General features: G+C 45.9%; 101 protein-coding genes (1 of these 101 running past the window's edge). 43 read left to right on the top strand and 58 right to left on the bottom strand.

What is annotated here, in order from left to right; translation table 11 throughout:
• Nucleotides 1–521: the 3' end of a porin gene (locus tag C4S60_RS01240; RefSeq protein ID WP_103878618.1), read on the top strand. It extends 688 nt beyond the left edge of the window; 521 of the gene's 1,209 nt are visible here — the last part of the coding sequence; the start codon falls outside the window, past its left edge; its stop codon occupies nucleotides 519–521.
• Nucleotides 522–686: 165 nt separating this feature from the next.
• A complete protein-coding gene (locus tag C4S60_RS01245) occupies nucleotides 687–1,583 on the top strand; it encodes a hypothetical protein (protein ID WP_103878499.1) in 897 nt (298 codons plus the stop codon).
• Between the two features lie 35 nt (nucleotides 1,584–1,618).
• Here C4S60_RS01245 and C4S60_RS01250 read toward each other — a convergent pair whose 3' ends face one another.
• The gene (locus tag C4S60_RS01250) at nucleotides 1,619–2,500 is read right to left on the bottom strand and encodes a LysR substrate-binding domain-containing protein (RefSeq protein WP_103878500.1); all 882 of its coding nucleotides are present in this window, start codon (nucleotides 2,498–2,500) and stop codon (nucleotides 1,619–1,621) included.
• Between the two features lie 92 nt (nucleotides 2,501–2,592).
• On the opposite strand from C4S60_RS01250, the gene C4S60_RS01255 reads away from it, so the two are divergent.
• The 4 genes from C4S60_RS01255 (at nucleotide 2,593) to C4S60_RS01270 (ending at nucleotide 6,939) form a co-directional block, all read left to right on the top strand.
• Nucleotides 2,593–3,474 (top strand): DMT family transporter, encoded by an 882-nt coding sequence (locus tag C4S60_RS01255; RefSeq protein WP_103878501.1) that lies wholly within the window; start codon nucleotides 2,593–2,595, stop codon nucleotides 3,472–3,474.
• 92 nt (nucleotides 3,475–3,566) lie between these two features.
• On the top strand, nucleotides 3,567–4,577 hold the full coding sequence (locus tag C4S60_RS01260) for an ABC transporter substrate-binding protein (protein WP_103878502.1): 1,011 nt from the start codon (nucleotides 3,567–3,569) through the stop codon (nucleotides 4,575–4,577).
• Nucleotides 4,578–4,795: 218 nt separating this feature from the next.
• Complete coding sequence (locus C4S60_RS01265) at nucleotides 4,796–5,689, top strand: ABC transporter permease (protein WP_103878503.1); 894 nt, start codon at nucleotides 4,796–4,798, stop codon at nucleotides 5,687–5,689.
• A complete protein-coding gene (locus tag C4S60_RS01270) occupies nucleotides 5,689–6,939 on the top strand; it encodes a quaternary amine ABC transporter ATP-binding protein (protein WP_103878504.1) in 1,251 nt (416 codons plus the stop codon). The genes C4S60_RS01265 and C4S60_RS01270 overlap by 1 nt, the downstream gene beginning before the upstream one ends.
• A gap of 1 nt (nucleotide 6,940) precedes the next feature.
• Here the strand turns inward: C4S60_RS01270 and C4S60_RS01275 are convergent, their stop codons facing one another.
• Nucleotides 6,941–7,318, bottom strand: coding sequence for a nuclear transport factor 2 family protein (locus C4S60_RS01275; protein WP_103878505.1), 378 nt, complete (start codon nucleotides 7,316–7,318; stop codon nucleotides 6,941–6,943).
• Nucleotides 7,319–7,444: 126 nt separating this feature from the next.
• Between C4S60_RS01275 and C4S60_RS01280 the strand changes: the two genes are divergently transcribed.
• From C4S60_RS01280 to C4S60_RS01300, 5 genes are all read left to right on the top strand, one after another.
• Nucleotides 7,445–8,062, top strand: a complete 618-nt coding sequence (locus tag C4S60_RS01280) for a TfoX/Sxy family DNA transformation protein (protein WP_103878506.1) — start codon at nucleotides 7,445–7,447, stop codon at nucleotides 8,060–8,062.
• A gap of 381 nt (nucleotides 8,063–8,443) precedes the next feature.
• Nucleotides 8,444–10,069 carry a peptide ABC transporter substrate-binding protein gene (locus tag C4S60_RS01285; protein ID WP_103878507.1) on the top strand — a complete coding sequence of 542 codons (1,626 nt, stop codon included), beginning with the start codon at nucleotides 8,444–8,446 and terminating at the stop codon, nucleotides 10,067–10,069.
• A gap of 249 nt (nucleotides 10,070–10,318) precedes the next feature.
• Nucleotides 10,319–10,825 (top strand): hypothetical protein, encoded by a 507-nt coding sequence (locus tag C4S60_RS01290; RefSeq protein ID WP_103878508.1) that lies wholly within the window; start codon nucleotides 10,319–10,321, stop codon nucleotides 10,823–10,825.
• Nucleotides 10,826–11,014: 189 nt separating this feature from the next.
• Nucleotides 11,015–11,347: an SMR family transporter gene (locus tag C4S60_RS01295; RefSeq protein ID WP_208623231.1), complete on the top strand. Its 333-nt coding sequence runs from the start codon at nucleotides 11,015–11,017 to the stop codon at nucleotides 11,345–11,347.
• A gap of 84 nt (nucleotides 11,348–11,431) precedes the next feature.
• A complete protein-coding gene (locus C4S60_RS01300; RefSeq protein ID WP_103878510.1) occupies nucleotides 11,432–12,601 on the top strand; it encodes an MFS transporter in 1,170 nt (389 codons plus the stop codon).
• Nucleotides 12,602–12,661: 60 nt separating this feature from the next.
• Here the strand turns inward: C4S60_RS01300 and C4S60_RS01305 are convergent, their stop codons facing one another.
• From C4S60_RS01305 to amrS, 3 genes are all read right to left on the bottom strand, one after another.
• Nucleotides 12,662–13,159, bottom strand: a complete 498-nt coding sequence (locus C4S60_RS01305) for a hypothetical protein (protein WP_103878511.1) — start codon at nucleotides 13,157–13,159, stop codon at nucleotides 12,662–12,664.
• Nucleotides 13,160–13,309 (bottom strand): hypothetical protein, encoded by a 150-nt coding sequence (locus C4S60_RS23610; RefSeq protein ID WP_167390946.1) that lies wholly within the window; start codon nucleotides 13,307–13,309, stop codon nucleotides 13,160–13,162.
• A gap of 104 nt (nucleotides 13,310–13,413) precedes the next feature.
• Nucleotides 13,414–14,493 (bottom strand): AmmeMemoRadiSam system radical SAM enzyme, encoded by a 1,080-nt coding sequence (gene amrS / locus C4S60_RS01310; RefSeq protein ID WP_103878512.1) that lies wholly within the window; start codon nucleotides 14,491–14,493, stop codon nucleotides 13,414–13,416.
• A 230-nt stretch (nucleotides 14,494–14,723) separates the two neighbouring features.
• On the opposite strand from amrS, the gene amrB reads away from it, so the two are divergent.
• Together amrB and amrA are read left to right on the top strand one after the other, a co-directional pair.
• On the top strand, nucleotides 14,724–15,536 hold the full coding sequence (gene amrB / locus C4S60_RS01315; RefSeq protein ID WP_103878513.1) for an AmmeMemoRadiSam system protein B: 813 nt from the start codon (nucleotides 14,724–14,726) through the stop codon (nucleotides 15,534–15,536).
• Nucleotides 15,511–16,110, top strand: a complete 600-nt coding sequence (gene amrA, locus C4S60_RS01320) for an AmmeMemoRadiSam system protein A (RefSeq protein WP_160111314.1) — start codon at nucleotides 15,511–15,513, stop codon at nucleotides 16,108–16,110. Before amrB ends, amrA begins: the two co-directional genes overlap by 26 nt.
• 36 nt (nucleotides 16,111–16,146) lie before the next feature.
• Here the strand turns inward: amrA and C4S60_RS01325 are convergent, their stop codons facing one another.
• The 3 genes from C4S60_RS01325 to C4S60_RS01335 are packed head-to-tail and all read right to left on the bottom strand — an operon-like array spanning nucleotide 16,147 to nucleotide 20,373.
• Nucleotides 16,147–17,229: a lipocalin-like domain-containing protein gene (locus tag C4S60_RS01325; RefSeq protein WP_103878515.1), complete on the bottom strand. Its 1,083-nt coding sequence runs from the start codon at nucleotides 17,227–17,229 to the stop codon at nucleotides 16,147–16,149.
• Nucleotides 17,229–19,712 carry an ABC transporter permease gene (locus C4S60_RS01330; RefSeq protein WP_244182985.1) on the bottom strand — a complete coding sequence of 828 codons (2,484 nt, stop codon included), beginning with the start codon at nucleotides 19,710–19,712 and terminating at the stop codon, nucleotides 17,229–17,231. Before C4S60_RS01330 ends, C4S60_RS01325 begins: the two co-directional genes overlap by 1 nt.
• On the bottom strand, nucleotides 19,699–20,373 hold the full coding sequence (locus C4S60_RS01335) for an ABC transporter ATP-binding protein (protein ID WP_103878517.1): 675 nt from the start codon (nucleotides 20,371–20,373) through the stop codon (nucleotides 19,699–19,701). The genes C4S60_RS01330 and C4S60_RS01335 overlap by 14 nt, the downstream gene beginning before the upstream one ends.
• Nucleotides 20,374–20,611: 238 nt before the next feature.
• Between C4S60_RS01335 and C4S60_RS01340 the strand changes: the two genes are divergently transcribed.
• Both C4S60_RS01340 and C4S60_RS01345 read left to right on the top strand, forming a co-directional pair.
• The gene (locus tag C4S60_RS01340; protein ID WP_103878518.1) at nucleotides 20,612–21,538 is read left to right on the top strand and encodes an SMP-30/gluconolactonase/LRE family protein; all 927 of its coding nucleotides are present in this window, start codon (nucleotides 20,612–20,614) and stop codon (nucleotides 21,536–21,538) included.
• A 103-nt stretch (nucleotides 21,539–21,641) separates the two neighbouring features.
• Nucleotides 21,642–22,433, top strand: a complete 792-nt coding sequence (locus C4S60_RS01345) for an IclR family transcriptional regulator (RefSeq protein ID WP_208623227.1) — start codon at nucleotides 21,642–21,644, stop codon at nucleotides 22,431–22,433.
• 99 nt (nucleotides 22,434–22,532) lie between these two features.
• Here the strand turns inward: C4S60_RS01345 and C4S60_RS01350 are convergent, their stop codons facing one another.
• The 9 genes from C4S60_RS01350 to C4S60_RS01390 all read right to left on the bottom strand — a co-directional run bounded on the left by C4S60_RS01350 (nucleotide 22,533) and on the right by C4S60_RS01390 (nucleotide 37,639).
• Nucleotides 22,533–23,309 (bottom strand): IclR family transcriptional regulator, encoded by a 777-nt coding sequence (locus C4S60_RS01350; RefSeq protein WP_103878519.1) that lies wholly within the window; start codon nucleotides 23,307–23,309, stop codon nucleotides 22,533–22,535.
• Nucleotides 23,310–23,443: 134 nt separating this feature from the next.
• The gene (locus C4S60_RS01355; RefSeq protein WP_103878520.1) at nucleotides 23,444–28,456 is read right to left on the bottom strand and encodes an NPCBM/NEW2 domain-containing protein; all 5,013 of its coding nucleotides are present in this window, start codon (nucleotides 28,454–28,456) and stop codon (nucleotides 23,444–23,446) included.
• A gap of 181 nt (nucleotides 28,457–28,637) precedes the next feature.
• Nucleotides 28,638–30,161 carry a CoA-acylating methylmalonate-semialdehyde dehydrogenase gene (locus C4S60_RS01360; protein WP_103878521.1) on the bottom strand — a complete coding sequence of 508 codons (1,524 nt, stop codon included), beginning with the start codon at nucleotides 30,159–30,161 and terminating at the stop codon, nucleotides 28,638–28,640.
• Between the two features lie 50 nt (nucleotides 30,162–30,211).
• Nucleotides 30,212–31,369 carry an iron-containing alcohol dehydrogenase gene (locus C4S60_RS01365; RefSeq protein WP_103878522.1) on the bottom strand — a complete coding sequence of 386 codons (1,158 nt, stop codon included), beginning with the start codon at nucleotides 31,367–31,369 and terminating at the stop codon, nucleotides 30,212–30,214.
• Between the two features lie 151 nt (nucleotides 31,370–31,520).
• The gene (locus tag C4S60_RS01370; protein WP_103878523.1) at nucleotides 31,521–33,008 is read right to left on the bottom strand and encodes an FGGY-family carbohydrate kinase; all 1,488 of its coding nucleotides are present in this window, start codon (nucleotides 33,006–33,008) and stop codon (nucleotides 31,521–31,523) included.
• 29 nt (nucleotides 33,009–33,037) lie between these two features.
• Nucleotides 33,038–33,883: a class I fructose-bisphosphate aldolase gene (locus C4S60_RS01375; RefSeq protein WP_083400108.1), complete on the bottom strand. Its 846-nt coding sequence runs from the start codon at nucleotides 33,881–33,883 to the stop codon at nucleotides 33,038–33,040.
• Entirely contained in the window at nucleotides 33,867–35,639 is a 1,773-nt protein-coding gene (locus C4S60_RS01380) for a glycerol-3-phosphate dehydrogenase/oxidase (protein ID WP_103878524.1), read from the bottom strand. The genes C4S60_RS01375 and C4S60_RS01380 overlap by 17 nt, the downstream gene beginning before the upstream one ends.
• Nucleotides 35,640–35,683: 44 nt before the next feature.
• Nucleotides 35,684–36,670 carry an aldo/keto reductase gene (locus C4S60_RS01385; RefSeq protein ID WP_103878525.1) on the bottom strand — a complete coding sequence of 329 codons (987 nt, stop codon included), beginning with the start codon at nucleotides 36,668–36,670 and terminating at the stop codon, nucleotides 35,684–35,686.
• A gap of 9 nt (nucleotides 36,671–36,679) precedes the next feature.
• Nucleotides 36,680–37,639 carry a sugar-binding transcriptional regulator gene (locus C4S60_RS01390; protein WP_103878526.1) on the bottom strand — a complete coding sequence of 320 codons (960 nt, stop codon included), beginning with the start codon at nucleotides 37,637–37,639 and terminating at the stop codon, nucleotides 36,680–36,682.
• 434 nt (nucleotides 37,640–38,073) lie between these two features.
• Here C4S60_RS01390 and C4S60_RS01395 point away from each other — a divergent pair, with 434 nt between their 5' ends.
• From C4S60_RS01395 to idi, 6 genes are all read left to right on the top strand, one after another.
• Nucleotides 38,074–39,099, top strand: coding sequence for a sugar ABC transporter substrate-binding protein (locus C4S60_RS01395; protein WP_103878527.1), 1,026 nt, complete (start codon nucleotides 38,074–38,076; stop codon nucleotides 39,097–39,099).
• 147 nt (nucleotides 39,100–39,246) lie between these two features.
• The gene (locus C4S60_RS01400) at nucleotides 39,247–40,755 is read left to right on the top strand and encodes a sugar ABC transporter ATP-binding protein (RefSeq protein WP_103878528.1); all 1,509 of its coding nucleotides are present in this window, start codon (nucleotides 39,247–39,249) and stop codon (nucleotides 40,753–40,755) included.
• A complete protein-coding gene (locus C4S60_RS01405; protein WP_103878529.1) occupies nucleotides 40,755–41,780 on the top strand; it encodes an ABC transporter permease in 1,026 nt (341 codons plus the stop codon). The genes C4S60_RS01400 and C4S60_RS01405 overlap by 1 nt, the downstream gene beginning before the upstream one ends.
• Before the next feature lie 14 nt (nucleotides 41,781–41,794).
• On the top strand, nucleotides 41,795–42,853 hold the full coding sequence (locus C4S60_RS01410; protein ID WP_103878530.1) for an ABC transporter permease: 1,059 nt from the start codon (nucleotides 41,795–41,797) through the stop codon (nucleotides 42,851–42,853).
• A gap of 196 nt (nucleotides 42,854–43,049) precedes the next feature.
• Nucleotides 43,050–43,670, top strand: coding sequence for an START domain-containing protein (locus C4S60_RS01415; protein ID WP_244182994.1), 621 nt, complete (start codon nucleotides 43,050–43,052; stop codon nucleotides 43,668–43,670).
• A gap of 186 nt (nucleotides 43,671–43,856) precedes the next feature.
• The gene (gene idi / locus C4S60_RS01420; protein WP_103878532.1) at nucleotides 43,857–44,393 is read left to right on the top strand and encodes an isopentenyl-diphosphate Delta-isomerase; all 537 of its coding nucleotides are present in this window, start codon (nucleotides 43,857–43,859) and stop codon (nucleotides 44,391–44,393) included.
• Here the strand turns inward: idi and C4S60_RS01425 are convergent.
• The 5 genes from C4S60_RS01425 to C4S60_RS01445 form a co-directional block, all read right to left on the bottom strand.
• Entirely contained in the window at nucleotides 44,390–45,574 is a 1,185-nt protein-coding gene (locus tag C4S60_RS01425) for a hypothetical protein (RefSeq protein ID WP_103878533.1), read from the bottom strand. The genes idi and C4S60_RS01425 overlap by 4 nt on opposite strands.
• Nucleotides 45,575–45,576: 2 nt before the next feature.
• Entirely contained in the window at nucleotides 45,577–46,287 is a 711-nt protein-coding gene (locus tag C4S60_RS01430; protein ID WP_103878534.1) for an ABC transporter ATP-binding protein, read from the bottom strand.
• Nucleotides 46,288–46,318: 31 nt separating this feature from the next.
• Complete coding sequence (locus C4S60_RS01435; RefSeq protein ID WP_103878535.1) at nucleotides 46,319–47,554, bottom strand: ABC transporter permease; 1,236 nt, start codon at nucleotides 47,552–47,554, stop codon at nucleotides 46,319–46,321.
• Nucleotides 47,544–48,773 carry an ABC transporter permease gene (locus C4S60_RS01440; RefSeq protein ID WP_103878536.1) on the bottom strand — a complete coding sequence of 410 codons (1,230 nt, stop codon included), beginning with the start codon at nucleotides 48,771–48,773 and terminating at the stop codon, nucleotides 47,544–47,546. The genes C4S60_RS01435 and C4S60_RS01440 overlap by 11 nt, the downstream gene beginning before the upstream one ends.
• A 67-nt stretch (nucleotides 48,774–48,840) precedes the next feature.
• Nucleotides 48,841–49,569 (bottom strand): outer membrane lipoprotein-sorting protein, encoded by a 729-nt coding sequence (locus C4S60_RS01445; protein ID WP_425275102.1) that lies wholly within the window; start codon nucleotides 49,567–49,569, stop codon nucleotides 48,841–48,843.
• Between the two features lie 323 nt (nucleotides 49,570–49,892).
• Here C4S60_RS01445 and glgC point away from each other — a divergent pair, with 323 nt between their 5' ends.
• A complete protein-coding gene (glgC, locus tag C4S60_RS01450) occupies nucleotides 49,893–51,110 on the top strand; it encodes a glucose-1-phosphate adenylyltransferase (protein WP_103878538.1) in 1,218 nt (405 codons plus the stop codon).
• Nucleotides 51,111–51,236: 126 nt separating this feature from the next.
• Here the strand turns inward: glgC and C4S60_RS01455 are convergent, their stop codons facing one another.
• Nucleotides 51,237–53,669: a chitinase C-terminal domain-containing protein gene (locus C4S60_RS01455; RefSeq protein WP_103878539.1), complete on the bottom strand. Its 2,433-nt coding sequence runs from the start codon at nucleotides 53,667–53,669 to the stop codon at nucleotides 51,237–51,239.
• Nucleotides 53,670–54,101: 432 nt separating this feature from the next.
• Between C4S60_RS01455 and C4S60_RS23690 the strand changes: the two genes are divergently transcribed.
• Together C4S60_RS23690 and C4S60_RS01465 are read left to right on the top strand one after the other, a co-directional pair.
• Entirely contained in the window at nucleotides 54,102–54,710 is a 609-nt protein-coding gene (locus tag C4S60_RS23690) for a hypothetical protein (protein WP_208623228.1), read from the top strand.
• A 140-nt stretch (nucleotides 54,711–54,850) separates the two neighbouring features.
• On the top strand, nucleotides 54,851–55,993 hold the full coding sequence (locus C4S60_RS01465; protein ID WP_103878540.1) for an iron-containing alcohol dehydrogenase: 1,143 nt from the start codon (nucleotides 54,851–54,853) through the stop codon (nucleotides 55,991–55,993).
• A 60-nt stretch (nucleotides 55,994–56,053) separates the two neighbouring features.
• Here C4S60_RS01465 and C4S60_RS01470 read toward each other — a convergent pair whose 3' ends face one another.
• The 12 genes from C4S60_RS01470 to C4S60_RS01525 form a co-directional block, all read right to left on the bottom strand.
• Nucleotides 56,054–57,067: a substrate-binding domain-containing protein gene (locus C4S60_RS01470; protein ID WP_103878541.1), complete on the bottom strand. Its 1,014-nt coding sequence runs from the start codon at nucleotides 57,065–57,067 to the stop codon at nucleotides 56,054–56,056.
• A 39-nt stretch (nucleotides 57,068–57,106) separates the two neighbouring features.
• Nucleotides 57,107–58,027 carry a ribokinase gene (gene rbsK, locus C4S60_RS01475; protein WP_103878542.1) on the bottom strand — a complete coding sequence of 307 codons (921 nt, stop codon included), beginning with the start codon at nucleotides 58,025–58,027 and terminating at the stop codon, nucleotides 57,107–57,109.
• Between the two features lie 152 nt (nucleotides 58,028–58,179).
• On the bottom strand, nucleotides 58,180–59,058 hold the full coding sequence (rbsB, locus tag C4S60_RS01480) for a ribose ABC transporter substrate-binding protein RbsB (RefSeq protein WP_103878543.1): 879 nt from the start codon (nucleotides 59,056–59,058) through the stop codon (nucleotides 58,180–58,182).
• Nucleotides 59,059–59,131: 73 nt separating this feature from the next.
• On the bottom strand, nucleotides 59,132–60,112 hold the full coding sequence (gene rbsC / locus C4S60_RS01485; protein ID WP_103878544.1) for a ribose ABC transporter permease: 981 nt from the start codon (nucleotides 60,110–60,112) through the stop codon (nucleotides 59,132–59,134).
• Complete coding sequence (gene rbsA, locus C4S60_RS01490) at nucleotides 60,109–61,614, bottom strand: ribose ABC transporter ATP-binding protein RbsA (protein WP_103878545.1); 1,506 nt, start codon at nucleotides 61,612–61,614, stop codon at nucleotides 60,109–60,111. The genes rbsC and rbsA overlap by 4 nt, the downstream gene beginning before the upstream one ends.
• A gap of 32 nt (nucleotides 61,615–61,646) precedes the next feature.
• Complete coding sequence (rbsD, locus tag C4S60_RS01495; protein WP_103878546.1) at nucleotides 61,647–62,066, bottom strand: D-ribose pyranase; 420 nt, start codon at nucleotides 62,064–62,066, stop codon at nucleotides 61,647–61,649.
• 230 nt (nucleotides 62,067–62,296) lie between these two features.
• Nucleotides 62,297–63,922 carry a sensor domain-containing protein gene (locus C4S60_RS01500; protein WP_146060832.1) on the bottom strand — a complete coding sequence of 542 codons (1,626 nt, stop codon included), beginning with the start codon at nucleotides 63,920–63,922 and terminating at the stop codon, nucleotides 62,297–62,299.
• A 178-nt stretch (nucleotides 63,923–64,100) separates the two neighbouring features.
• On the bottom strand, nucleotides 64,101–64,679 hold the full coding sequence (locus C4S60_RS01505; protein WP_103878620.1) for a sugar O-acetyltransferase: 579 nt from the start codon (nucleotides 64,677–64,679) through the stop codon (nucleotides 64,101–64,103).
• Nucleotides 64,680–65,026: 347 nt separating this feature from the next.
• Nucleotides 65,027–65,731 carry a type 1 glutamine amidotransferase domain-containing protein gene (locus tag C4S60_RS01510; protein WP_425275099.1) on the bottom strand — a complete coding sequence of 235 codons (705 nt, stop codon included), beginning with the start codon at nucleotides 65,729–65,731 and terminating at the stop codon, nucleotides 65,027–65,029.
• Between the two features lie 105 nt (nucleotides 65,732–65,836).
• Nucleotides 65,837–66,454 carry a glutathione S-transferase family protein gene (locus tag C4S60_RS01515; protein ID WP_103878548.1) on the bottom strand — a complete coding sequence of 206 codons (618 nt, stop codon included), beginning with the start codon at nucleotides 66,452–66,454 and terminating at the stop codon, nucleotides 65,837–65,839.
• Between the two features lie 36 nt (nucleotides 66,455–66,490).
• Nucleotides 66,491–67,717, bottom strand: coding sequence for a sodium/glutamate symporter (gltS, locus tag C4S60_RS01520; RefSeq protein ID WP_103878549.1), 1,227 nt, complete (start codon nucleotides 67,715–67,717; stop codon nucleotides 66,491–66,493).
• A 137-nt stretch (nucleotides 67,718–67,854) separates the two neighbouring features.
• Nucleotides 67,855–68,763 carry a LysR family transcriptional regulator gene (locus tag C4S60_RS01525; protein WP_103878550.1) on the bottom strand — a complete coding sequence of 303 codons (909 nt, stop codon included), beginning with the start codon at nucleotides 68,761–68,763 and terminating at the stop codon, nucleotides 67,855–67,857.
• 131 nt (nucleotides 68,764–68,894) lie between these two features.
• Here C4S60_RS01525 and C4S60_RS01530 point away from each other — a divergent pair, with 131 nt between their 5' ends.
• On the top strand, nucleotides 68,895–69,557 hold the full coding sequence (locus C4S60_RS01530; RefSeq protein WP_103878551.1) for an NAD(P)-dependent oxidoreductase: 663 nt from the start codon (nucleotides 68,895–68,897) through the stop codon (nucleotides 69,555–69,557).
• Between the two features lie 17 nt (nucleotides 69,558–69,574).
• On the opposite strand, the gene C4S60_RS01535 is transcribed toward C4S60_RS01530, so the two are convergent.
• Nucleotides 69,575–70,201 carry a response regulator transcription factor gene (locus C4S60_RS01535; RefSeq protein WP_103878552.1) on the bottom strand — a complete coding sequence of 209 codons (627 nt, stop codon included), beginning with the start codon at nucleotides 70,199–70,201 and terminating at the stop codon, nucleotides 69,575–69,577.
• A gap of 2 nt (nucleotides 70,202–70,203) precedes the next feature.
• Complete coding sequence (locus C4S60_RS01540) at nucleotides 70,204–71,970, bottom strand: sensor histidine kinase (protein ID WP_146060833.1); 1,767 nt, start codon at nucleotides 71,968–71,970, stop codon at nucleotides 70,204–70,206.
• Nucleotides 71,971–72,167: 197 nt separating this feature from the next.
• On the opposite strand from C4S60_RS01540, the gene C4S60_RS01545 reads away from it, so the two are divergent.
• The 4 genes from C4S60_RS01545 (at nucleotide 72,168) to C4S60_RS01560 (ending at nucleotide 75,201) form a co-directional block, all read left to right on the top strand.
• Nucleotides 72,168–73,763, top strand: coding sequence for an FAD-dependent oxidoreductase (locus tag C4S60_RS01545; protein ID WP_160111315.1), 1,596 nt, complete (start codon nucleotides 72,168–72,170; stop codon nucleotides 73,761–73,763).
• Nucleotides 73,764–73,817: 54 nt separating this feature from the next.
• A complete protein-coding gene (locus C4S60_RS01550; RefSeq protein ID WP_103878555.1) occupies nucleotides 73,818–74,216 on the top strand; it encodes a cytochrome c3 family protein in 399 nt (132 codons plus the stop codon).
• A 9-nt stretch (nucleotides 74,217–74,225) separates the two neighbouring features.
• Entirely contained in the window at nucleotides 74,226–74,792 is a 567-nt protein-coding gene (locus C4S60_RS01555) for a cytochrome c3 family protein (RefSeq protein ID WP_103878556.1), read from the top strand.
• Nucleotides 74,793–74,934: 142 nt separating this feature from the next.
• The gene (locus C4S60_RS01560; RefSeq protein ID WP_103878557.1) at nucleotides 74,935–75,201 is read left to right on the top strand and encodes a DUF5062 family protein; all 267 of its coding nucleotides are present in this window, start codon (nucleotides 74,935–74,937) and stop codon (nucleotides 75,199–75,201) included.
• 5 nt (nucleotides 75,202–75,206) lie between these two features.
• On the opposite strand, the gene C4S60_RS01565 is transcribed toward C4S60_RS01560, so the two are convergent.
• Nucleotides 75,207–76,955 carry an SgrR family transcriptional regulator gene (locus C4S60_RS01565; RefSeq protein ID WP_103878558.1) on the bottom strand — a complete coding sequence of 583 codons (1,749 nt, stop codon included), beginning with the start codon at nucleotides 76,953–76,955 and terminating at the stop codon, nucleotides 75,207–75,209.
• A gap of 198 nt (nucleotides 76,956–77,153) precedes the next feature.
• Here C4S60_RS01565 and C4S60_RS01570 point away from each other — a divergent pair, with 198 nt between their 5' ends.
• Entirely contained in the window at nucleotides 77,154–78,545 is a 1,392-nt protein-coding gene (locus tag C4S60_RS01570) for a glycoside hydrolase family 1 protein (protein WP_103878559.1), read from the top strand.
• Nucleotides 78,546–78,642: 97 nt separating this feature from the next.
• Here C4S60_RS01570 and C4S60_RS01575 read toward each other — a convergent pair whose 3' ends face one another.
• Nucleotides 78,643–79,644: a LacI family DNA-binding transcriptional regulator gene (locus C4S60_RS01575; RefSeq protein WP_103878560.1), complete on the bottom strand. Its 1,002-nt coding sequence runs from the start codon at nucleotides 79,642–79,644 to the stop codon at nucleotides 78,643–78,645.
• Nucleotides 79,645–80,157: 513 nt separating this feature from the next.
• On the opposite strand from C4S60_RS01575, the gene C4S60_RS23480 reads away from it, so the two are divergent.
• Complete coding sequence (locus tag C4S60_RS23480; RefSeq protein ID WP_160111316.1) at nucleotides 80,158–80,331, top strand: hypothetical protein; 174 nt, start codon at nucleotides 80,158–80,160, stop codon at nucleotides 80,329–80,331.
• Between the two features lie 84 nt (nucleotides 80,332–80,415).
• Here C4S60_RS23480 and cra read toward each other — a convergent pair whose 3' ends face one another.
• Nucleotides 80,416–81,393: a catabolite repressor/activator gene (cra, locus tag C4S60_RS01580; RefSeq protein WP_103878561.1), complete on the bottom strand. Its 978-nt coding sequence runs from the start codon at nucleotides 81,391–81,393 to the stop codon at nucleotides 80,416–80,418.
• Between the two features lie 291 nt (nucleotides 81,394–81,684).
• Between cra and fruB the strand changes: the two genes are divergently transcribed.
• From fruB to C4S60_RS01600, 4 genes are all read left to right on the top strand, one after another.
• Nucleotides 81,685–82,815 (top strand): fused PTS fructose transporter subunit IIA/HPr protein, encoded by a 1,131-nt coding sequence (fruB, locus tag C4S60_RS01585; RefSeq protein ID WP_103878562.1) that lies wholly within the window; start codon nucleotides 81,685–81,687, stop codon nucleotides 82,813–82,815.
• Between the two features lie 10 nt (nucleotides 82,816–82,825).
• Nucleotides 82,826–83,770, top strand: coding sequence for a 1-phosphofructokinase (pfkB, locus tag C4S60_RS01590; RefSeq protein WP_103878563.1), 945 nt, complete (start codon nucleotides 82,826–82,828; stop codon nucleotides 83,768–83,770).
• 65 nt (nucleotides 83,771–83,835) lie between these two features.
• Nucleotides 83,836–85,572, top strand: coding sequence for a PTS fructose transporter subunit IIBC (gene fruA / locus C4S60_RS01595; protein ID WP_103878564.1), 1,737 nt, complete (start codon nucleotides 83,836–83,838; stop codon nucleotides 85,570–85,572).
• A gap of 195 nt (nucleotides 85,573–85,767) precedes the next feature.
• On the top strand, nucleotides 85,768–86,349 hold the full coding sequence (locus tag C4S60_RS01600; RefSeq protein ID WP_103878565.1) for a mechanosensitive ion channel family protein: 582 nt from the start codon (nucleotides 85,768–85,770) through the stop codon (nucleotides 86,347–86,349).
• A gap of 4 nt (nucleotides 86,350–86,353) precedes the next feature.
• Here C4S60_RS01600 and C4S60_RS01605 read toward each other — a convergent pair whose 3' ends face one another.
• The 4 genes from C4S60_RS01605 to C4S60_RS01620 form a co-directional block, all read right to left on the bottom strand.
• Entirely contained in the window at nucleotides 86,354–87,400 is a 1,047-nt protein-coding gene (locus tag C4S60_RS01605; protein ID WP_103878566.1) for a S1 family peptidase, read from the bottom strand.
• 164 nt (nucleotides 87,401–87,564) lie between these two features.
• Nucleotides 87,565–88,644 (bottom strand): S1 family peptidase, encoded by a 1,080-nt coding sequence (locus C4S60_RS01610; RefSeq protein WP_160111317.1) that lies wholly within the window; start codon nucleotides 88,642–88,644, stop codon nucleotides 87,565–87,567.
• A gap of 220 nt (nucleotides 88,645–88,864) precedes the next feature.
• Nucleotides 88,865–89,998, bottom strand: a complete 1,134-nt coding sequence (gene gcvT, locus C4S60_RS01615) for a glycine cleavage system aminomethyltransferase GcvT (protein WP_103878568.1) — start codon at nucleotides 89,996–89,998, stop codon at nucleotides 88,865–88,867.
• Nucleotides 89,999–90,391: 393 nt separating this feature from the next.
• Nucleotides 90,392–91,015 (bottom strand): helix-turn-helix domain-containing protein, encoded by a 624-nt coding sequence (locus C4S60_RS01620; RefSeq protein WP_103878569.1) that lies wholly within the window; start codon nucleotides 91,013–91,015, stop codon nucleotides 90,392–90,394.
• 393 nt (nucleotides 91,016–91,408) lie between these two features.
• Between C4S60_RS01620 and C4S60_RS01625 the strand changes: the two genes are divergently transcribed.
• From C4S60_RS01625 to gcvP, 3 genes are all read left to right on the top strand, one after another.
• Nucleotides 91,409–92,716 (top strand): serine hydroxymethyltransferase, encoded by a 1,308-nt coding sequence (locus C4S60_RS01625; RefSeq protein ID WP_103878570.1) that lies wholly within the window; start codon nucleotides 91,409–91,411, stop codon nucleotides 92,714–92,716.
• Between the two features lie 34 nt (nucleotides 92,717–92,750).
• Complete coding sequence (gcvH, locus tag C4S60_RS01630; protein ID WP_103878571.1) at nucleotides 92,751–93,131, top strand: glycine cleavage system protein GcvH; 381 nt, start codon at nucleotides 92,751–92,753, stop codon at nucleotides 93,129–93,131.
• 85 nt (nucleotides 93,132–93,216) lie between these two features.
• A complete protein-coding gene (gene gcvP / locus C4S60_RS01635) occupies nucleotides 93,217–96,081 on the top strand; it encodes an aminomethyl-transferring glycine dehydrogenase (RefSeq protein ID WP_103878572.1) in 2,865 nt (954 codons plus the stop codon).
• A gap of 311 nt (nucleotides 96,082–96,392) precedes the next feature.
• On the opposite strand, the gene C4S60_RS01640 is transcribed toward gcvP, so the two are convergent.
• From C4S60_RS01640 to C4S60_RS01655, 4 genes are all read right to left on the bottom strand, one after another.
• Entirely contained in the window at nucleotides 96,393–96,857 is a 465-nt protein-coding gene (locus C4S60_RS01640; RefSeq protein ID WP_103878573.1) for a GNAT family N-acetyltransferase, read from the bottom strand.
• A 53-nt stretch (nucleotides 96,858–96,910) separates the two neighbouring features.
• Nucleotides 96,911–97,954 (bottom strand): alpha/beta fold hydrolase, encoded by a 1,044-nt coding sequence (locus C4S60_RS01645; RefSeq protein WP_244182987.1) that lies wholly within the window; start codon nucleotides 97,952–97,954, stop codon nucleotides 96,911–96,913.
• Nucleotides 97,955–97,958: 4 nt separating this feature from the next.
• Entirely contained in the window at nucleotides 97,959–98,825 is an 867-nt protein-coding gene (locus C4S60_RS01650) for an AraC family transcriptional regulator (protein WP_103878574.1), read from the bottom strand.
• A gap of 159 nt (nucleotides 98,826–98,984) precedes the next feature.
• Nucleotides 98,985–100,162 (bottom strand): IS3 family transposase gene (locus C4S60_RS01655; protein WP_103878575.1). Its coding sequence is split into 2 segments (ribosomal slippage): nucleotides 98,985–99,904 and nucleotides 99,904–100,162, totalling 1,179 coding nucleotides; the frame shifts between segments, so codons are not numbered across the junction.
• A gap of 398 nt (nucleotides 100,163–100,560) precedes the next feature.
• On the opposite strand from C4S60_RS01655, the gene arsB reads away from it, so the two are divergent.
• Nucleotides 100,561–101,757 carry an ACR3 family arsenite efflux transporter gene (gene arsB / locus C4S60_RS01660; RefSeq protein WP_103878576.1) on the top strand — a complete coding sequence of 399 codons (1,197 nt, stop codon included), beginning with the start codon at nucleotides 100,561–100,563 and terminating at the stop codon, nucleotides 101,755–101,757.
• A gap of 296 nt (nucleotides 101,758–102,053) precedes the next feature.
• On the opposite strand, the gene C4S60_RS01670 is transcribed toward arsB, so the two are convergent.
• Entirely contained in the window at nucleotides 102,054–102,548 is a 495-nt protein-coding gene (locus C4S60_RS01670) for a YcxB family protein (RefSeq protein ID WP_103878578.1), read from the bottom strand.
• A 278-nt stretch (nucleotides 102,549–102,826) separates the two neighbouring features.
• Between C4S60_RS01670 and C4S60_RS01675 the strand changes: the two genes are divergently transcribed.
• Nucleotides 102,827–103,342 (top strand): RNA methyltransferase, encoded by a 516-nt coding sequence (locus C4S60_RS01675; RefSeq protein ID WP_103878579.1) that lies wholly within the window; start codon nucleotides 102,827–102,829, stop codon nucleotides 103,340–103,342.
• A gap of 107 nt (nucleotides 103,343–103,449) precedes the next feature.
• A complete protein-coding gene (locus tag C4S60_RS01680) occupies nucleotides 103,450–103,863 on the top strand; it encodes a VF530 family protein (RefSeq protein ID WP_167390947.1) in 414 nt (137 codons plus the stop codon).
• A 78-nt stretch (nucleotides 103,864–103,941) separates the two neighbouring features.
• On the opposite strand, the gene C4S60_RS01685 is transcribed toward C4S60_RS01680, so the two are convergent.
• The 7 genes from C4S60_RS01685 to C4S60_RS01715 form a co-directional block, all read right to left on the bottom strand.
• Nucleotides 103,942–105,192, bottom strand: a complete 1,251-nt coding sequence (locus tag C4S60_RS01685) for a DEAD/DEAH box helicase (RefSeq protein WP_103878580.1) — start codon at nucleotides 105,190–105,192, stop codon at nucleotides 103,942–103,944.
• Between the two features lie 128 nt (nucleotides 105,193–105,320).
• Nucleotides 105,321–105,581, bottom strand: coding sequence for a hypothetical protein (locus tag C4S60_RS23695; protein WP_208623229.1), 261 nt, complete (start codon nucleotides 105,579–105,581; stop codon nucleotides 105,321–105,323).
• Nucleotides 105,582–105,637: 56 nt separating this feature from the next.
• Nucleotides 105,638–105,850 carry a transposase gene (locus tag C4S60_RS23925; protein ID WP_425275100.1) on the bottom strand — a complete coding sequence of 71 codons (213 nt, stop codon included), beginning with the start codon at nucleotides 105,848–105,850 and terminating at the stop codon, nucleotides 105,638–105,640.
• Between the two features lie 202 nt (nucleotides 105,851–106,052).
• The gene (locus C4S60_RS01700) at nucleotides 106,053–107,939 is read right to left on the bottom strand and encodes a methyl-accepting chemotaxis protein (RefSeq protein WP_103878581.1); all 1,887 of its coding nucleotides are present in this window, start codon (nucleotides 107,937–107,939) and stop codon (nucleotides 106,053–106,055) included.
• Nucleotides 107,940–108,754: 815 nt separating this feature from the next.
• Complete coding sequence (locus C4S60_RS01705; protein WP_103878582.1) at nucleotides 108,755–109,144, bottom strand: hypothetical protein; 390 nt, start codon at nucleotides 109,142–109,144, stop codon at nucleotides 108,755–108,757.
• Nucleotides 109,145–109,224: 80 nt separating this feature from the next.
• On the bottom strand, nucleotides 109,225–110,280 hold the full coding sequence (locus tag C4S60_RS01710) for a DUF1254 domain-containing protein (RefSeq protein WP_103878583.1): 1,056 nt from the start codon (nucleotides 110,278–110,280) through the stop codon (nucleotides 109,225–109,227).
• Between the two features lie 184 nt (nucleotides 110,281–110,464).
• On the bottom strand, nucleotides 110,465–111,415 hold the full coding sequence (locus C4S60_RS01715) for a LysR family transcriptional regulator (protein WP_103878584.1): 951 nt from the start codon (nucleotides 111,413–111,415) through the stop codon (nucleotides 110,465–110,467).
• Between the two features lie 333 nt (nucleotides 111,416–111,748).
• Here C4S60_RS01715 and C4S60_RS01720 point away from each other — a divergent pair, with 333 nt between their 5' ends.
• On the top strand, nucleotides 111,749–112,369 hold the full coding sequence (locus tag C4S60_RS01720) for a hypothetical protein (protein ID WP_103878585.1): 621 nt from the start codon (nucleotides 111,749–111,751) through the stop codon (nucleotides 112,367–112,369).
• A gap of 366 nt (nucleotides 112,370–112,735) precedes the next feature.
• On the opposite strand, the gene C4S60_RS01725 is transcribed toward C4S60_RS01720, so the two are convergent.
• Entirely contained in the window at nucleotides 112,736–113,197 is a 462-nt protein-coding gene (locus C4S60_RS01725; RefSeq protein ID WP_103878586.1) for an anthrone oxygenase family protein, read from the bottom strand.
• A gap of 101 nt (nucleotides 113,198–113,298) precedes the next feature.
• Between C4S60_RS01725 and C4S60_RS01730 the strand changes: the two genes are divergently transcribed.
• Complete coding sequence (locus C4S60_RS01730; protein WP_103878587.1) at nucleotides 113,299–114,273, top strand: AraC family transcriptional regulator; 975 nt, start codon at nucleotides 113,299–113,301, stop codon at nucleotides 114,271–114,273.
• A gap of 68 nt (nucleotides 114,274–114,341) precedes the next feature.
• Here the strand turns inward: C4S60_RS01730 and C4S60_RS01735 are convergent, their stop codons facing one another.
• Nucleotides 114,342–115,175 carry an NmrA family NAD(P)-binding protein gene (locus C4S60_RS01735; protein WP_103878588.1) on the bottom strand — a complete coding sequence of 278 codons (834 nt, stop codon included), beginning with the start codon at nucleotides 115,173–115,175 and terminating at the stop codon, nucleotides 114,342–114,344.
• Between the last annotated feature and the right edge of the window lie 168 nt (nucleotides 115,176–115,343).

Consider the following 115,343-nt stretch of genomic DNA (forward strand, 5'->3'; position numbering starts at 1 on the left):
GTACCTACATCGCCGCCGCCTACAACCAGTCTAACAATATTAACGGTAAGTTCATCGACCTGCTTGGCGTCCCAGACGACAACGCAGCGATCACGGCAACCGATGCCACCATCAAGCAATACGCCATTGCTGTCGAGCACCATTTTGCTGAAGGATTAGTCTCATTATCAGGCCGATACGAACGCTTTATGTCTGAAGACGGTGCAGCCAGTCCGGCATTTAAGGGCATTACCGACAATATCGGAATCGGTACCAATGTTTATGTAAGCGATGCAATTCGCCTTTATGGCAGCTATGAATGGGCCTTAGACAAAAATAAACTGACCAACAGTACCAATACCAAAGTATCAATGATCAATGTGGGCGCTGCCTGGGCTCCGGTACCTTGGGGAGAAGTGTACCTGGAAGCCTACAGAGACGATGTGACTTTAAACGATACCTATCAATGGAACACAGGAAAACCCACTGACTACAGAGGGTCAGCCAATCATTTCTTCTTAGGCGCAGCCGTCATGTTTTAAACCCAGAGTATGAAGAATTGGGGCGTTTAGCAAACGCCCCAGATTATGTTCTACCGAGAGATTACCCATTCGTAAAGTATGGTCTTTTGGGTGAGATCACAACAACCTGCTATTATTTTACATAGAGTTATACTGAGCAAATAATAGACAACAAGGAAGGTGGGTATGTACGATCTAAAAAAAGAGTATGACCAGTTTGGCCCCTGGTTAGTCGAAATTCAGTCTGAACAAGACATTCCTCCGCAGTTTTCAGAACAAAAACACTTCTTTGATGGCGCCGTTTACAGCTTTAAAATTCCAGTTCACCAAGAACGAAGAAACATGAAGCCAGGCATGTTGCTGTACCCAGAAGTCGTCATTATTCAGAAAGAATTCATTATGCATCTAAAAATAGATGGTGAGCGGATTCAGGCTGAGAAAATGTGGTACACCGATGTTCTGTTCTTAACTCACGGAGGCGACCTTCTAGATAACTATATTGGACTACAGTCTATTCAGGGAGAAATGGTGATTAAGTACAATCTCGTCTCTCAGGACGTCGCCAGTCACGTCGTTAAGCTGCTAAGAGAAATCATATCACCAAGAAGTGCCTACCCAGTTGCCAGCGAACTTAACGATGCCAATTTATTGGATAAAGTCACTTACAGTTTCTACTGTGGCACAGAGAAAGTGCTTGAGCCCCTACACATTCTCGCTTATCAGAGTGAAATGCGGCTCACAGAGAGAAAACGCTCCAGTATCATGGACCTCTACCATAACTTCGTGCAATACAAATTACTGCGCACGATGATTATGACTGATGGTGTCGATCTGATTATTGCCAACCAGGGTAAACATATCATCGATGTAAAGGATGCCAACTATAAATTTGGTCACACCTTCATCCGTTTAGGTCTGATTGAGAACCTGTCTATGAAGCCTCATGCTCAGTTCCCTGAACTCAATGAGGTAGTCATCAAAGTCGGGCTCTGTGAGTTTACGTTAGCCGTAGGAAAAGACTTTAAACTCGACAAAGTGTCCCAAATGCTCAGCATTACCGAGCAAGTCGAAGAACCTGCATAACTCGATGACAGCTCCTCTTCTGATGAAGAGGAGCGTTAGCCGCACTGTTGCTGCAACCAACTGGATAATTTCTTGATTTCAGGTTGCCTCGCCCGACTCTTCTTATAGACAAAATAAAAGCTATCGCCTGTTTCCAGTCCATGGGATGGCAACATAACCAAATCCTGCAAATCACGTTCCGTCATCATATAACCGTTAGCAAACGTAATACCCTGATCGTATTTTGCGGCCTCAACAGCTAACAGCATATGACTAAAGTGTTGAATATCGACATCATCCGGCAGTTGAAAACCTCCGGCCTCGCACCACTTTGACCAATCTTTGCCGCGCTCCCTGTAAACAGAATCGGTGGATAAAATCGGGTAATCCCAAAGCGCCTCTGGTAAGGGTTTGTCGTGTATTTCCTTCCAGATTTTATGGCTGCATACCGGAAATAGCACCTCATTGTATAAGGGTTCCGCGACAAAATTGCGTTTAGGCTGGTCAACAGTGATAAAGCAGTCACCAATACTGTCCGTCAGTTCCGGATCTTCCGCCACCATATTAAGTGTTAGCTCGATCTCAGGATAGAGTCTTCGAAACTCTGATAATCTTGGAATCAGCCACTTAACCGCGAGAGAACTGTACAAAGCAAGTCGTATACTGCCCTGTTCACCTTCGCGAATACGTTGACTTGCCTTTGCTATTGAGGCGATTGCCGGGCTGATCTCTTCCAGATACTGTTCCCCCGAGTCCGACAATGACAGCTTTCTGCCCTGTCGAATAAACAGGTTTTCACCCAGATACTCTTCCAGAATCCTGATTTGATGACTCACTGCACTTTGCGTCACATTCAACTCTTCAGCCGCATTAGAAAAGCTCAGATTACGGGCGACCGATTCGAAACAGTGAACAGCTCTTAAAGGAGGTAGCTTCATTATCTAATAAACTCATACTAAAATAATATTTATCACTTCACTTCATCCTAGGAGATCTCTTATGCTCCCGTAAAGTAGCAAAGGAGAGAAAAATGAAAACAATGTCAGTCGGCGTAGCGATGCTTTTGCTCGTAGTCGGAAACCAAATTGCGGTCCTGTCTGACGCACTTATAAAAAGCGTGAGTAGCGACGTGGCTGTATTTCAGTTCGTGTTTTTTCGCCAACTGTCTGCGGTTCTGATTTTGTTGCCTTTTTTTCTTCTCAGTAAACCCAAAAACCTCACTGTAGGCATACGCTGGCACATTGTGCGCGCTCACATCTGGCTATTTGGTGCGGTATTCATGGTTTACGCAATCTCAGCAATGCCGCTTGCGACGGCAAATGCCATTTTCTATGCGGCTCCATTGATGATGCTACCTCTTGGCGCACTTTTTTTTGGTGAAAAACTCTCTTCACAAACTATTGCCGCCGCCGTGATGGGGTTTGTGGGCGTATTGGTCATCATTCGACCAGACCAGATCGACTTTGCCGCGCTGGCCGCTCTTGTCGTCGCTATCACCATTGCGGTCAATAATCTGTTGATTCGCAAGATACCTAAGCAGCAATCGGTCGCGCATACATTGCTCATTACCAACCTGGTTGGCATACCAGTATCGCTACTTCTTGTCGCCATTGAGGGCAAGGCTTGGGATTGGAGTGCCTTTCCTGTAGCGGCAGCATCAAGTTGCTTCATTTTGATCTATGCTGCAACCTGTGTTTTAACCTATCGCTCTGTCGATAGTAACAAAATTGCTAGTGCCGAATATAGTGGCCTGATCGGTGCAGTAGCCGTAGGGTTATTGTGGTTTGGTGAAGTTCCAGACATTTTCATGGCCATGGGTACAATGATGATCGTCATCCCGATTGTATGGTTAACAAAACACGAAAAAAAACGCAAAAAGATGCATAATCAACCTCCTGTTGTTGAAACGTAAACCACTACAATATGAACAGCATATGAATGCAATTTGTAATATTTTTTCATATTTCATATACTTAATAGTGAACTCTGATATGGAAGATCACTATGAAACGCTTAACCAGGACGTTATTGTTCTCGTCTTTACTTGCTACATCAAGTCTACAAACAGCTTCTGCTAACGAGTGTGGTACGGTCACTATCGCCGACATGAACTGGAATTCAGCCACACTTATCGCCAACATCGATAAATTCATTCTAGAACACGGTTTCGACTGTGATGCCGAATTAGTGCCGGGGGATACTATGCCTACTGGAGCATCGATGATCTCCAAAGGGCAACCTGACATCGCACCTGAGTTCTGGAGTAACTCTATGCGTGAAGCACTTGATAAGGGTGTAAAGGAAGGTCAGATTCAATACGCAGGAACCACACTTACCGATGGTGGTGAAGAAGGATTCTGGGTTCCTGAATATCTGGTCAAACAAGACCCAACTCTGGCAACAATCGAAGGTGTAATTGCTAAAGCTAAGAAGTTCACCCACCCGGAAGACCCTAGCAAATCTGCTTTCTATACTTGTCCAGCAGGTTGGAACTGTCAGATCTCAGCGGGCAACCTATTCAACGCACTAGATTTGGAAAAATCTGGTTTTGAATTAGTCGATCCAGGTTCTGGTGCTGGTCTCTCTGGTTCTATTGCTAAAGCGTACGAGCGCGAAGAAGCATGGTTTGGCTACTACTGGGCGCCGACTGCAGTACTTGGCAAGTACAAAATGGTGAAAGTTGACTTTGGTAGTGGCGTTAATGAGGCTATGTTCAAAGAGTGTATTACTCAAGAAACTTGTCTTGAACCGGAGCCAACCATGTACCCACCTTCTGCGGTAGAGACAGTAGTAACCGATAGCTTTGCAAAGAAATCTCCAGAAGCCATGGCCTATTTCAACAAGCGTGAATTCACGAATGCTCAAATGAATAGTCTGCTGGCTTGGATGGAAGACGAACAGGCGGATGGTGAATACGCAGTTGAGTACTTTATGAAGGAATATAAAGATACATGGTCAACGTGGTTATCACCAGACGTAGCAGCAAAAGTGCAAAAAGCGGTCGAAGACCTGTAATGTATCCACTCATTATTACGTAACAAACAATAAACGTTGTTAACAACGAACAGTAACATACACGCACTGGTTCAAACTCCCCATGGATTTGGGGTGAGCTAGCGTCAAAGATTGACCCATTCAAAGCCATGATGGCTGCGCTTTGGAATCAATCACACTAAAAGAAGATCCCTGACAGGGGATCTTCTTTAATGGCAGAAGTAATCAAGGAGTAACAGATGTCTAATGCCAGTTGGTTGAGTGAAATACCTCAGCTCGATCGAAAACAACTACTCGATATTCGAAAAACGCTCGATGGTGCTTACCGCGACTTTTCTCGCGAATATGGCGATGCAATCGAATCTATCTTTGACCCTCTCTTAAGCTTTCTTATCTGGTTCGAAAAACTTCTTCTCTCTAGCCCCTGGTGGTTGATCCTCGGTATCTTAGTCGGACTCGCCTACCTGGCAAGCCGTTCATGGAAGCTCAGTGCGTCTGTTGGCGTGGCGTTTTTCTTAATCGGTTTCTTTGGTATGTGGGATAATACCATGCGAACCATGAGTATTATTCTCGTCTCAACCTTTGTCGCCATAGCGCTTGGGATACCCACCGGTATCATCATGGCCCAATCCAAAAAAGCGCGGGCAGTTATCACTCCAATCCTTGATATTATGCAAACCATGCCAGCGTTCGTCTACTTGATACCCGTTGTTATGCTGCTCGGAATTGGTAAGATCCCGGGAGTCATTGCAGTGGTTATCTATGCGATCCCTCCCGTCATTCGTTTGACCGATCTTGGTATTCGACTGGTTGACAAAGAAGTCTTAGAAGCAGCGACGGCCTACGGTGCAAGTCCAACTCAACGATTATTTGGTGTACAAGTCCCTCTGGCTATGCCCAATATCATGGCAGGCATCAACCAAACCATCATGATGGCACTAGCTATGGTGGTGATTGCCTCAATGATTGGCGTAAAAGGATTAGGTCAACCGGTACTGAAGTCGATTACCAACCAATATTTCACTCTTGGATTACTGAATGGTTTAGCGATTGTGGCTTTAGCCATCATTTTCGACCGCGTATCACAAAGTTATGCGAAAAGAACGCAAGCACATTTAGGAGGGCGAGAATAATGGCTAAACCTACACCTATTATACAGATAAAAAACTTGTATAAGATTTTTGGACCCAAGGACAAAGCCTATCTACAAGCCGTCAAAGATGGTGAAACCAAAGACGAATTACTGGCTCGTACCGGTCACACACTCGGGCTTCAAGACATCAATCTCGACGTCTATCCTGGTGAAATATTCGTTGTTATGGGGTTATCTGGTTCCGGAAAATCCACACTTATTCGTCACTTCAACCGCCTGATTGACCCCTCTGAAGGTGAGATCATTGTTGATGGCTCAGATGTCATGAAACTTTCAGACAAAGAACTGAGAGATTTCCGCCGTCATAAAATGTCGATGGTATTCCAACGCTTCGGTTTGCTTCCTCACAAAACGGTTATCGATAACGTTGCTTATGGATTGCAAATTCAGGGTTTAAGCAAGGCCGACCGTTTTGCTAAGGCTAAGGAATGGATTAAGACCGTTGGCCTGGAAGGCTACGAAGAACAGTACCCAAGCCAATTATCAGGTGGTCAACAACAGCGCGTAGGTTTAGCCCGAGCTCTGTGTACCGATGCCGATATTTTATTGATGGATGAAGCATTTTCCGCACTCGACCCGTTGATTCGAAGCGAAATGCAGGATCAACTCATCGAGCTTCAAGAAAAGTTGCATAAGACTATCATCTTCATTACTCATGACTTAGATGAAGCACTAAGGCTAGGAGATCGTATTGCCATTCTTCGAGATGGTGTTGTAGTTCAACAGGATATCCCCGTAGATATTCTGCTAAACCCGGCTGATGATTATGTCGAAGCATTCGTAAAAGACGTAAACCGAGCGCGTGCTCTGACCGTCGAAACGGTAATGCAGCCACCCGTTTCTCGTATAACAGCGGAAACACTGGGTGAAGCACTGACTCAAATGCGCCGTTCTTCTCATGATTATGGTTATGTTGTTAACGACGATGGGTATCAGGGCGTGATTACACAAGAAGCGCTTGAGCAGGTTGAACGCTCTGATTATCACAAAGAAATCCCAGAAGAAATGCTCGATGATGTACCAGCAGTGAAAAGTGATGCCTTATTGGAGGAAGTCATCCCGGAAACCCTAGACAGCGATCACCCCCTTCCCGTTGTAGACGAAAAGGGAGACCTGCAGGGCCACCTTTCGAAGTCCACGCTAGCAGATGTATTGAGTGACAACTCACCCCACGGTGAAAGCCACTCTTCTGAGGAGGACAATCGCGAGCCAAAAAAGGGAGCAGCCTAGACTAGTGAATGGCGCAAACCCAATGTTTGCGCCATTCCGGTGCTGGATACTCATCTGGCCAATACTCTACTTGCTTTGCAATTAAGCCATCGACAACGGTATGGAACGTGACCGCTTTGGCTTTTACTTCTCCGTCAGTAATGTCTACCTCAGTCACCACGGTGTCACCTTCGGCAACAATCGACACGACGTCAAACTGCCAGGGCCCGTTTGCAGGATACTGCGTATTCACCGCAGCAAAATTCTCTCTCCCGACAATTTTTTCATTGGATTGTGGCCAGATAACTTCGGCGTTTTCCGCCAAACACTTACTGGCTTCGCAAAAATCGTTCTTTGCCATCGTCTTCCAGTAGTTGATGACCGTTTCCTTAGCGTTCATAGACTCTCCATTTGCTTTATCTACCCCTAAAGTACTAAACATGGAACGAATAATGCAACGTTGGTCACAGATGTTATGCAACAATTGTAAAGATATGCGATTCATGACGCATTCAAGGAGAGAGATATGATGTTGGAATCCTTTGTAGACTCAATAGAGAAGCACACTGAGCTCAAAAATATTAACGTCCGCTCTGTTTTCGGTGGCAAAGGCGTGCTATCAGACGGTGTAATGTTTGCACTAATTAAGGGCAACAAGCTCTATCTTAGAGCATCCAATGATAAGCTAAAGCAGGAGTTTATGAAGCAAGCCTGCACTCCTTATGAGTTCAACTGGCGCTCTCCATCACGCAACTACCCAAGCATTTCAAGCTACTATACCGTGCCAGATTGTATTGCGCACTGTGATAAACAGGTTGCCCTTCTTTGTGAAGAAGTATGGACGGCTGGTCGAGTCGAGAAAATTCGTAAAGAAACGCCAACCCGTATCAAAGATCTTCCTAACATGCAGTACAAAACGGAAAGAATGCTACGCAAAGCCGGTATAAACTCCATCGACGAACTTCGAGAGCAAGGCCCAGTCAATGCTTACAAAGCGGTGTGCGTAAGTCAGGAAAGACATCCTGGTGTAAATCTGCTGTTTTGCCTTGCCGGTGCACTGGAAGGCATTCACTGGAGTATCATTCCTGACACCATGCGTCAGTCACTTTCTCATGAAGCGGGTGCCGATTTCATCACTCACTGAACGATCAAAAAAAGCCCTGCTACGAGCGTGGCAGGGCAAAACATCAATACAATGTCTATGTTGGATGCATGTGTTTAATTGAAAGTGGACAGAACAACTAATCACATGAGGTTATTTAATCATGCTCTGGTCAGTTTCTGTAGTAGATAACCTTATCAATAGATTGCAAACCCACTTCAATTGGTGAGCAATTGTTTCAAAATATGGCTCACGCCTCCTTTCAGCTAGGCTCGCAAGGAATCCGGATGTTTTACGTAAAGAGATTTATAAAATAACCCATTAAATTTGTGGGATTTTTTTTGTCTAGGTTATTTTAAAGTCTTAACTTTTTAGTTATAAAAGTTAAGTTACGGATAAAGTTTTACGTAAAGGATGTACAAAATGACCCCCAAAAAAATTCTCCCTCTGGCAATAGCTTCAGCATTCGCCTTCACTTCAACGGCAATTTTGGCAGCAAATGTACCCGATGGCACTGTACTTGCTCAAGAGCAACATTTGGTTCGTGGCAATGGTGCAGAACCAAGTACAATCGATCCAAGCTTTGTCAACTCAGGCATGCCTGGGGACATCATCGCAAATGATATGTTTGAAGGTCTGATCATAGAAGACCTGAATGGTCGCATGATTCCCGGACAAGCCAAGTCGTGGGAAGTATCGAAAGACGGACTGACCGTGACATTTCGATTAAAAGAAGACCTCAAATGGTCAAACGGCTCTCCGCTGACTGCCCATGATTTTGTTTTTGCATGGCAGCGAGCCGTCGATCCATCAACGGGTAACAACACTGGCCACTATTTCAAAACCGCCAACCTGGCTAACGCAGCAGGCATTCTCGCCGGAGATCTAAAACCATCTGAGCTTGGCGTCAAAGCCATCACCGACACTGCCCTTGAAGTGACTCTCACTAAGCCAACCCCATACTTCCTGAGTTTGATGAGTGTAAAAACCTTCTTCCCTATTCCTAAGACCGTGGTGAAAAAATTTGGTGACCAATGGACGAAACCAGAACATATTGCAACCAACGGTGCCTACACCCTGGTTAAGTGGGTACCTAATGAGTACGTAGAAGTAAAACGAAATCCGGCCTATTGGGACAATAAACATACGGTAATCGAAGGCGTCACCTATCTGGGGCTTTCGTCTCAAAATGCTGAACTGATCCGTTACCAGTCTGGCGAAATTGATATGACCAACCGCATTCAGTTAGAACAATACCAACGTCTGATTAAAGAGGATCCTTCTCAGATTCAGGGATTGCCTTTGCTGGGCTCTTATATCTACTCTTTCAACACTCAAAAGCCGCCATTTGACAACGTAAAAGTCAGACAAGCACTAACGATAGCCATTGACCGTAACATCTTGGTTGAGAAGATCACCGGTCAGGGTGAAGTTGCGGCTTACACTCCAGTGCCTTCTATCATACCAAGCTATAGTGCTCCTCAAATGGCCTACGCTGATAAAAACATGGAAGAGCGATTGGCCAACGCTAAACAGTTGTTGGAAGAAGCGGGGTTCAACCAGTCCAATCCTCTGGAGTTTACCGTGACTTACAATACCAGCGAAAACCACAAGAAAATTGCGCTAGCGTTAGCTTCTATGTGGAAGCCTCTTGGAGTGAAGGTCAATTTGCAGAATATGGAATGGAAGGCTTACGTATCTGCCAAATCTCTGGGTGATTATCAGGTAGCTCGCTCCTGGTCATTTGGTGACTATGCAGAACCTTCATCCGTCCTAGCTTCATACACGTGTAACCATACGGAAAACGAAAGCGGCTTTTGTGATGCTAAATTTGATGAGCTGATGAAACGCGCCAGTGTCACGGCTGATAAAGCCAAACGGTATCAACTTTTTAATGAAGCCGAAACCATACTGGCAGAAGCCACTCCTATCATTCCGCTTTATTATTACAAACATACCCGATTGGTTCGAAATACCCTAAAAGGTTTCCCAGTGAATAATCCAAAAGGTAATATTTACGCCAAAGATATGTATTTCATACAGCCTTAATTATGCTCTGCCCCAAGCCCAACGGTTTGGGGTTTTTACTCTAATTAGTTGTATCTATTAAACTTATCCAAACATCCACCACTCGAATGCAGCGTGGTTAACAATTGCACACCAATAATAAAACCCATTAGTAAGACCACCCAACTTCCTCTTTACTTAATGGTTATAAATTTCTCACTAGTGACCGTACTAATTCGACCCTATAAAATCCGCGCCCAAGCTGTTTTTTCCTTCCAATGAGAAACTAAAATGAATCAAGTATTCAACTCCGCACATATCACAAAAACCTTAATGCTTACGATCTGGATCGTTACTGGTACAGTTATCCTTCAGAAACTGGGCATCCACGATAAGTGGCCAGCGTTTCTGGCACTGATCTTCTTCTTTGAAGCAAAATTCGATCTAAGTAAGCTTAAGAACATTTTCGCAGCTGGTGTTGTGGGTATTGCAATGGGAATGCTGATCCCTGCGACTCTGGGAGCCCTGGCGCCTGTAGTAGGTGGTGAAAATGCCTTCTATATCTACGTTGCTGGTGTGGTACTGGTGACCATCGGTATGGGTCCAATTGCGCACTTTGCCTTCAGCTACATTACGTTTGCCTATGTAGTGATGTGTATCCTTCACAAAGACCACGTGGTTGAGCACGGCTTCTCCTGGATGGCTGTAGCACTTTTGGGTGGTGCTATGTACATTGCTGGCGTTACTGCAATCGCTAAGTTCCTTGAAAAGCGAGCGCAAGTAGCACAACAAGCTTAATGTGTTATTACGGCTCTGTCTGGACCGGAGCCGTTTTAACCCCCACTATTACGCTCATGTAATAGTGATTTACCCGCATCCCAATATCAAAACGTCACAATTTATCTATAATCTGTCTGTGCCGGATACGAGCGGTTTCGTACTCCCACAATGTGGCTGTTTTGTATTATGTTTCAAACCCTTGTTTCTATGCCTCCTACTCTGGCGCTTTCAATCGCTATTGTGGCAGAAGTAATCGCAACTTCATTTATCCCAAAAACAGAGCAATTCACAAGGCTCACGCCCAGTTTGGTCGTGGCTATTGGATACGGTATCGCTTTCTTTTTGCTGTCCGTAACCGTAAAAAGTATGCCTGTTGGGATTGTCTATGCGATATGGAGTGGTGCCGGCATTGTTCTGGTGGCAACAATCGGTTATTTCGTTTATGGGCAGAAGCTCGACCTACCCGCAGTCATTGGAATCGGGTTCATCATCTCCGGTGTTCTTATTGTCAATTTGTTATCGAAATCTATCGGCCATTAATTGCGATAATTACGCTATATAAGTTGAATTTCATCGTAATTCCTTCACCATAGGCGCTATCTAATATGTTACTAAAGAAATTCAATGAGATCATTGCCATGGAATGCCTGGTTGCTTGCTGCGGTTCAGCCATTTGTCCTCTCTGTAGGCGCTCTTAACGTCTTTTTGGGCGGCATAGTAGGAGCCAGTCTACACTCCGACCCTACCCTTGCAACTTTACCTGTCACAGCGCTAATTGTCGGCGTATCGCTGAATATTTTTCCTGCGGCCCGGATACAAAAAAAACTCGGCAGAAAACGGGCTTTTGTCTTGGCTGCCATCGTTAGCAGCATAAGCGCCCTTTTCGCGGCCTGGAGCATTGAAACGAGCAGCTTCTGGGGATTCTGCGTCAGCACATTTCTGTTAGGCACACAGTTGGCTTATGTTGGACAGTATCGTTTCGCTGCCATCGAAAGCTGTAAAAATCCTTCACAACATCCGAGTGTTATCAGCTTAGTGTTAGTGGGTGGTATAGCTGCTGCATGGGTGGGACCAGAACTGCTTAATATTGGTCAGACGATTACCATCTTTGTGTCTGAGTATGCCCGCGCTTACGCAGCACTAGGTGCTCTGGAGCTTATCGGCGCTGCTCTTCTTGCTTTAGCAATGAAACCTCTTGATATAAAAGAGAACCAATCTCAGGATGGTGACGCGAGAGACCTCCTCACGCTGTTTAAACAACCTCTGCTCTGGCTTGCTATAGGCTCGGGATTGACGGCTTATGCTGTAATGGCTTTTCTCATGACAGCAACCCCACTTGCAATGTCGGGACACGGACATGATATTCAGAGCGCTAAATGGGTGATTCAGAGTCACGTCATGGCTATGTACCTACCCTCACTCATCACTCCTATGATTATAAAGCGTGTCGGTATTTACAAACTCATCACCCTTGGTTGTGCGATCTTTCTTGCTTGTATTGCCATCGCATTGCTTGGCCACTCCGTTCATCACTATTGGTGGGCATTAGTGGCGTTGGGTGTCGGCTGGAACTTCCTCTTTATTGGAGGGACGTCTTTATTACCTCAGACCTATAAACCAAGTGAGCGTTTCAAAGTTCAGGCTGTCAATGATTTTTCAATCACGGCTTTTCAGGCTTCAGGGTCACTTGGCGCGGGTATTGTCCTGTTCACTCAAGGCTGGACCTGGATGCTTGTCGCATCTTTGTTCCCAATAGCTCTACTGTTTTTACTCAATTTGGTGATAAAAAAATAACGCTGTGGTGGTCAAACAGCAGAAAAAAAGCGAGGGCAATCGCCCTCGCTTGGTTGTCGATTAACAATAGGCGCCAAGGTGACAGAACGTATAACTGGCATGCATATCGTTCACTTTGACAATTCGCTGATGGACATCTTTCTGCCCCGCTAACTGGATTTGATACCAATGGTTGTAACGCTCTTCATCCGCAGTAATCGCGCTGGCTACGTACTTAAGAACCTCATCATAAGTAGTCAGGTCGTTGTCGGAATATCGGTAACTGTCAATCACATCCTGACGTTTCCTGTCGAGCTGCTTTTTAAGGGCCAAACGCTGCTGTTTATCCTTTATCTCTTTGTCTGTCACCAAAATAGCCAAATGGTAGTAGGTCATAGCAGCTTTAAACTGCTCGGGGTTTGCCGTTAACCTGTCCAGATGATAGGACACATCATTTTGGTTAGGGGTGGCTTTGTCGAAAGAGGTCACAAAGTCGTCTCCATTCAATGAATCTCGTGAAAATGACCAATCGTAAGCGACTAGCAAGCCAAGCAACAACGGAAGTATTAAGGCTTTCATCTACAGTACTCGTTCCACCAGTGCAGTTTTGAGTTCAAACCCATCGTTTTCTTCAACCCAACACTCCACCATCTCACCCTCAAGATTCAAGTGATCACAGTCTTCCAAAACACCAAAGTGGCCATTAGTAAGCATCACTACGATATCCATCTTCGCTTCCTCATATTGTTCTTTTGCTCATTAACTTAAGGTAGATACTGGGAAGCCTTACTGCAATAAATTCAGACTAAAGTCTTATCAATGAGGCAGTTGTCTCAAGTAATATTAACGGGAATTCGCCTACGACCGAACGGCTTACTATAGTTAGCGAAGCGCCCGGCAATTTGATAGCCACAGTTTTCGCAAACACCGCTATGAGACAAAGAGCGCTTACCCAATTGATGCCAATCTCGAGCTAGTACCATTTCACCGCATCCTGGACAATATGTGCTACTACAAGCCTGATCGTGTACATTGCCAACATAAACGTAATGCATGCCGTTCTTCAAGGCGATCTCTCTGGCTGAAACCAATGTGTCGGCCGGTGTACGGGGTTTATCCAGCAATTTAAAATCGGGATGAAAGGCCGTGAAATGTAAAGGAACGTCGGGTCCCAAATGATCCATAATCCAACCTGTCATGGCATCAATTTCCTGAGGGGAGTCATTTTCGTCCGGAATCAATAATGTGGTAATCTCAAACCAAACATCAGTCTCATCTTTAAGGTACTTCAGCGTTTCCAATACTGGTGCCAGTTGACCACTGCAAAGTTTTCGATAAAACCGTTCGGTAAAGGCTTTCAAGTCAACATTGGCCGCATCCATCACCGAGAAAAACTCCTCTCGTGGTTGTTCGCAAATATAACCAGCTGTCACGGCAACGGTATTCACACCCACCTCTCGACAGGCAATGGCCGTGTCCACCGCATATTCGAGAAAAATCACAGGATCGTTATAGGTAAAAGCGATGCTCTCACTTGCATACTTTAACGCTGATTGTGCAATTTGCTCAGGCGTGGCCTGAGTGCTTAATGTATCGATTTGACGCGATTTACTGATGTTCCAGTTTTGACAGAACTTGCACCCCAAATTACAGCCCGCAGTACCAAACGACAGTACCGAACTCCCGGGATAAAAATGGTTAAGTGGTTTTTTCTCAATCGGGTCAATACAAAATCCACTGGATCGGCCGTACGTGGTCAGAACAATTTCTCCGTCCAGCGCCTGACGCACAAAACATGCCCCTCGTTTGCCGTCTCTCAAAGTACAGAACCTAGGACAAAGCGTGCACATGACACGTCCATCGTCTTGTGCCTGCCAATATCGCGTCGGGTGACGTGTGTTCATTTCGGTCATCTCACACCCTTGTCTGCATAATAACTATACTATCAGTATATACTCAAGTGACCTCAAGATGCTGGACTCAGAGCTTCATCAAGGAGTTCAGTTCAAGGAAAATAGTTGAAGAAATGGCTATTCCCTTTCGAAGCTATTTGACGCAGAAATGAGCACCTTGATGAGCTCCCAAAGGGCGAGTTTACTTGAGTATATAGGCATATTTCTTTTACGTGACATGAGTGTTTACCATGACGATACGACCTCCCGCTGTAGCAGGTCGCTTCTACAGCGACGACCCAGCGCAACTGACACAAGACCTCCGTCAGTTGCTATCAGATGACATTGACCAAGGGGGCGAACCTGCAATTGACCCTGCGACATGCGGTTCCATCAGAGGCCTTATCGTCCCCCACGCCGGTTATGTTTTTTCAGGCCGTACCGCGGGGCTCGCTTATCGATTGCTGAAACCCATTGCCGACCAAATCTCTCGGGTTATTCTCGTTGGCCCTAGCCATCGCGTTGCCTTCGAGGGCTGTGCTATCCCCAAAGCTGAGCAATTTTCGACGCCACTTGGCAATGTGGCGATCGATCAACAGGGAGTAGCCGCACTAATGGAAGACGCCAACATCATCGTCAGTGATCAGGCCCACCAACTGGAACACAGCCTTGAAGTTCACCTGCCATTTTTGCAAACATGTCTCGGCCAATTTACTTTGCTCCCTATTGTCACGTGTGACGTCACCGCAGAACAAGTCGCCCGGATGATAGAGCCACTTTGGGACCCACACACTCTTTTAGTGGTCAGCTCAGATTTGAGTCACTTCCATAGCTACAGTGAATGCAATAAGATCGATGAGAGAACTTGTAGAGAAATCGAGTCAGGTAGCACCGATATTTCACCTTACGAAGCGTGTGGCTCGACCGGAATCAACGCGGCTAATTACATCATTCGCGCTCACGGCTATCATTTGACACGGCTGTCCAGAGTCAACTCAGGAGATACTCAATATGGTGACAAACAAAGGGTCGTCGGTTATGTCAGCTACACAATCTGCCAGTGACACATTCAGTGACTCCGAGTTGTCCATGCTGTTGGATATTGTCGAGCGCACTATCCATTGCTATATCAATCAATTACCGTTACCCAAAATCCTGATTCAGGACTACCCGGAGGCGCTTCAGAACCCCGGTGCCTGCTTTGTGACCCTGCATGTGGGTGGAGAATTACAAGGATGCATAGGAACAGTGGTAGCCCAAATTCCCTTAGTATTGGAAGTGGAAAGAAAAACATGGTCTGCCGCGTGTCAGGATAGACGCTTTGCGCCACTGCAGCGGGACCAAATTGACGACCTGACGATAGAAGTATCAGTGCTCACCACTCCCCACCCGTTAACAATTGGGACTGAACAGGAATTGGTCTTCTATCTAGAGCACAGAAAATGTGGTGTTATCTTGTCAGATGGTTACAGAAGCGCACTATTTTTACCCCAAGTATGGGAAGCACTACCCGCACCAAGGGATTTTCTCAACCACCTTAAGCAAAAAGCAGGCTGGCATGCCGATTATTGGAGTGACGATATCTCGGTACAAACGTTTGACGTCCAAATGAAAAGCCGCAGATACAAGGGTCTTTAACCCACCACACCGTATCGAGATGCGGGTTTTAATTCGCTACTCGTATCCGGTAAGCTCCATGTACCCTGTGCCCGTATGGCTCCCATCTATTCGTACAGGCCCCTCCCAGTATGGGACGGTCAGTGGCATTTTTGCGGCGGGATTTAGCGCTGAGACAGTAAGTGCAATACCATGCGCCGGGATATCAATCCGCCACTGCGTTGGATATTGTCGTCCATCAACCGTATCCCTATGAATCTCACTCAGAGTGATTTCCTCCTGATCTATAGTACTGCCTGAACCATCCAGAGCCATAATACGCCCCTGAGCATAACTGGCTTCACCGCTTTGCGCGTCACGTAACTGGAACAGTACCAGGCTGGTTTGTTCATCAAGCCTTAAGGCAAACCAGTCCCAACCTTGCTGTGAGTCAAGCAAGAACTGTGAGCTCCATTCTCTGTCAATCCAGCCTCGTCCCTTCACCTTATGAAGTTTTCCATTTAACGTGACTGTCCCTCGAACAGTGATAAACGGCTGACTGTAATAGTAGGAAGCCACCTCACCATTGGAACTCTTCTGACTGTATCCGCTCTGCCCCTGAAGCTGATAGGGTGCATTGCTTTCCAACTCTAATGTATAACCAAACTTCTCAGAGGCAACCGTAAGCGTTGCAGGAAATAAGTCTTCACTTTGCGAAACCCACTGCCAGTCATCCAGAAAGACACGAAGTGGCGACGCTTCCACGCCCGCCAGTTGTGGGTGTACACGGGACCACTTTTCATCTGCGACATGACTCAAGGAGGTTGTCACTGCACTATGGGCCATGTAGATCTGCTGGCCACTCCAGGGCGTGTTATCACCCGACTGTTGAGCGTCAATAGCGACACGAAACTGAGTCCACTGAATACCCAATTCTGTTCCCTGTTCATCGAACAGATTTGCCGTTAAATACCACCACTCATGACGAAACCTGTCGTGCGCCATGTGGTCTGCAGGAAAGGTTATCAGATGTCCCTTGGAAACGGCGTGGTATTGTTGTTCGCTTTCACCAAGCCAGGACCCAAAGCTCTGTGACTGTTTATCTTCACAAGCACTCAATAGTATGGAAACAATCACAACCCAAGCTCTGCAGCGTCTCATTACAGTACCTCACTTTGCAGACTCGATAAGACTGGTTTGTTGACTAAGCGCCACAAAGGAAGCAGAGTCGCAATCACTGAAACACTAAGCGTAATCACAGCCAAACTTACTGCATCCCGCCAACTCCAGTGGTAGTCGAGGCTCCAGCCAAATGCACGAAGCGTCACCATATCAGTGAGCACATAGCCGACCAAAGCCCCCAGAGGTAAAGCCAGCATCAACGTAAACATCACAAGTACAACGATCTGACCAATAACCAGAGTCATCAACTTTGATCGTCGAACTCCTAACGCATACAGTCTTGCAATAGCTGCCTTACGTGCTTCAAACATCATGAAACAAGCGGTAAATAACCCGACGACAGCCACCATCAAAGTTACCCCATTGAGTGCACTCGTTACTGCAAAGGTCCTGGAAAAAATACCCAACGCTATCGACTTGATTTGCGCCTGATCGTATAGCTGGTTTGGATGGAGATCTAGACGCTCGATAAGCTGTTGATAGACATACTCCTTGTCGGCAGAGACTTTTACTCCCAAACTCGTTGGCTGCGGAGAAAAACCACGACTCAACCATAACGTGGGCGCAATGAGGACTTCTCCGTTGGGAGAGCCATAATCGTGGAAGATGGCACCAATAGTAAGAGGGACGTCAGGTAACACATCCTCGGGTAGCTCACTTCCCAGAGTTAACCTGAGCTTGACCGACATTGGTTCACTAATGGCCACCACCTTACCGGCATAAAATTGAGACCAGAACTCTGGGATACTCGACTTAAATACCATGGTTTGCTCCAGAGTGGTTGTATCCTTAGTGCCAAGTAGCACGGGTAAGCCTTGTACTGAATCTCGCACATAAAACTGTTTATACACTTGTTCGACACCGTTAAACTGCTCCAATGCCCGCTCTACATCTGACATTTGACTCTGGGAGGGACTAACATAGATATCAGCATGTAACCTATGCTCTAACCATTGTTTCAGCGTCGACTCAAAACTCCCCACAAGCGTATTCATCCCCATATTGGCCGTTACTGCCAGTAACAATGCCATCATGGCCAAAGAAAGTGGCGCAACAAGCTCACGCAACTCCGCAAACATATACTGTACTAAGCCAGAGGACGTTCTTCGTTGTGCCCACTGAGCCAGAAGACTCAAAGACTTAGGAAGTAATAATGGCATCGCAATAATTAACATTCCCAGCCAAAACATGGTCAGACGAAAATTATCACTTACCCAAACACCTATCAGCGCAATGTCCAGCAGCAGCACACCAACGACAAATAGCTTCTTTTCCTGCCCATGCATTGGTACCTGATAAAATCCACCATGAGAAGACAAAGGCTGTTCGACGTGCTGTTTGAAGTGTTGCCAACATGCCAGTAGCGCAGCACTCAGAGTGATAAACAGCGCTTGTGCCCACCATTGCCACTGCCAGGTTCCCGGCAGTAGAGTCGCCCCATAAAGTTGTTCTAAGGTAAGCGCGACCGTTGGATGTAACCAGTGACTTAATTGGATACCAAAAACAAAACCGACGGTCGTGCCAAACGCCACCAGAGTACACAACTCGATCAACAGGCTCAGGAAGACAACTGTCGCTGTCACCCCTGCCTGTTGAAGTTGCACTAACAACCGGTTTCGCTTCAATAAGCTGTATTTAACACCGTTGTACGCAATGAACAATCCAACGACAAATGCCAGCATGCTCATGGCTGTCAGATTGAGATGAAAACTGTCGGTAAGAGATCCCAGATCACTGCTTTGTGTGTTCGTTACCCACTGAGCCTCAGCTAACAACAGTGGCTCCCACCTTTGTGAACTCATGTTCGGCTCAAAAAGTGCGATATAACTAAGCTGTCCGTGCTTACCAAGTAACTGTTGAGCAAAGCCAATATCCATCAATATTCGGCTGCCCAATTGCCATTCATTCGGTACAGCCCTGATTTCAGTGACAACGCCGTCTAGCATCAGCGTTTCGGGTGAACCAAGCTCTCTGAATCGAGACTGACTCATCATAACAATGGGTTGGCCAGCCAAAAGTTTCGCCAGAGGAATATCCGGACTGAACAGACCTACTCCCCTATCGTTATTAGGACTTTCATAGCGCAGTCGCGCTGTAATAGCGGCGACCAGGTCACTTCCCTGGACATTAAACCGTCTGCCCTGCTCGTCACGGACACGGCCCTCCAGTACTGGTAGAGCACCACTAAGACCAGACTGACGTAAAGAGAAATACAAAGATTCTGGCAGATATCGCTGTCCGGGAGACGGAATAATCAGATTGCTGGCATGCACACTGAGTTGTTCTGTCGCTTCCGAATAGCTACGTTTAGCATTAAGATTAATGGCCTGCACCGCAACAAACAGTGTCACCGCCAGAACGATACCGATGAGAATCGCGGCTGCCTGCAATGGCGCTTGCCTGTAATGAGCAGCAAACAGCCTGACAGTGACCCTAACATGATTTACCCTAGACCGAAGCATGCAGTTGCCCATTCGCCAGATGGTACCGAGTCTGCATAAACTCAGCACAGTCACGGCTGTGAGTTACCAGTACCACCGCCGTTTGCCCTTGTTGCGTGATCTTGCAAAGGAGTCTCATGACCTCCAGTCCGGCACTGTGGTCCAGATTACCTGTAGGTTCGTCCGCCAATAACAACTCTGGTCTGTGAGCAAGGGCCCTGGCGATAGCGACACGTTGCTGCTGACCACCAGAAAGAGACGCCACATGCCTGTTCAGTAATTGATGAATATCAAGCTGTTCAACAAGATACTCACACCAATCATCCCAGCGTTGTTTCTTCAGGCTCAGAGGAAAAGCGATATTCTGTTTCACATTGAGCGGGGTCAGTAAGTTATATTGCTGAAAAACCACGCCAAGTTTTTGACAACGAAAATCGCTCCATTGATTTTGCTTCCATTCATCAGTATTTTCGCCATCTAATTCAAGCACCCCTTCTGATAACGGTTCAAAGCCTGCAATCAAATTTAGTAACGTGCTCTTTCCACTTCCGCTGGCACCCGTTAGAGCAACACTGGACGCTCTATTTAAGGTAAAATCGACATTCTCCAATACCCGATGTGTCTCTTTGCCATCAACAAAGCTTTTTGACGCATGATGCATGACTACAAGATGGTTAGTCATCTCAACTCCTTCGAACGACTTCAAGTGCCAGATTCAATTCACTTTATTCTTCAAAAGTATAGAAGACTTCTTTTACGTTATTGGATACTAATCAGACTCATTTCTGCCAAAAATCTGTTTTGAACACGTGGAAACACAAAAATGATTTGCTAGCCATCACATTTCTAGTAACGACTTATCTTGCTTACTTAATATTATTCCTATATTGATACCTATTGTATCAATATAGGAATAATATATGTTTTCAGTTAAAGGCGTCAAAGCAAAGATTGGCGAATCCCCCATCTGGAGAGATGAATCACAAAGTCTGTTTTGGGTTGATGCGGCGGGGCAAGACGTGTTTGAACTTCAAACCCAAAGCAAGAGGATTGTTCGCTATAAGGTGCCTTTCGACATAACTGCCATTGCGATTTGCGAAAACAGGCAGTGGCTCTGCGCCAGTAAGCAAGGTTTTTTCTTGTGTTCACCGGACTTTACTAACATATCGCCACTCATTGATCCCTGCGCTGACATACCACACTTACACCTCAACGATGCCGTCACGGCTCCTAACGGAAATCTATGGTTTGGAACAATGAATACGGAGAATTTAGAGTCTCCTGACGGAAAGCTTTACCAACTCAATGCGAACACTGCGCTTGAAATGGATTCTGGATTCAGCGTTGCCAACGGCATAGCATTCAACCCTATACTCAAACGCGCCTACTGCTCAAATATGTTTCAAAGAAAAGTGTACGAGTATCAGCTCGATGATTCGATGACACAAATAGTTGAAAAGTCTGTGTTTGTTGAGTTTGGTGAGAGCAGGGGCTACCCAGATGGACTGTCAGTTGATAGCCAAGGAAACCTGTATATCTGTCATTGGGACAGCGGCGTCATTTCCTACTATGCGCCGTCGCAAGCCAACGTCGGTCATGCCACACAACTTGGTGAAATCAATCTTGCAGTCAAGCATGCCACCCGCTGTACCTTTGGCGGCGAAGATTTCAATACCTTATTCGTTACAACAGCAGATTATGAGCTCACCACTCAAGAGTCGGAGTTATACCTCAGTTCAGGAGAACTCTTTGTTCTCGATGCTCCAACTCAAGGGCGAGAAGAGTATCGTGTCAATACAGACGTTTTGCTACACTCAAATCATGTCTATGTCTCTTTAACCAGTTGAAACTCGTAAAATACTTTGGGAATATAAAGTCTTGCTGCCCACATTACTGCGTTAACGCAGTGGCATTGGATATTATTTTGGGGTGAGCTTTTAAAAGGAATCTATGGTGTCGGAAAAAGTAAATTCAGTCGATCGTCTTATCAACGTTATTGAACGAATTGGCGAAGCAAAGAGCCCTATCTCGGCATCTGATATTATCTTCGAGTCAGGGATTCCTAAGCCTACGTGTCACCGATTGTTGCAGCAACTCGATGACGCCAGCTACATCCAGTCCGATGAACGCGGTCATTTCTATCCTGGTTCACAAATGCTGTCTATTGCATTAGATGTGAGATGGACCAATCAGCATAAACTGCAACGACAAGCTATTCTGCACGGCCTTTCTCGTAAGCTAGAGGAGACATGCGGTTTAGCGTTAGCGAATGATGACGCTAGTCCACATATGGTCTACTACGACCGAATTCAAACTAATTGGCCTCTGCAGATTGTAATCCCAGTGGGATTTCCAACGCCACTATGGGCTTCCGCGAGCGGTAAACTTTACTTAAGTACGCTTACCCCACCGCAGTTACGCCGTGTGTTGAGTAAGATTGAGCTTACCCAGTGCGCAAAAAATACCATCATTGATAGACAGAGTCTTAAAAAAGAACTGAGTCTCATCCAGCGTCGTGGATACAGTGTCGATAACGAAGAGTTTATCGACGGTATGGTCGCCATAGCTCTACCGCTGTACGACCAGATGGGGCACTTTATGGCTGCGTTATTCTGCCACTGCCCTAAAAGTCGAAAAAACGTTGATGACTTAGAAAATTACTTACCTATATTGCGTACTGCACAGAGCAGTTTAGAAGCGGTGTATCGAGAAATGAAAGAGTTGGCAGATGGTAGTGCATGAGCCATATGAACATAGCCATCGACCTATCGGTGCAAAGGTCTCAATCACTTCTGGGCCATCGATTATAGGGCAATCGACTTACTGACCTATTCGAACCAGCTATAACTCATTAAGCGTAAACTCAGCGATCTCTCGTGCAGCCGAATGTAAATCAGGAAGATGAGTTTTTAATTTCTCCAAAGAGGTGCGAAAACTTGGCGCATGACAAAACAGGTAACCAAAACTGATATCATCAGAGCCTATCGGCACTGAAATTGCCACCATACCGTCAACAAATTCTTCATTGTCTTCACCAAATCCTTGTTCAGCAATACGACTTAGCTCTTCGAGAAACAAACCTTCATTGGTTATAGTATTCGGTGTGTATTCAGTTAACCCCATATGCTGCACGACGTTTTCGCGAATTGAAGTATCCAATGAAGCGAGATAAAGCTTACCCGATGCGGAAGCAGCAATCGGAACCGGACTCCCCTCTGCTAAATTGATTTGCAGCGGCCAGTTACAATTCACACGCTCAAAGTAAATCATTTCAATACCATTAGGGACTGAAATGCCGCACGTTTCACCAATCGTGTCGGCAAGGCGTTGCAACACTGACGTTCTTTGTTCAGAAAAGCGTTGGTTCTTCAAAATATCATGGGATAAAGACTGAAGGTTTGGCCCCGCGATAACGCGACCAATGATATTTTCTTGGAGATGGCCCAAAGAGATAAGCTGGTTGATCAGTTTATTCGCAGACGCTATCGGCATAGACAGTTGTTCGGCGATGGACTCTCTGTTGAGTTGACCGCGACTCTTTGCCACGATGGCGAGCACTTGTAATACTCGGTCTAGAGTTGAACCTTTGGTCGTATTCGCCGAACTAGAGCTTGTCATAGAGCTACATTCATCCTTGATGCGGTATTCGATATGTTTTGAATAGCCTATTGCTTTTACTGACTAAGTGCAACCTTGTACAAAGCCTAAGTAACAGATATTAAAAGGGCTTGCCGAAGCAAGCCCTATTCAAGTTAGTTCTGCAGTAGTTTCGCATCTCCCCAACTTGCGTGGTCATAGCCATTGCCATTTCCGGCATCATTCACCTTGAGTGTGATAGTCGTAGCGTCTACTGGAATATCAACAGAAACGGATTCAGCGTTATCTGAACCGGTCAATGTAGCGCTTTGATAGTACAACACGCCATCCAGTTCTACTTGGAATACTACCGAGCCAGAGTTACCCACTTCGTCATCAACACCAACACTAGCGGTAAAGCGACTGTACTGACCTGCAGAAATGGTATAAGTGATCGTTGAGTTCGCATGTACCCCCAATCCTTTGGCGAAGGTTTGTCCGCCTATTGTAATGATGGTGCCATCTTGCGCTTCTCGTTCCCCATTACTCATGTCTTTTTCGATGGGTCCCCAGCCGTTGGTTGAGTTGTCTTCCTGTAAGTCGCTAAGATAAACGCTCGTTGGCGGTATTGGCGAGCTTCCTGGATCCTCAGTCATAAAAAGATTACCCGAACCGTTATCGGATGGATGAATCCAGTTGCTGTCACCGTCTGGGTCGTAGGCGAACGCCAATCCAGTATGAGGTCCACTGCCCCCATTGCCATTACTCAGCCTCAACTCAAACTGATGCCAGCCAGGGGATAAGTTTAGGTTGCCAGTCGAGACTCGATCGCTCCAGAGATCGCTACTTAGTACTAGTTGTCCATCAATCCATAGACGCGTCTTATCATCATTGTTTTCACTGAATGAAATCTGACCGTCAGCATCGTAGATATAACCAGTAAACACTTCGGTAGTATTACCAGCAATAGCATCTTCCGTTTCGCTTAATGAGGTTGTTATTGACGCTTTCGGGTTAGCATCGGTTTCATTAATATTGCCCGAAACGGTGCCGTAAAACAGCCCAGGTACGGCGGCACTGCCCCCTTCACTTGGTGTGCGAAGCTTAGCGTCCCCCCAAGAACCATGGTCACTACCGACTCCGTCACCTGCATCACTCACCACTAGCTTGAGCTCCTGCGCGCTACTTGGAATGTTGACTTGCACGTACTCGGCAACATCACTTCCTCGTAATACGCTACTTTGATAAGCCATCAAGCCATCAAGCCAAACTTCAAACACAACGGAGCCTGAGCTGCCCGTCTCATCATCAACACCGATGAAAGCTGTAAACTGATCGTAGGTGCCACCTGTCAGGCTATACGTCACTTCTGAATGAGCATGAACACCAAGTCCTTTGGTAAATTCACTACCACCAATGGATATCGTTTGACCATCACCCGCAGCGTTTTCACCGACACTGGTGTCTTTTTCAATCGGTCCCCACCCATTGGTTGCACTTGTTTCCGCTAGATCACTGAGGTAGGTATAGGTGGTCGCTTGCGGTGGTTCAGGCACCACAATCTCAGGGCCTTCGTATTCAATTTGCTCTAGATACGCCACCAATGCAGCGCGCTCTGCGTTATCCGCCACGCTATGCTGCGAGCCAATTTGCAACACGTCATCCAGCGTTGCCGCTTGACCGTTATGGAAGTATGGCGCGCTACCCCAAAGACCTATCAAACTCGGCGTATCAAAGCCAGTACCTGCCAATGAAGTACCGATGCCTTGCCCTGAAGACGCATCAATGGTGCCGACATCGTGTCTCTGCATATCGGTGTAGTACACTCCTGTATGACAAGTGTCACACCCTTTCGAGGCAAACAGAGCTTGACCCGTTAAGGCTTCAGCAGTTAACGTGCCAGAGGCATCTCGGTGTGGACTTTTAGGGAATTGATTTAAGCTACTGACGTAAAACGCAAGGTTATCTAAGTCTTCACTTTTGCCTGCTTTCGATGTCCCTAGCGGGTTTTCCGACAGGCTAAACAAGGCGTCTACCATAAATCCACGACCACCGAAGGCGTAGCGAATATCGTTTTCGAAATCCTGTATCTCGTCAAAGTTCGCTGTCCAATGCACTCGACCATTACCTGTGCCTGTCTTGCCCAATAAAGAGATGGTGTTTCTTAACCCTTCACCACGGTCGGTAAAGTCCCACACCCTATGGTCACTATCGCCATCTGCGTGGCAGCTGGCACAAGATATGTAGCCATCTTGAGTCATTCTCGCATCGGCTGCGTTGTAGAAGATCTGTTTGCCGCGTAGCACTCGTGGATGCAGTGTTTCGTTCGCCACCACAGAGACTTGGGCCAAGGTTGCAATATCACCTCGATCCGTTAAGAACGCATTGACGTCATGCACAGATACCGTTCTTGACATAAAGTTGTGAACAAACAATGTAGTCCCCGATAGTACGAGCCCTCTTGGCGCTAGACCAGTATCAAAAATCTCCCCTGCTCTGTTTAGGTTGTAGGTATTGCGAATTTCAATGCTATTCTGGCCTTCTACCGCAATAAAAATCAGATCACCGATATCACTAAATACGGCGGCTTTAGGCTGCGCGCGATCATCGATATCTAGTGCATTGTCCATGACCATTTTTGAGTTAAGATCGAGTCGGTTGACCACAGCTCTGACCGTCGTTTCGAAAGTCAGTTTTTTTGAAGCATCACCTTCCAGATAAGAACCGCGATCAACATTAGCTTTGTTAGAGGGCAACCAAGCACTATATCCATCCGGAGAGATCGTAACGGAGCCAAGATAGTTAGCAATGCCTCGGCTTCTGTCTGGGCCATCAATTGTTGTCGTATCTTTAGCGATAAGGTAACTCTGATCGATTGTCATACTTGACATATCAACCGCCACTACTTCAGCGTTGGCTTGAGGCGAAATAAAGCGGGTGACCAGAACCTGTGATGACGTGCTGTCTACCGCAATGCCTCTTGCGCTATGACCAACATCCACTGATGCCACTATAGCTTTGGTGCTTGGATCGATCTTAATCAACTTACCACTCGCCTGCAGTGATACAAACGCGTTACCACCATCTGGGGAGAAAGCGATGCCGTATGGCTTAGACCCTCTTGGCAGCACGATCGTATCCACAAACTGACCGGTATTTGTCAGCACAGTGATACTGGCATCCGCCTGATTAACCACCCATAGATTGCCATTTGGCGCAACCGCCAGAGTTCTCGGCTGATCGCCCACCGCAGCTTCCCATAATTTGCCGTACGGAGCTGTGCTTTCGATGGCACTAACGGTATCGTTGTCTTCGTTAACCACAACAACCTGACCATTGGCTTCCACTATGGTTGATGATGCCGTTGGTGAGACCGTTGTTGGTTGACGATATACTGTGATTGGTACCGACTTACTGCTTTCAAACACGCCATCCGCCGTGGTTTCTTTAATCGTCACCACCGCAGACCAATGGTTAGGCTGATTGTAGGTATAACTCGCGTTTCCGCTGTTCGAAAACGGTGTCGAACCACTACCGTCGCCAAAGTTCCAAGAATACTCAAGACTGCCACCTAGCAAAGGGGGCGTAGAAGCAGACACATTAACACTGCTGCCTAGCGTCACTTTATCATTGGCTGACAAGCTCACATCGTGGCCGACTTGCGAGCCCGTAGCAAAGCGATATTCAGTGCGTGCCATCGGGTTACCAGCAAAGTCCTCAATGCCTTCAAGCACGACTTCGTAAATACTGTCCGCTTCTAGTGATTGGGAGGGAGTAAAGTGGATAAATCCAAGGTTGGTGCTGTACTCCCCTTGAAGCGAGGCTGAACTACCGATTTTGGTGACAGTAAACGAGCTACTATTGACCGATTCCATCAACACGCTATCTGATAACGCCACACCAATACGGGTCGATAAAGGTTGCAATGTCGCGTCGATCGCAGGGTTAGCGGCGGAGATATAGGGAGGAACATTGTCCGACATACTTTGATGTGCAATCAAACCACTGCCAGAACCATGGTCGTTACCAACCCAAACTAAGTTACCAAATGGAAACACCTGACCATGGTCAGTGTTGCTGCTTGTGGCATTCAGTGAGCTGCGCCCAAGTTCACGTATGTTGTTGATATCGCTGACGTCTAACACCGCAATATCGTCTTGGTTACCCAGAAACAACTTGTTGTCTTGAACGTTACAATAAAGATTCTCGAATCCAGTAAGCTTTTCATTAACTAACGTCATCGGGTTGGTGGTCGTATCATAAACACGCAAATAGTCGTTGGTGCTTCGCGCCCCGAAATACGCATATTTGCCATCCCAACAGGAAGCATAGTACTTCTCTGGAAGACGATTAACCGTCTTGACCAAGGTTGGGTTAACCGGGTCATCTATGTTGAGCATGGAAAAACCCGCAGTCCCTTCCATGCTGGAAATAAACATGCGGTTACCTAGCGCAAAAACTGGTCCTATGTTGAACCCACCCAGTTCCGAGTTCGGCACGGTTTTCACCAGTGTCGGGTTGCTCATGTCGCTGGTATCAACAATGGTTAACCCTGCATTGCCGCGAGCGATATAAAGATAGGGAGCTTGCCAAAACAGCTGCCAAGAGACGTTGTTGTAATCACCGAAGTTCACGCCAGAAATCGCCAGTTTCGACAAGCGCACAGGATTAGTCACGTCAGACCAATCCCAGATTTCTATCCCTTTCCCCGTTTGGATGGCAATGGTGTTGTTCTCCCCCAAACCAAACGAGTGCGGCTCTCTAAACTCCGCTGTTCTTAATCCATCTCCTGTGCGGTTCAAATCAGCAAGGTCGGGCTCATACACCGTTTTTACCAGTTGCATCGCTTTGGGATTGGAGACATCCAGAGCGATCCAACCTCCTGGCCCTCCACCACTGTCAGGTGCAAATACGCCGACCATATAGCCGTTAAGCATGGTCATGACGTTCACGCCATAGTGTTTTCTGCCAGGATAATCGGGGGGAAGAAAGTTGGTGGTATCGTCAATGAGTGGACGCGATACATGAGTAAACGCCTCTGATGAGCCGTAAGTAAGGTTACCCAATCCGGGACCTTGTGCAGCATTTGCTGCGGCAATAAACGAGGTACTGCATAGTCCCGCTAATACACTGCTCACAACAGGGCGACGCCAAGTCTCTAAAGACTTTATCAAGCGATTGGCTTTCATCGCCTTCTCCTTGTTTTTTATGGTCACTAAACAAAGCTCACTTCTCATTGAAAAGTGAGCACTAAAAAACATGAAGAGGACAGAATCGCCTACCCAATCAATCCAAAATTAGACAGTTTGCCTCGTTGACTCACTGCCCAAATTTAAGCAAACCTACCGCACACCTCCTCACGTCAATGCGTTATTTCATAGTTGGCATGACGAATTCGGCTTGAGTCTGTATGCTGTCCTTTGAACCGACTTTCACATCAGATTCAGGCCAACGAATGGTGATGGTTTTCATTCGAGTAAAGAATCGAACTCCGTCAGGACCGTGCATATGCAGCGGACCAAATAGTGAGCGCTTCCAGCCGCCAAAACTATGGAATGCCATTGGTACCGGAATGGGCACATTCACTCCCACCATACCGATATGAACGTTGGCGGAGAAATCTCGCGCTGTATCGCCGTCTGCTGTAAAGATGGCCGTACCATTGCCATATTCATGATCGTTTATGATTTGCAGAGCTTCTTGGTAGGTATTGACTCGAACAATGCAAAGCACAGGACCAAATATTTCTTCCTGATACACAGTCATATCGGTGGTCACTTGGTCGAACAAGGTACCACCAACAAAAAAGCCATCGCTCGACTGAGCCAGTTCTAATTCTCGACCATCAACAAGTAAGGCCGCGCCCTCTTCCTGGCCTTTTTGAATGTAACCACAAACTTTTTGCTTATGCTCTTTGGTAATCAGTGGCCCCATATCGTTTTCAATCTCTTGACCGTAACCGGGCCCGACTTTTAACGTGGCTAACTTGTCTTGAAGGTGACGAGCCAATGCATCACCCGTTTCATCACCAACAGCGACAGCAACCGAAATCGCCATACAGCGCTCTCCAGCTGCCCCATAGGCTGCGCCCATCAGCGCATTCACTGCACCGTCAATATCAGCATCAGGCATAACCACCATATGGTTTTTCGCACCACCTAAGGCCTGAACGCGCTTGCCGTATTTCGCGCCTTCAGAATAGATGTATTCTGCGATCGGTGTAGAACCAACAAAACTGACGGCTTCGACTCTCGGGTCTTGCAGTAAAGTATCTACCGCTTCTTTATCCCCTTGAACCACATTAAACACACCATCAGGTAATCCCGCTTGTTTCAGAAGGTCAGCAATAAACAGTGGCGCAGACGGATTTTTCTCTGACGGCTTTAAGATAAAGGTATTTCCCGTCGCGATGGCAATAGGAAACATCCACATCGGTACCATGACTGGGAAGTTAAATGGCGAAATCCCGGCCACCACACCAAGTGGCATCATTTGCGAGTGTGAGTCTACGCCAGTCCCAACGTTTAGGCTGTGCTCCCCTTTTTGCAGATGTGGGATGCCGCAGGCAAACTCGACTACTTCTAGCCCTCGAGTGATCTCACCTAATGCATCGCTAAATACCTTGCCATGTTCACGACTAATAATATTCGCCAGCTCATCGCGGTTTTGCTCTAACAAAGTTTTGAACTTAAACATGACTCTGGCGCGATTAAGCGGCGTGATTTTAGCCCATGAATCTAGCGCTTCCTGTGCGATAGTAATTGCCTGCTCTACTTCCTGTTTTGAGCACAATCCAACTTGGTTCTGCACTTCGCCTGTAGCAGGGTCATAAACCGGTAAATGTCTTTCCGACTGACTTTCAACATATTGATTATTAATAAAACTACTGATCATGTTTTCATCCTTGTTTAGTATTCTGAGGCTTAATTGGGGAAATTCAGGCTCTACCAAGCGGCCTTATACAGCTCGATCACTTCTTCTTTGTTTGGAATTCGAGGATTGTTGTTGGGCGATCCAGAAGCCAGAGCTTGCTCAGACATGATGTCGAGATTTGACCAAAACGCCTGTTTATCAATTCCAAAGTCACTCATGGAAGGAACGTTCAGATCCTGATTGATCTGTTTGAGTTCCAGCAGTAGCGCAGCGACTGCATCGTCGTCATTAGCGCTCGCATCAACCACGCCCATTGCTCTAGAGCACTCGGCATACCGTGTTTTAGCTGCTGGAATCGAGTATTCCGTTACCGTCGGTAATAACATGGCGTTGCTCATACCGTGAGGTACATGAAAATGCGCGCCAATTGGGCGACTCATACCATGCACCAAGGCGACAGATGCGTTAGAAAACGCAATGCCTGCGAGCGTCGCGCCGAGCATCATTTGCTCTTTGGCGTATTTATTGTCTGGATTGTTGACGGCTTCACGCAGGTTTGGCGCGATAAGTTTCATCGCCAATAACGCTTGCTGGTCAGTAAACAAGCCCGACTTTCCACTGACATAGGCTTCAATGGCGTGAGTTAACGCATCAATTCCCGTATCCGCTGTGATGCGCTCCGGAGCCGTCATCGTTAAAGTAAAATCAATGATGGCGGCTAAAGGAATAAGACCCGGTCCCATGCATAGCAGTTTTTCGTCATTGGTTTCGTCGGTAATAATGGTCACTTTGGTGACTTCCGAGCCCGTTCCCGCTGTGGTTGGAATCGCAATCAACGGCATAATCGGTGAGGTAACGATATTGGGAACACTGTAATCTCGAATTCGACCTTGGTGCTCCGCAAGCAAAGCAATCGCTTTAGCACTGTCAATCACACTGCCGCCACCCAGTGCGATGACACCATCGTAGTGCCCATCAATCACTTTATTGACCGCCGGAAGTATCGACGCCTCCGTTGGTTCTGGAATAGTGTCAGTGAAAACATCTGCCTCAACACCAGCTTGATTAACGACGGACTTTAGCTGATCAACCTGGCCTAAGGTTTTCATCACTGGATCAGACACAATCATGACGCGACGACAACCCAGCTGGATAGCTATCTCTCCCGCTCGCGCTGTCGCGCCTTCACCTACCTCTAAAAGCTTTGGCAAAACAATAGATTGGCTCATAATTCACCTCATATTTCATATCGATACATTTTGTATCATTATTTAAATTCATTTCTTCGGGACGTAACAAGTCCCCACAACAATGTTGTGGTAAGGCCTTGTTGGCCGCTATCTGTCTAAGTTTGTCGGTTAAAACTCATCAAGCGCTCAATCAATTCAATGAGCGTAATGCATCTCTCAAAAGGCAGTATTTACTGTATCGTGCAGCAAAAAACGCTGAGCGCTTATTGCTCGGCACATAACACTTGTCAGGTTGAAACTGAGTGTTTATTTGCTCTGTTTTTCTTTCAGTGACTGCGCTCATCGCAAGTTGCGCCACCCCTTTCGCTCCAACCTCGTTACAATTTGTCGAAGTAACCGCTACTCCTAATATATCTGCAAACAGTTGGCACCAATACTCACTTCGAGAGGCACCACCGCTAATGGCAATTCGATCCACGTCATACCCTGCTGCGCGCAGTCTTTGGATATGCTCAAGGTGAGCAAATACAATGCCCTCATAAAAGGCGTAGACCACATGAATATCGCGATGCCAGCCCTTCAAACCAAACAAATTGGCAGATTGACCATCTTGCCCGGTCGAGCCATAAAGATACGGATGGAAGGTGGGTAACGTTGGCATTAACTCTACATCTTCCAATTGGCGATTGAACTGTTCAAAAATATTGTTGCCAATACTCGCTTCACGTTCTCTTTGCTGTGAGAAAAAGCGCTCCACCAGCCACTCCAAATTTGATGCCGAGCAAGTACTGGATTCTATGGCTAAATAACGATTCTCAGAGAACTTGCAAGCCATAAATACTTCTTCAGCCGGCAGTTCATCAGTCACTACCTGGTTGATATTCCATGTTCCGGCGACCACCGAGGTATCACCTAACGAACTGGCCTGTGAACCGTATGCGCACGCCACCACATCAAATAACCCCGCAATGACCGGAGTTCCCGCTTTAAGTTTTGTTAAACGTGCAGCGTCTTCGGTTATTGCACCTATCACTTGGTTACTCTCATGAATCGGAGGTAACTTCGTACTGATGTCTGACAACTGGTAGTGATTAAGAAGCTCGAGAGACACTGAGTCGGTCTCAAAATCGAACAAACCCGATGCAGTGATATCTCCCCACTCTGTAGCGCATTGCCCCGTCAGGCAGAAGTTCACATAGTCTTTGCAAAACAGTACCTGACCGATATTTTGAAACGTCCGTGGTTGGTGCTTCTTTAGCCACGTAAGTAGCACCGCTGTTTGAGATGGCCACACGCCTTGTCGATTACGTTTTTGGAGGTCCGTAAATCCCTTAGACGCTTGTAGCAATGCGACTTCGTTGGCAGCGCGATTGTCTAAAGACTTAATACCGAGTAATGGCTTTAGATCAGTATCAAGTAGATAGAGTCCATTTCCATGGCCGCTCGTTCCTAGCGCGATAATTTGTCTGCTATCGACACCGGTTTGCTTAATCAACTTAGCAATCACCTCTGCGCACAGCGACCAGCATTGGTTTAAGTCCGCTTCGGTGTAATCTGGATGAGGGATATGAGTCGGATAATTATTGGCTACAGCCCCTATTTCACAGCCGTGCTCATCGAACAACGCCGCTTTGATCGCCGTGTTGCCACAATCAATTCCTATCGCATATGACTTCATATCCCCTCCTCGCTCTAGTTCTGTATCTGCTATTTATCGCCAATGTAGATGTTCATTGCTTCTGAGGTAGACGCACCGTTGTGAATCATAGCCATCAAAGCATCTACAACGCGGCTTGGATTTGGGTGTTGGTAAATATTGCGCCCATACACCATACCCAGAGCCCCCTGATCTAGCAAAGCTCGCGCTTTGCTAAACACAGATTCAATGTCTTCACGTCCACCGCCACGAACCAGTACCGGACACCTTGCCGCCTCAACCACTTTGTGGAAGTCTTCCGCTTGGCTCGTTGGATCTGCCTTAATGATGTCAGCGCCTAGCTCACGTGCCATGCGCACCAGCGTGACAATCTTTTCGCAGTCACCATCGACCATATAAGCCTGCCCTTGGCTGTTGGGCTGCATCACCAACGGTTCAATCATCAGTGGCATGCCGTATTTCTCACACTCTGCTTTGACCTTACTGATGTTGGCAACACATTGCTTAAACAAGTCAGGTTCATCAGGCAGCATGAATAAGTTCACCACAACGCATGCCGCATCCATTTGAAGAGCCTGGATAAGAGGCTGTTCCGCATTTTGCAATAGCGCCCACATATGGCGGTGACGTTCTGCGTTATATGGGTTACCTAAATCAATTCGCATGACCAGCGCAGGCTTGTCTTTGCCATCGACAGTTTGCAGTAAGTCAGCTTGACCCGCATTCATCTGAATCGCATCTGGCTTGGCATCCACAAGTTGTTTTACCACTGAAGACATGTCTTCCAACCCATCTAAAAACGAAGGCTCATTGCACACGCCGTGGTCGATAGCCACATCCAAACAACGCCCCTGTTTAAATAGGCGATTCATCCTGACTTTACTGGTTAAATACATAATCTTCTCCATCTAGTAGTTGTTCATTTTCCGTAACGGTAGGTTGTAATTTGGGTTTTGAAACTTTTGGTAAGGCGTCCAATTCAACGCCATGGAAATCCAGCAACACTTGCTTCGATTGAGCTCTATCTTTATCGCGCTCGCTTTGACTCCAAGAGAAGTGGTCAGCGACCAAATTAGAGATCTCTTCGAAGCTCTCAGCAGTCAACTTACCTTCAATAGCAATGGAGGTACGGCGAAGCAGCACATCTAACGTTGTCGACACATACTCACGTTCCAGAATGAATTTGAGCTCGCCTTGGGTGTAGTCATCGAGTGACGACAGCGCTTTATCTTGTTTTGCTTGAAGTGCATCAAGAAGTGATTCACAAGCAGTGCCGTAGCGCTGAAACCAAGTTGCGATTTGGCGTTTTGAGTATCGTGGATGACATTCTGCCAAAGAGGTTAAGTAAGCGGCTTTTGACGATTCTGTGACAGGGTAACTATTACCACCACCAATCGCTCTTTGTTTAGTATCGCATACTCGCGTTTTGCCAAGCGATGCTAGGAGTTCATCTGCCACTTCCTCACCAAAGGCACGAAACGTTGTCCACTTGCCCCCGATAAGCGAGTAGATATGAGTGTCACCAATCTTGTCTTGTTTCAATGAATGGCTGCGGGGGATTTGCCCTGTGGTTGAGGTATTTACTGACGGAAGTGGTCTCACGCCACAGAACTGATAGACAATCTGCTCACGACCAATATCCAGCTTTGGTAGCACCCCTCTTAGTGACTCGATGATGTAATCAATTTCTTCGTCAGTACAACGCACCAATTCAGGGTCGCTTACTGGGATATCCGTCGAGCCGATAAGTACTTTTCCGAAATACGGGAACAAGATACAAACTCGTCCTTCGCTGTTTTCATAAAACAGCATATTGCCATCCAGCTCAGCCAGCAGCTCTGCATTATCGACGATGATATGAGACCCTTTCGTCCCCTGCATATACTGGCTAGGCGCCGTCAGTAATCCATTGGTGGTGTCGACCCAAGCGCCTGTCGCATTGACCACATGGCGCGTTTTAACTTGAATTGACTCCGCAACCTCGTGATTAAAAATCGTCAGCTGCCCCTGATTTAACTCAGAGACCATGGTGTAATTTAGTGCAACGCCGCCCGCTTCCACCCCTTCATGAATTAATTCCAAGGCGAGGCGCTCTGGTGAGCTAATCCAGGCATCAAAGTATGTGGCACTGCTCTTTACGTCACTCCCCATCATAGGCCAGCGTTTTTGGGTTGAGCGAGCTGAATGCATCTGATGATTGGGCATCAGTTGGTCACGCTTGGTGAACCAATCGTAGAGGCTCAACCCAATTTTGATGACCACAGAACCGCGCTGCGAAGGCTTGTCTTTCAATCCTAAGAACTTAAACAGGCCATCAAACATACCAGACCAGGTAGAGAAAATAGGTATGGTGGTTTCTAAAGGAGCAACAAAATGAGGCGCGTTATCAAGCAGGCGATTTCGCTCATAGAGCGCTTCTTTCACCAACTGAAATTCGCCATTTTCAAGATAACGAAGTCCGCCATGTATCATGCGAGATGGCGCAGCACTGGCCTTAGAGCAAAAGTCATCTTTCTCGACTAACAGCACCTTTACACCTTGCAGTGCCAGTTCTCGAAAAACGCTAATACCATTTATTCCTCCGCCAATGACCACGGCGTCAAAGTCGCTACTCTCTTCTATTCGCCTAAAGGCGGTTGAGTTGTTATTCATTGTTGCTCCCTGCCACTGTTTTCCGCTTTCCTTACGATGCGTCGTTACGCCAATTCCAACTCGCCAAAAAACTCATGGGATTTTGCATCAATAAACTTCACCTCTTCCTGAGATAGCACCACACTTCCTGCCGCGGCGTTTTCTATTGCTTGAGCTACATTTCGTGCACCACATAAGGCATAAGTGATACCTGGCTGTTGCAGTGTTACAGCAATAACTAGCTGTGCAACACTCACATTTTTCTGGCGAGCAATCGGTTCAATAGATTGACAGAACTTTTGTACCCAGCGGCGGTTTTCGATAGTAAACATAGGATCAGTGATACGCTGGTCATCGCCAGTAAAGACACGTTCAGGGGTGATTTTGCCACTCAGCAGCCCCATGGCAAGTGATGAGTAGCTCAGACACGCGACGTTAGTTTTGATGGTTGTCGGCAGCAAGGATTGCTCCAACTGACGCTCGATTAGGTTGTATTTCTCCTGCACCGCGTCCACAACGCCCGTTTGTTGATACTGTTCCAACTCCGCTTGATTGGCGTTACTGATCCCGATTGCTCGGATCTTACCGGCTTTCTTTAGCGCCAATAATGCTTCCATGGTTTCAGCAATCGGCGTGGTTGGGTCTTGCCAATGGGTAATATAGAGATCGAGATAATCCGTTTGCAGACGCTTCAGACTTTGCTCCACCTCATGTTGGATGGCATCCGCGCCAAGATAACGATGTACTGGCTTGCCATTCTCATCAAAAAAGTGATTACCTTTGTTGGTATGCCAAACCAAACCACATTTTGTTGCCAAAACCACCTTATCGCGTCGTCCTTTGATCGCCTTGCCAACTATTTCCTCAGACACACCAAGTCCATACGCTGGAGCGGTATCAATTAAAGACACGCCGTGATCTAACGAAGCATGTATGGCATCAATTGAGGCTTTCTCATCTGTTCCGCCCCACATCCAACCGCCCATTGCCCACGTGCCAAGACCGATGACTGATGCTTCAATACCTGAATTACCGATTTCTCTCGTTTGCATGTTGATTCCCTATTCTGCTTGTTCCAATACACTGGCGACGGTGTCTTCGTCTGAGACTAACCCGTTAATCAATCCGCCTTTCAGTGCCGCTAACATGGCTGACACTTTGGTGCGAGTCGCTGCGACACCGAAACTGTGTTCGATGCTATTAAGTTCTTGTAGATTGAGCCCGATGAGTTTTTGGTTGATGTGCTCCGCGCACTTTTCGCCCTGCGCGTCATAAAGGTTGGCCAATATCTCCCCTTTGCATTGGGCGCTGATCAGCGTTTCTGTTTCATGGCCACTCAACGAGCGCAGGTCATAGTAACTGTCGCTTTCACTGGCTACTGAACCGATACCTACCAAGGCAATATCTGCACTACGCGCCAAATCGAGTACGTCTTTAACGCTGCGCATCTCCATCAAAATATTGCGCTGTTCGTCGGTATCAACGAAAAGCGGCGCGTGCAACTGAGTGCTTTTTCCGCCTAACTTTTCCGCTAATTTGCTAGCCAGGTAGTTCACATCCGTGAAGTGATGACCCTGAATGCCGCCTGTAGCCGGAACCACTCTCACATTCGGAAACTGCATCGGTTTTAGCTGCTCAACAATCTGCGCCATGGTTTTACCCGCACTAATGCAAATAATGCTGTCTGGCTTGATGGTTTCTATGAGCAGTTCACCTGCGGCTTGTGCCACTTGGCGAGTGACGACTTCGTCATCCTGGCTGAGACTTGGCTGAATCACCGCAGTTTTCAAACCAAACTGTTCCAGCAAGCGTTGTTCTAAGGTATGCGTTCTTTCTTGTGGAAGCTTTAAGGTAATCTCAACCAGACCATCATCATGCGCTTGCTTGATGACACGATTCACTTTCGCCGTGGACAACCCAAGCTGCTTAGCAATATCCGACTGACTGCGATTTTCCATATAGCGCAGCGTTAAGATCTTTGCTGTTTGTCTCAATATGTCGTCACGTTCGTTCATCGTCATATCTCTACCTTTATTACTGCTTTCTGCCTTTATATAGGCTTCACACTTTGTTAACACTCAATGGCTTTTTATCTTGGCAATCTTGGTTAACCAGATGTGAAATTTATTTCATCTGAGTAAAAAGTAATCATAGAAAAAGACTTTTACAAGTTAAAATGATACCAATCGTATCGTTTTGGCCATTTAAGTGCGTTAGATCACAAATAACAACCAAAGTGATACGTATTGTATCGATATAGCATTGACCGGCTACATTTTGTTCACTACCTTTTAACACGTGAAATATATTTCACCTGTCTGAAAGATAATTCACATCATCGAGAACAACGTGTTGTGCTGCTTTTGGCTTACTAAGAACGAGGCTGTTTAATAGAAGCGAAGCAGATGTTGCTCCAAAGACGACGAGTGAATAGCAAATACAAATGGAGAAAATTATGAAGTCAGTGACTTTAAAAAAGATATTTAATAAAGGACTTATCGCTACGAGTATTATTGTTGCTTCAAGCCTAGCTGCCACAACACATGCAAATGAACGAATCGCGTTTTTCGTCTCTGATTTGTCTAATGTATTCCACCAATCTCAAGCGACGGAAGCAAAGCGCTACGCAAAAGAGAAGTACGGTGCTGAAGTAGTTATCTTCGATGGCAAAGCCGATTCAGCGGTAATGACGCAAAACGTTGACCAAGTGGCCGCTGGTGCATTTGACGGTGCTTCTCTTCATATATGGGATGGCGAAGCCGCGACACCTGGTGTTGAAGAAGCATTGGAAGAGAACATCGCTATGACGTCTTTCTTCAGTCCAATTACCGACACAGGCATTCCAACCGCTCGTAGTGATGAGGCGACAGTCTCTTTCGATATGGGCGCACAAATGGCAAAAGCATGGAAAGAAGCGAATCCTGACAAGCCAATCGTCATGGTTCAACTAGGTTGGCCAAACCATACCGAGGTAAGTTCTGGTCGAACCAACCCATTTGCAGAAGGTGTGCTTTCGGTTGACCCTACAGCGAAAAACCTTGGCGCACTTGACGCTAGTGGTGGTCAAGAAGCGGCGAAACAGATCATCGTTGACCTTCTTACTCAGCAACCAGAAGTTAACTTGATTTATTCCGAAGCCTCCAACTTAACAGTAGGCACAATGGCAGGTCTTAACCAACTGGGTCGCGGCAAGTTTAAAGATGGCAAACCGGTGACAGAGATCGTCGCTAGTGTTGACTTTGACTCGGTTGAATTTGGTCAGATCTATGACCCTGAATCAAGCCTAAAGGTCTCTATGGGCCTTCCACCGATTGAAACAGCACGAGGTCGTATCGACTTGGTTATGGACGTAATCAACAACAAAGTCGCACCGACCAAAGATCAAGCGGAAGAGTTCTTCTACAAGGCTTACACCATCTCTTATTGGTCAATGCCAAAACCTGAAGCACAGCAATGGCTAGACGCTCAGTTCAGCAACTAACCCAGGCTTAAGGACGGCGGCTAGACCGCCGACCTTATATGTTACTCATTTATTCAAAATCTCAGTGTTAAGGAAAAACTCGCCTCATCTGCCATGTCATCAGTGGCCTAGCAGTATCGAAGGTGCACCACTGAAGGAGAGATCATCTTGAATAGTCATAATTCAACACCTGTTCTATCAATTGAAGGGCTGATTAAAGACTACCCCGGAGTTCGGGCGGTTAACGATGTGAGCTTTGCGATTGAACGAAGTACCGTTCACTGCTTGATTGGCGAGAACGGCGCAGGAAAATCCACATTGGTAAAAATGATCACCGGCGCTATTCAGCCTACTCAGGGTGCGATGAAGGTGAACGGTAAGGATTACCGACCTACTGGCACTCAGTCAGCACGTGAATCGGGAATCGCCACTTTATTCCAGGAGCTACATGTCGTTGATGAATTGACTGTACTTGAAAACTTAACGCTGGGTATGGAACAGAGCCGGTTTGGCTTTTTGATTAAATCAGATTTAGAAGATCGCGTGATCGAGACCTTGGCGACCATCGAGCCCTCTATCGACCCATATGCCCGAGTCTCTACTCTAGGTGTCGCCCAAAAGCAGATTATTGAAATTGCCCGTGCCGCCTCATCTGGCGCTAACGTCATTATTATGGACGAGCCAACAGCGGCTTTATCGGAAAGAGAAGTCGAAAGACTCTTTACCGTTATTCGTAGACTACAAGAACAAAGCGTTACGGTTATCTATATCTCTCACAAACTGGATGAGATTTTAACCTTGGGCGATCGCGTCACCGTGATGCGCGATGGCAAACACATCGCAACCAAACCCATGTCTGAAGTCGATGGCCGCGCAGAGCTCATCGATATGATGATTGGTCGTAGCATCATGCACGATTATTCCCCGCGAGACGCCATTACCGATGAAGTATTCCTGGCGGCGCAGCGCCTTAATAACCACCGCCTCAAAGATGTCTCGTTTGATATCAAAAAAGGCGAGATCGTTGGGTTTTATGGGTTGGTTGGAGCAGGAAAAACCGAGATTGCACGCGCGATATTCGGTGCCGATAAAGTCTCTGGAACGATTCGCCTCAATGGCAAAGACGTTGGCAATTCGCCTCGTGAAGCCATTGCTGCGGGTATTGCTCTCGTACCTGAAGAGCGCCGCACTCAAGGCTTATTCACCAATTTAACCATTCGAGAAAATATCCCGGTCATGAATCTGCCAAGAATGTCTGACTTTGGGGTATTCAGAGAAAATGATGAACTGAATGCGGCGATCGATTACGTCGATAAGCTCTCTATTGCCACCAGCTCAATAGAAAAGCATACAGAAAAGCTCTCCGGTGGTAATCAGCAAAAAGTGGTTATCGCTAAATGTCTGTTCTCACAGGCGAAGCTTCTTCTACTCGACGAACCCACTCGCGGTGTCGATGTTGGAGCGAAAAAAGAGATCTATGACTTAGTGAAAAGCCTCGCCAACGAAGGTAACTCAGTGGCGGTGTTTTCTACGGAACTCGAAGAGATCCTGGGCGTTTGTGACCGAATCTTCTTACTTTATGACGGTTCACTGGTATCTGAAATCAAGAATGGGTCAAACGTAGACACTAACTATATTTTGAATGCCGCTACGGGTGGCCTTGAGGAGGCAGTATAATGAACACGTCAGTAAAGCCTAATCACTCGCCAGTCGAGTATCGAAGGGTGAGCGACCAAATGTATATCACCTTGTTGGTCGCTTTTGTCGCGATCGGCTTGTTCCTCGTCGCGTCAGCTTTCGTCCCGAACTTTTTTCAAGTTCAAAACATGCTTAACCTGATCACCAATAACTGGGCGGTGATTTCACTTGGTGTTGGCGTCTCTTTCTTGCTGATTTCTGGCAACTTTGACCTCTCCGTTGGCGGTATTGTTGCGCTTTCAGGCGTGCTGTCGGTTTGGTTTGCTCAAGCCGTAGGTGGCGGTTCTGCCCTGTCCACGGGCTTAGGCTTACCTTATTGGTTAGCCGTGGTCGGCGCTTTAATGGGTGCACTGGCTATCGGTGGTCTGAACGCTCTGTTTGTGGTGAAGTTTCGCATCCCATCAATCATCGTCACGCTAGGTACCATGATGGTGGCGAGAGGTATCGCCCAGGTGATTACTCAAGGCTCGCAACGCAACACCAATTTACCAGAGGAATTTGGCATTCTCGGCAATTTAAAAGTGTTTGGTACCTCAATGCAATTCCCTGTGCTGTTTATGCTCATCCTATTTTTTGTCGCGATTTTTATTGAGCGTAAAACGGTGTTTGGTCGCATCACCTATTGGATTGGTGCCAACCCCGAGGCCGCGAAGCTGTCAGGTATCGATAACTCCAAACATATTACTTACCTCTACCTATTTAGTTCGCTAGTGGCAGGTATTGTTGGCATCTTGCTCTCTTCTGAGTTTAAGTCCGGCTTTTCTAATCGTGGTTTACTGATGGAGTTTGATGCACTGGTTATCGCCCTTCTTGGCGGCATTGCCATTGCTGGCGGCTTCGGCTCTGTCATTGGCATGTTCTTTGGTGCAATTATCTTAGCGGTAGTGACCTCGGCTGCAACTGGGTTAACCCTCTCACCGGATTGGCAATTCATACTCAAAGCGGTCGCTGTTTTCCTAGCGATTACTGCTCAAACCTGGGCACTGTCCCTTAGAAACAAATAAGGAGGGGAAACGTTATGTCTGATTCAACCAAATCACTTAATCCATCACCTGCCCCGTCACCTGCACCATCATATGCACTGGGCGGACAAGTGGCCGAGTTTTTCCGTAACTACTACATTTACTTTGTTTTGGCAGCGATTGTTATTTTTCTAAGTAGCGTTAACTTAGATCAGTACGCCCTGTTTGAGCGCGGAAACTTTCTTTATAAGAAAAACGTCATCAACATTTTACGTGTCTCCGCCCCACTGTTGGTGCTAGCAGGTGCTTTTACCCTGCTTATGGTCTCAGGCTACATCGACTTGTCCGTTGGCAGCACCATGGGACTCACTGCGGTCATTTATGCTCTTCTCGCTATCAATGGTGTTCCAATGTGGGTCGCTTTCTCCATTACCGTGTTTTGTGGTGTATTGCTGGGCGCATTCAACGGCTTGTTGGTAGTGAAATTTAATATCACCCCGGTTATCGCCACTTTGATTACCCTGAGTTTGTATAAAGGTATTGCACTGCTTTTAGTAGAGGATGGAGTGTCAGCCATCAAATCCATGGGCGATCTAAAAATGCCAGCATGGTTTAACGACTATGGTCGCGATGCTGTGTTACTAGGTCTGCCAATGGCATTTTGGGTAGCGGTAGGCGTTACCGCTCTGCTTATCATCCTGCAAAACCGTTCTCTATTAGGCAAATACGCCGCAGCTACAGGGGGTAACCCAACCGCAGCCAAATTATCAGGAATTAAGACTGGGTTAGTCGTCTTTGCACTCTACGCCATTGTCGGTGCAACAGCAGCGCTTGCGGGCATTGCCCGCTCAAGCTTTATGTCGCTTGGTGACCCACTGTCGGGCGATGGTATGGAATTGACCGCTATTCTTGTGGTGTTAATCGGTGGTACGGCATTTAGTGGTGGTGAAGGTAAAGTGCTACGTTCATTTGTTGGCGCATTGATTATCATGACGTTAACCGTCGGGATGCTCACTCTCGTACCTGCTTATTACCAAACTTTGGTGATTGGTGGTGCGCTGTTGGCAGCGGCGGCGTCAAATCACTTGGTAAGTAGAAAGCGTAACGAAGGCTAATATTCATAACAGCTTTAAGAGCCAACAGGTGCGCCCAGCCTTGTTGGCTCTTACAATTTGGGAGGCATTTCAATACTACTGCTTCCATTCTTTTGCTTCAAATGTCTACAACCCTCATTTTTCGAATGAAATTGTATATGCTTAATACAAGAAATCGACATCAACCAGGTGAAACATGGACGTTTTACGCATCATTATGCTGTTCTCAACGTTACTGCTGACTGGCTCCTTGAGCGCTGAGGAAAGCAGGTATTGGCAATTTGACAGCAATATTGACGGAATCACTATTTACACTCGGGAACACACCGATGGCTTAGTCGAAATCCGAGCGCAAATGTTCACGCCAACAACCTATAGCGCCTTCTTAACCTTATTAGAAGACAGCGAAAATGTGCCGAACTGGATAGATAACACCAGCCATAGCCAAGTGCTAAGGCAAATTTCAGTGAACGAAAACATTGTTTATACCCAGTTTAAAGCACCTTGGCCCGTGAGAGACCGCGATATGGTGACTTACTCGAAGTATTGGGTCGACGATTTTGGTTTTACGCTAAAAATTCACGATGCGCCTGAGCCCTCTTTAGCGAAACAAAATGGCTATATTCGCATTACTTCTGTCGAAGCGAGTTGGACCCTACAAAAGCTTACTAATGGCACGACACTCATCGAATACAAAGCCTATGCAGATCCTGGAGGCCTATTACCCGCTTGGTTGATAAACAAGCTATCGACCCAAAGTGCTAGAGCGACGTTCAATAATTTAAGAAACCAGTTACCAAAATATCAACGCTACTCTCACCCACATATGAGAGAGTGAGTCCAATCCATACATTGTTGATCATCTCTTTTTGGTCTTAGTATTAACGCTGTGAATTATTCTCCTCCTCCTCTCTCCATCTCTGGATCTTTTGTGCTATGATTCGCGCCCTCGCTGGTTGGCACAGTGATGTAACAGAAAAACCGTGGTGTTCAAAGCGGTCAATAAGCAAGCGTGAGATAGAGTATGAGTTGTGAACTGGTTGTCGTAGTCGATAAATTTGGGAAACCAATTGGGACCGAAGAGAAGTTAGAGGCGCACCGTCTGGGCCTTAAACATCTTGCTTTTTCGGTACTTATTTATCGTTATAATGCAGGCCAACTTGAATTCTTACTTCAGAAACGCGCCATCAACAAATATCACAGTGGTGGACTGTGGAGTAATACCTGCTGCTCACATCCACGTCCAGATGAAGATATCGTTTTAGCTTCAAAACGTCGACTTGTCGAAGAATTAGGCGTGACGGCATCTCTCAAGCTCAACGATATTGGTACCATCAGTTATTGTGCCAAATTCAGTAATGGTTTGACTGAGAATGAACTTGATCATGTGGTTATTGCAGAATCGAACAAGGTCGATTTAGACCTTAATCCAGATGAAGCAGAACAATGTGAATGGTGGCCGCTGTCCGACATTGAGCAAACCATGAAGGCTGAACCACAAACCTTCAGTGCATGGTTTCGCTTGGTGTTAGAGAAAACAACGCATCATCTAAATAATTAGAACGACCATTTGATGTTGGCAAACAGCAGCGTTGATGGTGTTTCTCCAAATAAGCTACCAGAACTTCCATCAAAGCGCTGTAACACGGTAAGTAGCTGCCAATCGTCAGATAACGAGTAACTGTTCGATAGCCCGACGAAAAAAGAACCATCTTGATAGTAACTGCCTGACATGGTGAACCGCGACAATGATGTAATATCGAAACCTAAGTCAGCGTAGCCTGTAAATTTGGTAAAACTCAACGTTCTGGCAGTCAGTGGCAAGGTTAAATACACGGCAGCATCGACCGCCTGTTGAGGCTCGCTGATGTATAGGAGCGCTGCTCGCATCATCCAATTGCGTCTTCCCCCAAAGCTATAGTCCGTCTCAATACTGGATACCAATGTGGGTTGGAAGCTTTGCCCTTTATACTCAGACATCCAAGGGTCAAACCAGGTAAACTCTCCTCGAAACCCCGCACCTTTAATGTCTCCGGCAAACCCACCACCAATGACATAGTCCAGCCCCGAGCGACCAAGTAATGCCTGAATATCCCAACCGTCATAGTTAAATAAATATCGTGCAGAATAGCGTTGCAGATTGCTGTCTTTGTTTGGGCTATAAACAAAATCCAGGCTGCTGGCATAACCCAATGTGCGACTTACCGACACCGCATCTGTGCCGGGTCGTTCTTCATAATCAAAGTCATAGATAGAATAGGAATTATAGAGATCGTTAGGGTTCCAGACGGTGTTCATGGCCCAATTCACCCGATAACGTCCTATTCTTGAGCTCCACTCAGTTCCCTTCCAGTCAAAATACAAACGATCAAATTGGCTGTTGATTATCATGTTGTCGTTGTCGACAATATTTCTCGATAGATCAAAATATCCATTGTCAGCCGCAATGATTTCCGAATAGTAAGGCGCACTCAAGCTATCGCCAGCCAGCACTCTATTACGCATACCCGCATTAAAACGAAACGAAGATGAAAAACGATATTCGTAGTTAAATCTCTGATGTACAAGATGATCTAAGGTATTGTCACCATGGTCGGGGATACCTCCTGTCACCATGTATTTCACATAACCGGTTAGGTCCCAGTTCTTTTCTGGCTGCAATCCAGGTATCTCGGCTTTCACTTCTATCATGTAGAAAGCGGCGCCAACGATAAAAATAGTGGTGACTAACTTTTTGCACATAACTAATGTTCTAGCTCCGTGGCCAGTTCACTTTGCAGCATGTCGGATGCGAGTTTGCCATCCTCAAATACAATGACGCGCTTTGCTCTCTTAATCACTCGGGGGTCATGCGTAGAGAAGATAAACGTCGTCCCTTCGACTTCGTTTAGGTGCTGCATGATATCCAACAACTCAGCTGTACTTTTGGCGTCCAGATTGGCGGTAGGTTCATCAGCCATAACAAATCGAGGCCTTGGTGCCAAAGCCCTGGCTACCGCAACCCTCTGCTGCTGTCCCCCAGACATTTTAGGCGGCCGTTTATCCTTCTGCTGGGTGAGGCCAACCTGCTCCAACAGTTCGCCAGCACGTTGCTGACACTCTGCTTCTGACCGCCCTTGCAACTGCATGACAAACTCTACATTCTCCTGCGCAGTTAATACTGGCAACAAGCTATAATCCTGAAAGATAAAACCGATGTTGTCGCGGCGAAACGCAATCAATTGCTTTTCAGATAACTGACAAATATCCTTGCCTTCAATCCAGACTTCTCCAGATGTTGGGGTATCAATACCACCCAACATGTTAAGAATGGTTGTTTTGCCAGAGCCTGAAGGTCCCATGATTGCCACGAATTCCCCCTGCTCAATTGTCAGAGTGAGGTCCTGCACCGCGTGAACCGGATATTCGCTATCAGGATTATAGGTTTTGTTGAGTTGCTTGATTTCAATAGTCATATTTCATCGCTTCTGTTTAACCTGTCCTCACCTACTTCTTGTCAGACATTGCTTCTACCGGTTTTTGCTTCAGTATTTGCCGTGCCGGATACAATGCAGCCACAACAGAGGCAACGAAGACCGTTACAAACACCATCAGATATTGCTCTCCTGACACTTGTGGGTACAGCAGCGTATCCACACCGTATGCACCCAGACCTTCTGCCATGGAGCCCAGTGAAAGACCGGTGTAACTCAGCACGCTAATCAGCAACTTGCTACCCATTATCCCCAACACTGCACCCAAGCTACCCAACATCACCGTCTCTAACATGACCAAAGCAAATATTTTGTGCTTTTGCATGCCCACAGCCATCAGTACACCAAATTCCTGAGTTCGCTCAAATACCGACATCAACATGATATTGACAATCCCAAATGCCATCGCGACGACAAAAACAATGAGCATTATTTGGTTACTGGTATCCATCGTTGACATCATCGTTGCGAGCAGTGGTTGAAGCTGATACCAGCCCTGCACTTCATTGTCGGTGGAGACGCTGGCTTTAATCTCTGTTACCAGTTGCCGCACCTGAGACTCACTTTTGGCCCCGACTTCTGCGTTCAGTTTCACCGCATATTCGTGAACCTGTTTAAGTTGGGCTAAAGACTGGATATCCGACATTCGGACAAGCACATGGTTATCATCATAGGCTGACGAGGGTGTCTTAAAGATTCCTCTGACTCTAAATGCTGCGCCAGTAACGTCACCGTTAGGATCGGTAAAAGTAATAACCACTTTCGACCCGACTCTTAACTTCAACCGCTCAGCATTTTTAGCCGATACAAGGATGGGATTGCGGCCTTGTGCGTCAAGCCATTCTCCACCAACCAAACGTGTCGATATCGGGGTGAAGTCACGCTCTTTCTCAGCATCAACACCGACAACCTTCACACCGCGAGTGCTGCGCGCTGAAGCCAGCATGCCATCTACGACAAATCGGGGCACCCAATCCTGAACGTTACGATTCGAGTTGAGTACTGACTCTACCCTGTCCGGTTGGATCACCACATCTTTAATGTCTGGGTTTTGATTAAAACGTTGATTGTGAATCTGAAGGTGACTGGTTTGCCAGGCAATCGCGTTATAGACCATGTTGTTGGTCATACCGTTCATAAACCCCATCATGGCCACCACACCAACGAGACCAAACACCATGGCACCCGCCATAATTGCAGTTCGAATTTTGTTTCGCCATAGGTTTCGCCATGCAAGTCTAATGAGCATGCGAGCCTCCTTTAAGTGCTGAAACCAAATTCAAACGAAAAATTCGCCAACCGGGATAAATCAGGCACAGCAACAAAATTGAGCTTACCGCTATAGCCTGATTAATCACTAAAGTCGTATCGATATAGACTGGCAATATTGGTTCGAAGCCCGACTCAATCATCGCAGTCGCCGCATCTCCCGTCATTTCGATTGGATTAAAGTAGAAATATCCTAATACCGGTGTCGACACCAACACCCCAAGAACGATGCCCAGAACACAAATGAACGCTGACTCAATAAACAATAAAGAAAGTAGTTTGCCGCGTACCATCCCGGTGGCGAGCATCACACCAAACTCTCGTTGCCTCTCTAGTGTCATCATCATGATTGTGGCGAAAAGGCCGAATCCGACAATGCCATAAAGAATGTAAATCAGGAAAATACCCCCTGCTCGGTCCATAGCGATTTGCTGGGCCATTTCTGGTGACAAATCTTGCCAGTCTCGCACCCTGATTTGATCTTTATAATGATCCACAAGTCGCTGTTCTACTTTACCTATTTGCTTTAGGTCTTTGGTATGTATCACCCAGGAAGTGAGGTTATTACCTGTACTATAGAGTTCCTGAGCCAGATGGAGAGGCATGTAAACAAGCTGATTATCCAGCGCAGACACGGGGAAGTGAAGAAGCCCATTTACAGTGTAAAGGCCTGCGGCAGTCTGCCCTCTATAACCTTGTCCGTAGAGTATTATTTCATCACCTACTTTTATTTTCAGAAAGTTTGCCAGCCCCTCCCCCAACAGTACTGCCTTGCTGTCGGGAGCTAAGAATTCCCCTTCCGTCAACTTATCACTGACACCTGAATACGCATCTTCAAGCAGAGGATCAACACCCAAAACCAGCACGCCTTTGGATCGATCATCCGCCGCAGCCAATGCGACTGATTCAATTCTCGGTAGCACAAAACTTATCTCAGGAATTGTGTTTAACGTTGGAAACTGTTCAATGTCTGCGGAAAGCAGGTCATCAATACTGGCACTTTCTGCATACTCTGGGTGCTGAAGTTGGATCAGTCCAGTGTAGAAACGGGCAGCATTATCGATGTTGATGTTATAGCTGCCCTCTTGGAAACTGCGCGTTAAAAGTGACAGAAACAGCGCCAAAGCTAACGCTGACGCCGTCAGTAACGTACGTCTTTTTTGTCGCCACAAGTTGCGCCAAGCAAGTTTGATTAACATCCTTTACCCTCGTACGCTCCCTAGATTCCGACTTCAACCCGAATAGTTCTCAATAAACAGAGTGCCCTCAATCACGCAACGCTTTCATTTGGGTCTGTGAGAAGAAATTGTCTTCGATAGCAAAGTTAAACTGCGCCTGATGCGTGATTATTTCTGTTTTCTGACCAACTTTATCAGCAGGAATCATTTCCATTCGAGTGGCAACCTGTCTTCCACCTAGTTCTTTAATATCAAAGGTCTGCATGGTATTCACTTTTTCATCAAACTCATCAAAAAACTCAGCTTTCCTCTGAAGGTAACTTTGCTTTGAAATCCACAATCTGACTTTGCTCCAAACCACTGGAGCATCTGGTTTGGCAATCGCATCAATAACCCAGGTTGGCTCACCATCAAAGGCTTCTTGCCCTACCATTTCGTGGGCATAATCGACGACTATAGATGACTGATTAATCAAATCATCATTAGTAAAATCCGAGCCCATCCACGATTGGCCTAACATGGATGGAGCGATCTTCACGATACGCTCAATGTTAGGTAACCAGTTCCACATTTCACGTTGCCGCTTAAGAGACGCCGATCCTTTATCTTTAGCAGGAGCAGTAACCAGAACAAGGGAAAGATCTTGTCCTTTGGTCCAACTCTTCATACTCATTGTCCTTGTCCAGTCAGGACGAATAATGCGCATGGTTAGCTCCGAATAACTGGACTCTCCTCGCATGGATTTATCGGATCTTTCAACGATTTCTGTCGGTGTTTGCGCCTGAAGGGGTAATGCAATTAGCGCGCACAGCATCATCAGCGTAGGAATAAACGGTCTCATTGAAGTTATCTCCGCAATTCAGTTTTAACCACTATAGCAATATTCCTCGTAAATAATTGTGATGGCGGACATTTTCACCGCCAATTTAATGGCCTGTATAGATTTTGCACCACTATGAATCAAACAAGACCTATCAGTACAATAGCAGTGCAACTAATGACTACAACTCACCACTTTGGTGCAAACTCCTCCTATTAGTCGTTGCTATCCCCTTAAATTCATAATGTTAGATTATGGCGTAGTTCTTGTAAGGATATCGACTACAATACTTACATTGCACAATTTCAGGGAGAAATAGGATGCAAGATGTTCTTACTATCGTCCTCGCAGGAGGCATGGGCTCAAGGTTAAGTCCCCTAACCGATGACAGAGCCAAACCCGCCGTACCCTTTGGAGGTAAATACCGAATCATAGATTTTACGCTCACCAACTGTTTGCACTCTGGATTACGACAAATCCTAGTACTAACCCAGTACAAATCTCATTCTCTGCACAAGCACATCAGAGATGGATGGTCCATCTTTAACCCCGAACTGAAGGAATTCATTACCGTCGTGCCGCCTCAAATGAGAAAAGGCGGCAAATGGTATGAGGGCACCGCAGATGCGATCTATCACAACATGTGGCTGTTATCGCGAAATGATGCAAAATATGTGGTTGTGTTGTCCGGTGATCATATCTATCGGATGGATTATGAGGCAATGATAGAGGAGCACAAACAGACAGGAGCAAAACTTACCGTTGCCTGCATGGACGTTCCCAAGCATGAAGCCTCGGCCTTTGGGGTGATGGCAACCAATTCCAGTAAGCAGGTAACCGCATTTGATGAAAAGCCGAGCGAGCCCGCTTCTATGCCGGGTAACCCCGATCGCTCTCTGGTTTCAATGGGGATTTATGTCTTTGATATGGAAACCCTGCAAGACGCCCTGCATGAAGATGCCGGGATAGAAACGTCCAGCCATGACTTCGGTAAAGACATTATTCCCAAGCTCATTGATACACAGGGTGTCTATGCCTATAATTTCGGCTCAGAAAAAGGTCGGGTCGCTCGAGACAGCTATTGGCGTGATGTGGGGACTATTGACTCCTTCTACGAAGCGAACATGGACTTACTTGAACCCGTACCACCAATGAACTTGTACCAGGAAAACTGGGGGATTCGCACCTACGAACCTCAGCTTCCACCAGCCAGAACGGTACCCTCTGCGACGGGTAACGAAGGGATTTTCATCAACTCCATCATTGCCAATGGCGTTGTCAACTCAGGGGGCTCAGTCCACCATTCGATTCTCTCTTCTAATGTGAAAATCAATGACGGCGCTACGATCGCAGACAGCATCATTTTTGGTGATGTCACCGTGGGTGAAAATTGTCAGCTCGCCAACTGTATTATCGATAAGCACGTAGTGATACCGGATGGCACAGAAATTGGCCTTGACCCCATTGCAGATGCGAAAAAATTCCACATCTCCGAAAAAGGGATTGTGGTGATCCCCGAAGGATACATATTCGACTAGGGTTACATTTCTCCTTGATATCAAAGCGAGACATCGCTTTTCCTTAACAATAAAGCCGCCCAATTATTATCGGGCGGCTTTCTCATTTCGCTCAATCATTCACAATCTACATTGACGACAGACGGTTCAAATAATACACACTTTCTCCCAGCTTCCATCGCTACCCGGAATGGAGTTGGTCCACCACTTGGCTTTGTAGACAACACCATCATAACTCATCAGATCGCCGCCATTCGCATGGCTTGGGTCCCCTTTCCAATCCACCTGAGGAAAATCAGGATAGGCATTAACGCCAGTGGTATCACAAGTACCTGAGTTACCACCGCCAGTATCACCACCACCGTTACCGCCACCACTACTCAAATTCGCAAGCGGCAGATCAGGTTGCTCAAATTTGAAGGCGTAGTCCACACCATTCACGTTCACCGTATAGTTTGCGGGACCGGAAACAGGCAGGTAATACACCATATCCAATTCGTACGTGCTACCTGCTGCCAGGTTTTTCCAGCTTGGCAGTGTGAACGCGACTCTATGCATTGTGCCATCTAAGCCACCGATGTTGTTAGCGCGGGTATGACCGGACGCAATCACTTTGAGCCCACCACCAGACTGGTCTTTTGCATTGTCAGGAGCAGATGTCGGAATATCAAACTGAAATTCTGTGCCGCCCGGAATGTCGGTACCGGTATTATTGGTAAAAGTTACCTTGGGATTAATCGGATAGTTCTGGTCGCCGACTTTGAAACCGTCTACCGTTACTGCAATATCAACGGCTTCGGTAGGTATCGTGCCTGTGGCGACCTTGTTTCCGTATGGTGAAGCACTGAGGAATTTCTCGTACATAGCCTTAGTCATGCTATTCCCCATGTGAAACTCTCCATTTCCTGAAGCACACGCCTGTTCCGTCGGATCCACCGCCCCGCGATTGCCAATAGCATCAAGAACATAGCAATTGTAGTCTCCGGCTAGTTCCCAAAACATGATGCCGCCTATTTCTTTGTCAATGACGTACTGGGCTTTTACATCAATAGATTCCACATCTTCGGTAGAAAGGAACACGTTCTTCTCTGCGTTCCACAACCAAGGTGCGATGGCGACGCTGTCATAGTTACGAGTGTAGGTCCCCACAAACTTATCGGTTGGATCGTTTACAGGGTCTAGGCCATAAGCTTGTGCATAGGAGCCCCAAATCCCCTTCTCTAAGTTCTTGGCATGCCACATAGGGTTAGAGCCTGCACCCATTTCATTGCCGTTAACATCTTTGTCATGCCACATATTGTCGATACCTAAAGCACCGTATCCACAATTGTTCTTTTCACCTTCGCCCGTGCCCGCCGGACATTCAGACTGATTTGGCAACGGCGCACGTCCCCAGAGTCCGTTAGTTCCTCCACTTACATTTTGCCAACCACGGGTGTAATAAGGCACACCAATATTGATTCGGCCTGCTGGCATTGAACCGCGGAAGTAATGATAGGCCCAGTCGGTGTTCAGATAGCCAATCCCACCATAAGCGGCAGTGCCGTACACATTCCATTGAGCCAGCTCTGAGTCTTCACCGGTATCATAAAGGGCGGCGTTGTGCCCTACATGGTCATTCCATGCACCATGTAAATCGTAAGACATGATATTAACGTAATCGAGATATTTGGTGACTGACATGGTTTCCATGCCTCGCAGCAGATACCCGGATGACGGTGCCGCGATCGTCAACATATAATGAACCCCATCCTGAGAACTGGCGACATCAAGCTTTTCACGTAGCACCTTCATTAGTACTTCATAGGACTTCCATAAGTAAGCACGTCTGGACTCAGAAAAAGCCGTATCATCCGGGTTGCCAGCACCCGCCATTGATGTGGGATATTCATAGTCAATATCCAGACCGTCAAATTGGTAGGCTCTCATCATTTCTACGGCAGAAGTCGCAAAGGTTTCGATCCCCTGAGTATTCACTGAACCATCGGCATTGGTGGTCATAGTATAAAACCCACCATCCGCCACACGTGTCCCATCAGGAGCAAAGTGACCGCCGGTTTCCGCCCATCCACCAATAGAAATCAGTGTTTTTACGCCATGTTTCTTCTTGGCTGTCGCCAGTGCTCCAAAGTGCCCCTTAAATCCCAGAGCAGGGTCTATTTCAACCCCAGGCCACTCTTTGCTCACTGCAACGTTGTTTGGGTCATTGATATCCCCCACATTCACTTTGCCGTCTGAGCCTATACTGACGAAAGCATAATTAATATGAGTAAGCTGCTCCCAGGGAATGTCATTAACCAGATAAGATGACTGAGGATCGTCACCGGAACGCCAACTGGTAAAGTAACCGATCACTCGTCTTGGGTGATCCGCCCCCATCAGTTCGCGCCCCTCGGTGTCATACAATGTGCAGTAAGGTACATCTACACCCTGTGTCTGATAGAGTCCGTCAGGGCGACAGTCTGAATGGGATGTAACAGCAAAACTTTGTTGGGAATAGAGTGCAGATGTGCATAACACTGCCAGCACGCTGAGTTTGCTCCAGTGTTTTGACCTGTCGGGCTTGTTAGAGTCTTTCATTATGAATCCTTTCTTTGTCAGTAGAATATTTCACGTACATGTAGAACGGCAGCCACCTAGCGAGCAGATAACTGTTTACATAGTGACTACATCTCAATCACACACTTTAGACACAATGAAAAATAAGCGGATATTTTTTACTCTTAATGAGTTTTTTATAGATGATATTTAAGAAATGACTCGCAATTAAATGCTTAACAACTGAAATTTCGGGTAACTTATTTTGCATCAAGAATACAAATTCATGCTGGTTAAAAAAGTTAGAAATTGATCTGTTTCGAGATTTTAATCATGTAGGGATGACGAGCTATTACTGGTCGTTTATCGGGCTTAACACCCAAATTATAAACAGTGATTGAATTATCTGACGAAAGTTAGGTCATTCCATTCTATACTTCTTGAATAACAACCAGTTACCCTAGGATTTTGCTCATGAAACTCAAAACTTTTCTGGCTGTGACTATTGCCTCATCTATGTTAATTGGGTGTGGAGCCAATACCACACAACGCGCTGCAGAGGGTGCCGCGATGGGTGCCGTATCTGCGGGCATGTTGGGTGCCCTGACCGATCTGATTGTGGATGGTGAAGTCAATACTTATCGCCTGAGCCGCAATGTCACAGCAGGCGCTCTAGCGGGAGGGGCCGCTGGTGCCATTGACGGTTACTCAAAGGACAAGCAACAAGAAGCCCAACAAAAACAATCACAATCTGCATCTGCTAAACCTGCTCTGGAGTTTGGGCCAGAGGTGGAGACTTCACTTAACGCACTTATTTCCTGTCAGCACGATGACGCCTACAGGGCCGCACTCGCGGCAGAAGGTGCCTCGCAAGAGTCCTATCGTGAAGCTGGTATTGTTATGCAGGCACTCATCGACTTTGATCGCAATAACACCGGAGGTGTAGAACGAGCCATAGACAAATTCGTCAAACTCAACACGTCTGTCAACGATCCACAACAGGCCAAAATTCAATTAGATTCGTTACACAAAGAACTCCAGCAAGAGCGTCAAATTGCCGGACTGGCGCCCAACTGCAGTTAGTTTGCTACTTCGCACAACAAAGATAGATCAGGTTTGCCCTTGAAGCCTGATCTAATCACCCCCACCATAAGTACTATCAGTAACATATCTTCCAGTTATCCTACCACGTAACGCAACTTAACAATATGAGGCAACAAATAATGAAATTTAGCTACGCTAACCCTACCATTATTCATTTTGGCCAGGGGCAGATTCAGCAGATCTCTTCGAGCATTCCGAAGAACGCCAAAGTACTTGTTATTTACGGAGGCGGATCTATTAAAAAAAATGGTGTCTATGATCAGGTCGTGGCCTCACTCAGCCAGCACTCCTGGTCCGAATTTTCAGGGGTTGAAGCCAATCCAACCAAAGAAACCCTGGACAAAGCAATTGCACAAGTCAAAGCCGAGAACATCGACTACCTGCTCGCTGTTGGCGGCGGGTCAGTTATCGACGGAACCAAGTACATTGCGGCCGCCGCTCTTCATGAAGGCGACAGTTGGGATCTGATAACCGGTGACTATAAAGTGGACAACGCGATACCGATTGGTGTGGTACTAACACTACCAGCAACCGGATCTGAATCGAATATGGGTGCAGTAGTGACCCGGAAAGCGACCAACGAAAAACTTGGCTTTCTTTCACCAGCCGTCAGACCGAAATTTGCCGTTCTTGACCCTGACGCAATGAAAACCTTACCTGAAAAGCAGTTGGTTAATGGACTGGTAGATGCCTGGGTTCATGTGTGCGAACAGTATATTACCTCACCGACGGGTCACATGGTTCAAGAAGGTTATGCAGAAGTACTATTGCGAAATCTGCTTGAACTTGGGGCTCAATTTAACCAGCGCGATGACAAGTGGCGCGCCAATCTAATGTGGACTGCGAATCAGGCGCTGAATGGACAGATTGGTGCGGGTATGCCGCAGGATTGGGCAACGCACATGATTGGTCACGAGCTGACTGCTTTATGGGGTGTAGACCATGCCCGTTCACTCGCCATTATTCAGCCTGCATTGCTTCGCAACCAACTCGAATATAAGCAAGCAAAAATCGAACAAATGGGCCGAAATGTATTCGGACTGGAGGACAGCGCCGACCTTGCCGAGCGGACCATTCAATCAATTGAGGCTTTTTACGCCAGCCTGCATGTCGACACAGGCTTGTCTGAAGTCTCCGGAGATAAATCGGATGCAATTGAGTTGATCATTGAGAAGCTTGAACACAATGGCTACACCATGTTGGGTGAAAATCGAACCATCACCCCTGACGTAAGCCGAGAAATTTTGACTCAGGCTCTTTAAGCCACAAACGGGTCGTTGAGCTTTGTGTGACCACGATGCTCAACGACTCATTTCTCAAACTCAGCCCGCTTTACTGAGCACTTTTACACTGTCGCGCACAATGAGTGTCGGCTCCAGTTGAACGACATCCGAAGCAAGCGTCGTTTTTTCTATCTTCGCCAGCAATGTTTCTACTGCGGCTTTGCCAAGACGGTACTTAGGCTGATGAATAGTCGTTAGAGATGGCGTCATATACTTGGCAATGTGAATATCGTCATAGCCAATGACAGATAGATCATCGGGCACCTTTATTCCTTTACTATGGGCAGCATTGATCACCCCCATTGCCATCATGTCATTACAAACAAATATCGACGTTGGCAATTTTCCTCTGGCCATTAAAGTATCAAGCGATTTAGCCCCTCCGTCACATTCGAAGTCCGATTCGATGACCCAGTCAGGATTCAGAGTTACCCCTGTCTCCTTCAATGCTTTTTTGTATCCTTCATATCGCATCAGAGCTTGGTGACGATTAAGCGGACCGGTAATGCAACCAATTTCTGAATGACCACTTTCTATCAGGTGTTTTGTCGCCAGATAACCGCCGAGGAACGAGTTATCCTGAATTTTGTCACTTTCAAAGTGGATGGGGCCCCAATCCATGACGACGACAGGAATCGAAGGATATTGCTCAAAGATATCGAGTTTCTCCCCTTCCAGTGTAGAGCACATAAGAATAAGTCCATCGACACGCTTTTGAAGAAGCGTATCAATGGATGCCCTCATTCGTTCAGTGTCCCCTTCTGTATTGCACAGAATAAGGTTGTAATTCTGGTGATAGCAGCTTCGCTCAACCCCTTTTACCACTTCCCCAAAAAACGGGTTGGTCGAGGTCGTCACTAACATTCCAATTGTTCTAGTACGATTCATTTTCAGGCTTCGAGCAAGCGCAGAAGGCGCATAATTAAGCTCCTTAGCTGCATTATTTACTCGCTCTGAAATCTCTTCACTCACGAATCGCGTTTTATTGATAACATGACTCACTGTAGATGTGGATACACCAGCAAGCCTTGCTATGTCCTTCATCGTTGCCATTGGACTACGGTCTCCACTGCTTTTTGTTTTTGCCGCTAATTAAGCGTTTTGCTCTAAAAACTCTTTTACTTCATCTAGCGTTGGAATGGAAGTCTGTGCACCAAAACGAGTGACAGAAATAGCAGCGGCAGCATGAGCAAAAACGATCGCCTCTTCAATCGATTTTCCTTCAATTAAACCAGTGACCAATGCGCCATTGAACGTATCGCCCGCAGCAGTCGTGTCCGTTGCTTCAACTTTGAAGCCAGGAATACGCTCACCACGACCATTCTGACTTAACCAAACGCCTTTTGAACCAAGCGTGATCATTACAATTTCAATGCCCTTGCGATGAAGCGCATTTGCCGCTTCTTGCGCAGACTCATCATCGATAACGGTAATTCCTGTGAGTACTTCCGCCTCAGTTTCATTTGGCGTAATAACATCTACACACTCAAGTAGTGAGTCTGGTAACGCCATCGCTGGCGCGGGATTTAATACCACGTTGGTCTTCGATTGTTTCGCAAGTTTTGCCGCATACTCTATGCCTTCGATAGGCGTCTCTAGCTGTGTCAGCAGGTAATTTGCTTCTTCAATCATCGCTTTGTGAGGTTCAACACGAGCGGTTGTTAGCTTTGCGTTCGCTTCAGCAGAGATACAAATACTATTCTCACCGCTTTCTGCAACTTGAATCATCGCGATACCTGTTGGTGTGCCCGGTTCCAACTGAACACCCGCGATATTGATACCATCAGCTTTGAATGCTTCACGAATGTTAATGCCAAACGCATCATCGCCCACACAGGCAATGAAGCCAGTGTCACCTCCCAGTCGCGCCGCAGCCACCGCCTGATTGGCACCTTTACCACCTGGGATGACCTGATAATTCATCCCGTGTAATGTTTCGCCCGGTCTCGGGAATGAAGGAACTTGCAGTACATGATCTGCATTAACACTACCCAATACGATGAGTTTATTCATACATTGTTCCTTTTACTCAAATAAATTAACTTGGGATTGCCTTGATATGACAGGCCGAAATTAACTTGGAAGAGAATAACCAGCTTCAATTAAAGCTCTCCTTTGGTTAAAGGAGAGCTTTGCTATCCTCTACATAGAGGGAATCTTAACAATTACTCAGTAACAACTTTTAGTGGTACTGGAATGTATTCTTCAACTTTCTCGCCTTTCAGTACTTTATCTGCAGTTTCAACACCCAAAGCACCGATCATGTCTGGTTGTTGCGCGATAGTCGCGGCAAGTTTGCCACGCTTAACCGCAGCCATGCCGTCCTCTGTACCATCAAAGCCAACAATCATCACGTCTTTACCCGCTGCTTGTACTGCACGAAGCGCACCTAAGGCCATCTCATCATTCTGAGCAAATACCGCTTGTACATCTGGATTCGCCGCCAACAAGTTTTCCATTACGTTAAGGCCCTTAGTACGGTCAAAGTCCGCTGGCTGACTCGCAAGGAGTTCCATTTCAGAGCCTTTCACTGCGTTCATGAAACCTTGTCCACGCTCACGTGCCGCTGAAGTACCCGCAATACCTTCAAGTTGGATAACTTTCGCTTTCTCGCCTACTTTTTCCATGATGTAGTGACCAGCCATTTCACCACCAACTACGTTGTCAGACGCGATATGGCTGACTACGTCGCCACGACTTGCACCACGGTCAAGAGTAAGTACTGGGATATTTGATCGGTTGGCCATACGGATAGCATTTGACACTGCATCCGAGTCTGTAGGGTTAATTAAGATTGCTTTCACGCCACGAACGGTCAAATCTTCGATATTCGAAAGCTCTTTGCTAGGGTCGTTTTGTGAGTCCAAAACGATCAGGTTATAGCCCAAATCTTTCGCTTTCGCTTCAGCGCCTTCTTTCATCGTCACGAAGAATGGGTTGTTTAGCGTCGATACCACAATCGCCATTGTGTCTTGTGCTGATGCCGTCGCAGACATCGAAGCAGAAAGTACCGCAGCAGAGATAATAGTTGCTAGTTTTTTCATCGTTTTAGTCCTTTGTGTAGGGGTGGCTCAACCATTCGTTGAGCCAGTTATTGTAAAAATATAGTGGGGGTAACTACTTGTTTTTGTTATCAACCAATACGGCCAGGAGAATCACAACGGCCTTTGCTATCATCTGGTAGTAAGAGGAAACATCTAATAAGTTCAGAGCGTTATTGAGGAAACCGATAATTAATGCACCAATCAGCGTGCCCATGACCCGGCCTTTACCACCCATCAGACTGGTACCACCCAGTACCACTGCAGCGATAGCATCAAGCTCATAGCCCATACCCGCTGTAGGCTGCGCAGAAGATAGACGTGAAGTCACAATGATACCCGCGAGTGCTGCCAGCAAACCACAAATGGCGTAGACACCGATTTTCACCTTGTCCACATTGATGCCTGAAAGACGTGTCGCTGACTCATTACCACCCAACGCATAAACATATCGACCAAAGCGCGTATGGTTAAGCAGATACCAGGCAGCGGCGAATACGATCACCATGATCCATACCGGAACCGGGATTCCCAAAGCGTAACCAGTACCAAACCATGCAAAAGCATCGGCAGTGTCGGTGAAGCCTGTTGAAATTGGACGACCATCGGTGTAGACCATGGTCACACCACGCAATAAAGTCATAGTCACGAGAGTCGCAATAAAGGCCTGTACTTTACCTTTCGCAATGATGATACCGCTAATGGCACCCAAAGCAGCACCAGCGAACAACGCGGTTGGCACCGCGATAAGAACTGGCACTTCCATTGCGATAAGGCTAGCGGCAAACGCGCCGCATAATGCTAAAACGGAACCAACACTCAAATCGATACCCGCAGTAAGAATGACCAGTGTCATCCCCACTGCAATAATCGCGTTGACCGACGTTTGGCGCAGAATATTCAGAATATTGTCTACAGTAAAAAAGTTTGGATTGAGAAACGACACCACGACAATCAGAAACACCAACGCAATCAGTGATTTCTGTTCAATCAGCCACTCTTTATTAAATAGGGGCTTTTTCTTTTCTGTTTCAACGCTCATTGTTTTGTTGTTCATGCTGCTTCCTCACTTACATTTTTTCCGACAGCGCATGCTAATAGTTTTTCCTGATCTGCTTCATGGGCCATAAACTCGCCACTTATGTGCCCTTCATGCATAACCAAAATTCGATCGCTCATGCCCAATACCTCAGGCATTTCAGAAGAGACAAGAATGATGCTCATCCCGTCTGCTTTAAACTTGTTAATTAGCTGGTAAATCTCTTTTTTTGCACCCACGTCAACGCCACGCGTAGGCTCATCGAGAATCAAAACTTTTGGTTTGGTCATCAGCCCCTTAGCAATAGCCACCTTCTGTTGGTTACCACCTGATAGATTGCCAATGATCTGATCCCGGGTTGGTGTTTTGATATTGAACAACTTGATAAAGTCTTCAACTGCTATCACTTCTTCGCCATGCTGGATCTGAACACCCTTTGATAGCTGCTCCAGTGCACAAAGTGACATGTTCTCTTTCACTGAAAGACCCAACACCAAACCGTCACCTTTTCGATCTTCAGAAATGTAGGCGATACCGTTCGCCAGACCGTCCTGAGGACTGGCTGGGTTAATCACTTTCCCATTCAGTACCACGTCACCAGACTCACGCTTAAGTGCGCCGTATATGACTTTCATTAGCTCAGTCCGACCGGCTCCCATCAAGCCAGAGATGCCCAGAATTTCGCCCTGGTCGAGAGTGAAACTCACGTTGTTTACACCAGGTCCGCACAGGTTTTTGACTTCCAGGCTCGTTTTTCCGTGAACCGCATCAATTCGTGGATACTGCTCATCAAGTTTCCGACCCACCATCATTTCAATCAGAGTGTCTTCATCGGTTTCCGCCACAGTACGTTGACCGATGAACTTACCGTCACGCAGCACTGTGATGTCGTCACAGATTTGGAAAATTTCTTTTAAGCGATGCGATATATAAACAATGCCACATCCTTGATCTCGCAGTTCATTGATCACGTTGAATAGAGACTCGGTCTCGGTATCGGTCAACGCATCTGTAGGTTCATCCATGATGATTACTCTGGACTCAAAAGACAGGGCTTTGGCGATCTCCACCATTTGTTGCTCGCCTAGACTCAAATCCCCTAAAGGCGTTTTCGAACTGTGTTTGACATTTAATCTTGATAACAGGTGGTCCGCTTCTGCGTACATTTCTGACCACAAGATTCGACCAAACGCATTGGTCTTTTCACGTCCCAGAAAAATGTTCTCAGCGATGGTCAGTTCAGGGATTAGGTTCAACTCCTGATGAATAATACTAATACCAGCTTGTTGTGAATCCCTCGGTCCACTGAATGCGACCTGATTGCCCTGATATCGAAGCTCACCCGAGTCTTTTGAATAAATGCCCGTCAATACTTTCATTAAAGTTGACTTACCCGCTCCGTTCTCGCCAAGCAGTGCCATCACTTTGCCCGGATAGACATTCAGACTGGCCTTATCGAGCGCCTTTACGCCTGGAAAAGCTTTTTCAATATCGCTCAGTTGTAATATGGGTTGCAGCATGTTGTTGTCCTGTACTGTCTGTAGAGGTTGGACTAAAAAACGACGCCCGCTTGAAAAATAACGTTAGCGTAAGGGGTACATTCTCCGGTTCTCACTACCGCTCTGGAGGCCTGAGTTCTCACTTTAAAATTCTCGTGAGAAACATAAGATACCGAGATCTCTCTGCCTGTTGCCTTTTTCTCATTATCAATGACAGTAAGCAGCTCATCATGAAGCACCGGGCTCACTTGTTTAAACTCCTCTGCCAGAATAACTCCTTCAATTTGCGCTTCGGAAAGATACACTTTTACTGTATCCAGAAATGTGGGGACACCATGAGTAAGTGCAAGGTCAATGCGTTGAACTTCCTCTGCAATAGGCAGTCCGGCATCGCAGATTGTTACTTCGTCGGTATGACCTAATGTCGAGACCACATAGGACAGTTCAGAGTTAATTAGGGCGCTTTTTTTCATGTCTTTTACCTGCTTAATGCGGCTATATCGAGACGGTATTCTCAGGATAAATATTTTTGATAATTCTGTCATCGAAACGTTTCGATGACAATCCTAGCCGAGCGGTGAAAAAGATCGAGTGACTGTATAAGCAAATGTGAGCGAGATCTGACTATCGAAACGTTTCGATGAGTTTTTCGTGAAAAGTTTCAAATTGTGACAATGGGGAAAAAAGAAGAGAAAATAAAGAATTAATTGCCTTGTTGCATAAAGTAGGAAATGTATGAACCAGAGGCAAAGTTGCAACCAATGGCTTTTAAAGATTCAAGCTGATCTGCTGAGGTTACGCCCTCTGCGATGGTATCTATATTCAATACATTTGCTAGCCCAACAATGGCCTTAGCGACTTGTTGTACTGATTGATCCTGAGCGATTTCTTCCGTCAACTGAGCCCCAACCTTGAGTTTCTGAATGGGCAATGCGCGAAGTTCTGAAATCGAAATATGCCCCATGCCAAAGTCGGCTACCGTTATCTGGCAACCAAGCTCCACCAATTGGTACAGTTCATCCACACACCGCTTCTTTGAAAGCATGTCTTCAAACACTTCTAACACCAAACAGCAAGCTGGCAATTTATAGCTTTCAAGTATCTCTGCAACTTCTTGCACAAACAACCCGTGACCGAAGTTTTTAGAGGAGACTTTAACGGCAACAGTCTTCAACTCCCCCACCGTCGCGTACTTGCATGCCTGATCGATAGTAAAAAGATTCAGCTTACGTACCAATTGAGACTCTTCAGCAATCGGAATGAATTCAAATCGGTCTACATTCCCCAAAACAGGATCACACCACTCCAGCCGACTTTTGTAGGCAACAACTTGAGTCTTATTAAGGTCAATCACTGGCATAAAGCAGACTTCAATTTTGTGGGATTCGATCGCTTCTGAAAGTCTCTGTGCTAGCGCTTTCTTACGCCCCCACTGAGCCCCCATCTCATCGTTGTAGCTCATCCACATAGTTTGACACTGTTTTGCTCTGTACATGGCCAGATCGGCTTGTTTAAGCAATAAACTTGAAGGGATGTCTTTGCCGCTGTTGGTCGTGATCCCGACCGCCGCGGAGCCCCGCTCGGATTTATTGCCAATTTCGATATAGGCGATGGAATCAATCAATTGCTGTGCGTAGGACTCCGCCTTAGGCGCATCACAAACGGGTAGAAGCACGACAAATTCATCGCCCCCTAATCGGGCGACGATGCCATTATCTCCAATCACTTTTTTAAAACGACTCGCAACCTTCTGTAGAAATAGATCACCATAATCGTGCCCTTTACTGTCGTTGATCGACTTAAATTCATTTAGGTCAATTAAAAGCAGCGAATATGGCTCAACGAGATCCTGGTGCTCTACAAGAAACGCCTGAAGGTGTTCGAAAAATGATGTTCTGTTGGGAAGTCTGGTTAACGCGTCAAAATAGGCCAGATCACTTAATCGTTCAGTTAAGTTTTTCTCGGAGGTCACATCACGCTTCACCGCGATATAGTAATTTTGTCCCAGATACTCAAAGGGACTGATATGCGCCTTCTCGACGAAAAGCGTGCCGTTTTTCTTGCGATTGATGAGCTCACCATACCAGTCGTGGCCACTTTTTAGCTTGGACCACATCTCCTGGTAGGTTTTTGGACTGGTTTTACCCGAGCGCAAGAAGTTTGGGTTTCTACCCAACACTTCCTCTTCACAGTAACCCGTTAAGTGGTAAAAATGTTTGTTCGCGTATTTGATATGAGCATTCGCATCCGTGATCAGGACGGCGGCAGAAGCGCTTTCCAACGCTTTTTCCATCAAACCTAATGACAAATCAAAATCTGAATATTGCAACGATCAATCCACGACAAATAGAAAACTTATAGAACTAACGCGGACATGATAGATTTTTATGGAATGGACATCAAACAAAACGTCAAAAAATCGTTAGCTGAACAACGATTTTTTGACGCGGAGTTAAATTACTGTTTTAACGCAACTTTATACTTGAATAAAAGCTCTAGAGAATTCTCTACCGAACAGATTCCTGACCGTTATCAATCTCTTTAATCACTTTACAGGGGTTGCCCACCGCCAAAGCATTGGCGGGTATATCTTTGGTAACGACACTTCCCGCACCGATAACCGCATTGTCACCAATAGTAACGCCCGGGCAAACAATAACCCCTCCGCCTAACCACACATTGTGACCAATCTTAATTGGCAACCCGAACTCAACGGCCTCATCTACCCTACCTTTCACATCCAAAGGATGTCCTGCAGTGTAAATTTGCACATTAGGCGCGAATAACACATTGTCACCAATCTCTACGGTGTTAACGTCCAGTATGACACAATTGAAATTAGCATAGAAATTCTCACCAACATGGATATTCTCACCGTAATCGCAACGAAAAGGGGGCTCTAAGTATAGTTCGCCCGCTCTGTTCGGTATAAGCGCTTCCTGAGCCTCTTTCCATTCTGGGGTATTAGGGATACTGTCGTTTAACTTTTTTAATGTCTGGCGGCAGCGAACTCGTGCTTGAAGCAACTCTTCATCCCAGGCGAGATAAGGCTCACCTGCTAACATTTTTTCTCTTTCTGTTCTCATTGTCATAAGTCTAATTATTGGAATTAGGTTGAAATTGCCGCCATTCATCACGCAGGTCAATGCATTTTTGATATCGACTTTTCAAAGTTCTCACGCTTTGACTTGTTTTCTAAGAAAGATCACACTTTGTCGTTGTTTGGGTAAGACATTATTTACGCGCCTCTGGCATTCAGATAGAACTCAAACGCTGGTGAATACCTGCCCATCGGTGTGATGCCGGTCTCTGGGACACACTAATATAACGTTCAGCGACGCAGATTTTGATATGGTGGGTATCTTTATCGGATTAAATGTTCGAAATTAAGTGTCGTTGTTCTTAAAGAACCGCTGACAGAGCGGCCCTTTTGTTACTCTTTATTTAGTAATTCAACGATAGCTTGCGCTGCCTGTTGGGAACTTGCCGGATTTTGCCCGGTTACCAGAAGACCATCCACTTCGATATGCGGTGCCCAGTCGTCTCCTTTACAGTAAATGCCTCCACGGTTCACGAGCTCTTCTTCTACCAGATAAGGCACGACCTCTATTAGACCAACCGCACTTTCTTCACTGTCACTGAACCCTGTCACCCGCTTTCCTTTGATCATTGGATATGGCTCGTCCTCGTCGCTATTACCCACAGCATTGATAAGCACCCCGGAAGCATGACAAACAGCTCCTATAGGCTTGCTTTGGGCATAAAAATCGTCAATAAGAGATACCGAATCGGGATCACAGGTGAGATCCCATAATGGGCCATGTCCTCCCGGAAAAAATACCGCGTCATAGTCAGATGCTTTGACTTCCACCAGCCTTAGGGTTTGGGCCAAATGTGTCCTTGCCACCTCGTCATCTTGAAAACGGTGGGTTGCCTCAGTTTGATAGTCCGGTAATGCACTTTTAGGGTCGAGTGGAGGTTGTCCACCTTTAGGAGAACAAAGGGTGATATGCAGTCCTGAGTCCTTGAATACATAGTAAGGTGAAGCGAACTCTTCTAGCCAAAAACCAGTCTTCTCGTCCGTATTACCCAACCGATCGTGGGACGTTAACACCATCAGTATTTTTTTTTGACTCACTAGAACCGTTCTCCAATCAACACTTTCTTTAAAGCTAGTGAGTTTACGAGAAAATTCAAATCAGAAAGGTAATCCTATCGTCATCTTTCTGCTAAGAACTGTCAGCTACCCTGTTACCGCCGGACGAACGGTAACGGTGTCATACCAACGCTTAATATTGGGATAGACATCAAGCACCTCCAATTTAAGAGCATTGATTGCGACAACCACGAAAATATAAGCACTGATATCAGCTATCGTGTACTCTTGTGTCGCAACATAATCAGATTCGGATAACTGTTTATCGAGTTTTGGCAGAAATAACTCTACACGATGTTTGGCCTCTTCTCCCCATGCCTCTACGCAATTTTCGCGATCACTGTAAATTCCTGTGAGGTTTCGAAAGGCCTGAAAAGCGTTTTGAATCCCCTCAATTTCAACAATGCGATTCCACATTTCTACCTTTGCCCGTCCAAGTACAGACTCACCAAATAGATTCAGATCGTTTGGCTTGGTTTCATCAAAGTATCGACAAATTGCCACTGTTTCACTAAGGAAAGTGCCATCATCAAGCTCCAACAACGGAACCTTGCCATTGGCACTTTTTGCGCGATAGTCGTCGCTTAGGTTGTCGCCAGCCCGGACATTAACCTCAATACGCTCCAAGTCAGACACGCCTATCTCGCGCAAGAAAAGATTCAGCCTCTTACAACTGACCGTGATGTCGTGTTCGTAAAGTTTCATGGCTATTCCTCAGAGTTAGCCGACTTCCAATGCGGCTTACATTAGTATTTTCATAAAGTAAGGGATGATAAACGCGTTGGCTAAATCGATAAAAAATGCGCAAACCAATGGCACGACAATAAACGCCTGATGCGAGTTACCGTATTTTTGCGCTACCGCCGACATGTTTGCCATAGCCGTCGGCGTAGACCCCAATGAGATCCCACCGAATCCAGAGCAAATCACAGCAGCGTCGTAATTCTTGCCCATCGCAGGAAAAATAATAAATAAGTTCACCAGTATCGCAACAACAAACTGTGCACCCAATATGGCGAAAATCGGTCCTGCCAAGTCAACTAGCGTCCATAGTTGCATGCTCATAAGTGACATGGCGAGAAACGTCCCCAGGGACATATCAGCAATCAAGGCAACTGCTGGTTTGTTAGCTGGCCACTTTGTACCCGTAATTCTTGGGTAGTTGTGAGGAACCAAATTGGACAAAATAATGCCGGCAAACAGACAGGTAACAAACAACGGAAGTTGCAGTCCTAAGTATTCGATTCCTTCATTCAGTATGACACCAAAAATGATGCAGGTGTGAATGGCCAGCATAGCGTCCAGAAAATCGTATGAGGTAATTTTTGGCATCGGTTGATCGTCTGCGATGCCCACATCCATCGCTTGCTGTTCTGCTGGCTTTAAGTCATATCGCTTGATCAGGAACTTTGCAATTGGTCCCCCCATGATACTGGCTAGAATCAATCCAAAAGTCGCACTTGCGATACCAATTTCCATGGCAGTACTCAGTGCGAACTGTTCCTGAATTCTTGGTGCCCATGCAATAGCGGTGCCGTGCCCACCAATCAACGACACCGTACCGCTTAACAGCCCGGCTACGGGTTCCAGCCCAAACGCGGTTGCTACAGAAATACCGGTCACGTTCTGAATTAGCATGTAGCCGATAGTGATAACCAGCAGGATAATGAGAGGCTTACCGCCTTTCATCAGGTCACCTAAACTGGCGTTGATACCTATAGTGGTGAAAAAGTAAACCAAGAGAACATCACGAGCCATGAGATTGAAGCTCACTTCAATCGATGTCGTCACATAAAATAATGCAAACAGCACTGAAAAAACGATGCCTCCTGATACTGGCTCTGGAATACTGAACTCCTTTAAGAAGCCAACGACCTGATTAAGACGCCGTCCTACAAACAATACAATAATGCCAAGTGTTACAGCGAGAAATGAGTCGATATGTACCACACCGTCTTCAATAGTCATAGTTTCCACTTCCTGTCAGATTCCTTTACCAACAGGATGGCTGTAATTCACACACTATCCAACTATTTTGATGAGAATTTTTCCGAGGTTGTTAGCTACCTCTAACGTATGATTATTCACCCAACCATTGACTCGATTTATTTCTGAGCTCTGCTACCTTCTTCAAGTAATGCCTCAATCAGGAGATCATAAACCCTTCTGACTTTTGCGCTTCTGTTCAACTCTCGATGACATACTAACCACATAGGGATTTCCACCGGAGGTCCCAGCGGCTCAAATACCCGAACTAATTGCGTATGATTGTCACCAATATCCTGTGGAAGGAAGACACACCCCATCCCCCGGATGGCCAATTCGATCTGCAGAGGCTGAAAATCACAACTTGTTGTGATGTTTTCTTCCGTAAGCTGCCAGCCACTTTGGTTTAAGATAGAAATGACCTGCGTGTTATCTTTGAAGCCGAGCACTCTCGCTTTGCGCATTGCTGCGCTGCCGCCACCTTGGTCATCGGCCAGATTGAGATGCTCTGCATACGTTGATGAAGCATAAAGCCAGACTGGTATCGTCTTAATTTTTCGGGCGATGAGTTCATTCTGCTCCGGTCGAAAACTGCGGATCGCAATGTCGGCTTCATGGGCGAGCAGATCCGAGACCTGATTAGAGACTTCAACATCAACGCGAAGTCCAGGTTCCAACTCACTGACTTTTTTCAAAATTTCCGGAAGTCGGTATAATGCATCGATCTGGCTGGCTGCGATGACAACTCTCCCTGTCATAGTGTGTACATTTCCATGAGCCGCCAGGCTTGCCTCCATTGCCACGCCCATCATAGGCCGAAGGATTTCATAAATGACTTGCCCGGTCTCCGTTAGTAACAGCTTATTGCCGGTTCTTTCAAACAACACGACACCCAACTCATCCTCGAATGCCTGTACTTGCCTGCCAATCGTCGGCTGAGTAGAGGAAAGCTTCACCGCAGCGGAGGTCAATGAGCCTAACTCCGCCGTAACAATGAAAGCTTTTGCGTGGTTCCAGTCAAAATTCATGCTCGTCTCTTCCCTAGCGTGGCCTTATCACGTTTAAGTATGCATTTATGCATACCAACAAAACAAGCATGCGTGAATACATGGGCAAATTCCAGTGTTAATTTAGTGATATAAGCTATAGGGAGAACGCTATGAATCGAGTGTGTATCGTCGGTGCATCCGGCAAACTGGGGCAGTACCTTATTGAATGGTCTCTTAAAGAGGGCTATCGCGTAAACGCTGTGTGCCGACCACAGAGCGTGGATAAACTGCAACGCTTTGGAGACCAGATCGATATCTATCCAGCGTGGACAGACAATCAAAATGTGGTCGCGCAAGCCATTGAAGGCTGTGACGCGGTATTAACCGTTCTGGTTCCCTGGGGACTGAATGACTACTCCTCTGGCACAGCCAAAGCCGTTCTTAATTCGGCCCCGGCACACGCCAGACTGATTTTTTCTTGTGGATGGCATATCTCTAAGGACGGTAAAGACCAGTATTCTCTTGCCTTTCGTTTGCTGGTCGCTTTGTTTGCGAAGCTGGCCCGATTGTTTCGCTTTGCCGATCTGTCTGATCAGGTTCGCGCCTGCTCCTTAATCTTCAACAGTACCAAGCCCTGGACTGTAGTACGAGGCAGCAACCTAGAGGAAGGCCCGTCACAAGGTTTACCCATTTGGCGCAAGCACACTCACGATCCGGCGCTGTCTCGTAATCTTACCAGAAGAACGGACTTTGCCCGCTTTATGGTCCACGCGATCAATAACAATGAACTGGTCCATCAGGCACCCGCAATTTCAGCGGTTTTGCAGGAGTGAATGATTAAACATTGATGTTACGGCAACGACGAGGCATCCAGTTTCGCCAATATATTCTGGCCATCAAAGGCGAGTTGTATGCCAGATGACACCCCCATTTTTTTAAATAGATTATGGCGATGAATCTCTACTGTGCGAAGCGCGATACACAGCTCATCTGCAATGACCTTATTCGCCTTGCCCTGAATAATAAGGGGGATAAGATCCTTTTCCCTCTCTGTCAGAGTCGCAATCTTAGCCTCTAAATCCTCGTGCTCCTGACGGGTCACAGACAGATTCATCGCCAACTCCTGAGCTTGGGCTACGGCAGTACACAGTTCCTCGCCCTTCACTGGTTTTTGTAGCAGATCATTCGCACCACGTTTAAACGCGGTTTTGGTTATCTCTACATTGGCGTGCCCGGTTAAGAAGATAATCACAAGATTACTGTCGTTATCTATCAAGGCTTTTTGCAATTCCAATCCATCAATTCCTGGCATATTGATATCAAGCAGAACCACGCCAGGCTGGTCAATTCTGACCTGCTGCAGAAAGCTCTCTGCATTTATAAACCCTTTTACGTTAAAGCCTTCACCCTCCAATAACCAGGTGACAGATTCAATAATTGCAGCGTCATCATCGACTAAGTAGACAGGACAAAGCATCCCTATTCCCCCTCCGCATCCAGTGGTAATGTCATCACAAAACAAGTTCCCTGAGACAATTGCTGGGCCTTGATCGACCCATTGTGAGCTTCAATGATTCGTTTGCAAATCACCATTCCTAGCCCCAGTCCTGATACCTTAGAGCTGTGAAATGGCATAAAGAGCTGACTCAACTGTTGGTCTGACATACCAATTCCATTGTCACAAATCGCAATAGTTAGCTGGCTTTCTTTAAAGCCAACCTTAATGGAGATTATCCGTTGGCCTGACTCCTTTTCCTTCAACGCGTCAATACTGTTTTGAATGAGATTAGCAATTACTTGCTGAATGAGAACGGGATCGATGTGCACATAGGTGTCCTCTATCAATAGTTCGATATGAATGTTTTTGCGTTCAAAAGTATGCTGAAAAATCAGTAATGTATTGTTGATTATCGCTTCTATCGAACAACGCTCTCTTTGATCACTGTGAACTTTCATGAAGTCCCGCATTCGTTGAATGATATGACTGGCGTGAATGGTTTGATGTTCGATTTTATCTAACGCGTCAATTAACTGCTGCTGCGTCATCTCCGAACGCTTCATTCTTTTTTTACAACCTGACGCATAGGTTCCTATTACCATCAACGGCTGATTGAGTTCGTGGGCAATCCCAGAGGCCATTTCACCTCCCAACAAGACACGCTGTGCCTTGTACAATTGATTGGTTTCCTTCTCCAGCTGTTTAGAGGTTTGCTTGTGCTGATCTATCTCGTTTCGTAACTGCGCCGAACGCACGTGTACCAAATAGTTAACTCGAAAATGATAGCCAATAAACAGCAGCAACATACCGCAGCCAATCAACACCCAGCCGCGGTAATGGTCCCATAACCTTTGCCAATAAGATGGCTGAATGCTGACACCAATATCTTCCATCAGTCGATAAATAGCGCTGTCATCAATTGGGACTGACCATCCCCCATAGAGCCCAGCGACAGCAATTTGACTGGAAGCAGGTATCGTAAGCAAGAGTCTGGCAATATGATTGGCATAATCCGCTGGCACATGCTTCATCCTTGCCAGCGTCCAGTTTGGGTACAGCTGGCTTGAAGTGTGGCAGGCAAATGATGATTCAGGTTGCTGTTGACGCATCACTTTCAGGTTGTGCTCCGGTATGGTTCCGTCACGTACCTTGCGTTCTAACAAACAGGTAGGCGCGATAGCAAAATCGGCCTCTCCACTGAGTACTTTAGTCAGCAATGCCTGCTGTGGATATCCAATAAAAGTGAGGTTCTTTAGATCTTCCCTCTCAATACCTTCCGCAAGGAACTCACCAAGCATGACTCGAAATCCACCAAATGCCTTGGGGCTGACAGAGACAATAGAACGATTCTTAACCTCTTTAAGATTCTTGATGTCTGGTTCATCTGCTCGCCCTATCAGCGCCGAACCAATCGCATGTCGTGCTTCACCATGAAATGGGTTCAAGTTCAGCATTTTAACTGCCTGATGATTGTATTTGTAAAGCAGGAATTGAATACCATTGGTAAGCGTAAAGTCGACCAACTCACTACTGACCAGGCTATCAAGGGTTTGGATATCAGCAGGAACAATGACAAAGTGATAGTCAGGCAACGCACCATTGAGGTAATCCACCGTCGGTTGCCATCGTGTCAGTGTATAAGCGGGGCCATTAAAAGCCAGAACCCCTATTCTGACCAACGTCTGTTCCGCCATAGCAGCGAAACAGGCTAAGAGACTCAGCAGCCCCATCAACATTCTCGCTTTCAATTATTCCCTCGCAAAACAAGCAGCATCTGAATACCTGTTTAGCCTCTCATACTGATAATTTGAATATTTGTTTTAGATCAAGCAACACCACTAAGTGCGGTTTACCACTATAGAGGTAGAACAGATTCCCCTTAACAATGTCCCATATCGAATTTCAAAAAATAACAAACACATTCGTGTAAATGGAGCAAAAGATTATGTCTGAAACTAATTCACGTCGTAATTTCTTGAAAATGAGCTTAGGTGCAGCCGCAATCGCACCCGTATCCGCACTTGGTCTTTCTTCTACTGCATTCGCAGCCACTAACCCAGCGAAAGTGAACTGGGATGAAGAAATGGATGTTCTGGTGATTGGCTCCGGCATGTCCGGAATGATTGCTGCAATCCGAGCCGCAGAAACCGACGCAACTGCAAAGGTCGTTGTCGCCGACAAAATGTCGCGTTTAGGGGGATCATCACTGATTTCCGGCCTAAATATGGCGGTTGTAGGATCTGATCTACAAAAGAACATTGGAGTGACCGACGATTCCTGGGAGCTGCTGCTCAAAGATATCGAACGAGAAGCCAAAGGTTATAATCATCGTGAACTCACCGAAGTCGCCGCGAAAGGCACGTTGGATCTCTACAACTTCCTCAAAGAGCACGGAGTAGAATATGACATGTCTATCGGTGGTGGTACGGGCGTCAAAAAGCTAGGAGGTCACTCGAAACCACGCTGTGTATGGCCTAAGGGGGGCGGTACTGAGGTCATCAAAAAACTGCAAGGTTACTGCTCCGCCAATTTAAGCAACGTTGAAATACGCAAAAAGATATTTTTGGAAGAGATTTTGCGTAACGAGCAGGGACGAGTGATCGGCGTTAAGGTTCGTGAAAAGTACCGATTTAGCCGTAAGCATGATGATCTTGGAGACAACGATAACCCCGATATCAACAAATCCGGCAAAGTGAAGTACTACAAAGTTAAACGTGGCTTGGTCATGGCGACAGGCGGCTACAATCAGGATAGAAAATTCCGCGGCGACGAAGTGGGCACCATGTACAACGCGGCATCTACAACTCAACCAGGCGCAACCGCTGGTGCAATCAAAGCCATGGTTAACGCAGGATTCAAGCCTATTCACATGACGCTTTTCCGATTTGCCTTCCCTGTTCCTACGGAAGACATTCGCTGGGGTATTCTGGTCAACCCTCGCACAGGAGAGCGTTTCGTTGATGAATACAACAACAACGACCGTCAGGCTATAGGAATGGCCATTCTGGAAGAACGTCGTCATATTGATGGTGAGCATACCGTTTTGATTTACGACCAAAAAGGGGCTGACCATTACCATGATCAACAGCGCTTTCATTTGTCACTTGAAGGTAAAAACGGCATCAACGGTACCATCTGGAAGTTCGATACTTTAGAGGCGCTCGCCGACAACTTTAAAATGGACGTCACTAAACTCAAAACCAACATTGAGAAATACAACACCAATATGGCGCAAGATCAAGACGAGTTTCATAAACCGAAAGGCGTATTGAAGGAAGCCACGTCCATTTCTAAAGCACCTTACTACGCGATGCAGTTGAACCCCCGTTACAACTACGCACAAGGCGGAGCCATGATTACAGCCAATGCGGAAGCAGTCGATGTCGTCACAGGCGAACCCATCGAAGGTGCCTTTGTTTGCGGTGAGGCCTCAGCAGGCACTTATGGTTACATCCGTTTAACGGCCTGCTCAACAATTGACTGTGGTGCTTTTGGCATGGTCGCCGGCGTGAATGCCGCGAAAACAAAACCTTGGGCTTAGCCCTGTGGCATAGGGTGGTTTTCGCCACCCTTCAATCAATCAGACATATTGCTTATGAAAACAATATTACTTTATTTATCCCTGCTTCTGATGACCTTTGCTTCACCTTGGTCACTAGCCAACGACGAACCAGACTGGGACTCGTTATCTGAGGAGTACACTTTGAAGCCTCATCACAAGGCCTTAAAGTTTGACTGCGTAATGTGCCACGAAGGCAACGACCCCGACGAGTTTGAACCTCTCGAAACAGAAAACTGCCTTTCCTGTCACGGCAGTGCTCAAAAAGTCGCCGACCGTCTGAAGTTCATGGACGCAAACCATACCAATCCTCACAACTCGTTCCATGATGCCTTGTCTCTTGACTGTTACGAGTGCCATGCCGAACACGAACCGTCAACCAACTTATGTGCGGATTGCCACACCACCACGTCCTGGATGGGCAAAGTGCCATAGGGAGTAGATATGAATAGAAAATGGTTTATCTTGATCCTGGTGTTCATTGGCGGATTAATTGGCACAGGAGCCAGCCTGGTCACTGCAGAAATTGCCCATAAAACCGGTGACGCTGAATTTTGTGGCTCCTGCCACTCCATGGAACCAATGGCAAACACCTTCAAACAAGACACTCATGGAGGCAACAATGAGCATGGTTTTGTGGCTCAATGTGTGGATTGTCACCTGCCTCAGGATTCTGTGTTCGGTTACATGCTTGATAAGACAAAACACGGCATCAACGATGTTTTTGTAGAAAACTTTACCAACACCGACGAGATCGATTGGATTGCTCGTCGAGAAGAACGTGAACGCTTTGTCTTTGATAGCGGTTGCCTGAGTTGCCATCAGGCACTGCTAGACAAAACAACCGCAAATAATCCTAAGTCGCTACAAACGCATGCTCACTACAAAAAGCAGTTAGAGGAAAACGACCCGATTCAATGTGTTTCATGCCATGTCACCGTCGGGCATAATGGTCAGCTGAGAAGCGAACTCAATAAAACACATCCCGAGTTTACTTTCGAATCTCACTAGCTGATCTTCGATAACATATATGGGGCTTTGCCTGTCAAGGTCCCATTGCTATAAATACCCATTAATCGAGTCGCTTCAAACACCGCTAAGACAGAGTGCGATATACTGAATCCAATACTCAGCAACTTGGTTGGATACGCCTATGTCGAAAACGGTAAAAATTCACAATGAAGAAAAGCTGTTCAAAAAAGCGCTGGAAGTGGGCTGTAAGATGGCGGAAATGCAGGGATACCCAATTCACGATCAGTCAGCAACGCCCGCAACCAAAGCCAGAGCTCTGTACTTGTTTTTGGTCGAAGTAAGACAGATCGTTCCCCTTCCCGAAGATAAACTGGACGGACAAAATATTAAGAAGCGTCTTGCGCTCTGGATCCACAATGCGCTGCCAGACGGAGACCCTCTCAAATAACCATTTCAATCCAACTTATCTTCAATCCAGACATGCTTAAAGTCTGGCCAAGACCAATCGGTAATCGATACGCCCTGCAGCACACCACGCCAGCGCAGGGTTTGTCTATGATGAAACAAGGGCGATAACCAGTTTTCATAGATCATAATTGTCGCCATAGACTCCAGTTTATCCAGATAACCACTGACCTCGACAGATTGTCGCATCTCGGCCAAACCACCATCGAGCCACTGCTTCGCACTGTCTGGTAATCCATGGCGAAGAATCGCATCAGAGCACATCCAACGAAACACCGATATCGGTACGTTGTCATCAACATTAAAGCTGGCAATAATAATGTCTTCGGCAATCTCGCGCATTACAGAACGCTGATGAAGCTCTTCCAATGAGTAAACGTTCACCTTGGACTCAATGCCCATTTCATTGAGTTGGGTACTGATCACGTTGGCACAATCCAGAACTACAAGATGGTCGTAGACAGCAATATCCAGCTTCTTTGGAAGTGGTGTGTCTTGTTCATAAAGAGGTCGTATTGGCGTCCAACTGGGTAATAAGTTACGTGCAGGAACCGAAGCCATTAATAGTTCAGAGAGTTGCTCCTGTTTCAGGATGAACTCTGGAGAGAGCAGTTTACTCAAATAGCGTCTTTGCTCTGGTGTCAATGCATTGTGCTCATCATGCATATTAAACAACAGGTAGAGGCAGCCATTTTCAATTCGGGTCTGTGAACTATCGCCGCTGTGTACGTCATTTTCCAGCAGGTAATAAGGCTCGTCACTAGTTGCGTCCGCCTCTGCATGGCCTAGCTGAATCCGTTCACTGGGCGCTTGATCAAGCTGCCAAATCGTCACAGTATCGGTGAGTGAGCGCATCCCATAGTAGTTGTCATTAGCCTGAAGTCGCAGTCGCTCATTCGAGTGCTCGACCACCTGAAACGGACCACAACCGTCGACAGTCAAGGTATCAGCCTGCCCTATCTGATCCACAGGTTGAATCGAATAACGCAGATCAGACAGTAACGCCGCAAAACCAAGATCGGGACTACTCAACCTAAAGGTCACGCTCTGTTGATTTGCCGAGATTTCCTCTACGTGTGACAGTTCTTGTTGATATTCTGGCAAGGTGCGCAGTGCCTGAAACAGTTTTGCGACCCCATATGCATCCATCGTTGCGTTAGAATGAAAGCGCAGTTGGGGACGAAGGTAAAAGCGCCACACTGTAGCGTCGTGATTCGCTTGCCAGTGATGAGCAAGCTGTGGGATGACTTTGCCGTTCTTTTCACAGCCAGTTAAACATGCATAGATTTGCCTGACCAAAAAGCGTTCACTATTACGAAGCGGCCTATGGGGAAGCAAGGCATCGAAAACTCGTTGATAGGTAAGTTGGATATGTAGCTGCCCCTCACGAACCATAGTGCCAGATGTCTGCTGTAACAAAGCACCGAATCGCTGTTGGTCACCTTCCAGAAGCGTCATTGCCAACTCGTAATGTCCATCTTCAATAAGCGCTCGTCCCAGAATTTGTTTCAATTCCATCAGACTGTACTTGAGACGCAGCACCGATCGCTGATTACGACCTACCTTAGGTGTCCAAATGATCCACCCTCGCTGTTGCAGTTCCTGTAGCAGCGTCCTGCCATGACGTGGCGTCGTACACAAACACTCTGCCACTTCACCGAGCGAGGTTTGGATGTCAAATTTGGTGCCCAGCACCGACAACCGTTCATAGTATTGAAGTGCACGCTGATCTTTCATTTAAAAATCTCTAATACAGGGAAAGCAAACTACAAAAAACTTCCCCATTTTAGCCAAATGAGCGGATTTATGGCAACTAACAACCAGATAAAGCCAAAAACAAGAACAAAATGATTCAATCATCACTCTTTTTCCATTCCCTATATTGACGGATACTGGAGCCATACTCAAAAAGGCTAAATCGCAAAGAGGTAAACCATGACCCCGTTTCCTGACAATTTTCTTTGGGGCGGCGCAATCGCCGCAAACCAGGTGGAAGGCTCCTACCTTGATGAAGGCAAAGGACTTTCTACATCCGACATGCTGCCTTCCGGCATCCTGAGCCCTCACCAAACACGCGCAGAGCGCACACCAGGAATCAAAGATGTCGCCATCGATTTCTATCATCGCTACCCAGAAGATATCGCTCTGTTCGATGAGATGGGGTTTAACTGTCTGCGCCTCTCCATAGCCTGGACTCGAATCTATCCTAATGGCGACGATAACCAACCCAACGAAGCCGGCCTCGCTTACTACGATCGCATTTTCGATGAATTGGCCAAATACAACATCACTCCATTCGTCACCTTGTCACACTATGAAATGCCCTATGCACTGGTTGAAAACTATGGCGGATGGGGTGACCGTAGGCTGATTGAGTTCTTTGAACGTTACGTCACTACCGTTTTTGAGCGCTACAAAAACAAGGTTAAGCTTTGGCTAACGTTCAATGAAATCAACATGTCTCTTCATGCTCCATTTACTGGCGTAGGCCTGCAGGAAGACGCGACAGAACAGGAAATCTATCAGGCGATTCATCACCAACTTGTCGCAAACGCCAAAGCCGTTAAGCTGTGTCAGAAAATTGTCCCTGATGGCAAAATTGGCAACATGCTGCTCGGTGCTCTCAATTACCCCTACACCTGCAACCCCGATGACGTGCTGGCGGCGATGCACGAAAACAACAAGTGGCTATTCTTTGGTGATGTACAAACGCGCGGAAAATACCCGGGCTACATGTTGCGCTACTTCCGTGAAAACAACATCACTATCAACATGGAGCAAGGTGACTTGGAAGCGATTGCGCAGGCATCCGTCGATTTCATTTCATTCAGTTACTATGCAAGTGGCTGCGCTAGTGCCGATCCTAAGCAAAAAGAAGTGGGTAACATCGTGGATAGCGTGCCTAATCCCTACCTGGAGAAAAGTCAGTGGGGTTGGCTCATCGATCCGAAAGGACTGCGAGTCTTGCTGAACTTCCTATACGACAGATATCAAAAGCCACTTTTTATTGTTGAAAATGGTTTAGGTGCTCGTGACGAGCTGGATGAAAATGGCAACATTCAAGATGACTATCGCATTCAATACCTGAACGACCACTTGGTTCAGGCTCGTGAAGCGATACTCGACGGCGTCGAGTTAATGGGCTTTACCAGCTGGGGCCCCATTGACCTGGTTGCAAACTCCACTGCAGAAATGAGCAAACGTTATGGATTCATTTATGTTGATCGCCACGATGATGGAACAGGCTCACTGGAACGAAAGCGGAAAAGGAGCTTCTACTGGTATCAAGAGGTGATTAAGTCGCAAGGTGAATCTCTAACCAACTAACGTAGTGCTTTGTTAGCGCCTGCAGAAACTCGATAGAAGCGGTCAAGTCGTGAGTGACTTGACCGCTTTTTTATCAATTCGAGATTGTACAGTGCTACTAAGCAATTGCCTTAGTACTTTCGCGCACCACCACCTGAACGGGAGGGATATTGTAACGGGGTTGATTATCGCTGATCAGATCCAGAAGATATTTGACACCAATTTCGCCCATTTCGGTGAAGGGCTGTCGCACTGTTGTCAACCTGGGGATGTAATATTCATCAATAGGAAGATCGTCAAAACCAATCACAGAGACATCCTCCGGAACTCTGAGGCCATGCTTATGCAACGCCTGAATAACGCCAAATGCACTAAGATCATTCGCTGCAAATATCGCGGTTGGCACCTGCCCGGCTCTGATGGCTGTGCGCATGTTTAAGAATGCTATCCGAGACTCGAAGTTTCCCTCTATCAACGTACCGGCTTCTAGTTCTAGCCCTGCTCGCTCCATCGCTCGCTTGAATCCATTAACGCGATGTTGGGCCTCAATATTGTAGTTTGGACCAGTAACATGAACGATTCGTTTATGGCCTAACTGAATCAGGTGGTTGGTTGCAAGATAACCGCCCATTTCATTGTCGATGTCAATTAACGGCAATATGCCCTTCCCACGGCGGCACATTAGCAGCGTAGGTACCTTTTTAGCGATGGCTGCAATCTCCTGCTCATCAAGCTCTCCCCCTATCACGATCAGTCCATCTACTTCACGGGCTATCAGATCTTTAAGTTCGTGCCGCTCTCTGCTCTCTTCCCAATTCGTGGTCTCAATGATGATGTCATAACTATGATGACGCATGGTTCGGTCCATGCCTGACAAAATACGGCTCACGTAGGGCGTGTCAAACGAAGGTGCAACCACGCCAATTTTCATGTTTCGTTTGGTCTTAGGCTGAGCTTTGCGTTCTTTGGGCTTGAAACCCAATTCAAAAATGGCTCGCTCAATAGCATCCACCTTATCCTTAGCAATGAAAGACGTGCGATTGAGGTACCTTGATACCGTGCTCGGTGAAACACTGGCCAACTTTGCGACATCATAAATAGTGGTTTTCTTTTGTTTCATATGGCCAATTTCACTGCATTCCGTTTTGTGCTGTTTCGAACATTACCAAGTCAGAGGCAATAACGAGCTTTTTACATGCGTAGTTAAGTCATAACCCGTTGAAAAGGAGGTTCATAACTTACTACTCTTCCTAAGATCAAACCGAGACCGTTAACAAGTATCTCACTGATACCAGTTGGACTCTCCCTAAAATCAGACACTCCTGGCGGTATTGAACCCTCCCCCCCAAATAGCATCCACATAATAATACCTCCATGGAACGATGAAAGACTAATCCTACGAAAGGAACAGACAATAACGAATGACTAACCACTATACTCAAGTGACCTCAAGATGCAGGACTCAGAGCTTCATCAAGGTGTTCAGTTCAGGGAAAATAGTTGAGTATATAGGCTTGTGCGTTCAATTACTCATCACCCAAATCACCCACGGTTGTATCACTAACCCTTTCAATCTATGATGATTACCAAATAATTAACAAAACAAAAGCCTTAGGGATTAGGAGTGGTCGACATGAAAAAGTTTCAGGCATTATTGGCATTGGGCGCCTTGGTTGTTATTGCAGGTTGTGCTCCATCGAACGAGTATCGCAACAATCAGGAAATTGGTGCCAAAATGGAAGAAGAAGCACAGCGAGAAAAACAAATTTGTACCGCGTTGGGTGACATCAATTGTGCTCAGCAATAAATTGAATATCGAGTTGTTAAATAAACCACTATGAGTCGAATCGTCACTCTCGAAATAGATATATTTCGGGAGTGAACTTATAGGCTAGCGGATACGTATTTTTCTGGGAATGAGCTCGACACCTGGATTATAGCGCTTGGCCGAGGCATTAAGAGCGAGTTCCAGAGCACTATCGCAAATCACCTCAAATTGCTGAGGCAGTGAATTGATCTTAATTGGCAAAAAATCCAACAATCTATTATCACCGAATGTCGCCAGTTTCACTGTGCTCATCAGATCAGGTTTCTCAATCAGTACATCGAGCACGCCTTCCAGCAGCGTGTATGATGTCGTCACTATCGCATCGGGCACCTTACCCTGCTCCACCCACATAGAAAACAAACGTTTCCCTTCTTCATTATTAAAGTGCTCTCCGTAACACACCTCCGTTTTCAGACCCGCGTCTTTTACTGCCGCCTCAAACCCGAGATGCCGCTCACGGGAGATATTCAAATCTGGTAACGCTCCAATGAGACCGACGGTATGTGTTGAAGTGTCGATCACTGAGTTAGTGAGTTCAAATGCTGCGCCATAGTCTTCGCTGATCACGCAACTGAAGTGTTCATCATCGAGTGAACGGTCAATAGCAATGACCGGTGTTCCTCTTTGCTGTACGGAGAGGTAATAGTCGCTGGCATCGGTAATGGCACTGGCAACAAAAAGCGCATCAATTCGACGAGAGACCAGCGCATCAACAACCAGTTTCTCTGTTTCTGGGTCGTCATCAGAACAACCAATCAATATCTGAAAACCCGCTTTACGAGAATTCTGTTCAAGCAACTTGGCTATGCGGGCGTAACTGGTGTTTTCCAAATCTGGAATGATCAGTCCAAATGAACGGCTGTGCCCTGCTCGCAAAGATGACGCTGCATGGTCAGGCTTATAGTTGTGCTGCTCAACCACCGCCATTACCTTTTTTTGGGTTTTTTCAGAAATACGATACTTCTGTGCTTTACCGTTGATTACATAGCTTGCCGTGGTCTTAGAAACCCCAGCGAGTTTCGCAATTTCATCTAACGTCATAACTCGATCCTTTTTGTGCGATGGATCATATAAATGAATTCCAACTTAACTGACAAGTTGAATTATAAGCTGAATCGGTTCAGTATAAAAGCTGAAAGGATTCAGCAAAGTTCACAATTTTGATAACTGCCCTATATTTGCTCAAGAATCGTAAAAATTGGGGTGTCGTGGCAGCAAAACCAACACTGTGATACGGTTTGCTGAATTTTTTTAAGAATTTGCTGAATCGATTCAGTTTTGCATTAAAGCAAATGAGTCGGTTCAAAATGAGAACAAAGTGGGTGAGCTAATATGCTTCAACTAAACAATAGCAACATCAAACTAAATCAATCATCAAACGACAAACTCAGCGCGATCAAAGTCATCGCAGCAGACCTTACTGAAAAGGGACTGGTACAACAAGGTTACGTAGAAGGCATGCTGAACCGTGAGGGTCAGAACTCGACTTTCCTGGGAAACGGCATTGCTATCCCACACGGCACCACCGACACACGCGATCTCGTTAAAGAAACAGGTGTAGCAGTTCACCATTTCCCTAATGGTGTGGACTGGGGTGATGGTAATACCGCTTACGTTGCCATTGGTATTGCAGCTAAGTCGGATGAACACTTAGGCATCCTCAAGCAGCTTACCAAGGTACTATCGGCAGATGGCGTAGAAGAGAAATTGAAACAAGCTAAGTCAGCCAATGAAATCATTGCGCTACTTAATGGTGACGTTCAACTCGAAGCAGACTTTGATGCCTCTTTAATCCAACTGAACTTTCCGGCCAGTGACATGGTACAGATGGCTGCAGTTGCGGGTGGACTTCTAAAAAACACCGGTGGTGCGGGCTCAGAGTTTGTCGCTGATCTTGTCACTAAGTCTCCCACTCACTTAGGTAAAGGCGTGTGGCTAGTCAGCAGCGACAAAGCGGTAACACGTACAGGTATGGCGTTTGTGTCTACCATCAATCAGTGTGAACTGGATGGAACACCGGTCCAGGCTTTGATTGCGTTTGCTGCTTGTAACAACGCACATGCACCAATACTGAACAAAATCACTGAACTGGTTTTCAAACAGGAACAAGACTCTTTGCTGTCACTGTCTGCCGAACAGGTTCTGGCTTTCTTTACTGGTGAAGATATCGCCACAGAAACAGCGACTGATAACGTTGCCGTATTCAAGATTAAGAATTCGCATGGTCTGCACGCTCGTCCGGGAGCCATGCTAGTCGCGGAAGCAAAGAAATTTGAATCCGCTATCAAAGTTTCAAACCTGAACGGTGATGGCAAGGCTGTGAATGCTAAGAGCCTGATGAAAGTGATTGCACTTGGTGTTAAGCACGGTCATGAGTTGCAATTTACCGCTGAAGGCCCGGATGCAGCACAAGCACTACAGTCTATTGGCAGCGCTATTGCTTCCGGCTTGGGTGAAGGTTGAGGGGCACGTTATGACAGCTCAAACGAATAAAGCGGTAACCATTACTCTCAACCCTGCCCTTGATCTCACCGGCAGTTTAGAGACTCTGAACAAAGGCTCAGTGAGTCTGGTCAATCAGGGCTCACTGCATGCTGCAGGTAAAGGCGTCAATGTGGCAAGGGTACTCAGTGACTTAGGCGCGGAGATCACCGTCACGGGTTTCCTAGGAACCGATAACCAGGAGCTTTTCTGCCAGCTTTTTGATGAGTTAGGCACAAAAGACGAGTTCGTACGTGTTCCGGGCTCCACTCGCATTAACGTAAAGCTCGTGGAAGATAATGGCGAAGTCAGTGACATCAACTTCCCTGGCGTTGAAGTTACCGAACAAGCAATAGTCCAATTTGAAGCAACACTGAACAATCTCATGGTTGACCATGATTACTTCGTATTTGCCGGTAGCCTGCCTAGGGGCATCAGCGCTGAGCAATGCGCTACATGGATTGATCACCTGCAGCAAAACGGCAAGCGTGTCTTATTTGACAGCAGCAGAGATGCACTCACCAAGGGTCTGGAATCCAAACCGTGGTTAATCAAGCCCAATGACGAAGAATTATCCCAGTTCGTAGGGCGTCACCTGTCAACTCAAGAGCAGTGTTTGGAAGCGGCAGAAACATTGTCGGATAAAGGTATTGCAAACATTGTGGTATCGATGGGTGCAGAAGGTGTGCTGTGGCTTGAAAACAATCAGTGGCTACAGGCAAAACCACCAAGAATGGACGTCGTGAGTACCGTGGGTGCTGGCGATACTCTGGTTGCAGGACTTTGTTGGGGTCACATGCAATCACTTATGAAAGAAGAATTACTCTCCTTTGCAACTGCACTCTCAGCCTTGGCTGTCAGCCAGGTAGGCGTGGGTGTGCCATGCATTGAAGAAGTTAAATCCCTACAACAACAAATACAAATTACTAGAGCTTAGCTGCTAATTATCAGAGTCTCAGATTCTGATTCTGCGTGGCATTAATGGACACAAAGGTCGAACCTATGAAAATTTCAATTATTACAGCCTGCCCTAGTGGGGTAGCAAACAGCATTATCGCAGCCGGATTGCTCGATCAAGCGGCCAAAGCACTTGGACACGATGCCACTATCGAATGTCACTCAAGTGTTGTTGAAACACAAACACTGACTGACGCGCAGATCGCTGAATCGGAAGTGGTGATTGTTGCCGCAAACGCTCCTGTGGATACACAGCGCCTGGTCGGCAAAAAGGTCTATCAAGCAAGCATTTCTGAGTGCACTACTGATCCTAAAGCGTTCCTGGCTAACGCAATCGAAAAGGCCTCAGAGCTAACGGAAGGCACATCGGTTGCTCCGGTTGCGGCTGAACAAACCGGTGGCTCGAAGAAAATCGTCGCTATCACCGCTTGCCCAACAGGTGTTGCGCACACCTTCATGGCTGCAGAAGCACTGGAAGAGCACGGTAAGCGTCTTGGTCACACAATTAAAGTGGAAACTCGCGGTTCTGTAGGTGCGAAAAACCAACTGACTGCTCAAGAGATTGCCGATGCTGACCTGGTTATCATCGCCGCTGACATTGAAGTACCGCTTGACCGCTTCGACGGTAAACCTCTTTATAAGACCAGTACAGGTCTTGCGCTTAAGAAGACCGAGCAAGAAATCAATAAAGCCTTCTCTGCCGCAACAACTTATGCCCACACTGGTGGCAATAACCAAACTAGCGCAACAGATGAGAAGAAAGGCGTTTATAAACACCTAATGACTGGCGTATCTCACATGCTACCTGTTGTTGTGGCGGGTGGTTTGATCATCGCTCTGTCGTTCGTATTCGGTATCGAAGCCTTTAAAGAAGAAGGCACGCTGGCGGCTGCGCTTATGACCATCGGCGGTGGCAGCGCATTTGCTCTGATGATTCCTGTATTAGCTGGTTTCATTGCCTTCTCAATCGCGGACCGTCCGGGTCTTGCACCTGGCCTAATCGGCGGTATGCTGGCTAGCTCTACTGGCGCAGGTTTCCTAGGTGGTATCGCCGCCGGTTTCATTGCGGGTTACTCAGCGAAGCTGATTGCTGACAAAGTGTCTCTGCCACAATCAATGGAAGCACTTAAACCTATTTTGATCATTCCATTCCTGGCAAGTTTGTTTACCGGTCTGGTTATGATCTACATCGTAGGTGGACCTGTTGCAGGCATTATGGCTGCGATGACCGACTTCCTGAACAACATGGGCAGCGCTAACGCAGTACTTCTGGGTATTATCCTTGGTGCAATGATGTGTTTCGACCTTGGTGGTCCTGTCAACAAGGCAGCATACACGTTTGGTGTTGGTCTACTGGCTTCTCAAACGTACGCGCCAATGGCGGCGATCATGGCGGCTGGTATGGTTCCTGCGCTAGGTATGGGCTTGGCAACGTTCCTGGCTAAAGACAAGTTCGAAGCGGGCGAGCGTGAAGCAGGTAAAGCATCCTTTGTATTGGGTATGTGCTTCATTTCTGAAGGTGCAATTCCATTCGCAGCAAAAGATCCAATGCGTGTTATTCCATCATGCATGATTGGTGGTGCACTGACAGGTGCTCTGTCTATGCTAATTGGTGCGAAGCTGATGGCTCCACACGGTGGCCTGTTTGTACTACTGATTCCAGGTGCTATCTCTCCTGTTCTTATGTATCTGGTCGCGATTGCAGCAGGTACCGCAGTGACAGGCTTCACCTATGCTTTCCTCAAGCGCCGCGAAGAAAGCAAACAAGTTGTAACGGCTTAACTGTCAGCAACTGAACTAACCTAAAGTCCAGATGGGGCCTTCCCATCTGGCAGTATGCCACCCCCAAAACCGGCATTTTTAGCGCTGTCCTCGCAGCGCTTTTTTCATGCTAGCCTGCTGTAATTGCTTGCATTAGTACCGAGATCGATTCATATTCCAGATACGTTTTCTCAGCAAGTCAGTGACAAGCTCAGCATGGAACAACTTATCAATATCGCCCACTCTCTCCCACGAACACTCTCTGTTCAGATCATTATGGCGCTTGTTCTGCTTACCGGGTATTACACGCTGTCTAAGTTGGTAAATGGCTGGATAAAACATCTGGCAGAGACCAAAAATGTCTCTGCTGCACGCAGCAGCTTTATTCGCAGAACGTTTAACATCATCTTCGCATTTCTGTTTGTGGCCGTATTCTCGATCACAATTGGTATTGGTTACGGTGATTTGTCTCTGTTCTTCTCGTCAGTGTTTGCCGTTCTGGGCGTCGCTCTATTCGCGCAATGGTCCATGTTGAGTAACATTACCGCTAGTTTTCTGATCTTTTTTGTCTTCCCGTATCGCGTGGGTGATCGTATCAAGGTCGTAGATAAAGATGAGGACATCTCCGGGGTCATTCAGGATATCCGTATGTTCCATGTCCTCATCAAACATGAAAACGGCAACCTAATCACTTACCCAAACAGCCTGATGCTGCAAAAAAGCGTCATTAAACTCGCAGCAAAGAAAAAGCCGAGCAGTAAGGCTCGACTTTATACACGCGTTAGAAAACGCTCTTAAGGGCCTAAGAACGCCTTAACAGATTCCGGTAGCTCGCTACCAGCAACAAGACTAAACCCAGGTACCAGGAGAGTGACCCACCGCCTCCTCCTCCTGAAGACGTAGTGGAGATGTTTTCATCGGTATAAAATATTCCCCCATACATTTCGAGGTAGTCAGTGCGCGCTTTTTCATCGGAAACAATATAAGGTGACACCTGCCCTGCTAATACAGCATCGATCCAATCCGCATAGTCGACTATTTCGGTGTAGACGGCGGTAACTGCTGAAGTAGGATCGCCACAAGTTGCCGGACCAAAACTCGTTATCCCAACCTGTTGATAAACGCCGTTGCGCTGCCAATATATTGGCCCACCGGAATCACCCTGGCAGGTACCTGCTTTCAGTCCCGTGGTCGCGCTTTTCTCGCCACTAAAGCAGACCTGATTATCCGTGAGATTATCCCCATTGAGAAAATTTGCCGAGCACTGTGAGTTTGATACCCAGAAGAGATCCGCTTTTTGCAGTATTGGTGTGGCATCGTATCCTGAACTGGTGTTGCCGTGTCCCACAGCGACAAAGGTTTCGGTCGTGGTTCGGTAACTTTGTGTGGTCACACGCTGTACCGCAGTGCCGCTGGACGCTGAAGATTCCAGTTTGAGAATTGCAATATCGTTGGGTAATAACAGGTTTATGTTGTTCACAAATCCAGGGTGAATATAGACTTCAACCACCCTTCTTCGGTCCGTATTGAGAAAATCCCTTTCACTTTCCAGCATGGATACCGCAGAAGTAAATAGCAGCGTAGCCAGATCTCCCTGCACACAGTGTGCCGCCGTCATCACATACCGACTATCGAGCAACGTAGCGCCACAGTAGGCCCTGGCCGAATATCTGCCATCATATTCAATCGAGTCGAGGTAAAGGCTGACAAATGAAGAGAAGTCGTTAATCGAGGCATCCTCGCCATTGACGATCATGGGAGCGACATCGATATCTGACGATTTTGCAGGTAAAGACAGAGTCAGACAAAGGAATACAACAAAGGCGTAACCGGAAAGCGATTTGAACATGAGAAGATCTCCTTTCCTAACTATTCCCGTCAGCGGCCCACAAGGGCCATATTGCTCCTAGTAGTATAGGGCGAATAACAGTATAGGGCGAACAGAAGTATAGGGTGAAACCTTACGCTTCGCGGAAATCTTCTCTAGTACTTTTGAATGAGCTTATGTGGTGCTTATTTCAGGTGCCAGCGACGCTTCCACGCGAGGCCACCAAGCAGTATTAACAGGCCCCAATGTAACGAACCACCGCCACTTCCGGAGTCTGAACCGTCAGGTTGGCTATTATCTGTCTTTGGTTCACCGGTGTCTTCCTCTTCAATTCGATAGCCAAGACTCTTCAGGTAACTCTTGCGCAATTCATCGGTCGAAATATAAGTAGGGTCTTCCTGGCCATTGAGCACTCGCTGTATCCAGTCGCTGTAGTCTGCGATTTCTGTAAAGACAGACGTTACTGCACGATCTTTATCACCACAGGGTACAGGACCAAAACTGGTAATACCGACCTGAACCTGAGTGCCATTGTTGTCCCAATATATTGGACCACCGGAATCTCCCTGACAGGTTCCGGCTAACAGTTCGGTTGCTTCACTGTAGTCACCAGTAAAACATATTTGCTTGTCTGTTAAATAGTAGCCATCTGTAAAGTCACCGGCACAGACCAGGTTATCAACCCAAGTTAAGTTGACCTTTTGCAGCACATCAAACGCATCATACCCATACTCTGTATTACCGTGACCAACGGCGGTAAACGTGCTGTCTGCACTTCGATAGCTCTCATCTGTAGGAATCTGAATCGGACTACCAATACTCAGAGGGTTGGCAAGTTGTAGAATAGCAATATCATTAGGCACCAGACGATAGATATCATCGTTGTAGTCACTGGGATGATAGATAGCGACCACACGCTGCTTCTCAGCATTCGGATAATCCGATTCGTACTGAAGATTAGGCGCGACCATCGTTAGCAACTGAGCATCATCACTGCCATAGATACAATGAGCCGCCGTAAGCACATATTCGTCACTCAGTAATGTACCGCCACAGTAAGGCGTGGACATGTAGTTCAGTCCGTATTCCTCTGCATCCAGAAACAGACTGACAAAAGAGGGGTAATCACTGGTCTCAGCGCGGCTTCCATTCACAATATAAGGTGAAATGTCTAGTGCCTGAGACTCAGCTTGTTCCGCTAATGAATTAAAAGCTAACAGCAATAAAGCAAGCGCCGCGTAACGCTTGGTAAAAAACTGGATCACCGGACAGTTACTCCTTATCTACTATCATACAACACCAATTTCATGCGCTATTGATATCACTCCCCCTCAACACATGCAAATCACATTGCCGTTTCATCGGCTGAGCTCTCAATACGCCCGCCAAAGAATAACAATATGCTCATTATTCCGGCATTTCTAACATCATTAGAAACAAAAAAGCACCGCGTTGTGCGGTGCTTTCACTCATCAAATCGGGTCGTTAGCCACGATAGTAACGCTGAGGAACAAATGGCATTTTCTCTACTGTCATTGCAAGCTTCTTACCACGAACATCAGCAAACACTTCAGTACCAATTGCCGCGAATTCAGTCGCGACATACGCCATTGATACCGGTTTGCCCGCTGTAGGCCCCGCAGTACCACTGGTCACAATACCAATTTCGTTGTCGTTGGCATCAAACAACTTCGCACCTTCACGAACTGGCGCTTTAGTTTGACCAACGAGACCAACACGCTTGCGTGCGACGTCTTTGGTTTCGATTTGCTTAAGGATAATATCTGCGCCTGGGAAGCCACCAGCACGCTCACCATCAGTACGACGAACTTTTTGAATGCCCCAAAGAAGGCTTGCTTCAACAGGGGTTGTTGTTGTGTCGAGATCGTGACCGTATAGACATAGACCACACTCGAGACGAAGTGAGTCACGAGCGCCCAGACCAATCCATTCGACTTCTTCAAAATCAGTCAGTGTTTTTGCCAATGCTTCTGCACTTTCAGACGGTACAGAGATCTCATAGCCATCTTCACCCGTGTAACCAGAACGACTAACGATGCATTCAACACCATTGATATCTAACTTTCTGACATCCATGAATAGCATGTCGGCAACTTCAGGTTGAATACGTGCCAGGACTTCAGCCGCTTTAGGGCCTTGCAACGCTAGCAACGCACGGTCTTCAATCACTTCCATTTCCACACCATCAGTAAGGTGTGCTTCTAAATGAGTAATATCCTGCTGTTTGCACGCTGCGTTCACAACCACAAACAAATGATCGCCAAGATTAGCAACCATCAAGTCATCCATGATCCCGCCTTCTTCATTGGTAAAGAAAGCATAGCGCTGCTTACCTTCTGGCAGGTCAACAATATCGACCGGAACCAATGACTCGAGAATCTTCGCCGCGTTCTCTCCGTATAGACGCACTTGTCCCATATGAGACACATCAAACAGACCTGCTGCATCACGACAATGTAAGTGCTCTTTCTTTACACCAAGTGGATACTGAACTGGCATATCATAGCCAGCAAAAGGAACCATTTTCGCCCCCACTTCCACATGTAATGCATGCAGTGGTGTTTTCAACAAATCCTGAGTCGCTTGTTCTTGAGCCATTGTATTCTCCATTGGGTTGGGCCGCATCACACTGCGCCCTGCTCCTAGTTCGGGGATGTCTAAATCCGTCATTCCTCTATTATCTACAATAGAAGAGAAATGGCGGAGTATGTGTTATCGCACCTTAACGTCTTGTTATCGACGCCTATACGAAGTGTGATTTTCGCTATCTGGAAATCTTGTTTCCTATAATAAACAAGAATGCGCCCATTTTTCATCTTTAACAAGATACAAACACTCAAAAATGTGACGTTTAACATTCCATTCACAGAATCGAGGGCAATAAAAAAGCACGTTTTCAACGAAGATTACGTCAAAAGCGTGCCTATTCAGAACTATTAAGGGCAAAAGCAATCGTTTGCCTTTATTATAAGAAACTCAACTGTTTGGCGATTATTTCGCCGTCACCCACAAAATTTGCGCGTCCTCTTCACTGGTAGAAATCAGCATATGCCCCATATTGGCATCGTAATAAACGCTGTCACCCGCAGACATGATCATCGGCTCATAGAACTCGGAGAAAAACTTAACTTCCCCCGAAAGTATCAACAAAAATTCTTCACCGTCATGTCGAACCCAGTCACCATACTCTTCAAAGGTTCGAGCACGAACTGTACTCTTAAAAGGCATCATTTTCTTATTCGATAATTGAGTAGCGAGAAGTTCATGCTCATAGGTCGGTGTGGGATGGGGTTTCCCCTCCCCTTTACGTGTGAAATCTCTTCGGCCTGTTGCTACCTTTTTCTTTGGTGGTTCAAATAGTTGTGGCATATCTATATGCAAACCAACTGCCAACTTCTGCATAGCCTGAAAGGTCGGTGAAATCTGCTCGTTTTCGATCTTACTCAAAGTCGAACGTGCAAGGCCTGTACGTTGACTGGCCTCTTCCAGTGTCAGCCCAAGTTTGGCACGAATGTCTTTTATGCGTTCACCCAACTTCAGAGGCTCAATATTTTCATCGCCAGCTTCTTTTGCCAGCGTCAATGATGGGTATTCATCATAGATGTCTTCAGACATACTTTCCCTCTTATCTTGTGACTTCCTTTGACTCATTTTCATTGTTGCATGAAGCGACTTCTACATTAAAGACTAAGTATAAAAATAAAGCGTGCTCTTGGTAACAATTTTGGAAACTCTGTTTCCTATAGGAAATTTTTGATTGATTGTTCGCGCCGAGAGAGGTATGTTATCGACTTGTTAGATGAAGAGATGCGTTTACGACATCAGGGTACTTTTTTTAATCACTAAATCCTGATTCGTTTTTTGAATGTTTTAGTCCTACTTATTTGGGACATTCTCGCGCTGCTACCCAGAACCAGATTTGAGTTCAAGCAGTACTAAGACAAGCCTCAATCAGTCCGCATAACAGGTTATAAAAGCCACTGATTGAACAATGGAAGGTTCACCGCCATGAATGCTCAGTACTTGAAAAGCTACCAAAATCACAGCTTAGAAAGCTTCTTCTCAACCAACCTGTCTGCGACAGACGACGCCGTATTCACCGGAATTCAGGCAGAGTTCGTTCGTCAAAATGATCAAATTGAGCTTATTGCTTCTGAAAACATCGTTTCGAAAGCAGTAATGCAAGCTCAGGGCACGTGCCTGACCAATAAATACGCAGAAGGTTACCCGAATCGCCGTTACTACGGTGGTTGTGAGCACGTAGATACCGTCGAAGCTATTGCTATCGAACGCGCAAAATCTCTTTTTAAGTGCGAGTACGCAAACGTTCAACCTCATTCGGGCGCTCAAGCAAATGGTGCAGTAAAACTGGCGCTGCTTCAGCCAGGTGACACCATCATGGGTATGTCACTTGATGCTGGTGGTCACTTAACTCACGGTGCGCGTCCGGCACTTTCTGGTAAGTGGTTTAATGCGGTTCAGTACGGCGTAGATAAAGACACACTAGAAATCAACTACGACGACGTTCGTGCTCTGGCCGTAGAACATAAACCAAAAATGATTATCGCAGGTGGTAGTGCGATTCCACGTGTCATTGATTTCGCTAAATTCCGTGAAATCGCTGACGAAGTGGGCGCTATTTTAATGGTAGACATGGCACACATTGCAGGTCTTATAGCGACAGGTGCTCACCCTAGCCCATTACCACATGCTCATGTAGTGACAACCACTACACACAAAACATTACGCGGCCCTCGCGGCGGCATGATCCTGACTAACCACGAAGACATCATCAAGAAGATTAATTCTGCGGTATTCCCGGGTCTTCAAGGTGGCCCTCTGATGCACGTCATTGCTGCGAAAGCCGTGGCATTTGGTGAAGCGCTTGGTCCTCAATTCTCAACTTATATCGATTCAGTGATCACTAACGCAAAAGTTCTCGCGGAAGTGTTGCAAACTCGCGGTTGTGACATTGTGACGGGCGGCACTGATACGCATCTGATGCTGGTTGATTTACGTCCAAAAGGGCTTAAAGGCAATAAGGCAGAAGAAGCGCTGGAGCGTGCGGGGATCACATGTAATAAAAATGGTATCCCTTTTGATACAGAAAAACCTATGATTACTTCTGGTATTCGCTTAGGGACGCCAGCCGGAACCACCCGTGGTTTTGGCACTGAAGAATTCAAACTCATCGGTGAGTGGATCGGCGATGTTCTGGACGGTCTGGTTGAAAACCCTGAGGGTAACCCAGAAGTCGAGCAGCGCGTTCGTAAAGAAGTGAAGGCACTGTGTGCTCGCTTCCCACTTTACACTTAAAGAACAAAACATCCTTAATTTTGGAGATAAAGCAATGGATAACACTTTGAAGTTTTCTGACAGCCACGAATGGGTACGTGACAACGGTGACGGTACTGTGACTATCGGTATTTCAGAGCACGCTCAAGAGATGTTGGGTGACGTAGTATTCGTAGACCTGCCAGAAGTTGAAGACGAAATCGAAGCAGGTGAGAGTTTCTCTCTGGTCGAGTCTGTTAAAGCGGCTTCTGACATTTACGCACCTGTTTCTGGCGAAATCGTAGAGATCAACGAAGAGCTAGAAGACAGCCCAGAGCTTATCAACGAAGAGTCTTATGAGGGCGGTTGGATTGTTAAGGTGAAAATGTCTGACGCATCTGAGCTAGACAACCTTAAGAGCGCAGAAGACTACCTAGCGTCTATCGAAGACGAGTAAGCAACACACTATGGTAAGCTGCCCGATATTGGGCAGCTTATTTTTTAAAGATCTCGCAGAAGATCTTTGAGAAGGTAAAGGAATCATGACTGAATTACTTCAAAGCCTAAGCACACAAAATGAATTTGTAGCGCGTCACAATGGGCCAAACAAATCAGACCAACAAAAAATGCTGGACGCGATTAACGTTCTCAACCTCGACACGCTGATCGAAGAGACTGTCCCAGCCCAAATCCGCCTGGAAACACCAATGACGCTTGACGCTCCAATGAGCGAAGCGGACATGCTGGTCGAAATGAAAAAATTCGCGGATTTAAACCAAGTTAAACGTACATTTATCGGTCAGGGTTACTACAACACCTTCACACCAAACGTTATTCTGCGAAATGTTTTGGAAAATCCAGGCTGGTATACCGCCTACACGCCATACCAACCTGAAATCTCTCAAGGTCGTTTAGAAGCGCTTCTGAACTATCAGCAAATGGTCATGGACCTGACTGGTATGGAAATCGCGAACGCCTCTCTACTTGACGAAGCGACTGCTGCAGCAGAAGCGATGACGCTATGTAAGCGTGCAGGTAAGAGCAAGAGCAAAGTCTTCTTCGTGGCAGACGATGTTCACCCACAAACGCTAGAAGTCGTGAAAACTCGCGCTGAGTTCATCGGTTTTGACGTTCAGGTAGGTTCTCTTGAATCTCTACCAGAGCAAGACGTATTTGGCGCGCTGGTTCAATACCCGGGTTCCACAGGTGAAGTTCGTGACCTAACGGACATCATCGCTGCCGCGCAAGCAAACAAAACACTGGTTACTGTTGCAACTGATCTACTTGCTTCTGCACTGCTTAAGCCAGCTGGTGAGATGGGCGCGGACGTTGTTATTGGCTCTGCACAACGCTTTGGCGTTCCAATGGGCTACGGTGGTCCACACGCTGCGTTCATGGCAACCAAAGACAAGCACAAGCGTACTATGCCAGGCCGCGTTATCGGTGTGTCTATCGATAGCAACGGTAATCAGGCACTGCGTATGGCAATGCAGACTCGTGAGCAACACATCCGCCGCGAGAAAGCGACATCTAACATCTGTACCGCTCAGGCTCTTCTAGCTAACATGGCTGCGTTTTATGCGGTATACCACGGTGAACAGGGTCTAAAGACTATCGCTCGCCGTACTCACCACATGACAGCGATTCTAGCGGCTGGTCTAACTAAAGCTGGCTATGAATTAGCGCATAACAGCTTCTTCGATACCATTACTGTCAACACCGGCGAAAATACAGACAAGCTGGTTCAAAAAGCACTGGCATCTGACATCAACCTTCGCAAACTTGAAGGTCAAATCGGTATCAGCTTCGATGAAACAACCACCATCGAAGACATCAACGTTCTGTTCGCTGTATTTGAAGTAAAAGAAAGCGTTGAAACGCTATCTTCAGAGATCGCAGGCAACGAGTTTGCTGCGATTCCTGAAAACTGCCGTCGTACTTCTCGCTACCTGACACACCCTGTGTTCAACACTCACCACAGTGAAACACAGATGATGCGTTACCTAAAACAGCTAGAGAACAAAGATTTCTCACTGACTCACGGCATGATCCCACTAGGCAGCTGCACCATGAAGCTAAACGCAGCCGCTGAGATGATCCCTGTGACGTGGCCAGAATTTGGCTCTATCCACCCATTCGCACCACTTGATCAAGCTGCAGGCTACACAGCTCTTGCGGATGACCTTAAGAAAAAGCTATGTGAAATCACAGGCTACGATGAGTTCTCTCTGCAGCCTAACTCAGGCGCATCAGGTGAGTACGCCGGCCTAATCGCGATTCAACGCTACCACGAGAGCCGTGGTGAAGGTCATCGTAACGTGTGTCTGATCCCAAGCTCTGCGCACGGTACTAACCCGGCAACGGCGTCTATGGTGTCGATGAAGGTAGTCGTTGTTAAGTGTGACGACAACGGCAACATCGATACTGATGACCTGGCAGCGAAAATCGAGAAGCACCGTGACAACCTATCAAGCATCATGATCACCTACCCTTCTACGCACGGCGTATACGAAGAGCACGTGAAAGAAGTGTGCGAGATGGTTCACGAAGCTGGCGGTCAGGTTTACCTGGATGGCGCGAACATGAACGCTCAGGTTGGTCTAACTAACCCAGGCTTCATCGGTTCAGACGTATCGCACCTTAACCTACACAAGACCTTCTGTATCCCACACGGTGGTGGCGGTCCAGGAATGGGGCCAATTGGTGTTAAATCACACCTGGCACCATTCCTACCAGGTCACATCGAAAACGGTGTGGAAGGCGAAGATTACGCTGTTTCTGCAGCCGACCTTGGCAGTGCTTCTATCCTACCAATCTCGTGGGCATACATCGCGATGATGGGTGAAGCAGGCCTAACGGATGCAACGAAAGTCGCTATCCTAAATGCAAACTACGTGATGGAGCGTCTACTTCCACACTACCCTGTTCTTTACCGTGGCACCAACGGCCGAGTAGCGCACGAATGTATTATCGACATTCGTCCGCTGAAAGAAGAAACAGGCATCAGCGAAGAGGATATCGCTAAGCGTCTAATGGACTACGGCTTCCACGCTCCAACTATGTCGTTCCCTGTTGCGGGCACACTAATGGTTGAGCCTACCGAGTCTGAAGACCTGGAAGAGCTAGACCGTTTCTGCGAAGCGATGATCGCTATTCGTGAAGAAATGACACAAGTTAAAGAAGGTGTTTGGCCACTAGATAACAACCCGCTTGTTAACGCGCCTCACACGCAAGTTGACCTTTCAAAAGAAGAATGGGACCGCCCATACTCTCGCGAACTAGGCTGCTTCCCATCTGCTCACCAACGCACTTGGAAGTACTGGCCAACGGTTAACCGTGTAAACAACGTGTACGGTGACCGCAATCTGATCTGTTCTTGTCCTTCGATTGAAAACTATGAGGATTAATGAAGTTTGTTGAGGATAATTAATTAAGTTGGTTAACGATTTAATGAAGATGGTTATCTTAATGAAGTTGGTTAATTCCTAATAGTTCAAAAGCGAACCCTTATAAGGTTCGCTTTTTGCTTTGTGGACCAAGCTATCTGGCGTTAATCAAATTGGAGGCTCACCAACTCGTAAATGGACAAAACCTTGTCAGTGAGTTTGCTAATTTAGTAACGGATAAATTAGTTCAGGTATGAGAAAATCACTTAACTGTGTGTTCAGGTTTAATAATACAAACCAACAACCATTTCTGTGAGATATTAGTCATTTTGTTAACTAATTTTTTCCATAACAAAGTTGGTCAATAGCAGCCCGTTCACTTCCATTTGCTGCTCTTTGACTACACGGAATCCGTAGCGTTCATAGAATGGTCGAGCAGTTAGACTAACTGCGGAGTAATAACGTGATACACCATTTAATCTCCCAATAGAGAATATATGCTCCATCAATGCTCTACCGACGCCAATACCTTGGTAATCTGCATGACAGAAAAAATGGTCAATATAGCCGTCTTGTTGTAAATCGGCGAAACCAACGACTTGACCATTTAGTTCGGCAATAAATGGCTTCATGTTATCGACTCGTTTTAGCCAAACATCCATATCAAAGTTAGCGGGAGCCCATGCTGTAACTTGTTCTGATGAGTAGTCACGGATGTTGATATTTCGAATGGTTTGAAATTTAAGCTCCCATGTTACATGTGCATCTTTTCTTTCGTAGTTTCGGATGGTTATCATGGTGTTGGCTACTGGTTACCTCTTAAGAGTGGCAATTTTACCGACTAACCATATTAGTGTATAGCAACTTCATGTTTAGTATGAGTTATCCATGAGCCAATATATTCAGATGCTTCTAGAATTATAGAGAAATGATTTTCTCCCTCAATTATCATTATTTCCTTATCAGCTTTTTTATTGCTATTTTCTTCTGCGAATCTAGTTACTTTTACTGGGTCAAACGCTTCATCTTTACTTCCAATCCACAGCCCAAACTGCTGTAAATCTGATAGTTGAGTATCAGGAGAATAAGGTGTTACTGAATTAGACATGTTGACAGTATTAAATGTCACTATTTCTGGATTTTTCTCTAAAATGCTTACTGGGAAGTTGAATTTCACCGCTTTCGAATGGCCTAAAAAAAGCCCTCCACTCAACGTATTTATCACAAAATCTGAAACATTTATTGTAGAAAATTCATATCCGCCATTTTTGCCTTCATCATAACTAGTTTCTGAACGAAAGCCAAAATATGGAGAAAGGAATACATATCCATCAATAGAGGCTCTTTGATCCCAACTGGAATAATTAAGCACAAGACCAGCTCCGCCTGAGTGTCCTCCTAAAAAGATAGGAAGGTTTGGATACTGAGCACGGACATGCTTAACCACTTCATTAATATCAGACCAAACTTGTTCATCACTAGGAGCATCACCTCTGTCGCCACCTGAACCTCCATGCCCTCTTAGATCTGGCATATACACGCCTATTTCAAATTCATCTCGTAACCCGACACCAATATGGTTATAGGTAAGTCCACTATGAGCCCCAGCACCATGATAAAATATCAAAATCGCTTTAGCTTGCTGCGGAAGGTAAGACCGAAATGCCAAGGAGGTGTCATCACTCGCCCGTATATACTCCAAAGGCATCAACTCCTTTCTATCAGCATTTTTTATCTCTTTAAGTGAAAAGAACTTCTCTTGTGGCTGTTCCAGTTGATTTGCATATGATTGTTTGGCATAAACAAAAATTGGTAAGAGCACTACAGTAATTGATAGAACAAAACTTAACCTCATCATTTCCCCTTTAATTTTCTTTATGTTGTAATAAATCATATGATTACTTCAAAGGCAGATAAATATCTGTAATTATTTCAGTCTCTGGAACATCTGGGAAAAAACTTACCCTTTCAAAAAACAAAGGATAATCACGTAACTCTTCTTCACTCTGCGGAAGCCACTCAGAATATAAGTAAGTTATAGTTTCACTAATGGTATCATCAGAACCAATATGCTTAATAACCGCACAACGTCCAGTTGGTATTATCTTTGTAATGACACCATATTCATTTTGTTTAACATCACTTTTAATTGAGGCACATATTTCACAGCGGTATTTATCTGGTTCAGTCACAGCAGGATCATCATAAACAATATTAAACGTTCTACTGACATTAGGTGATAAGTTGTTTTTTCTGCGCCAGTCAATGAATGAGTTAATAGTATTTCCAAGTAACTCTAGAGCACCGAGGTGCTCTAACGCTGCAACTTTAGTTTCACTGAAATTTACAATTTCAACGAGATGCGAATATTTATCTGATTTCATACGCTGAATTCTCAATTTCTTGAACTGTTGATATTTTTCATGCCATGAAGTCCATTGCGGCTGCTCTCTAAACTTGGATGGATTCTGACCAATAGACTGACTGAAAGCGCGAGAAAACGCTTCTGAACTTTCATAACCATTGGCAACGGCAATATCAACAACCTTCATATCCTTCTTAAAAGCCAATTGGTACGAAGCTCGCTTCATCCTAGCCTGTCTAATATAAGCAAATGCAGTTATGCCAAAGAGCGAAGAAAACTGCCGGTGAAAATGATACTTGGATAAACAGGCAATACGACTTAGCTTATCTACTGTTAGTTCTTCATCTAAGTGAGAATCTATGTAGTTTAGTAATTGATGAAAACGTTCTTGGTAATTCATTCTTTATAATAACCTTTAGACAAAACCTTCACGGCAACAACAAGTTACTCGTTTTCACCTGATGATACATGATGAAAGTTGCGGAGTTTCAACATGAGCACCAAAGGAAGCAAAAGGTGTGCGTTACTTCACGCAGCCTAAAGTTAAGCACTGTAGTGGTCAACTAAAATTGGCCACGGTTTTAGAGTTTTCCCAATATATTCGTTCTGACTCATTGGGAGTTAGACCACCGTTATACTGATGTGGTCTGAGTTGGCAGTAATATCCAATGATGTAGCGAGTGATCTCTTGTTGAGCCTTAGCAAAGCTACGATAACCCACCGTTGGCACCCATTCCGTTTTCAGACTTCTAAAGAAGCGCTCCATCGGCGCATTATCCCAGCAATTTCCTCGGCGAGATAAACTCTGCTTTATTTGAAAACGCCACAGTAATTGGCGGTATTTACGACTGGTATAGTGACTACCTTGATCGCTGTGGAACATGACACCTTTAGGCTTACCACGAGACTCATAAGCCATCGAAAGAGCTTTGCCTGTTAGCCTAGAATCAGGTGATAACGACATCGACCAACCAATCACTTTGCGGGCAAAAAGATCGATAACAACCGCTAAATACATCCACCGATTACCTGTCCAAATATACGTGACATCGCCTGACCAGACCTCATTTGGAGCGGTAACCGCAAACTGACGACCTAAGTGATTTGGAATTTCAATATGTTCTTTTGAAGCCTTTCTGTAACGATGCTTTGGTTCTTGGCAACTCACTAAACCAAGAGTTTTCATAAGCTTTGTTGCTCGGTATCGGCTCAGCTTTACGCCCTGATTTGTGACTATATCTGCAATGGTTCTCGCTCCCGCTGAACCATTGCTTACGGCGTGAGCCTCGCTAACCAAGCTGCGAAGTTTTACTGCTTCAGCATTGATTACCGTTGGGCGTTTATGCCAATAGTTATAACTACTTCGATGAACATTGAAGACTTCGCATAATGTTTTTATGCTGTAGCTCTGCTTGAGTTTCTTGATTATCAAGAATTGTACAGTGAGTCCGACATCAACAGAGCCGTAGCTTTTTTTAGTATTTCATTATGCTCTTCAAGGCGAGCCAGCTTCTTTTTTAATTCCCGAATTTCTATTTGCTCAGGGGTCATAGGTGAAGCTTTCGGTGCTTTCCCTTGACGCTCTTCTCTTAACTGGCGAACCCATTTATCCATCGTGGATTTACCCACATTCATGGCTTGGGCTGCTTCAGTCACTGAATAGTTCTGGTCTAGGACTAACTGCGCCGCTTCTAACTTAAATTCTGCGCTAAATAGTCGTCTTGTACGTTTTGTCATAATGTCACCTGTTAACTTATGAGGTGATGATATCACCTCTAACTAAGTGACCAAATTCACTATGCCACTACAGAATCAGCGATCACCGGTGAGGAGTATGCGGAAGCAAAAGCATTGTTAATAGAGCAGCGAAAAGTCCCTGAATTTTACAAATCAGAATAGTGTACTTTCACTTACCGTTATTAATGGTGATGAGACCTTTTTCGCTGCTTCATCCCACGGGGCGGTTATTAAAGAGAAGTTCCAAAGAAGTAGTGATTTGATACCGATAATCCCATACAAAAGTAAACTAATCGACCACGATATTTTCTTTGTATTCCATTACTATCAATCGATTAGCTTTAATTAAACTATACTTAGAGATACACATACGGATAAAGTCCCCACAAGGTTGACAGATGGTAAATATAGAAAAACCGACTCACGACCGAAAAATGACTAGTTTCTTTGAACGCTACCTGACGGTGTGGGTTGGATTATGTATTGTTATTGGTATCGCCCTTGGCAAGGTCGCTCCTGGACTTGCAAAAACGCTAGATGGCATGGCCATTTATGTTAACGGAGCACCAGTGGTTTCTATCCCCATCGCTATCTGTCTTTTTTTCATGATGTATCCAATCATGGTAAAAATAGATTTTGCTAGTGTCGTTAAAGCAGGAAAAAGTGGTAAACCAGTGTTCCTGACACTTTTTATTAACTGGTGCATTAAACCTTTTACTATGTATGCCATTGCCATGTTTTTCTTGGGGACCCTACTGAAAGGTTTTATCGGTGATGAGGCTATAGATCTGGTAAAAATGCCGTTTGGTCTTAACTTACCTGTTGGCGCTGCATATGGTGATGGAGTTGTTGTACTACAAGATGGGATAAAAATGCTTCAGATCCCTCTTTGGCGAAGCTATTTTGCTGGGTGCATTCTTTTAGGTATTGCACCTTGCACTGCTATGGTGTTGGTTTGGGGCTATCTGGCAAGAGGTAACGATGGCCTTACATTGGTAATGGTTGCAATTAACTCTCTGACCATGTTGGTTTTGTATGGGATTCTGGGAGGCTTGTTACTAGGCATAGGTAAACTTCCAGTACCATGGCAGGCATTACTCCTTTCCGTAGCTATTTACGTGGCTATGCCATTGGTTGTTGGTTATTTTTCCCGTAAATGGGTTATTAAACATAAAGGTGAAAAGTGGTTCAAAGAAAAATTTTTGCGCGTACTTACACCCATTACAATCGGTTCATTATTACTGACACTTGTGCTCCTATTTAGCTTTAAAGGTGAGACCATTCTGAATAATCCACTGACTATTCTTTGGATCTCTATCCCGCTTTTTATACAGACAGTGTTTATATTTGCTCTAGGATACTTCTCAGCCAGATTCCTAAATTTACGTTATGAGGATGCGGCACCTGCTGCAATGATCGGAGCATCAAATCATTTTGAAGTTGCAATTGCGACCTCCGTAATGATTTTCGGACTTTCATCAGGAGCTGCTCTGGCAACAGTAGTTGGCGTTCTAATTGAGGTACCAGTGATGTTAATGCTGGTTAGTATCTGCAAGCGTACTTCAGGATGGTTTACTACGGATAACTCTTTATAGTCAGTACAGGTATCTTTGGTATTGCAAGAGTATTCATTTTAAGTTTGCTTGGACAGATTTGGTATTTTGTATACTTCTGGGAGTTTTCGTGCATTGAAGCTGCGCGGTCTACCATTGGTAAAAGTCGGACTATTTTATAGCGGGGATTATCAGCGTTCTGTTGCGCAAGCTTGGAATGGGGCAAAAATCAGTTATCAAACTACATCAAGAGCTCATTTGTCAGGCTCTACAAATTTTAAAGCGAACCTCTTAGGGTTCGCTTTATCAATCTGAGCCTGAACGCAATAGAACAGATACTAGTTCCCTTTCGCCAGCGCGTGCTGCTCTACCATGAACGCAATCACTTCATCATTTAAGCAAGACTTACTGACATATTGACGCTGTTTACCCATATGAAGGATAAAACCTAAATCGCTTTGTTGAAGTTGGTCGATTTCACTCCATGCGATAGTACGATTGATCTTGCCACTTTTATAAGTCACGCCTTTGGCGTCAATCTTAAGCTCTACTTTACTGCCAGCACTCGAGCCAATATTCTGACGCCACACCCACCAGGTTCTTTTAAAGTAAACGCTTAGAGCCTCGACAAAACTCAAAACGATAAAGAACCAACCAACATAGCCGTTTGGCAGTAACTCAAACTTAACTAAAACCGAGCCAAAGAGAAGAAAAAGCGCAGCTTTGTAGTAGGATTTAGGGAACTCAGTTGGAGTACTAGTTTCATCGTAACACTCTGAAAAAAAAGCTTTGTCGAGGGTGTATTCTGTGGTGAATTCTTGGCTGTTGGACATATGTGGCTTCTTTGATGCTTTGTGTGAGTGTGTATCCGATGCTGCGACGTTGCAACTTGGGTATTGTATACCTTCTCTCGGCGTTTCTTTAGTTGTTTCAATTCATTTTTTGTAAATTAATGGTACCTAAGATAAGGGGAGTCAGGGGCTTTAAGTGAACGACTTAATAGAAATACCAACACCCAACCATAGAATTTTCGCCCTATTAGATCCATAATCCCCACCCAGATCAGAAGGTCTACCTCCGACCACCCAACGAATTAAGTAAAACTACAGCAATGACAACAGAGTCTAAGGTCATTATCGGCCTACATAACCCAAAGAGTCCAACCAATGTGGGCGCGGTGATGCGCGCAGCAGGATGTTATGACGCGAGTGAAGTGCGCTACAACGGTACGCGTTATAGTCGAGCGGTAAAATTCCAAACCGATACCCAAAACATTCAAGAGCGTATTGCTTTGGTGGAAAAACCAGTACTCACGACAGAGCTGGCAGATGATGTTGAAGTCGTTTGTGTCGAGTTTGCCGTAGGCGCAAGTTCTCTGCCTCACTTTGAGCATCCTGAAAAAGCCATCTATGTATTTGGCCCCGAAGACGGTTCTCTGCCGCAAGAGCTCGTGGATAGAGCACACCATGTAGTTTACGTGCCGACGAATGGATGTATGAACCTTGCAGCGACCGTTAATGTAGTCTTGTATGACCGATTGGCGAAGACAATAGGTACAATTGACGATCATCAGCAAGTGATTGCAAATCGAGACAATAAAAACCGTTTAAGAGTGAAAGCCGTTTGAGCACAACTATAATCACAGTATCACTATATAGCTCTGCAAGGCTTATAGATACCTCTACACTGCATACTTTGCTAAACTCCCCCCTTTGATGAGTGAGACCCCTAAAAATGATGACTGACGAAGAAAGAATCGAACTGCAACGAAACAACCCACTGCACGGGCTAAAGCTAGAAACCATGTTGCAAGAGTTAGTGGATTTTTATGGTTGGGACATTCTAGATACCGCTATGCGTTTCAACTGCTTTAACACCAAGCCTTCGATTGCGAGTAGCGTGAAGTATCTGAAGAAAACCGAATGGGCGAGAGAAAAGTTAGAGAACTTTTACCTGTATCGCTTTAAGCGTATGCCTCGAGCGAGCGCAGAAGAATATGACTTGCCACCAAGAGCGCGCACCTTCCCGCACGGTCTTGAACCTAAAGAGCCGATGCCGCTCACCGTAGATTCGATTTTGAAATCGCAGGCTAAAGCGGCTACAGCATTTAAGAAACGCTCAGGCCGTGGACGCCAAACGCGTCGATAGTAGCGCTATAGTGCTTTAAAACAAAAGATTGAAGTGAGAGGGCAAAACTGGCGTGCCCTCTCTCCCACCAATTACATTCTACTGTTTACGCTTTTTCTTCTTTTTACCCGTACCGGCTGGCTTTGCACGCGGTTTCATCGGTGCAAAGTAAGCTTCGCTTTGATCGTCTTCCACTTCAAAGCCCTCAACCTGCTCACGCTCAAGCTGAAACTTATTTTTCTTTTCTATCACTTTAAAATGGTGATAGTCATCGTAATCGATGAGTGATAGTCCAAGACCAACTTCGCCTGCACGGCCACTACGACCAATTCGGTGCATGTAGTCAGCTGGGCTACGTGGTAAGTCAAAGTTAATCACCACCGGAAGTTTTTCTATATCCAGACCACGCGCCGCGATATCGGTCGCAATAAGCACTTGGATCTCGCCAGACTTAAAGCCTTCAAGTACACGAGTACGAGCACCTTGCCCTTTGTCACCGTGAAACACCTCTGCAGTGATACCGCGTTTCGACAGTTTTTGAGCCAGGTGGTTACAGGCGTTCTTGGCATTAACAAAAATCAACGTCTGTCGCCACTGATTCTGTTTGATTAGGTGCGCAAGTACCGCAGTCTTCTGACCCTTGTTAACACTAAATACACGCTGTACCAAAGTGCTGGCATCTGCACTCTGTAACTGAACTTCAACGGGATCGTTCAATAAGCCCTGAGCCAGGTTTGTCACTTTTTCAGGGAAAGTAGCAGAAAACAGTAGCGTCTGTTTCTTCTCTGGCAGTAACGCAAGAATCTTATTGAGTTCTTCAGTAAATCCAAGGCTCAACATACGGTCGGCTTCATCGAGAACGAGTGTTTTTACTTGGTCTAACTTAACGGCATTACTGGAGACCAGATCAAGCAAGCGACCCGGCGTTGCGACAATAACATCGGCACCACCGCGAAGCGCTAGCATTTGCGGGTTCACCGATACGCCACCGAACACAGCAACCGTTTTAATCTTATCTCTCACGTGATACGAATAGGACTTAACGTTGTATGCCACCTGTGATGCCAACTCACGAGTTGGGACCAAAATCAGGTGAGAAACGAAATTACCACGGCGAGTAGGTGATGAATCTTGCTGAAGGATCTTTTGCAGAATTGGCAGCGAAAAAGCAGCGGTTTTACCAGAACCGGTATTGGCACCACCAACAATATCTCGCCCTTCGAGTACATGAGGAATGGCATGAGATTGAATTGGCGTCGGCTGGCTATATTCTAGCGCTTCTAATCGCTCGACTAAGGTTGGAATCAATCCAAGATCGGCAAACGTCGCTTGCTGTGTGTTATCTGTCATCGCTATGAGTGGCTCAGTGCTAGGTAAAGGCCGTGTATCTTATGCTATTTGCCGCGAAGATGTTAGCTATAATGAGCTAAACAGAATATTAACTGAAGGAGAACTATAGAGGTCCCGTCCTTCCTTATTCAGTATACCCCTGGAAACAACCGATAGCGCATGCGTCGTGTGTAGTCTTGATACCCCGGCAACTCTTCCTGTAAAGTCTGGTCTTCAAGTAAGGTTCTAATCACCGCGATGATTGATGCCACCGCCGCAGGAATTAGTGCCCATACCGAACTCAGAGCAAGAACAATACCGAACAGCGCAAATGAGCCATTGAGCAAATTCGGAGGACCAATTATAGCGATGGTCCAGCCCTGCCACAATGAACATAGGAAAGCCGACACTCACTGCCATCAGTGGAGCAAGCACTCTATCCCAGGCTTTTGCATTTTTGATATTTTCAATATTCTGTCTTTCGGCTGTTAATCCGGGATGTCGTTGTTCCGCCCATATGCGTCCACCAATACCAGCGGCCAAGATCAGAATGGAAAATAGCCACGCCTGCCACCAGCCAGAGCGAGCTTAAGCTACACTTGGATTTCCAGTTGTAGTATGCCGCATCAAAGATGCCAAATTCACGGCAGACTTCATTGACCTTTCCGCCTGCTTCCACTTACTTCAGGTTCCTGGCAATTTGTGTTTCTGTGTAGCGTGATTCTTTTATCATGCGTTCTCCGTTTGTTTTAGTGTAAACGGAAAAACTCTAATTGCTAGTGACCGGTTTATTTGGGGTGGGTTACACAGTCACTTGTAAATAACAAAACGGCGCGTGAAGCGCCGTTTGTATTTATTGGTAAAACATTTTTAAAGATAAACTAAGCCAGTTTAAATGTTGCTACCTTTTCACTTAAACTCGCGGCTTGAGTTTCTAGCTCATTGGACTCCGTCAGGCTCTCTTGCGCACCAATCACCAATTGATCGGTCACATCTTTAATCGACGTGACATTTTGGGTGATCTCTCCTGTTACGTGCGTTTGTTCTTCAGCAGCGGTGGCAATTTGAGTTGCCATATCGCTTATTAACGCAACCGCTGAGTTAATTTCTTCTAACGCGTGAGAAGCTCGGTCAGCATCTTCCACCGAATGCAACGCCAGTTTCGAGCTGCTTTCCATCAATTCAACTGCTTGAGCTGTTGTACGCTGTAACGTATCGATGGTCGATTTGATCTCTTCAGTTGAAGAGTGAGTTCGCTGGGAAAGTACCCTAACTTCATCGGCCACTACGGCAAAACCACGGCCTTGCTCACCTGCACGCGCCGCTTCAATCGCAGCATTAAGGGCGAGTAGATTTGTCTGCTCAGCAATTCCTTGAATGGTTGCCAGTACGGTCGAGATCTCTTGCGCATGCTGGTTAAGCTCGCTGATCACATTGCCCGCCTCGTTAACTTCATTAGCCAGACTATTAATAGAACCTTTCGTATCCATCACTAGTGTATGACCATTATTGGTGCTGGTAGCAGAATCTTGAGCTGCTTTTGCCGTTTGTTCAGCGTGGGAAGCAATTTCTTGAGTCGCACTGGCCATTTCAGTAACTGCAGTTGCCACCATGGCAATCTCTTGCTGTTGATGATTAAGCTCGCTAACCGAACGATTCGCACGTTTAGCGCTCTGTTCAGATTGATCATTAAGCTGTTCTGACTGACCACGAATATGACCTATCAACTGCTGCAAACTACCAACAAAGCTGTTGAAATTCTGAGCAAGCTCACCAACTTCATCTTGGTTTTCAACATGAATTCGCTGAGTCAAATCTCCGCTACCATTAGCAATTTGCGCCAATGCTTGCGATACATGGTTAAGCGGGCGAAAAAGAATGTTACACAGGAGGTTAAACAACAGAGTACAAACTATTACGACACCGAAGGTCACCAACATTTGACCGAGCGCTGCATCAAATAGCGGCGCAATCAAAGAGTCATGGTTGACGACGCTCACCGTGATGAGGCCAGTCCCTTCAATAGCTCGAGCATAAAGCACATAATCATGGCCGTTTAGGACGATTGGAGTATATTTGCTGCTCGCCAGTGCCATTTGCACATCGGAGAAATTCAAACCGAGCGAACTGATATTTTTATTCAATAGTTGAGTATCTGCGTGGGTGTACACCGTGCCTTTATTGGTCGCGATGAACATATAGCCTTCTCCCGGAAGGATCACTTTTTCTAAACTGTTTAGAATATCGGTAATTTCAACGTCCGCGCCGAGCACGACCTGCTCGCCATGAAGCTGCATTGCTTTACCTAAAGAGACGACGTTCGCCCCAGTGGCCGCTGCAACGGTTGGGTTATCCATGAAGACTTTATTCGGGTTTGCTTTGGCGTTGATATACCAGCCCCACTGGCGAGGGTCGTCATTCCCTGCCGGAAGTACGACGCCATTAGCATTTTTCTGTGAACCATCGGGGAAAGCTAAGAACACGTTATCAAACGAAGCTGAATCGCGTACTTGCTTCAGGTGGGTCACCAGGCCATCTTTTTTTGATTCTTGAGACAAAGATGTGAGCGCTCGCTCTTTTGATACGATCCAGTCAGAAACATATTGGTTATAAGAAGCTGAAGTACCCTCTAAACGTTGTGCGACTTCAATATCAAGTCTTTGCAGAGAAGCGCGAAAAGATAGTGATTCAACCAATATCCCCCCCAGGATAATGGCCATACTAGCTGAGATCGCCAACTTATTTTTTAGCGAAAGTTTCTTTAACATAGGAAACCTTATTGTTATAAGTATAAAACCAGTGGCATACTAATCAGCTCACCACTCGGTAACAAGCACTATTTATTTTACACTTTAAAATAAATCAAACAACTGGTTAATCATATGTAGTGTGCTAAATATCACAGTGCGCTCCTGATATTTGCAATAAACCTGAGGAGAGGTTCATTCCACATCTTCCAAATCATCAGGTAACTCGCTAATATCCAGGCTCAAACTGATCTATTCCCTATCATCGTATTAATCGCTGCATTTGGATTAAGAGAAAAATCCAATATAAACAACTCACACCTAATCAATGAACTTCGCTGTCTAACTGCCTAGCCCTCTTTTCAGTAGGCCCGCATCACCATCTTATTAGCAATTAAACGCTAGACGCTTTATTTCTTTTTTTGTATGAGATGAGGTCATCCAAAAATAGGGAACTGTAAGAATATTTAGAGTATCAACTCCAATGCTTCTTGATAAAAAAATATGCTTGAGATTCTCTGAAAAAACTATATCTTTCGTCGACCCACTTGCCATTAAATGAACTTCAACAGCTGGTAATGAAGGTCGAATTTTACTTGCTCTTACTTTACATATAACAAGACCCACCTCACAAAAATACACTTATTGGTCATTCATTGATTAGGTTTGTGTCCTCGTAATGTAACCCTCCCCAAAAAAGACAAGTGATAATATCCGTTGTACATGTGTAGTTCCCTGTACTTCAAATAAATTTAAAGGCACATTTTCGAGCTCTTTACTGTCCAAAGACGATTTACTTTCTCATTAAAGAACGAATAGAACGAGTTCAGGAAGCACTATTGAGAGGTAGGCTCGCAGCGTAATGACAGCAATAAAAGCACTCCACACAGCAGCCAAATCACACCCTTGAGAATGATTGAGTTTACATCAACAATCTGATGATCCGCTCGCATCTCGACTCCGCGTAAAAATGCTTCCAGATGAGCAAAGAATGGAACAAACATACCACCGAATGCGTACCCCCACGCCCCTACCAGCATGAGTTTGGCCTGTTTCATCCTTTTCACTAGCATGGTTGCGGCCATAAACAACAGAGCTCCACAAAGCAGATCTTCCATCATTGTAGTAGCGTTAATTGAAAAGTAGTTCATCCCTCTGCGGGCAATCTCTCCAAGTAAAAAAACCGCACTCATGGCATACGTACAAATAGCTAATAGTCTATTCATCACTCATATCTCTTTCATTAATCAGTAAGATACCGGAGCCAGATTTGGCTCCGGTACGGACTACTTGCAGAAGGAGCGGCTTATTTGATCTCTTTGACGTAAGGCAGAACGCGGAACCCATCTTGCACTTTCTGGCTTGGAACATAGTGACGGACGGCTAAACTAAACAAACCCGACTCATTTTCCGTCTCTAAGTTGTTAATAGCATCTGGTCCACAGCCAAAACTCACCGTATAGGTGCCATCAGGGTTCTTTTTGGCAAAGTTAGAACTTACATTAGCGACATCTTTAAACATGAAACCCGCTTTGTTGTAGACAGTTATCGACCAAAACGCTTGGTTTTCTGGATTTGGGAACGTCGCTTGGTAACACTTGTCTGCAGGGAAGTTACCAGATACTTCATAAACATTGTCCACTAGCTGTGCCCCACCCCAGCCTATTGCGGCACCAACCGCATACTTTTCATAGGTGAAAAGTTGCTGCGAGTCATCCTCTGGGCTAGTAAACATGCCAAATGTTGCTTGTGCACCATCACGCTGAAGAATCACTGGCATCTGAGCTTTAAGATCTTTTTCAACTGCTTCAAAGGCCTCCTGATTTACCTGAGGTGCAGTAAACTGATTGTTCGAACCCGCTTCAATTCGCATCTTGTCTTGAATTGCATGCACTTCATCAGGGGTAAACCTGGTATCAGTTCTAACAATAATATGGACGTGGTCACCAGTATGAGTGCTCAGCTCATAAGTTCCAGCACCATAGTGCATTGGCTGAATACGGTGATCTTCAGTAATCACCTCAAGGGACATATACATGTCATCTGGAATCTCAGGCAATGTTACGGACGCCCCCTTTGAAACATCAATGGTCGCCATTGAGTAGTAAGTGTCTCGGTTCATTCTTACAACGGGTTGGTCATCCGTTGGCGTGAGAACTCGCTTATGCTCGAAATTGTTAACCCCTACTTTTTCCTGAACTTTGACGAACTGTCGCGCGGTCTCAAATACTGGATAGTTTTCTTTGGTGGTGATTTTGCCGTCTTCAGCAAAGTAGTCTGTGAGCGTTGCAACGTCTTTAGCGAACACTGCATTAGACATAAGTACCATACTGGCAAGAGTGCTGATAGTAACAAATTTCATAGTTTAAACCCTTAGCTTCGTTAAGTTGTCGATTGGCTATCTCTGTTAGCGATGGGGATACAATAACGACTTGGTTAAACATTGACCAATGACGTTTACGTATAGTATCTATACGCAAAAAGCATTGCCTAAATCTGTCACCATTCTTTATGTAGATACCGGAATTCATCGACTGAATCTGGTTTCAAGCAAACACGCCATCTCTGATAGTCGAGACAATCAAGCTCTTAAACCATTTGTGCGCTTCACTATGCATGGTACGTTTGTGCTCTATCAGATAGAGACTCGCTTCTACTTGTTTTGTGCCCTGTAAACTCAGAATAGGAACGAGTTGCTCATCTAAGTTAGATACCTTGGCAAGCATATGGGTAGCAGCCATAACGCAATCTGTACCCTGCATAAATTCAACTAGTGAAGCTATCTGACCACTTTTAAACGCAAACTCACGACAAAAACCCAGATCCTCTAAATAGATATCAATGGGATTGTTAAACTCAAATAATGAGCTAATGTCTAAGCTCATATCAACGAATCGATATTTCATTATCTCTTCTAAAGTGACCTCACTGCACTGTGACAGAGGGTGATTTTTCGAGACATAGAAAACCGGATACATGGTTCCTAGTTGTTGGTAAGAATATTCGCTGTCATCTTTCGGTGGATTAATATGTATTGAGAAGTCGACCTCTCGTGCAGACAAATGTTGAATAGGCGTATTTGTGATCGGATATTCAGCTAAACTGGCGGAAGGGGCATGATCCATAAGCGCCGATGCTAAAGGAACCGACAGAAATCCACTCATAAGCGGCGGAATAGATATAGTAAAGGTATTCTCACAGTTTTGCGGGCTAAACTCCTTTTTAGCAAAGATATTTTGTGTGGACACTAAAAGTTCATCAATAGGTGCTTGTAATTCAAGAGCCTTTTGAGTCGGTAGCAGCCCATTTGCTTCACGGACTAATAACGGATCATCAAAAATTTCTCTCAATCTGCCTAACGCTCTACTCATTGCTGGCTGAGACAAATAGAGTTGCTGCGCGGCCCTGGTTACGTTGCGCTCTTTGAGTAGCACACTGAGGGAAACTAGCAGGTTAAGGTCAATTCTTGATAATTGCTGTTCAATGGTTACCTTCATGTTCTTCCCATTCGTTTTCCGGTGTTTTAGTTAGTACTTATGGACTGTTGACTCTTCTATTATGCTGACACTGAGCACGCTTTCGATTCCAGAAGCACAAAAATTTCTTTGAGTAAAAATCCAATTGACGGTGAAAACCACTCTAAACCGTATCACTGCTTTGAGCATAGTCGTCTATTACTGTGTTCCACAACACCCCTCGTTGGGTGTGTGTTCTCATATATCCTTTGAAGTTCGCGCAATATCAGGGACAGGCACAGTTAGATGATGAGCCTGACTGAACTATGTGTCATTTGCTATCTTTATAGAAAAGAGAGACATAAGGACTGTATTATGGCATTTGATTGGATTGAATGGTTTGGTTATTTGGCATCGTTGGTGGTGCTTGTCTCTCTGACTATGACATCAATAGTCAAGCTAAGAGTGATTAATTTTATAGGTTGCTTACTGTTTGCAGCATTTGCTTATTTTATTAACTCCTATCCAACCATGTTTATGAATCTTGGAATTGCTTGCATTAACGTCTATTACCTCTACCAGCTTGCGGGGTCGAAAGATAAGTTCAAACTGGTATCGGCCACTATCGGTTCCGAATACTTCGATCACTTTGTTGCAACCAATGCCAGAGATATCGAAAAACAGACCACCATAAGCGAATTGAGAAAAGGAAACTCAGCCTTTTATATGTTACGAAATAACGCCATTGCTGGCCTTCTGGTCGGGACTAAGCAAGACGATGGCGTATTAAACGTCTCACTCGATTACGTGACACCAGAGTATAGAGATTTAAAGCTGGCTTACTATCTATATCAAACCAACCCCGCGCTAATAAAAAGTCGAGGAATATGTGTACTTAAAGCAACGGCAAACACCTCTGAGCATCGCGATTACTTAATACGAGTCGGCTTTAATAAATCGGAAGGCAGTGACCATGAGTATGAAAAAAGGCTGTAGCACGAGTGTTCACAAGATTGAAAGCATGAGCAAACCGTGGCGAGATGAGTGCCTATGCCCACATAGGAGTTAGATGGTGATAGAGGTGCTAACAACCGAGTCGCTAACCGCCACACCTCATTGTTCGCCTGACCTGCTGCATTCGATTTGGCGATAACCAACTCCATTAATGACTACAATCTTTTATTACATCAGATAATCTTGTGACTAATCGTTTATCCCATTCCTCACCAAAAGAGGTCGTCGCCCTCGTGAAAACGAGGACCACTCGTAGCTCATTACTCACTGCCAAGCTCAGATCCATGACCCTGTGACGTTAATAAGAGTTCCGGGCTATGTATTTTCCCTCTCCTTTCGTCGTGCATTTTAAAATACAAACCCTCCCACGATGGCTGCTCCGGCTATGATCGAAAGATAAAAGCGACGACTGTTCCATGTAACCCAATGTACAAGGTAGTGTTCCCACACATTTCGGTCGCTATCTGTCACGAGAGCTAAGCTATTGTTCAGTGGCACGTTGAATCTAATGGTGATAAGAAAGCCCAAAATCGCAAGTAAAGCACCGTATAGCAGCGGTGAGTGAAAGGTTAACAATCCCTCGGCCAAGCCAATTGCAAGCATTAGGAGGCTACTCAACGGTGACAACATAAAGATGAGCAAAAAGGTTTTGTTCAAAATCACCTGATTAATACGATTCATCGTTTTTATCCCATCTTGCTCTGCAAGTACTATCATGACTGTATTGTGAAAAATGAAGTAAATCCCAGCCAAAAGGGCTGTTGAAGTAGCAGCAATGACACTCAGGATTTGAAATAGAACTATAGACATCGGGTTCTCCTCATCAGGACTCACTGTTTGTCTATTACAGACGATTAGGCGATGATTTGGTTAATCAGAAATCGCAGAATTTTTGCAGGAAGTACGTTTTTATGGATAACCGGGTGCCACAAGAACTTTCTAAGTTCGATCTCAAACAACGTCAAGGCAAAGAAGTAGGGTCCCCTCTCGGTCAGCTTAAGATGAGTAGCGTGTTTTATACTCACTCAACCATGAAGCAACCTTGGGGCATAAAAATGCCTTCCATTCCGTCAAGTACCATGTTCCATTTGGTTCTCGACGGCGACGCAATTATCAACGTTTGCAACTCACGGGTAAAACTAGGCCCAGGAGATTTTATATTGCTGCCCCGTGGAGCTGGTCACGATATTGTTGATATTAACAGTACAACCGCTCGTGACTTGTTTGAGAACAACATTGAAAAAGTGACTGAATTCTATGAGCGTTTAACGACCAATGGATATGGAGACGAAACGATTACACTGTGTGGCACAGTATTGTTCGATAACGAGGTCACCAAATCCATCATCAGCTCCATGCCCGATTACATCCATATAAAAGCTAACTCGAAGGCTCACCAAACAATAAAAAGCATCGTGCAAGCTATACAACTAGAAACACAAAATGAAAGTTATGGCACCGGATTGATCGTATCGAAGTTGGCTGATGTTTTAATTCTGCAGTGCATCCGTGCGTGGATTAATGATGTGTCCGGTGATAACCCGAACTGGTTAGTTGCACATACTGATAAACGATTATCAAAAGCAATGAAGAAAATTCATGGCGATCCGTCAGCTAACATAGACATTGAGTTGTTAGCAGACCTTTCGGGTATGTCTCGAACCACCTTTATAGACTATTTTAAGAAGGTGGTTGGTCAAACTCCTAAAAAATACATTACTGACTGGCGATTGTCGTTAGCGAGAGAAAGGTTGTCACAAGGCAATGAGCCCGTATTGGTCATTGCCCTTGATGTAGGTTATCAGTCAGAAGCTGCATTTAGTCGTGCCTATAAAATCAAATATGGCGAGCCTCCATCTCATACAAAAAGCCAACGTACTTGTTAGTCGCGATTGAACTGAAGGCGCCAGATTTTAAACATGCATACTGCCCCACTGAAGGTGTTATCGCTTGATTAATCCCAGTATCCCGCTTCAATGGTCTTCGCGACATAATCGGCAAACCTGGTAGGCTTACGACCGGTCGCTTCTTCTACGCCGTTAGTGAGATTTGAGTTTCGACCATCAAACACTACAGTGAACAATTCATTAAGTAACCATTGATAGTCTTCTGGTACATTCTGACTTTTTAAGAGGGCTAAGTAATCATCGATAGCGACCGACGTAAACTTAATATCCTTACCTAATTGCTTTGCGATCTCCTCAATACAATCTTTAAAAGTCATTAACTCAGGGCCGGTCACTTCAAACAGACGGTTACGTTTACCCGAGTCCACCAATGCCGCTACCGCTACTTCTGCGATATCATCCACATCGATGAATGGTTCAGGGATATTCCCTGCGGGCAGGAAAAGCTCACCACTTAATACGCCTTGCGCCATAAAACTCTCACTGAAATTTTGAGCAAACCAAGACGCTCGAACGACATTCCATTCCAGACCACTATTAATCAGTATTTGCTCGGCTTTTTCTGCACGTTCTTCTCCACGACCAGAAAGCAAAACAATATGCTCTATACCCTCACTTTTCGCTACGTCTACAAAAGCCTGTATATCACTTTCTGCATTAGGGACAGCTAAGTCAGGTTGATACGTCACATATGCCGCTCTCGCTCCATTCAAGGCTGTTGGCCATGTGCTGCGGTTTTCCCAATCAAAGTTAGTTTCGGTGCTGCGAGATACCGGTCTGGTTTCGATTCCCCTTTCAAGCAATAGCTTGTTAACCCGTACACCTGTTTTCGCGTTTTTTCCGATGATTACAATCGGTGCTGATTTTTTTGAGTCTGACATAATTCCTCTCCTAGATTGTGTTTAATGCCTGTTTCTATCTGGCATCACTATCATGGTCTTGAAGAGTGTTGTTATGAATGATTTAGAGTCCGTATTTGTTAACATAAAGTCTGATAGTCGCCGCATGATTGGGTGTACGTCCTCGTTCTGTCGAACGGAGCTTTGATT

The organism is Vibrio hangzhouensis (assembly GCF_900107935.1).
Taxonomy (GTDB): domain Bacteria; phylum Pseudomonadota; class Gammaproteobacteria; order Enterobacterales; family Vibrionaceae; genus Vibrio; species Vibrio hangzhouensis.

What these genes read in the sequence shown, in the direction of transcription:
- C4S60_RS01245 (WP_103878499.1), top strand. Translation starts at nt 687, where the DNA reads ATGTACGATCTAAAAAAAGAGTATGACCAGTTTGGCCCCTGGTTAGTC.
- C4S60_RS01250 (WP_103878500.1), bottom strand. Translation starts at nt 2,500, where the DNA reads ATGAAGCTACCTCCTTTAAGAGCTGTTCACTGTTTCGAATCGGTCGCC.
- C4S60_RS01255 (WP_103878501.1), top strand. Translation starts at nt 2,593, where the DNA reads ATGAAAACAATGTCAGTCGGCGTAGCGATGCTTTTGCTCGTAGTCGGA.
- C4S60_RS01260 (WP_103878502.1), top strand. Translation starts at nt 3,567, where the DNA reads ATGAAACGCTTAACCAGGACGTTATTGTTCTCGTCTTTACTTGCTACA.
- C4S60_RS01265 (WP_103878503.1), top strand. Translation starts at nt 4,796, where the DNA reads ATGTCTAATGCCAGTTGGTTGAGTGAAATACCTCAGCTCGATCGAAAA.
- C4S60_RS01270 (WP_103878504.1), top strand. Translation starts at nt 5,689, where the DNA reads ATGGCTAAACCTACACCTATTATACAGATAAAAAACTTGTATAAGATT.
- C4S60_RS01275 (WP_103878505.1), bottom strand. Translation starts at nt 7,318, where the DNA reads ATGAACGCTAAGGAAACGGTCATCAACTACTGGAAGACGATGGCAAAG.
- C4S60_RS01280 (WP_103878506.1), top strand. Translation starts at nt 7,445, where the DNA reads ATGATGTTGGAATCCTTTGTAGACTCAATAGAGAAGCACACTGAGCTC.
- C4S60_RS01285 (WP_103878507.1), top strand. Translation starts at nt 8,444, where the DNA reads ATGACCCCCAAAAAAATTCTCCCTCTGGCAATAGCTTCAGCATTCGCC.
- C4S60_RS01290 (WP_103878508.1), top strand. Translation starts at nt 10,319, where the DNA reads ATGAATCAAGTATTCAACTCCGCACATATCACAAAAACCTTAATGCTT.
- C4S60_RS01295 (WP_208623231.1), top strand. Translation starts at nt 11,015, where the DNA reads ATGCCTCCTACTCTGGCGCTTTCAATCGCTATTGTGGCAGAAGTAATC.
- C4S60_RS01300 (WP_103878510.1), top strand. Translation starts at nt 11,432, where the DNA reads ATGAGATCATTGCCATGGAATGCCTGGTTGCTTGCTGCGGTTCAGCCA.
- C4S60_RS01305 (WP_103878511.1), bottom strand. Translation starts at nt 13,159, where the DNA reads ATGAAAGCCTTAATACTTCCGTTGTTGCTTGGCTTGCTAGTCGCTTAC.
- C4S60_RS23610 (WP_167390946.1), bottom strand. Translation starts at nt 13,309, where the DNA reads ATGGATATCGTAGTGATGCTTACTAATGGCCACTTTGGTGTTTTGGAA.
- amrS (WP_103878512.1), bottom strand. Translation starts at nt 14,493, where the DNA reads ATGACCGAAATGAACACACGTCACCCGACGCGATATTGGCAGGCACAA.
- amrB (WP_103878513.1), top strand. Translation starts at nt 14,724, where the DNA reads ATGACGATACGACCTCCCGCTGTAGCAGGTCGCTTCTACAGCGACGAC.
- amrA (WP_160111314.1), top strand. Translation starts at nt 15,511, where the DNA reads ATGTCAGCTACACAATCTGCCAGTGACACATTCAGTGACTCCGAGTTG.
- C4S60_RS01325 (WP_103878515.1), bottom strand. Translation starts at nt 17,229, where the DNA reads ATGAGACGCTGCAGAGCTTGGGTTGTGATTGTTTCCATACTATTGAGT.
- C4S60_RS01330 (WP_244182985.1), bottom strand. Translation starts at nt 19,712, where the DNA reads ATGCTTCGGTCTAGGGTAAATCATGTTAGGGTCACTGTCAGGCTGTTT.
- C4S60_RS01335 (WP_103878517.1), bottom strand. Translation starts at nt 20,373, where the DNA reads ATGACTAACCATCTTGTAGTCATGCATCATGCGTCAAAAAGCTTTGTT.
- C4S60_RS01340 (WP_103878518.1), top strand. Translation starts at nt 20,612, where the DNA reads ATGTTTTCAGTTAAAGGCGTCAAAGCAAAGATTGGCGAATCCCCCATC.
- C4S60_RS01345 (WP_208623227.1), top strand. Translation starts at nt 21,642, where the DNA reads ATGGTGTCGGAAAAAGTAAATTCAGTCGATCGTCTTATCAACGTTATT.
- C4S60_RS01350 (WP_103878519.1), bottom strand. Translation starts at nt 23,309, where the DNA reads ATGACAAGCTCTAGTTCGGCGAATACGACCAAAGGTTCAACTCTAGAC.
- C4S60_RS01355 (WP_103878520.1), bottom strand. Translation starts at nt 28,456, where the DNA reads ATGAAAGCCAATCGCTTGATAAAGTCTTTAGAGACTTGGCGTCGCCCT.
- C4S60_RS01360 (WP_103878521.1), bottom strand. Translation starts at nt 30,161, where the DNA reads ATGATCAGTAGTTTTATTAATAATCAATATGTTGAAAGTCAGTCGGAA.
- C4S60_RS01365 (WP_103878522.1), bottom strand. Translation starts at nt 31,369, where the DNA reads ATGAGCCAATCTATTGTTTTGCCAAAGCTTTTAGAGGTAGGTGAAGGC.
- C4S60_RS01370 (WP_103878523.1), bottom strand. Translation starts at nt 33,008, where the DNA reads ATGAAGTCATATGCGATAGGAATTGATTGTGGCAACACGGCGATCAAA.
- C4S60_RS01375 (WP_083400108.1), bottom strand. Translation starts at nt 33,883, where the DNA reads ATGTATTTAACCAGTAAAGTCAGGATGAATCGCCTATTTAAACAGGGG.
- C4S60_RS01380 (WP_103878524.1), bottom strand. Translation starts at nt 35,639, where the DNA reads ATGAATAACAACTCAACCGCCTTTAGGCGAATAGAAGAGAGTAGCGAC.
- C4S60_RS01385 (WP_103878525.1), bottom strand. Translation starts at nt 36,670, where the DNA reads ATGCAAACGAGAGAAATCGGTAATTCAGGTATTGAAGCATCAGTCATC.
- C4S60_RS01390 (WP_103878526.1), bottom strand. Translation starts at nt 37,639, where the DNA reads ATGACGATGAACGAACGTGACGACATATTGAGACAAACAGCAAAGATC.
- C4S60_RS01395 (WP_103878527.1), top strand. Translation starts at nt 38,074, where the DNA reads ATGAAGTCAGTGACTTTAAAAAAGATATTTAATAAAGGACTTATCGCT.
- C4S60_RS01405 (WP_103878529.1), top strand. Translation starts at nt 40,755, where the DNA reads ATGAACACGTCAGTAAAGCCTAATCACTCGCCAGTCGAGTATCGAAGG.
- C4S60_RS01410 (WP_103878530.1), top strand. Translation starts at nt 41,795, where the DNA reads ATGTCTGATTCAACCAAATCACTTAATCCATCACCTGCCCCGTCACCT.
- C4S60_RS01415 (WP_244182994.1), top strand. Translation starts at nt 43,050, where the DNA reads ATGCTGTTCTCAACGTTACTGCTGACTGGCTCCTTGAGCGCTGAGGAA.
- idi (WP_103878532.1), top strand. Translation starts at nt 43,857, where the DNA reads ATGAGTTGTGAACTGGTTGTCGTAGTCGATAAATTTGGGAAACCAATT.
- C4S60_RS01425 (WP_103878533.1), bottom strand. Translation starts at nt 45,574, where the DNA reads ATGTGCAAAAAGTTAGTCACCACTATTTTTATCGTTGGCGCCGCTTTC.
- C4S60_RS01430 (WP_103878534.1), bottom strand. Translation starts at nt 46,287, where the DNA reads ATGACTATTGAAATCAAGCAACTCAACAAAACCTATAATCCTGATAGC.
- C4S60_RS01435 (WP_103878535.1), bottom strand. Translation starts at nt 47,554, where the DNA reads ATGCTCATTAGACTTGCATGGCGAAACCTATGGCGAAACAAAATTCGA.
- C4S60_RS01440 (WP_103878536.1), bottom strand. Translation starts at nt 48,773, where the DNA reads ATGTTAATCAAACTTGCTTGGCGCAACTTGTGGCGACAAAAAAGACGT.
- C4S60_RS01445 (WP_425275102.1), bottom strand. Translation starts at nt 49,569, where the DNA reads ATGATGCTGTGCGCGCTAATTGCATTACCCCTTCAGGCGCAAACACCG.
- glgC (WP_103878538.1), top strand. Translation starts at nt 49,893, where the DNA reads ATGCAAGATGTTCTTACTATCGTCCTCGCAGGAGGCATGGGCTCAAGG.
- C4S60_RS01455 (WP_103878539.1), bottom strand. Translation starts at nt 53,669, where the DNA reads ATGAAAGACTCTAACAAGCCCGACAGGTCAAAACACTGGAGCAAACTC.
- C4S60_RS23690 (WP_208623228.1), top strand. Translation starts at nt 54,102, where the DNA reads ATGAAACTCAAAACTTTTCTGGCTGTGACTATTGCCTCATCTATGTTA.
- C4S60_RS01465 (WP_103878540.1), top strand. Translation starts at nt 54,851, where the DNA reads ATGAAATTTAGCTACGCTAACCCTACCATTATTCATTTTGGCCAGGGG.
- C4S60_RS01470 (WP_103878541.1), bottom strand. Translation starts at nt 57,067, where the DNA reads ATGGCAACGATGAAGGACATAGCAAGGCTTGCTGGTGTATCCACATCT.
- rbsK (WP_103878542.1), bottom strand. Translation starts at nt 58,027, where the DNA reads ATGAATAAACTCATCGTATTGGGTAGTGTTAATGCAGATCATGTACTG.
- rbsB (WP_103878543.1), bottom strand. Translation starts at nt 59,058, where the DNA reads ATGAAAAAACTAGCAACTATTATCTCTGCTGCGGTACTTTCTGCTTCG.
- rbsC (WP_103878544.1), bottom strand. Translation starts at nt 60,112, where the DNA reads ATGAACAACAAAACAATGAGCGTTGAAACAGAAAAGAAAAAGCCCCTA.
- rbsA (WP_103878545.1), bottom strand. Translation starts at nt 61,614, where the DNA reads ATGCTGCAACCCATATTACAACTGAGCGATATTGAAAAAGCTTTTCCA.
- rbsD (WP_103878546.1), bottom strand. Translation starts at nt 62,066, where the DNA reads ATGAAAAAAAGCGCCCTAATTAACTCTGAACTGTCCTATGTGGTCTCG.
- C4S60_RS01505 (WP_103878620.1), bottom strand. Translation starts at nt 64,679, where the DNA reads ATGAGAACAGAAAGAGAAAAAATGTTAGCAGGTGAGCCTTATCTCGCC.
- C4S60_RS01515 (WP_103878548.1), bottom strand. Translation starts at nt 66,454, where the DNA reads ATGAAACTTTACGAACACGACATCACGGTCAGTTGTAAGAGGCTGAAT.
- gltS (WP_103878549.1), bottom strand. Translation starts at nt 67,717, where the DNA reads ATGACTATTGAAGACGGTGTGGTACATATCGACTCATTTCTCGCTGTA.
- C4S60_RS01525 (WP_103878550.1), bottom strand. Translation starts at nt 68,763, where the DNA reads ATGAATTTTGACTGGAACCACGCAAAAGCTTTCATTGTTACGGCGGAG.
- C4S60_RS01530 (WP_103878551.1), top strand. Translation starts at nt 68,895, where the DNA reads ATGAATCGAGTGTGTATCGTCGGTGCATCCGGCAAACTGGGGCAGTAC.
- C4S60_RS01535 (WP_103878552.1), bottom strand. Translation starts at nt 70,201, where the DNA reads ATGCTTTGTCCTGTCTACTTAGTCGATGATGACGCTGCAATTATTGAA.
- C4S60_RS01545 (WP_160111315.1), top strand. Translation starts at nt 72,168, where the DNA reads ATGTCTGAAACTAATTCACGTCGTAATTTCTTGAAAATGAGCTTAGGT.
- C4S60_RS01550 (WP_103878555.1), top strand. Translation starts at nt 73,818, where the DNA reads ATGAAAACAATATTACTTTATTTATCCCTGCTTCTGATGACCTTTGCT.
- C4S60_RS01555 (WP_103878556.1), top strand. Translation starts at nt 74,226, where the DNA reads ATGAATAGAAAATGGTTTATCTTGATCCTGGTGTTCATTGGCGGATTA.
- C4S60_RS01560 (WP_103878557.1), top strand. Translation starts at nt 74,935, where the DNA reads ATGTCGAAAACGGTAAAAATTCACAATGAAGAAAAGCTGTTCAAAAAA.
- C4S60_RS01565 (WP_103878558.1), bottom strand. Translation starts at nt 76,955, where the DNA reads ATGAAAGATCAGCGTGCACTTCAATACTATGAACGGTTGTCGGTGCTG.
- C4S60_RS01570 (WP_103878559.1), top strand. Translation starts at nt 77,154, where the DNA reads ATGACCCCGTTTCCTGACAATTTTCTTTGGGGCGGCGCAATCGCCGCA.
- C4S60_RS01575 (WP_103878560.1), bottom strand. Translation starts at nt 79,644, where the DNA reads ATGAAACAAAAGAAAACCACTATTTATGATGTCGCAAAGTTGGCCAGT.
- C4S60_RS23480 (WP_160111316.1), top strand. Translation starts at nt 80,158, where the DNA reads ATGAAAAAGTTTCAGGCATTATTGGCATTGGGCGCCTTGGTTGTTATT.
- cra (WP_103878561.1), bottom strand. Translation starts at nt 81,393, where the DNA reads ATGACGTTAGATGAAATTGCGAAACTCGCTGGGGTTTCTAAGACCACG.
- fruB (WP_103878562.1), top strand. Translation starts at nt 81,685, where the DNA reads ATGCTTCAACTAAACAATAGCAACATCAAACTAAATCAATCATCAAAC.
- pfkB (WP_103878563.1), top strand. Translation starts at nt 82,826, where the DNA reads ATGACAGCTCAAACGAATAAAGCGGTAACCATTACTCTCAACCCTGCC.
- fruA (WP_103878564.1), top strand. Translation starts at nt 83,836, where the DNA reads ATGAAAATTTCAATTATTACAGCCTGCCCTAGTGGGGTAGCAAACAGC.
- C4S60_RS01600 (WP_103878565.1), top strand. Translation starts at nt 85,768, where the DNA reads ATGGAACAACTTATCAATATCGCCCACTCTCTCCCACGAACACTCTCT.
- C4S60_RS01605 (WP_103878566.1), bottom strand. Translation starts at nt 87,400, where the DNA reads ATGTTCAAATCGCTTTCCGGTTACGCCTTTGTTGTATTCCTTTGTCTG.
- gcvT (WP_103878568.1), bottom strand. Translation starts at nt 89,998, where the DNA reads ATGGCTCAAGAACAAGCGACTCAGGATTTGTTGAAAACACCACTGCAT.
- C4S60_RS01620 (WP_103878569.1), bottom strand. Translation starts at nt 91,015, where the DNA reads ATGTCTGAAGACATCTATGATGAATACCCATCATTGACGCTGGCAAAA.
- C4S60_RS01625 (WP_103878570.1), top strand. Translation starts at nt 91,409, where the DNA reads ATGAATGCTCAGTACTTGAAAAGCTACCAAAATCACAGCTTAGAAAGC.
- gcvH (WP_103878571.1), top strand. Translation starts at nt 92,751, where the DNA reads ATGGATAACACTTTGAAGTTTTCTGACAGCCACGAATGGGTACGTGAC.
- gcvP (WP_103878572.1), top strand. Translation starts at nt 93,217, where the DNA reads ATGACTGAATTACTTCAAAGCCTAAGCACACAAAATGAATTTGTAGCG.
- C4S60_RS01640 (WP_103878573.1), bottom strand. Translation starts at nt 96,857, where the DNA reads ATGATAACCATCCGAAACTACGAAAGAAAAGATGCACATGTAACATGG.
- C4S60_RS01645 (WP_244182987.1), bottom strand. Translation starts at nt 97,954, where the DNA reads ATGATTTATTACAACATAAAGAAAATTAAAGGGGAAATGATGAGGTTA.
- C4S60_RS01650 (WP_103878574.1), bottom strand. Translation starts at nt 98,825, where the DNA reads ATGAATTACCAAGAACGTTTTCATCAATTACTAAACTACATAGATTCT.
- arsB (WP_103878576.1), top strand. Translation starts at nt 100,561, where the DNA reads ATGGTAAATATAGAAAAACCGACTCACGACCGAAAAATGACTAGTTTC.
- C4S60_RS01670 (WP_103878578.1), bottom strand. Translation starts at nt 102,548, where the DNA reads ATGTCCAACAGCCAAGAATTCACCACAGAATACACCCTCGACAAAGCT.
- C4S60_RS01675 (WP_103878579.1), top strand. Translation starts at nt 102,827, where the DNA reads ATGACAACAGAGTCTAAGGTCATTATCGGCCTACATAACCCAAAGAGT.
- C4S60_RS01680 (WP_167390947.1), top strand. Translation starts at nt 103,450, where the DNA reads ATGATGACTGACGAAGAAAGAATCGAACTGCAACGAAACAACCCACTG.
- C4S60_RS01685 (WP_103878580.1), bottom strand. Translation starts at nt 105,192, where the DNA reads ATGACAGATAACACACAGCAAGCGACGTTTGCCGATCTTGGATTGATT.
- C4S60_RS01700 (WP_103878581.1), bottom strand. Translation starts at nt 107,939, where the DNA reads ATGTTAAAGAAACTTTCGCTAAAAAATAAGTTGGCGATCTCAGCTAGT.
- C4S60_RS01705 (WP_103878582.1), bottom strand. Translation starts at nt 109,144, where the DNA reads ATGAATAGACTATTAGCTATTTGTACGTATGCCATGAGTGCGGTTTTT.
- C4S60_RS01710 (WP_103878583.1), bottom strand. Translation starts at nt 110,280, where the DNA reads ATGAAATTTGTTACTATCAGCACTCTTGCCAGTATGGTACTTATGTCT.
- C4S60_RS01715 (WP_103878584.1), bottom strand. Translation starts at nt 111,415, where the DNA reads ATGAAGGTAACCATTGAACAGCAATTATCAAGAATTGACCTTAACCTG.
- C4S60_RS01720 (WP_103878585.1), top strand. Translation starts at nt 111,749, where the DNA reads ATGGCATTTGATTGGATTGAATGGTTTGGTTATTTGGCATCGTTGGTG.
- C4S60_RS01725 (WP_103878586.1), bottom strand. Translation starts at nt 113,197, where the DNA reads ATGTCTATAGTTCTATTTCAAATCCTGAGTGTCATTGCTGCTACTTCA.
- C4S60_RS01730 (WP_103878587.1), top strand. Translation starts at nt 113,299, where the DNA reads ATGGATAACCGGGTGCCACAAGAACTTTCTAAGTTCGATCTCAAACAA.
- C4S60_RS01735 (WP_103878588.1), bottom strand. Translation starts at nt 115,175, where the DNA reads ATGTCAGACTCAAAAAAATCAGCACCGATTGTAATCATCGGAAAAAAC.